Origin of the sequence: Billgrantia pellis (assembly GCF_008297955.1) — a bacterium.
Taxonomy (GTDB): Bacteria; Pseudomonadota; Gammaproteobacteria; order Pseudomonadales; family Halomonadaceae; genus Halomonas; species Halomonas pellis.
The window spans coordinates 230687-343588 of record NZ_VTPY01000002.1 but is presented as its reverse complement, the minus strand read 5'-3'; the positions used below and the strand labels follow the sequence as shown (position 1 = coordinate 343588).

The 112902-nt window shown below is 64.1% G+C and carries 104 protein-coding genes and 2 tRNA genes (2 of these 106 only partly in view); 65 read left to right on the top strand and 41 right to left on the bottom strand.

Features of this window, described 5'->3' with window-relative positions; translation table 11 throughout:
- Together F0A17_RS05115 and F0A17_RS05110 are read left to right on the top strand one after the other, a co-directional pair.
- A protein-coding gene (locus F0A17_RS05115; RefSeq protein ID WP_149327275.1) for a coiled-coil domain-containing protein crosses the window boundary here: on the top strand, positions 1 to 3937 show its 3' portion. Its footprint begins 965 nt before the window's first position; only the last 3937 of its 4902 coding nucleotides appear in the window; its start codon lies off the left edge, out of view; the stop codon is at positions 3935 to 3937.
- 29 nt (positions 3938 to 3966) lie between these two features.
- Positions 3967 to 4272, top strand: coding sequence for an MTH1187 family thiamine-binding protein (locus F0A17_RS05110; RefSeq protein WP_149327274.1), 306 nt, complete (start codon positions 3967 to 3969; stop codon positions 4270 to 4272).
- A 1-nt stretch (position 4273) separates the two neighbouring features.
- Here the strand turns inward: F0A17_RS05110 and F0A17_RS05105 are convergent, their stop codons facing one another.
- Positions 4274 to 5221: a LysR family transcriptional regulator ArgP gene (locus F0A17_RS05105; RefSeq protein ID WP_149327273.1), complete on the bottom strand. Its 948-nt coding sequence runs from the start codon at positions 5219 to 5221 to the stop codon at positions 4274 to 4276.
- A gap of 95 nt (positions 5222 to 5316) precedes the next feature.
- Here F0A17_RS05105 and F0A17_RS05100 point away from each other — a divergent pair, with 95 nt between their 5' ends.
- The 3 genes from F0A17_RS05100 to F0A17_RS05090 all read left to right on the top strand — a co-directional run bounded on the left by F0A17_RS05100 (position 5317) and on the right by F0A17_RS05090 (position 9257).
- Complete coding sequence (locus tag F0A17_RS05100) at positions 5317 to 5925, top strand: LysE/ArgO family amino acid transporter (RefSeq protein WP_149327272.1); 609 nt, start codon at positions 5317 to 5319, stop codon at positions 5923 to 5925.
- A 479-nt stretch (positions 5926 to 6404) separates the two neighbouring features.
- Positions 6405 to 7496, top strand: a complete 1092-nt coding sequence (hppD, locus tag F0A17_RS05095) for a 4-hydroxyphenylpyruvate dioxygenase (RefSeq protein WP_149327271.1) — start codon at positions 6405 to 6407, stop codon at positions 7494 to 7496.
- 300 nt (positions 7497 to 7796) lie between these two features.
- On the top strand, positions 7797 to 9257 hold the full coding sequence (locus tag F0A17_RS05090) for a sodium-dependent transporter (RefSeq protein WP_149327270.1): 1461 nt from the start codon (positions 7797 to 7799) through the stop codon (positions 9255 to 9257).
- Between the two features lie 81 nt (positions 9258 to 9338).
- Here the strand turns inward: F0A17_RS05090 and F0A17_RS05085 are convergent, their stop codons facing one another.
- Genes F0A17_RS05085 through F0A17_RS05070 form a run of 4 tightly spaced genes read right to left on the bottom strand, consistent with a single transcriptional unit; the run spans position 9339 to position 13040 of the window.
- Entirely contained in the window at positions 9339 to 10412 is a 1074-nt protein-coding gene (locus F0A17_RS05085) for an ABC transporter substrate-binding protein (RefSeq protein WP_149327269.1), read from the bottom strand.
- Positions 10409 to 11782, bottom strand: coding sequence for a sensor histidine kinase (locus tag F0A17_RS05080; protein WP_149327268.1), 1374 nt, complete (start codon positions 11780 to 11782; stop codon positions 10409 to 10411). The genes F0A17_RS05085 and F0A17_RS05080 overlap by 4 nt, the downstream gene beginning before the upstream one ends.
- Entirely contained in the window at positions 11779 to 12441 is a 663-nt protein-coding gene (locus F0A17_RS05075) for a response regulator transcription factor (protein ID WP_149327267.1), read from the bottom strand. Before F0A17_RS05075 ends, F0A17_RS05080 begins: the two co-directional genes overlap by 4 nt.
- The gene (locus tag F0A17_RS05070; RefSeq protein ID WP_149327266.1) at positions 12438 to 13040 is read right to left on the bottom strand and encodes an IclR family transcriptional regulator; all 603 of its coding nucleotides are present in this window, start codon (positions 13038 to 13040) and stop codon (positions 12438 to 12440) included. The genes F0A17_RS05075 and F0A17_RS05070 overlap by 4 nt, the downstream gene beginning before the upstream one ends.
- Positions 13041 to 13231: 191 nt before the next feature.
- Between F0A17_RS05070 and F0A17_RS05065 the strand changes: the two genes are divergently transcribed.
- The 17 genes from F0A17_RS05065 (at position 13232) to F0A17_RS04985 (ending at position 29239) form a co-directional block, all read left to right on the top strand.
- Entirely contained in the window at positions 13232 to 14218 is a 987-nt protein-coding gene (locus F0A17_RS05065) for a Bug family tripartite tricarboxylate transporter substrate binding protein (RefSeq protein WP_149327265.1), read from the top strand.
- Positions 14218 to 14670: a tripartite tricarboxylate transporter TctB family protein gene (locus F0A17_RS05060; protein WP_187774628.1), complete on the top strand. Its 453-nt coding sequence runs from the start codon at positions 14218 to 14220 to the stop codon at positions 14668 to 14670. Before F0A17_RS05065 ends, F0A17_RS05060 begins: the two co-directional genes overlap by 1 nt.
- Positions 14670 to 16202 (top strand): tripartite tricarboxylate transporter permease, encoded by a 1533-nt coding sequence (locus F0A17_RS05055; RefSeq protein WP_149327263.1) that lies wholly within the window; start codon positions 14670 to 14672, stop codon positions 16200 to 16202. Before F0A17_RS05060 ends, F0A17_RS05055 begins: the two co-directional genes overlap by 1 nt.
- Positions 16203 to 16579: 377 nt before the next feature.
- Positions 16580 to 17905 (top strand): urea ABC transporter substrate-binding protein, encoded by a 1326-nt coding sequence (gene urtA / locus F0A17_RS05050; protein WP_149327432.1) that lies wholly within the window; start codon positions 16580 to 16582, stop codon positions 17903 to 17905.
- A gap of 215 nt (positions 17906 to 18120) precedes the next feature.
- Positions 18121 to 19707: an urea ABC transporter permease subunit UrtB gene (urtB, locus tag F0A17_RS05045; RefSeq protein ID WP_422670432.1), complete on the top strand. Its 1587-nt coding sequence runs from the start codon at positions 18121 to 18123 to the stop codon at positions 19705 to 19707.
- Positions 19708 to 19710: 3 nt separating this feature from the next.
- Positions 19711 to 20850: an urea ABC transporter permease subunit UrtC gene (gene urtC / locus F0A17_RS05040; RefSeq protein WP_149327261.1), complete on the top strand. Its 1140-nt coding sequence runs from the start codon at positions 19711 to 19713 to the stop codon at positions 20848 to 20850.
- Positions 20847 to 21686, top strand: coding sequence for an urea ABC transporter ATP-binding protein UrtD (gene urtD, locus F0A17_RS05035; protein ID WP_149327260.1), 840 nt, complete (start codon positions 20847 to 20849; stop codon positions 21684 to 21686). Before urtC ends, urtD begins: the two co-directional genes overlap by 4 nt.
- On the top strand, positions 21686 to 22384 hold the full coding sequence (urtE, locus tag F0A17_RS05030; RefSeq protein WP_149327259.1) for an urea ABC transporter ATP-binding subunit UrtE: 699 nt from the start codon (positions 21686 to 21688) through the stop codon (positions 22382 to 22384). Before urtD ends, urtE begins: the two co-directional genes overlap by 1 nt.
- Positions 22385 to 22650: 266 nt before the next feature.
- Positions 22651 to 23550 (top strand): urease accessory protein UreD, encoded by a 900-nt coding sequence (locus F0A17_RS05025; RefSeq protein ID WP_422670370.1) that lies wholly within the window; start codon positions 22651 to 22653, stop codon positions 23548 to 23550.
- A gap of 18 nt (positions 23551 to 23568) precedes the next feature.
- Positions 23569 to 23871 (top strand): urease subunit gamma, encoded by a 303-nt coding sequence (ureA, locus tag F0A17_RS05020; RefSeq protein WP_149327258.1) that lies wholly within the window; start codon positions 23569 to 23571, stop codon positions 23869 to 23871.
- A gap of 149 nt (positions 23872 to 24020) precedes the next feature.
- Entirely contained in the window at positions 24021 to 24389 is a 369-nt protein-coding gene (locus F0A17_RS05015) for an urease subunit beta (RefSeq protein ID WP_149327257.1), read from the top strand.
- A complete protein-coding gene (ureC, locus tag F0A17_RS05010; RefSeq protein WP_149327256.1) occupies positions 24386 to 26101 on the top strand; it encodes an urease subunit alpha in 1716 nt (571 codons plus the stop codon). The genes F0A17_RS05015 and ureC overlap by 4 nt, the downstream gene beginning before the upstream one ends.
- 161 nt (positions 26102 to 26262) lie before the next feature.
- Positions 26263 to 26793 carry an urease accessory protein UreE gene (gene ureE / locus F0A17_RS05005; protein WP_149327255.1) on the top strand — a complete coding sequence of 177 codons (531 nt, stop codon included), beginning with the start codon at positions 26263 to 26265 and terminating at the stop codon, positions 26791 to 26793.
- On the top strand, positions 26783 to 27499 hold the full coding sequence (locus F0A17_RS05000) for an urease accessory protein UreF (RefSeq protein WP_422670430.1): 717 nt from the start codon (positions 26783 to 26785) through the stop codon (positions 27497 to 27499). Before ureE ends, F0A17_RS05000 begins: the two co-directional genes overlap by 11 nt.
- Positions 27500 to 27629: 130 nt before the next feature.
- Positions 27630 to 28283: an urease accessory protein UreG gene (ureG, locus tag F0A17_RS04995; RefSeq protein WP_149327254.1), complete on the top strand. Its 654-nt coding sequence runs from the start codon at positions 27630 to 27632 to the stop codon at positions 28281 to 28283.
- A 42-nt stretch (positions 28284 to 28325) separates the two neighbouring features.
- The gene (locus F0A17_RS04990) at positions 28326 to 28928 is read left to right on the top strand and encodes a HupE/UreJ family protein (protein ID WP_149327253.1); all 603 of its coding nucleotides are present in this window, start codon (positions 28326 to 28328) and stop codon (positions 28926 to 28928) included.
- 83 nt (positions 28929 to 29011) lie between these two features.
- A complete protein-coding gene (locus F0A17_RS04985) occupies positions 29012 to 29239 on the top strand; it encodes a lipopolysaccharide assembly protein LapA domain-containing protein (RefSeq protein ID WP_149327252.1) in 228 nt (75 codons plus the stop codon).
- 11 nt (positions 29240 to 29250) lie between these two features.
- On the opposite strand, the gene F0A17_RS04980 is transcribed toward F0A17_RS04985, so the two are convergent.
- Complete coding sequence (locus F0A17_RS04980) at positions 29251 to 30174, bottom strand: YihY/virulence factor BrkB family protein (RefSeq protein WP_228716812.1); 924 nt, start codon at positions 30172 to 30174, stop codon at positions 29251 to 29253.
- 390 nt (positions 30175 to 30564) lie between these two features.
- Between F0A17_RS04980 and F0A17_RS04970 the strand changes: the two genes are divergently transcribed.
- The 4 genes from F0A17_RS04970 (at position 30565) to dcd (ending at position 34162) form a co-directional block, all read left to right on the top strand.
- Complete coding sequence (locus F0A17_RS04970; RefSeq protein ID WP_149327250.1) at positions 30565 to 31149, top strand: hypothetical protein; 585 nt, start codon at positions 30565 to 30567, stop codon at positions 31147 to 31149.
- Between the two features lie 121 nt (positions 31150 to 31270).
- Positions 31271 to 32560, top strand: coding sequence for a coiled-coil domain-containing protein (locus tag F0A17_RS04965; RefSeq protein ID WP_149327249.1), 1290 nt, complete (start codon positions 31271 to 31273; stop codon positions 32558 to 32560).
- Positions 32561 to 32699: 139 nt separating this feature from the next.
- A complete protein-coding gene (gene apbC, locus F0A17_RS04960; protein ID WP_187774634.1) occupies positions 32700 to 33503 on the top strand; it encodes an iron-sulfur cluster carrier protein ApbC in 804 nt (267 codons plus the stop codon).
- 92 nt (positions 33504 to 33595) lie between these two features.
- A complete protein-coding gene (dcd, locus tag F0A17_RS04955) occupies positions 33596 to 34162 on the top strand; it encodes a dCTP deaminase (protein WP_104203593.1) in 567 nt (188 codons plus the stop codon).
- A 154-nt stretch (positions 34163 to 34316) separates the two neighbouring features.
- On the opposite strand, the gene purN is transcribed toward dcd, so the two are convergent.
- Together purN and purM are read right to left on the bottom strand one after the other, a co-directional pair.
- Positions 34317 to 35045, bottom strand: a complete 729-nt coding sequence (gene purN / locus F0A17_RS04950) for a phosphoribosylglycinamide formyltransferase (RefSeq protein WP_149327247.1) — start codon at positions 35043 to 35045, stop codon at positions 34317 to 34319.
- Positions 35042 to 36118, bottom strand: a complete 1077-nt coding sequence (purM, locus tag F0A17_RS04945) for a phosphoribosylformylglycinamidine cyclo-ligase (protein ID WP_149327246.1) — start codon at positions 36116 to 36118, stop codon at positions 35042 to 35044. Before purM ends, purN begins: the two co-directional genes overlap by 4 nt.
- A gap of 168 nt (positions 36119 to 36286) precedes the next feature.
- On the opposite strand from purM, the gene F0A17_RS04940 reads away from it, so the two are divergent.
- Together F0A17_RS04940 and hda are read left to right on the top strand one after the other, a co-directional pair.
- Positions 36287 to 37363, top strand: a complete 1077-nt coding sequence (locus tag F0A17_RS04940; protein WP_149327245.1) for an AI-2E family transporter — start codon at positions 36287 to 36289, stop codon at positions 37361 to 37363.
- Complete coding sequence (gene hda / locus F0A17_RS04935) at positions 37360 to 38061, top strand: DnaA regulatory inactivator Hda (protein ID WP_149327244.1); 702 nt, start codon at positions 37360 to 37362, stop codon at positions 38059 to 38061. Before F0A17_RS04940 ends, hda begins: the two co-directional genes overlap by 4 nt.
- Positions 38062 to 38065: 4 nt before the next feature.
- Here hda and F0A17_RS04930 read toward each other — a convergent pair whose 3' ends face one another.
- Positions 38066 to 38599 (bottom strand): carboxypeptidase-like regulatory domain-containing protein, encoded by a 534-nt coding sequence (locus tag F0A17_RS04930; RefSeq protein ID WP_149327243.1) that lies wholly within the window; start codon positions 38597 to 38599, stop codon positions 38066 to 38068.
- A gap of 139 nt (positions 38600 to 38738) precedes the next feature.
- Entirely contained in the window at positions 38739 to 39740 is a 1002-nt protein-coding gene (locus F0A17_RS04925; RefSeq protein ID WP_149327242.1) for a sensor domain-containing diguanylate cyclase, read from the bottom strand.
- Positions 39741 to 39977: 237 nt separating this feature from the next.
- On the opposite strand from F0A17_RS04925, the gene F0A17_RS04920 reads away from it, so the two are divergent.
- The gene (locus F0A17_RS04920) at positions 39978 to 40733 is read left to right on the top strand and encodes a helix-turn-helix domain-containing protein (RefSeq protein ID WP_149327241.1); all 756 of its coding nucleotides are present in this window, start codon (positions 39978 to 39980) and stop codon (positions 40731 to 40733) included.
- Here F0A17_RS04920 and F0A17_RS04915 read toward each other — a convergent pair.
- Positions 40668 to 41240 (bottom strand): hypothetical protein, encoded by a 573-nt coding sequence (locus tag F0A17_RS04915; RefSeq protein ID WP_187774627.1) that lies wholly within the window; start codon positions 41238 to 41240, stop codon positions 40668 to 40670. The genes F0A17_RS04920 and F0A17_RS04915 overlap by 66 nt on opposite strands.
- Before the next feature lie 283 nt (positions 41241 to 41523).
- On the opposite strand from F0A17_RS04915, the gene F0A17_RS04910 reads away from it, so the two are divergent.
- Complete coding sequence (locus F0A17_RS04910; RefSeq protein ID WP_149327239.1) at positions 41524 to 42903, top strand: class II fumarate hydratase; 1380 nt, start codon at positions 41524 to 41526, stop codon at positions 42901 to 42903.
- A gap of 8 nt (positions 42904 to 42911) precedes the next feature.
- Here the strand turns inward: F0A17_RS04910 and F0A17_RS04905 are convergent, their stop codons facing one another.
- The 3 genes from F0A17_RS04905 to F0A17_RS04895 all read right to left on the bottom strand — a co-directional run bounded on the left by F0A17_RS04905 (position 42912) and on the right by F0A17_RS04895 (position 46466).
- Entirely contained in the window at positions 42912 to 43982 is a 1071-nt protein-coding gene (locus F0A17_RS04905; protein WP_149327238.1) for an endonuclease/exonuclease/phosphatase family protein, read from the bottom strand.
- A 67-nt stretch (positions 43983 to 44049) separates the two neighbouring features.
- Positions 44050 to 45552, bottom strand: a complete 1503-nt coding sequence (gene glpD / locus F0A17_RS04900; RefSeq protein ID WP_149327237.1) for a glycerol-3-phosphate dehydrogenase — start codon at positions 45550 to 45552, stop codon at positions 44050 to 44052.
- A 155-nt stretch (positions 45553 to 45707) separates the two neighbouring features.
- Complete coding sequence (locus tag F0A17_RS04895; RefSeq protein ID WP_149327236.1) at positions 45708 to 46466, bottom strand: DeoR/GlpR family transcriptional regulator; 759 nt, start codon at positions 46464 to 46466, stop codon at positions 45708 to 45710.
- A 150-nt stretch (positions 46467 to 46616) separates the two neighbouring features.
- Here F0A17_RS04895 and glpK point away from each other — a divergent pair, with 150 nt between their 5' ends.
- The 3 genes from glpK to F0A17_RS04880 all read left to right on the top strand — a co-directional run bounded on the left by glpK (position 46617) and on the right by F0A17_RS04880 (position 48381).
- Positions 46617 to 48104 carry a glycerol kinase GlpK gene (gene glpK, locus F0A17_RS04890; protein WP_149327235.1) on the top strand — a complete coding sequence of 496 codons (1488 nt, stop codon included), beginning with the start codon at positions 46617 to 46619 and terminating at the stop codon, positions 48102 to 48104.
- Between the two features lie 106 nt (positions 48105 to 48210).
- A tRNA-Val gene (locus tag F0A17_RS04885) sits at positions 48211 to 48287 on the top strand.
- 17 nt (positions 48288 to 48304) lie between these two features.
- Positions 48305 to 48381, top strand: a tRNA-Val gene (locus F0A17_RS04880).
- 74 nt (positions 48382 to 48455) lie between these two features.
- Here the strand turns inward: F0A17_RS04880 and F0A17_RS04875 are convergent.
- Positions 48456 to 48941, bottom strand: coding sequence for a GAF domain-containing protein (locus F0A17_RS04875; RefSeq protein ID WP_149327234.1), 486 nt, complete (start codon positions 48939 to 48941; stop codon positions 48456 to 48458).
- Positions 48942 to 49033: 92 nt separating this feature from the next.
- On the opposite strand from F0A17_RS04875, the gene F0A17_RS04870 reads away from it, so the two are divergent.
- Positions 49034 to 49333, top strand: a complete 300-nt coding sequence (locus F0A17_RS04870) for an MTH1187 family thiamine-binding protein (RefSeq protein WP_149327233.1) — start codon at positions 49034 to 49036, stop codon at positions 49331 to 49333.
- 84 nt (positions 49334 to 49417) lie between these two features.
- Here F0A17_RS04870 and F0A17_RS04865 read toward each other — a convergent pair whose 3' ends face one another.
- Genes F0A17_RS04865 through F0A17_RS04855 form a run of 3 tightly spaced genes read right to left on the bottom strand, consistent with a single transcriptional unit; the run spans position 49418 to position 51981 of the window.
- The gene (locus F0A17_RS04865; protein WP_149327232.1) at positions 49418 to 50233 is read right to left on the bottom strand and encodes a MetQ/NlpA family ABC transporter substrate-binding protein; all 816 of its coding nucleotides are present in this window, start codon (positions 50231 to 50233) and stop codon (positions 49418 to 49420) included.
- A gap of 25 nt (positions 50234 to 50258) precedes the next feature.
- A complete protein-coding gene (locus F0A17_RS04860) occupies positions 50259 to 50912 on the bottom strand; it encodes a methionine ABC transporter permease (protein ID WP_149327231.1) in 654 nt (217 codons plus the stop codon).
- On the bottom strand, positions 50893 to 51981 hold the full coding sequence (locus tag F0A17_RS04855; protein WP_149327230.1) for a methionine ABC transporter ATP-binding protein: 1089 nt from the start codon (positions 51979 to 51981) through the stop codon (positions 50893 to 50895). The genes F0A17_RS04860 and F0A17_RS04855 overlap by 20 nt, the downstream gene beginning before the upstream one ends.
- A 429-nt stretch (positions 51982 to 52410) precedes the next feature.
- Between F0A17_RS04855 and F0A17_RS04850 the strand changes: the two genes are divergently transcribed.
- The 7 genes from F0A17_RS04850 to F0A17_RS04820 all read left to right on the top strand — a co-directional run bounded on the left by F0A17_RS04850 (position 52411) and on the right by F0A17_RS04820 (position 58463).
- The gene (locus F0A17_RS04850; protein ID WP_149327229.1) at positions 52411 to 53040 is read left to right on the top strand and encodes a riboflavin synthase subunit alpha; all 630 of its coding nucleotides are present in this window, start codon (positions 52411 to 52413) and stop codon (positions 53038 to 53040) included.
- 196 nt (positions 53041 to 53236) lie between these two features.
- Positions 53237 to 54538, top strand: coding sequence for an NCS2 family permease (locus tag F0A17_RS04845; protein ID WP_149327228.1), 1302 nt, complete (start codon positions 53237 to 53239; stop codon positions 54536 to 54538).
- Positions 54539 to 54560: 22 nt separating this feature from the next.
- Positions 54561 to 55106: an adenine phosphoribosyltransferase gene (locus F0A17_RS04840; protein WP_149327227.1), complete on the top strand. Its 546-nt coding sequence runs from the start codon at positions 54561 to 54563 to the stop codon at positions 55104 to 55106.
- Positions 55107 to 55113: 7 nt separating this feature from the next.
- Entirely contained in the window at positions 55114 to 55593 is a 480-nt protein-coding gene (gpt, locus tag F0A17_RS04835; RefSeq protein ID WP_149327226.1) for a xanthine phosphoribosyltransferase, read from the top strand.
- A 3-nt stretch (positions 55594 to 55596) separates the two neighbouring features.
- A complete protein-coding gene (ung, locus tag F0A17_RS04830) occupies positions 55597 to 56286 on the top strand; it encodes a uracil-DNA glycosylase (protein ID WP_149327225.1) in 690 nt (229 codons plus the stop codon).
- Between the two features lie 114 nt (positions 56287 to 56400).
- Complete coding sequence (gene upp, locus F0A17_RS04825; protein WP_149327224.1) at positions 56401 to 57030, top strand: uracil phosphoribosyltransferase; 630 nt, start codon at positions 56401 to 56403, stop codon at positions 57028 to 57030.
- Positions 57031 to 57218: 188 nt separating this feature from the next.
- Positions 57219 to 58463, top strand: a complete 1245-nt coding sequence (locus F0A17_RS04820) for a uracil-xanthine permease family protein (RefSeq protein WP_149327223.1) — start codon at positions 57219 to 57221, stop codon at positions 58461 to 58463.
- Between the two features lie 170 nt (positions 58464 to 58633).
- On the opposite strand, the gene F0A17_RS04815 is transcribed toward F0A17_RS04820, so the two are convergent.
- On the bottom strand, positions 58634 to 59215 hold the full coding sequence (locus F0A17_RS04815) for a cupin domain-containing protein (RefSeq protein WP_149327222.1): 582 nt from the start codon (positions 59213 to 59215) through the stop codon (positions 58634 to 58636).
- Between the two features lie 152 nt (positions 59216 to 59367).
- Between F0A17_RS04815 and mobA the strand changes: the two genes are divergently transcribed.
- From mobA to F0A17_RS04785, 6 genes are all read left to right on the top strand, one after another.
- Positions 59368 to 59967: a molybdenum cofactor guanylyltransferase MobA gene (mobA, locus tag F0A17_RS04810; protein ID WP_149327221.1), complete on the top strand. Its 600-nt coding sequence runs from the start codon at positions 59368 to 59370 to the stop codon at positions 59965 to 59967.
- The gene (gene mobB / locus F0A17_RS04805) at positions 59967 to 60566 is read left to right on the top strand and encodes a molybdopterin-guanine dinucleotide biosynthesis protein B (RefSeq protein WP_149327220.1); all 600 of its coding nucleotides are present in this window, start codon (positions 59967 to 59969) and stop codon (positions 60564 to 60566) included. Before mobA ends, mobB begins: the two co-directional genes overlap by 1 nt.
- 132 nt (positions 60567 to 60698) lie before the next feature.
- A complete protein-coding gene (gene moaC, locus F0A17_RS04800; RefSeq protein ID WP_149327219.1) occupies positions 60699 to 61508 on the top strand; it encodes a cyclic pyranopterin monophosphate synthase MoaC in 810 nt (269 codons plus the stop codon).
- A gap of 5 nt (positions 61509 to 61513) precedes the next feature.
- Positions 61514 to 61981: a molybdopterin synthase catalytic subunit MoaE gene (moaE, locus tag F0A17_RS04795; RefSeq protein WP_149327218.1), complete on the top strand. Its 468-nt coding sequence runs from the start codon at positions 61514 to 61516 to the stop codon at positions 61979 to 61981.
- Positions 61971 to 62963, top strand: coding sequence for a GTP 3',8-cyclase MoaA (gene moaA, locus F0A17_RS04790; RefSeq protein ID WP_149327428.1), 993 nt, complete (start codon positions 61971 to 61973; stop codon positions 62961 to 62963). Before moaE ends, moaA begins: the two co-directional genes overlap by 11 nt.
- Before the next feature lie 149 nt (positions 62964 to 63112).
- Entirely contained in the window at positions 63113 to 63403 is a 291-nt protein-coding gene (locus F0A17_RS04785; protein ID WP_149327217.1) for an H-NS family histone-like protein, read from the top strand.
- 106 nt (positions 63404 to 63509) lie between these two features.
- Here the strand turns inward: F0A17_RS04785 and F0A17_RS04780 are convergent, their stop codons facing one another.
- Positions 63510 to 65093 (bottom strand): ribonuclease J, encoded by a 1584-nt coding sequence (locus F0A17_RS04780; RefSeq protein WP_149327427.1) that lies wholly within the window; start codon positions 65091 to 65093, stop codon positions 63510 to 63512.
- 242 nt (positions 65094 to 65335) lie between these two features.
- Here F0A17_RS04780 and purU point away from each other — a divergent pair, with 242 nt between their 5' ends.
- The gene (gene purU, locus F0A17_RS04775; protein ID WP_149327426.1) at positions 65336 to 66190 is read left to right on the top strand and encodes a formyltetrahydrofolate deformylase; all 855 of its coding nucleotides are present in this window, start codon (positions 65336 to 65338) and stop codon (positions 66188 to 66190) included.
- Positions 66191 to 66214: 24 nt separating this feature from the next.
- Positions 66215 to 66886 (top strand): energy-coupling factor ABC transporter permease, encoded by a 672-nt coding sequence (locus F0A17_RS04770; RefSeq protein WP_149327216.1) that lies wholly within the window; start codon positions 66215 to 66217, stop codon positions 66884 to 66886.
- Here the strand turns inward: F0A17_RS04770 and dinB are convergent.
- Positions 66813 to 67964 (bottom strand): DNA polymerase IV, encoded by a 1152-nt coding sequence (dinB, locus tag F0A17_RS04765; RefSeq protein WP_149327215.1) that lies wholly within the window; start codon positions 67962 to 67964, stop codon positions 66813 to 66815. The genes F0A17_RS04770 and dinB overlap by 74 nt on opposite strands.
- Positions 67965 to 68012: 48 nt before the next feature.
- Positions 68013 to 68660, bottom strand: coding sequence for a transcriptional repressor LexA (lexA, locus tag F0A17_RS04760; RefSeq protein ID WP_149327214.1), 648 nt, complete (start codon positions 68658 to 68660; stop codon positions 68013 to 68015).
- Between the two features lie 193 nt (positions 68661 to 68853).
- Here lexA and F0A17_RS04755 point away from each other — a divergent pair, with 193 nt between their 5' ends.
- The 4 genes from F0A17_RS04755 (at position 68854) to F0A17_RS04740 (ending at position 71810) form a co-directional block, all read left to right on the top strand.
- Positions 68854 to 69519: a TetR/AcrR family transcriptional regulator gene (locus tag F0A17_RS04755; RefSeq protein WP_149327213.1), complete on the top strand. Its 666-nt coding sequence runs from the start codon at positions 68854 to 68856 to the stop codon at positions 69517 to 69519.
- 1 nt (position 69520) lies between these two features.
- The gene (locus F0A17_RS04750) at positions 69521 to 70042 is read left to right on the top strand and encodes a L,D-transpeptidase (protein ID WP_149327212.1); all 522 of its coding nucleotides are present in this window, start codon (positions 69521 to 69523) and stop codon (positions 70040 to 70042) included.
- A 117-nt stretch (positions 70043 to 70159) separates the two neighbouring features.
- Positions 70160 to 71173, top strand: a complete 1014-nt coding sequence (gene nagZ, locus F0A17_RS04745; RefSeq protein ID WP_149327211.1) for a beta-N-acetylhexosaminidase — start codon at positions 70160 to 70162, stop codon at positions 71171 to 71173.
- Between the two features lie 58 nt (positions 71174 to 71231).
- On the top strand, positions 71232 to 71810 hold the full coding sequence (locus F0A17_RS04740) for a hypoxanthine-guanine phosphoribosyltransferase (protein ID WP_149327210.1): 579 nt from the start codon (positions 71232 to 71234) through the stop codon (positions 71808 to 71810).
- 131 nt (positions 71811 to 71941) lie between these two features.
- On the opposite strand, the gene F0A17_RS04735 is transcribed toward F0A17_RS04740, so the two are convergent.
- Both F0A17_RS04735 and F0A17_RS04730 read right to left on the bottom strand, forming a co-directional pair.
- A complete protein-coding gene (locus tag F0A17_RS04735; protein ID WP_149327209.1) occupies positions 71942 to 73645 on the bottom strand; it encodes an AMP-binding protein in 1704 nt (567 codons plus the stop codon).
- Between the two features lie 106 nt (positions 73646 to 73751).
- Entirely contained in the window at positions 73752 to 74192 is a 441-nt protein-coding gene (locus F0A17_RS04730) for a MerR family transcriptional regulator (protein WP_149327208.1), read from the bottom strand.
- Between the two features lie 235 nt (positions 74193 to 74427).
- On the opposite strand from F0A17_RS04730, the gene F0A17_RS04725 reads away from it, so the two are divergent.
- From F0A17_RS04725 to F0A17_RS04700, 6 genes are all read left to right on the top strand, one after another.
- The gene (locus F0A17_RS04725; RefSeq protein WP_149327207.1) at positions 74428 to 75594 is read left to right on the top strand and encodes an acyl-CoA dehydrogenase family protein; all 1167 of its coding nucleotides are present in this window, start codon (positions 74428 to 74430) and stop codon (positions 75592 to 75594) included.
- Between the two features lie 19 nt (positions 75595 to 75613).
- On the top strand, positions 75614 to 76762 hold the full coding sequence (locus tag F0A17_RS04720) for an enoyl-CoA hydratase/isomerase family protein (protein ID WP_149327206.1): 1149 nt from the start codon (positions 75614 to 75616) through the stop codon (positions 76760 to 76762).
- Between the two features lie 55 nt (positions 76763 to 76817).
- On the top strand, positions 76818 to 77720 hold the full coding sequence (mmsB, locus tag F0A17_RS04715; RefSeq protein ID WP_149327205.1) for a 3-hydroxyisobutyrate dehydrogenase: 903 nt from the start codon (positions 76818 to 76820) through the stop codon (positions 77718 to 77720).
- A gap of 66 nt (positions 77721 to 77786) precedes the next feature.
- Positions 77787 to 79190 (top strand): MATE family efflux transporter, encoded by a 1404-nt coding sequence (locus tag F0A17_RS04710; protein WP_228716811.1) that lies wholly within the window; start codon positions 77787 to 77789, stop codon positions 79188 to 79190.
- A 91-nt stretch (positions 79191 to 79281) separates the two neighbouring features.
- A complete protein-coding gene (locus tag F0A17_RS04705) occupies positions 79282 to 80463 on the top strand; it encodes an acyl-CoA dehydrogenase (RefSeq protein WP_149327204.1) in 1182 nt (393 codons plus the stop codon).
- Positions 80464 to 80635: 172 nt separating this feature from the next.
- Entirely contained in the window at positions 80636 to 81841 is a 1206-nt protein-coding gene (locus tag F0A17_RS04700) for a CaiB/BaiF CoA transferase family protein (RefSeq protein ID WP_149327203.1), read from the top strand.
- A 50-nt stretch (positions 81842 to 81891) separates the two neighbouring features.
- Here the strand turns inward: F0A17_RS04700 and ppsR are convergent, their stop codons facing one another.
- The gene (ppsR, locus tag F0A17_RS04695; RefSeq protein ID WP_149327202.1) at positions 81892 to 82725 is read right to left on the bottom strand and encodes a posphoenolpyruvate synthetase regulatory kinase/phosphorylase PpsR; all 834 of its coding nucleotides are present in this window, start codon (positions 82723 to 82725) and stop codon (positions 81892 to 81894) included.
- A 288-nt stretch (positions 82726 to 83013) separates the two neighbouring features.
- On the opposite strand from ppsR, the gene ppsA reads away from it, so the two are divergent.
- Positions 83014 to 85386, top strand: coding sequence for a phosphoenolpyruvate synthase (gene ppsA, locus F0A17_RS04690; protein ID WP_149327201.1), 2373 nt, complete (start codon positions 83014 to 83016; stop codon positions 85384 to 85386).
- Between the two features lie 109 nt (positions 85387 to 85495).
- The gene (ggt, locus tag F0A17_RS04685; protein WP_149327200.1) at positions 85496 to 87325 is read left to right on the top strand and encodes a gamma-glutamyltransferase; all 1830 of its coding nucleotides are present in this window, start codon (positions 85496 to 85498) and stop codon (positions 87323 to 87325) included.
- A gap of 2 nt (positions 87326 to 87327) precedes the next feature.
- On the opposite strand, the gene F0A17_RS04680 is transcribed toward ggt, so the two are convergent.
- The 4 genes from F0A17_RS04680 to acnB all read right to left on the bottom strand — a co-directional run bounded on the left by F0A17_RS04680 (position 87328) and on the right by acnB (position 93426).
- Entirely contained in the window at positions 87328 to 89199 is a 1872-nt protein-coding gene (locus F0A17_RS04680) for a glycerophosphodiester phosphodiesterase family protein (RefSeq protein WP_149327424.1), read from the bottom strand.
- Between the two features lie 91 nt (positions 89200 to 89290).
- Complete coding sequence (rraA, locus tag F0A17_RS04675; protein ID WP_149327199.1) at positions 89291 to 89779, bottom strand: ribonuclease E activity regulator RraA; 489 nt, start codon at positions 89777 to 89779, stop codon at positions 89291 to 89293.
- Positions 89780 to 89906: 127 nt separating this feature from the next.
- Positions 89907 to 90512 carry a porin family protein gene (locus F0A17_RS04670; protein WP_149327198.1) on the bottom strand — a complete coding sequence of 202 codons (606 nt, stop codon included), beginning with the start codon at positions 90510 to 90512 and terminating at the stop codon, positions 89907 to 89909.
- A 310-nt stretch (positions 90513 to 90822) separates the two neighbouring features.
- Positions 90823 to 93426: a bifunctional aconitate hydratase 2/2-methylisocitrate dehydratase gene (gene acnB, locus F0A17_RS04665; RefSeq protein WP_149327197.1), complete on the bottom strand. Its 2604-nt coding sequence runs from the start codon at positions 93424 to 93426 to the stop codon at positions 90823 to 90825.
- A 267-nt stretch (positions 93427 to 93693) separates the two neighbouring features.
- Here acnB and F0A17_RS04660 point away from each other — a divergent pair, with 267 nt between their 5' ends.
- Genes F0A17_RS04660 through F0A17_RS04650 form a run of 3 tightly spaced genes read left to right on the top strand, consistent with a single transcriptional unit; the run spans position 93694 to position 98806 of the window.
- Positions 93694 to 94173, top strand: a complete 480-nt coding sequence (locus F0A17_RS04660; protein WP_149327196.1) for a DUF1289 domain-containing protein — start codon at positions 93694 to 93696, stop codon at positions 94171 to 94173.
- 31 nt (positions 94174 to 94204) lie between these two features.
- A complete protein-coding gene (locus F0A17_RS04655; protein ID WP_149327195.1) occupies positions 94205 to 94840 on the top strand; it encodes a MiaE family protein in 636 nt (211 codons plus the stop codon).
- A 30-nt stretch (positions 94841 to 94870) separates the two neighbouring features.
- A complete protein-coding gene (locus tag F0A17_RS04650) occupies positions 94871 to 98806 on the top strand; it encodes an AAA family ATPase (RefSeq protein ID WP_149327194.1) in 3936 nt (1311 codons plus the stop codon).
- A 17-nt stretch (positions 98807 to 98823) separates the two neighbouring features.
- On the opposite strand, the gene F0A17_RS04645 is transcribed toward F0A17_RS04650, so the two are convergent.
- Genes F0A17_RS04645 through queC form a run of 4 tightly spaced genes read right to left on the bottom strand, consistent with a single transcriptional unit; the run spans position 98824 to position 101304 of the window.
- Positions 98824 to 99117: a YkgJ family cysteine cluster protein gene (locus F0A17_RS04645; RefSeq protein WP_149327193.1), complete on the bottom strand. Its 294-nt coding sequence runs from the start codon at positions 99115 to 99117 to the stop codon at positions 98824 to 98826.
- On the bottom strand, positions 99114 to 99959 hold the full coding sequence (locus F0A17_RS04640; protein WP_149327192.1) for a 6-carboxytetrahydropterin synthase: 846 nt from the start codon (positions 99957 to 99959) through the stop codon (positions 99114 to 99116). The genes F0A17_RS04645 and F0A17_RS04640 overlap by 4 nt, the downstream gene beginning before the upstream one ends.
- The gene (gene queE / locus F0A17_RS04635; RefSeq protein WP_149327191.1) at positions 99959 to 100603 is read right to left on the bottom strand and encodes a 7-carboxy-7-deazaguanine synthase; all 645 of its coding nucleotides are present in this window, start codon (positions 100601 to 100603) and stop codon (positions 99959 to 99961) included. Before queE ends, F0A17_RS04640 begins: the two co-directional genes overlap by 1 nt.
- Positions 100603 to 101304, bottom strand: coding sequence for a 7-cyano-7-deazaguanine synthase QueC (gene queC, locus F0A17_RS04630; RefSeq protein WP_149327190.1), 702 nt, complete (start codon positions 101302 to 101304; stop codon positions 100603 to 100605). Before queC ends, queE begins: the two co-directional genes overlap by 1 nt.
- 233 nt (positions 101305 to 101537) lie before the next feature.
- Here queC and trhP point away from each other — a divergent pair, with 233 nt between their 5' ends.
- Entirely contained in the window at positions 101538 to 102968 is a 1431-nt protein-coding gene (gene trhP / locus F0A17_RS04625) for a prephenate-dependent tRNA uridine(34) hydroxylase TrhP (RefSeq protein WP_149327189.1), read from the top strand.
- A gap of 136 nt (positions 102969 to 103104) precedes the next feature.
- Here trhP and F0A17_RS04620 read toward each other — a convergent pair whose 3' ends face one another.
- The 8 genes from F0A17_RS04620 to F0A17_RS04585 all read right to left on the bottom strand — a co-directional run.
- Entirely contained in the window at positions 103105 to 104670 is a 1566-nt protein-coding gene (locus tag F0A17_RS04620; protein ID WP_149327188.1) for a sensor domain-containing diguanylate cyclase, read from the bottom strand.
- Between the two features lie 179 nt (positions 104671 to 104849).
- Positions 104850 to 105902: an asparaginase gene (locus tag F0A17_RS04615; RefSeq protein WP_228716810.1), complete on the bottom strand. Its 1053-nt coding sequence runs from the start codon at positions 105900 to 105902 to the stop codon at positions 104850 to 104852.
- A 137-nt stretch (positions 105903 to 106039) separates the two neighbouring features.
- On the bottom strand, positions 106040 to 107251 hold the full coding sequence (locus tag F0A17_RS04610) for a CynX/NimT family MFS transporter (protein WP_228716809.1): 1212 nt from the start codon (positions 107249 to 107251) through the stop codon (positions 106040 to 106042).
- Positions 107244 to 107786 carry a hypothetical protein gene (locus F0A17_RS04605; RefSeq protein ID WP_149327187.1) on the bottom strand — a complete coding sequence of 181 codons (543 nt, stop codon included), beginning with the start codon at positions 107784 to 107786 and terminating at the stop codon, positions 107244 to 107246. Before F0A17_RS04605 ends, F0A17_RS04610 begins: the two co-directional genes overlap by 8 nt.
- 128 nt (positions 107787 to 107914) lie before the next feature.
- Positions 107915 to 109213 carry a DEAD/DEAH box helicase gene (locus F0A17_RS04600; protein ID WP_149327186.1) on the bottom strand — a complete coding sequence of 433 codons (1299 nt, stop codon included), beginning with the start codon at positions 109211 to 109213 and terminating at the stop codon, positions 107915 to 107917.
- Between the two features lie 164 nt (positions 109214 to 109377).
- Positions 109378 to 109962: a PqiC family protein gene (locus F0A17_RS04595; RefSeq protein ID WP_149327185.1), complete on the bottom strand. Its 585-nt coding sequence runs from the start codon at positions 109960 to 109962 to the stop codon at positions 109378 to 109380.
- Positions 109963 to 110016: 54 nt separating this feature from the next.
- Positions 110017 to 111696 (bottom strand): intermembrane transport protein PqiB, encoded by a 1680-nt coding sequence (gene pqiB, locus F0A17_RS04590; protein ID WP_149327184.1) that lies wholly within the window; start codon positions 111694 to 111696, stop codon positions 110017 to 110019.
- On the bottom strand, positions 111693 to 112902 hold the 3' portion of the coding sequence (locus tag F0A17_RS04585; RefSeq protein WP_228716808.1) for a paraquat-inducible protein A. The gene runs 137 nt beyond the window's last position; only the last 1210 of its 1347 coding nucleotides appear in the window; its start codon lies off the right edge, out of view — the gene reads right to left on this strand; the stop codon is at positions 111693 to 111695. Before F0A17_RS04585 ends, pqiB begins: the two co-directional genes overlap by 4 nt.

The following is a 112902-nucleotide window of genomic DNA, read 5'->3' as shown; positions in this document are numbered from 1 at the left end:
GCTCGGCCTGCCCGGGCTGCCGCGCGCCAGCGCAGTGGACGATCCCGAAGAGAGTGGGGCCGCTCCGCTGGAAGGCTTTGCCTGGATTGCCGGGGATACGTCGCGCCCTCGGGTCTCGACCTCATTGCTGGCGACCCTCTCCGGCCTCTCCGAGCGGGCGGTGCGGCAGGCGCTCTCCGAGCGCGGCGCCCGGGTCGACGTGCATCGGCGACTGATTCATCTGCCCCAGGCGGCATGGCCGCTCAACCGCGACGTGGGTCACGTCAGCTTCAAAGCCGCTCGCGAGTGGCTGAGTGAAAGCCACGCCCTCAACGATGATGCGGCTCGCGACCGGGCCCTTTCCGCCCTGGATGAGGGGGCCGACGCCTTCGAGGCCGCCGACGGCAACCGCTTCCGCGAGGAGGTGATCGGCGACGGCGTCTATCTCGAGGAACTGACCCGCGACCTGGCGGCCCTCGACGAGCGCCGCGACGACATGGAGCAGGAGCGCGAGCGGCTCGAATCCCAGCAGCGCGACTTTGTCGATAACCAGAGTTTTTACACCCAGGCGCTGTCCGAGGGTCTCTTCAGCGAAGCCGAGCTGGAAACCCCGGAGGCCAGCGCCGAAGCGGCCAAGACCGAGGCTGCCGACGCACGTCGGGCACTCAACCAGCACTTGGGCCGGGTCGGTGAACTCAAGCAGGTAGCCGCCTGGCATGACGCTTTCCGCCGCGAGTGCCCCGATACCGCACCGGCCGAGCGGCTGGAAGAGAAGCTCGACCGCGAGGCCGAGCTGGCTGAGGCGCTCGACGAACTGACCGGTCGTCGTGATGAGGTGGCCACCGCCTTCGAGACCGCTCGTGCAGAACGCGAGCGACTCAACGGCGAACGCGAACGCTTGACCGGCGAACAGGGGTTGCTGGCCCGCGGCCAGGCGCCCTGGCGCGCCTTCATCGAGGGTTGGCCGGGCGAGGAAATTGGCGGCTTCTGGTCGCGGCGCAAGACGGCACTGGCCGAGCTGGAAACGAACTCCCGCGAGGCCGAGCAGCGCCGCCAGGACGCCGAGCGCACCTTGTCGCGGTTGGCGCCGCTGGCCGAAGCCGCGCGCCGCTATGGTGAGCTGCACGGCGACGATGAACCGGTGCATCTGCGGGCGCGGCTGCGCGAGCGCGAGCGCGAACTGGCCGACGAGCGTCAGCGGCTGACGGAGGAAGAGAGCCGCCTGCGTACGCTGCACCGGGCGCGGCTCGATTTCGCCGAGCGCAGCGAGCTGGCGGCCGAGACGTGGCTCACCGACGCCCGGCGCCGCTACCCGCGGCTGTTGCGAGAGGCGGAGACGCTGGAGGCTGATATCGCCGCCCGCGAACGCTACCTGGAAAGCCTCTCCGGCGACCCGCTGGAGCGTCGTGTGGCGGAGGCCGAGGCCCATCGTCACCTGGACGATAGCGGCATCGCCTGGCAGCCGCTGCATGCGGTGCTCACTGTCGACACACATACCCCCGAGCAGCGCCGCGAATGGCTGGTGCAGGCCGCCGGCGTACTGTTCGCCCCGGTGGTGGCGGGGCGCGAGGCGGCCGAGTCCGCCGCCGCCGCGCTGATCGAGGCGGGCCTGGCGGTGCCGGTGTTCGAGGCCGAAGCGTTGGCCGACTTGCTGGCCCGGGGCGAGCCGCCCTTGGGCGCCGTGGCCGGGGTGGAAACCCTGGCGGTCAAGGCCGCGCTGGACCCGAGCTACCTCGAGGCGCTGCGCGAGGCCACCGAGAAGCGGCTTGCCGCCGACCGCGAGCGGCAGAAGGCACTGGCCATCGAGTGCGAGCGACTCGATCCCCATGGCGACACATTCGCCTTGGCGCTGCGCGCCCGTGAAGCCGACGAGGCGGATGTCGAAGTGGCGCTGGAGGCGCTGGCCGAGCAGCAGGCGGCGCTGGCCGAGCGCGAGGCCGAACTGGCCCCGCGGCTGAGCGATACCGCGTTGGCCTGTATCGACGACTATCAGCGCTACCTGCAGGAGGGCGGCGAGATCGCCCAGCAGGAAGCCGCCGAGGAGCGGCTCGAGGCCGAGACGACGCTGGCCGAGATGACGCCCCAGCGTGAGCGTGCGGCCCGCGAGCTGGAGGCCCACGGGCCGACCTGGCTTGCCGCCGAGCAGTTCAGCGATGCCGGGGGTGTCGAGCGGCTGCAGGCGTTGGAGACGCGCCTCGCCGAACTCGAGCGTCACCTGGCCGAGGCCACGGCCAGGCTGGCCAGCGCCGAGGAGGAGAAGGAGGCGCTGGCACGGAAAGTTGTCGAGACCGAGGCTCAACGTCGCGGCATCTTCAGCGACGGTGAGCGCGACCGTCTGCGTGCCCTGGCGAGTTTCGAGGCCGATGGCGGGGTCGACTTCATGGCCAGCGCCGCCGAGGTGCAAGCCGAATTGGAGGCATCCCAGGCGCGGGCGACCCGGCGTGCCGACTTCGATTTCACCCGCATCCGTGCCTATCTGGAGGTGCGCGACGCCGGTGGCGGCAGCCAGAAGCTCGAGCGCGAGATCGCTCGGGTCAAGCGTGAGCTCGGCGAGCTGCGCGACAAGCGCAAGACGCTTTCGGCGGAGCGGGACGTGCTGGAGGCGCGCCTTGCCGAGCAGCGCCGGGCACTGGCCTGCGTCGACCAACTGGCGGTGGAGTGGCTGCGGGTGTTGCGCGAGCTGCCTGAGGGCTGGCCGCGGCGCCTGGCGGCGCTGGTCGATCTCGAAGAGGCCAGCCGTTGGCCCAGCGACACGGATGAGCTCGAGGCGCGCAATGCCGCCCTCGACGCTTGGCGCGTCATGGCCGGCGATAAGAGCGAGCAGGGCGAATTCGACGCCGAGGCGCTGGAGGCATGCCAGCAGACCCTGATCGACGCCCTGGGCGAGCTCAACCTGGGCGAGCGGGCGCGCAACCGCGAGCGCCAGGCCCGCCAGGTCGAGGGCGGTGAGCGCAAGCTGGCCGGGGCACTCGCCGAGGCGGCGCATAGTCGGCTATTCAGCGACACCGAGCGTGCCCGCCTGGCGGGCCTGACGCATGCCAGCGCCGAGGCGCTGGACGATCTCTCCCGGCTGCACGATCTGCTCGCCGGCCAGCTCGACGAGCATCGCGTGCGGGTCGAGCGATTGCATGCCTCGCGCGAGCAGATCGAAGGCACCCTGGTGGAGCGGCTCAGCTCGATCATCTCGGACGCCGCCGGCAATCTCGACATCCTCAAGCGCGTGGCCAAGAGCAGCGGCGAGGGCGGCGCCTTCTTCGAGGTCAAGGCTTCGCTGATCGGCCCCGACCAGCTGCGCGACCTCATCGCCACGCTGCTCGCCGACATCGACGAGCACCAGGCGGCCATGCGCCGCCGCGCCGAGCGTGACGGCGGCATGGTCGACGGCGAGGCGCGCCGGCGCGACGATGACTTGCTGCGCCAGATCCGCCGGCGTATCTATCGCGGCCTGTTCCACGACGTGGCGATCCGCCTCAAGCACGACGCCATTCGCCCGCACGGGCGGCTGTTCTCGCTCAACGAGGAGATGTCGGAAGGCCAGCGCGAGGCGGTCTCGCTGATGTGGCTGGTCAAGCTCTCCGAGTTCGCCATCGAACGCGAGCTGCGTGAACTGCCGGGGCACCATCGTCGCCGCGCACGCACCAGCCGCGAGAGCGTGATCCTGCTCGACGGCTTGTTCTCCAAGCTCTCGCACCGCCGTCTGATCCAGGACTCGCTGGAGTCGCTGCGCAACACCCGCGGGCGCTTCCAGATGATTGGCCTGATCCACAACCCCAACTACGAGAACGACCCCGACATCTTCCCCACCTACCTGGTGGGCAGCGTGATCGGCGGCGCCCAAGGACAAGGCGGCCACGTGATGGTGCGCGACGGCCGCATCATGCCGCCGGAGTCGGTAGGGCGCAGCGTCGGCGAGGCCAGCCTGTTCGGCATTCACGTCAGCGAGCCGGAGCCGAGCTGAACCGATGCTCAACGGATAGGAGAAAACATATGCACGTCATCATCGATCTCTGCGTCGTCCCGCTGGGCGTAGGGGTGTCGGTCTCGCCGCAGATTGCCGCCTGCCAGCGGGTGATCGAGGCCTCGGGTCTCGAGCATCATATGCATGCCTACGGCACCAACATCGAAGGGCCGTGGGACGAGGTGATGGTGGTGGTCAAGCGCTGCCACGAAGTGGTGCACGAGATGGGCGCGCCGCGCATCACCACCACCATCAAGCTGGGGACACGTACCGACCGCGAGCAGTCCATGGGCGATAAGGTAGCGAGCGTGCGAGCCAAGCTGAACCGCGCGTGAGCTATCTCTGGCGCTTAGGCCCCGGCAGCGGCGCCAGCCAGGCGTCGCCCAGGCGCAGCAGGTGGTCGGTGAGGGCATCGAGGATCCTGCCGCCCTGGCGCCAGTGGTGCCAGTAGAGCGGCACGTCGATCACGTAGCCCGGCGAGAGATCGACCAGGCGGCCGTCGGCCAAGTGGGGGCCGGGGTCGATCTCCTGCAGCCGGCCTTCGCTGAGTTCGCGCTCGGCCTGGCGCTCCGGCACCATGCCGTAACCGAGTCCTGCCAGCGCCAGGCCGACGAAGCCCTCCGACGAGGGACATAGGTGGTGGGGGAAGGGAGGCTCCACGCCGTACCTGGCCAGGAAGCGATGCTGCAGCCGATCATCGGGGCCGAACACGATGGCCGGTGCCTGGCGCAGCGCTTCCGGCGTCACGCCGTCGGCGAAATAGCGTGCCATGAAGGCGGGACTGGCCAGGGCGCGATAACGCATGCTGCCCAGGCCGTGGCTGCGCGCGCCCTGGACCGGCGTGGGTGAATCGCAGATGCAGCCGGCCACGTCGCCGTCGCGCATGCGCTTGAGCGCCACTTCCTGATCCTCGACCACCAGCTCGAACAGGACCCGGTAGTGCTCGCAGAAGCGCCCGATGGCTTCCGGCCACCAGGTCGCCAGGCTGTCGGCATTGATCGCGAGGCGCAGACGCTGCTCGCCGCCACCCAATGCCGGCATCTCACCCAGCAGATCGCTCTCGAGCAGACGTACCTGCTGGGCGTGATTGAGCAGGCGTCGGCCCAGTGGCGTGGGGGCGAGGCGCGGGCTTCGCACCAGTACCGGCTGGCCCAGGCGTGCTTCGAGCAGCTTGATGCGCTGGGACACCGCCGATTGGGTCAGGCCCAGATGACGGGCACCGCGCTCGAAGCCGCCCTGGTCGAGCACGACGACCAGGGCTTCCAGCAGTTTGTAATCGAGCATCGATTTCTCTTATCCCGTAGTACCTTTATTCATTTCTTTAATTGATGCGGCGAGCTTAGCCTTGGTGACTACGACTTGCCAGGGAGAAAACATCCATGTGGTTGTCATGGCTGAATGGGCTGTTGATCTGTGCCGGATTGATCGTCGCCATCGGGGCGCAGAATGCCTTCGTGCTGCAGCAGGGCTTGCGTCGTCAGCATGCCTGGCTGGTGGCCAGTGTGTGCGCACTTTGCGACTGGCTATTGGTGGGGCTCGGAGTCCTCGGATTGGGCGCGCTGATCGCCCAACAAGACACCTTGATGGAAATCGCACGCTGGGCCGGGGCCGGCTTTCTCGCCTGGCAGGCCTGGCTGGCGTTGCGTCGAGCTTTCGCACGGCACTCGCTGACGGTTGGGGGACGCCATCAGGCTTCATGGCGAGGTGCGCTTGCCGCCACGCTTGCCGTGACCCTGCTCAATCCCCAGGTCTATCTGGAAACCGTCGTGCTGCTGGGCGCCATCGGCGCGGTGCAGCCGAGCCCGTTGGGGTTCTTCGTTGGGGCGGCGATGGCCTCGTTCGGCTGGTTCTTTGGCCTGGCGGCGGCTGCCGGCTGGTTGGCGCCGAGGCTGGCGAGCCCGCGGGTATGGCGCGCCATCGACCTGGGTATCGGTCTTATCCTGGCGTGGGTAGCGTGGAGGTTGGCCAGTGGCGCCATGATGCCTTGAGGAAACACTGCCTAAATGGCTGCGCGAGCGAATCGCTGCGTTGCGCGGTGCCGAAGCGTCGGACCGGCGGATCCTCACATATACCCCATATGCTCCGGTTGACTCTAAGCCTTCGGCTTCTCGCCCCTTCGGGGCCAGCCTACGGCTGTTTGTCGCTTCGCTCGGTTCCGTGCTCCGTGCGCCTTGCGCTTCATCTCGCTCGCCAATTTGTGCAGCGCTTCCCTGCTGACACTCGATCGATGGTTGTAAAGATGGCTTTACGCCGTGTCAGGCTGGCGAACCACTCCGAAGGCTGGATTTATGGAGTTCAGAGCGCTGTAAGGTTTTTCTTACGATAGAGGTGAGGCCGAACATTTGCCGCCCGCGCGCCAGGTCGCAAAGGAGCGTTTCGAGGGGGGAGCGTGCGCACTAGGCTGGGGGCACCCGTGCGGTATCCATGACTGCACGACATAACAACGGCAAATCCCCTGGAGGTAAGCATGAACGCACCCGCCAATACCGTGTCACCGATCAGCCAAGAGAACCCCATCGGCACCAATGGCTTCGAATTCGTCGAGTACAGCGCGCCGACCGCCGAAGGCATCGAGGCGCTGCGTGCGCTGTTCAATCGCATGGGTTTCACCGAGACCCGCAAGCACCGCTCCAAGCAGGTGTTCCTGTTCCAGCAGGAGAACATCAACTTCGTACTCAACGCCGAGCCCGACAGCCATGCCGCCGAGTTCGCCCGTGTGCACGGGCCCAGCGCCTGCGCCATGGCCTGGAAAGTGGCCGATGCCAAGCAGGCGTTCGACTACGCCGTGGCCCACGGCGCCGAGGCGGTTGAGAATCCGATCGGTCCGGGCGAGGTGGGCATTCCTGCCGTACGCGGCATCGGCGGTTCGCTGCTCTACTTCGTCGACGAGAAGGTCGATAACGAAGGGCGTGCCATCTACGACATCGACTTCGAGGCGATTCCCGGCCGCTCGCGTGACGACAATAGCGTGGGTCTCAAGGTGCTCGATCACCTGACCCACAACGTCGACCGCGGCCAGATGGACAAATGGGCCGATTTTTATACTGAAATCGCCAACTTCCGCGAGAACCGTTATTTCGACATCAAGGGCAAGAAGACGGGGTTGCACTCCCGGGCCATGACCGCGCCGTGTGGCAAGATGCACATTCCGATCAACGAATCGGCCGACGACACCTCGCAGATCGCCGAATTCCTGCGTGAATACAACGGCGAAGGCATTCAGCACCTGGCGATGTCCACCGACAATATTTACGCCACGGTGCGTGCGCTGCGCGACAACGGGGTGACATTCCTCTCCACGCCGGACACCTACTACGAGAAGGTCGACCAGCGTGTGCCCAACCACGAGGAAAACGTCGAGGATCTGCGCGAGCTTAGCTTGCTGATCGACGGTGGCCCCGATGAGGGCGTGCTGCTGCAGATCTTCACCGAAACCGTGATCGGCCCGATCTTCTTCGAGATCATCCAGCGCAAGGGCAACGACGGTTTCGGCGAGGGCAACTTCAAGGCCCTGTTCGAGTCGATCGAGGAAGATCAGATGCGCCGCGGCGTACTCTAGGAATGCCTGATTTATTGCTGCGCTCGCGCGCTTGATGAAAAGAGCTGGCCGCCGGCGGTGCCGATGCGTCGGACCGTCGCTGTCTTCATGTAGCAGGGGCTACACTCCGACAGCTCCGCTCCGGCGGCGGCCAGCCTATCTTCGCTCGCGACCGCAATCATGGCTTTCTTATTATCTTGTAGGAACTATTAGAATAAAAAGTCGCTCCGCTCCCATTTACCAACAAAATCCTTCACAATGCCCCCCAATTTTCCTGGGCATTGGGTAGGTAGATAACAATTCCACTTTTCTGGTGACGTAATGACGACCGAGCAACAACCTCGCGCCCAGTGGCTAGGCCGCTGGGGGTTCGTGCTGGCGGCAACGGGTTCTGCCGTTGGCTTGGGCAATATCTGGAAATTCCCCTACATGACCGGCGAGCATGGAGGCGGTGCCTTCGTGCTGGTCTATCTGGTGTGCATCCTGGCGGTGGGCGTGCCGGTCATGATGACCGAGATCGCTTTCGGTCGCCGCGGTCGCGGCAGCCCCATCGATGCGGTGCGCCGGGTAGTGTCCGAGTCCGGCAGAAGCTCCGCCTGGTCGCTGCTGGGCTGGGTGGCAATGTTGTGCGGCTTCATGATCCTCTCGTTCTACGTGGTGGTGGCCGGCTGGTCGTTCTCCTATCTGTGGAAGATGCTGAGCGGCGGCCTGAATGGCTCCGGCGTCGACGACATGGTGGCGATCTTCGTTGCCAATAACGAGAACCCATTCAACCTTGGCTTCTGGAGCACCCTGGTGACGCTTGCCACCATGCTGATCGTGGGCAAGGGCGTGCAGGCGGGCATCGAGAAGAGCGTCAGTTGGATGATGCCAGGCATGGTGATCATGCTGATGATCCTGATCGGCTACGGTATGTTCTCGGGCGGCTTCGCCGAGGCGTGGCGCTTTCTGTTTTCGTTCAATACCGGCAGTTTGTCCAGCGAAGGCATGTTGGCCGCGCTGGGGCATGCGTTCTTCACCTTGTCATTGGCGTCCGGTGCGATTCTGACCTACGGCAGCTACCTACCCGCCGGCGCTTCGATCGCGCGCACCACCTTCAGCGTGGCGGTGGCCGATACCCTGGTGGCGCTGATGGCCGGCCTGGCGATCTTCCCGGTGATCTTCGCCAACGGCATGAGTCCCGAAGGAGGCCCTGGACTGCTGTTCATGAGCCTGCCTTTGGCCTTCCAAGCCATGCCGCTGGGTACGCTATTCGGCGTGCTGTTCTTCATCATGCTGTCGATGGCCGCACTGACCTCGTCGATTTCGATGGTCGAGGCGACCGTCTCCTGGCTGGTCGACAATAAAGGCATCACCCGTCGCACCGCGGCGTGGGGCACCGGCATCGTACTGTGGTTGGTCAGTACCCTGGCGATGCTGTCGTTCAACATCGGGGCCGACTGGACCCTGGCGGGGCGTCATTTCTTCGACTGGCTCGATTACCTGACGTCGCGCTGGATGATGCCGCTGGGTGGCCTGGGCATGGTGCTGTTGGCCGGCTTCGTGCTGAAGAGCGAGACTTTCCGCGAGGAGCTGGGGCTGGCGCCGTATTGGCATGCGCTCTGGCTTTTCATGGTCCGCTACGTGAGCCCGCTGGGCATCTTGTTGATCTTCGTCGATGCGCTGGGCATCGCGCGCCTGCAGTTCGGTATTCACTGGCCGTGGCTGCTCGCCGTGCTGGTGCTGGTCACATTGATCGGCGAAATGGCCAGCCCGCGTCTGCGCCGTACGCTAGCCGGCTGAGGCGCCGCGCAAGCCGGCGCTATCGATGACTCGCTTCGCTCCCGCTGCGGCGGAAGCGAGGCGTTTTCGTCGTTCAGTCGATTAGCGTAGCGGCGGCACCTCGCGCTGAAACTCGCGCCGCCAGCGGGCCAGCAGGGCCTCGCGCTTGAGCCGATCCAGGGTGGCCAGCAGGCCGGGGCCGATCGAGATCGGTCGCAGAGCATCGCCGACCTCCTCGCGCAGGGCATCGGCGGTACCAGGCCCTGACAGGGAGGGGTGCATGCCACCGAGATGGGTCTGTTCGGCAATCGTGCGTTGCCCGGCTTCGCTGAGCAGGAACTCCATGAACAGGGCGGCCGCTTCGGGATGCGGCGCCAATCGCGGAATGAAGGCGAGGCGCTGGGTGACCAGCGCATAGTCCTCGGGGACTACCATGTTCAGGTCCGGATGTTCGGCTACCGTATCCCGGGCATAGCTGCCGAGCAGGTTGTAGCCCAGGAGGTAGCGCCCCTCTTCGAGCCCGTCGAGCATCTCGCCGGTGGTGTCGGCGAGTGCCGCGCGGGCGCGCCCCAAGGCCGAGACCAGATCCCAGTAGCGTGGCGAGAGTCGCGATTCCTCGATGGCGTAGGTGTATCCTGCGCCGCTGCGCACCGGGTCGTAGGTAACGATACGGCCTGCCAGTGCGTCGGCGTGCTCGTTCAGCAGTTCGAGCAGGTCCTCGTGACTGCGCACCTCGCCGAAGCGTTCGATCAGGTCGCGATGCACTACCATCACGATGGGTTCGAAGGTGAAGGCGAACAATTCGCCGCGCCACTGGGCCCATGCCGGCCAGCGCCGCACCACGTCACTCTCGAGTGGCTGGGCATGGCCGTCGTTGGCGAGATGATACTGCCAGGGCATGGCGGAGGAGAGCACCACGTCGGCGGCATCCGGCGCATCGAGAAAGCGCTGGTGAAGCTCCAGGGTCGTCAGGTTGCGGTAGGTCAGCTCGATGCGCGGGTGGCTCCGATGGAATGCCTCGAGCACGGGGCGTACCTGGGGCAGATCCAGGGCGGCGTGAACGATCAATTGTTGGGGCGTCCCGGCCTCTGGATCGGCCGGGTAGTGCAGGGTTTCCTCGGCTGTGGCGGCCAGGCTCCACAGGGCGAGAAGCCACCAGAACAGGGCACGGATCATGGGCTCTCCTCGCTGAAGCGAAGACGCACGATGAGTCCGCTGTCGTTCGGGCCTTGGGTCAGCTCGAGCCGTGCGCCGTGGGCGCGGGCAATGCTGTCGACGATGGCCAGGCCTAATCCCGAGCCTTCGCCTCCCTCCACGCCGCGGTGAAAAGGACGCAGCACCAGCAGGCGGCGGGATTCGGGAATGCCGGGACCGTCATCCTCGACTTCCAGCATGGGCGGCTGTGCATGGGTGCGCAGCGTGATGCGCTGGGCACCGTAGCGACAGGCGTTGTCGATCAGGTTGTTCAAGGCTTCCTGCAACTGCCAGTCGATGCCATGGACCCGGACGGGCCGTGGGGCACATTCCACGCCGAGGTCGATACCCTGGCGATGGCAGCCGGCCCAGTGGTCGCGAACCGCCTGGCGGGCGAGATCGTTGAGGTCCAGAGGCGCCAGCTCGGGGCGGTACTCGGGATTGTCGAGCCGCGTCAGCGACAGCAGTTGCATGGCCAAGCGTGCGGTACGCGCGCTGGACGCCTGCATGGCGCTTAGTGCATCGCGCCAGCGGGCGGGATCGTCATGCCGCAGGGCCAGTTCGGCTCGGGCCGAGAGTCCCGCCAGGGGAGTGCGCAACTGATGTGAGGCGTCACCGATGAAGCGCTCTTGGTTGGCGCGGACCCGGCGCATGCGCGCCAGCAGTTCGTTCAGGGTCTCGCGCAACTCGGCCAGTTCGCGCGGCAGCGGCAGGTCCAGGGGCGCCAGGGTACGTGGATCGCGAGCGCGGATGGCACGCCGCAGCCGCGTAAGGGGGGCAAGAGCCGAGCGTATCGCCACCACCAGTGCCGCGACGGCGAGCAATGACATGGCGAGGATGTAGGCGAGGTTGGCGCGCAGCAGTTCGTGCATCAGGGCGTCGCGACCCTCGCGACTATGCGCCACACGAATCTCGAAGCGTTCCCTGAGGCGCCAGTCCTCCAGCCGTGAACGGCGCACGCCCTGGCGCAGCGTCATGCCCTGCCAGACGACATTGCGAAATAGCAGGGTATCCCCCGACGCAGCATCATCCCGCGCATCGCCGGGCAGCTTGGCGTTGCCGGTGATGAAGCGTCCATCACGATCCACCAGACTGTAGAAGACCCGCTCCTCGGCGTCGGTGGCCAGCATATCCAGCGCCGCAGGGGGCAGGTCGAGCCACAACCGGTCGTCCTGCCATTGGACTTGCTCGGCGATCGCCAGACTGGCCGCCTCGAGCAGCCGGTCGAAGGCGCGATCGGCGGTGTGACGCGCATCCACCCAGGCCTGGAATACCATCAGTCCGCCTAGCGCCAGGAGCGGCAACAGCAGCCAGGCCAGCAGCCTGCGGTAGAGACTGTCGCCGCGTTTCACGTCGCCTCCAGCAAATAGCCGAGGCCGCGCACTGTACGCAAGGCGACGTCGCGGCCTCCCAGCCGCTTGCGCAGCCGATGTACGTAGACCTCGATGGCGTTGTCGCCCATGGGCTCGCCCTGGAAGGCTTCATCGGCCAGGCGCGCCTTGTCGACGGGCTCGCCGGCGTGTCGCATCAGGCAACCCAGCAGACGCTGCTCACGGGGCGGCAGGGCCAGAGGCTCGCCCGACAGGGTGAAGCGTTGTGCCAGGCCATCGAAGTGCAGCGAGCCGACGCTCAGCTCCTGGCCGCGCGATCGACGGCGCAGCAGGGCGCGAACGCGGGCTTCGAGCTCCTCGAGCGAGAAGGGCTTGGCCAGGTAGTCGTCGGCTCCGAGGTCGAGCCCGCGCACGCGATCCTCCACCGCGCCTCGGGCGGTGAGGATCAGCACCGGCGTGTCCCGGTCGTGGCGTCGTAGCGCCTCGAGTACTTCGAGCCCGCTGGCCCCGGGAAGATTGAGATCCAGCAGGACCAGCGCATGTCCGTGCTCAAGGCTTTCAAGGTGCCGGCGCGCGGCGTCGCCGTCGGCCAGATGCGTTACGCCATAACCCTCGAGGACAAGCGCATCCTGGAGAGTCTCGGCCAGCAGATGATCGTCTTCGACGAGTAGCAGGTTCATGTCACGGCCTCCGTCTCGTACTTGGTCGTCAATTCCTCCCGCGCCGCTCTCAGCGCGGCCTCGCTGTGCGCATCGAGACGACTCGACGGGCCCGAGAGGGTCAACCAGCGCTTGGGTTCGCCGGGAACGCTGGGCAGGGTTTGCAGCAGCATCTTGCCGCCAGGCAACTCGGGGCGGGGGTCGTCCCCAGCGGCCAGGGGCCACTGACTGCCCGGCCGCAGCTCGTGGCGTAGCGCCGCGTTGGGCAGGGCCACCAACCGGCACTCGACTTGGCGACCATGGTTTTCGAGCAGGGCGGCGGTCTCGCCGGTCTCGATGGCCAGTCGGTCGAGCAGCGGCTGGATGCGCGCGCTCAGGTGGCGGCTGGGAGGATGACGTCGTGCCAGTCGAAGCGGCGCGTGACCCAGGCTCCAACGCCCGTCATGGCTACGCTGCACATAGTCGAAACGGGCCAGTGAACCAAGCAGGCGCAGCAGGGTGCTTTTGTAGTAGCCGGTCGCCTGGGCGAGATCGGCCAAGGTGAATGACTCCCGATCGTCGTCGAACGCTTCCAGTACGGTCAGTGCACGCTCGACGGCTTCGACGCGATCCTGGGCCATGCCATGGGTCTCCTGAGTCGGGAGGCGTTGGACTTTGGTCGCAATTGCGCCCCCATGCGTTGACGCTGCCTGTCGGCACGCCTAGTTTCTATCCTGAAGAACGATATTCTGCCTTACAGAATTGTAAGGTGGTCATCGAATTACCGCAAGCCACGTTTGCACAACACGACAAGACCGGAGGGACATCGACAATGTCCACGAACATGCCGCTCAAATTCATTGCCATCGCCGTCTTCACTCTCGGTGCCGGCAGCGCCATCGCCTTCGAGCCTCGGGGCAAGGTGGAGTGCCTTGCCCCGGCCGACCCCGGCGGCGGTTGGGACTTCACCTGCCGCAGCGTGGGTAACGTGATGGAGGAACTGGACCTGGTGCCGCGCAGCGTGCAGACCGTCAACATGGCGGGCGCCGGCGGCGGTGTTGCCTTCGCGCATACCGTATCCAAGCGCGCCGGCGACGAGCAGTTGCTGGTGGCCGCCTCCACCGCCACGACCACCCGCCTGGCCCAAGGCCAGTTCCCGGGCATGAACGCCGACATGGTCAACTGGATCGGGGCGCTGGGCGCCGATTACGGCGTGATCGCCGTGGCGGCAGATGCCGAATACGACGACCTGCCCGAACTGATGGAGGCGCTGAAGGAAGATCCGCGCAGCGTCAAGTTTGCCGGTGGCAGCGCCAAGGGGGGCTGGGACCACCTCAAGGTGTTGATCGCTGCGGATGCCGCCGGCGTCGAGGACCTGCCGCGCATTGCCTATCTCTCGTACAACAATGGCGGCGAAGCCATGACTCAGGTCGTGGGTGGGCACGTGGACGCCTTCACCGGCGATATCAGCGAGGCTCAGGGCTTCATGGAGTCCGGCGACCTGCGCGTGCTGGCGGTGCTTTCCGACGAGCGCCTACCGGGCGATTTTGCCGAGATACCCACCGCTATCGAGCAGGGCATCGATGCGGTCGGTCCCAACTGGCGCGGCTTCTACATGCCGGCGGATGTCTCCGATGAGGCCAAGCAATACTGGGTCGATGCCATGGACACCATTTACGCAAGCCAGGAGTGGCAGGACATCATGAAAAACAATGGCTTGATGCCGTTTCACATGAGCGCCGGTGAGTTCGAGACGTTCGTCAAGGAGCAGATCGAGGACATCGAGACGCTCTCCAGGGATATCGGGCTGATTCAGTGATGGCATTCAACGACCGTATCTTCGGTGTGCTGCTGATCGTCCTGGCCGTTGCCTACGGCTGGGGCGCCAGCCAGTTTCCCGAACCGTTCGGCGGTGCCGAGGGGATCACCCCCGGCACCTTTCCTACGCTGCTGGCCGTAGTGCTCGGCGTGTCGAGTCTTTACCTGATCGTGCGTCCCGATCCCGATAATGCCTGGCCCTGGGGTCGCACCGGTATCGAGCTGATCGTCGCCGTGATCGTGCTGGTGCTCTACGCCATGCTGCTGCAGCCGCTGGGTTTCATCCTTAGCACCACGCTGGCTGTCGGCACCCTCTGCTGGCGCATGGGCGCGAGGCCGCTTGGTGCCTACCTGGTCGGGGCGGTGTCGGGCGTGGTGGTGTTCCTGCTGTTCAATTTCGCCCTCGACCTCGCGCTGCCGCTGGGGCTGCTCTCGTTTCTGGAGGTGAGCTGATGGAAACCCTCGGCTTTCTGATCGATGGCTTTGGGGTGGCGCTCGCCCCGCATAACCTTTTGTTCGCCCTGATGGGGGCTTTCCTGGGCACCTTGATCGGCGCGCTGCCGGGCCTCGGGCCGGCCAACGGTGTGGCCATCCTGATCCCGCTGGCCTTCTCCCTGGGGCTCGCTCCGGAGACCGCGCTGATCATGCTCACGGCGGTCTATGCCGGAGCGATGTACGGTGGGCGGATTTCGTCAATCCTGCTCAATATACCCGGCGACGAGCCGGCCATGATGACCTGTCTCGACGGCTATCCCATGGCACAGAAGGGCAAGGCCGCCGAGGCGTTGGCGATCTCCGCCATCGCTTCCTTCATCGGTAGCCTGATCGCCACGGTGGGTCTGATCCTGCTGGCGCCGGTGCTGGCACGCTTTGCCCTGACCTTCGGACCCGCCGAGTATTTCGCCCTGTTCCTGCTGGCCTTTGCCACCCTGGGCGGCATCACCGGCAAGAATCCGATCAAGACGGTGGTGGCGGCCTGCCTCGGACTGATGGTGGCCACCGTGGGCATCGACTCCACCGGTGTGCAGCGCTACACCTTCGGCACCCTGGAACTCTACGAGGGCATCGATTTCATCATCGCCATTGTCGGGCTGTTCGCCATCTCGGAATTGCTCTTCTTCATTGAGGAGCGCGCCGGCAGCGGTAAGAAGAAGATGGCGGTCAACAAGCTCAAGCTGAGCTGGGCCGACATTCGCAACATCCTGCCATCGAGCGTACGCGGCGGCATCCTCGGCTTCATTGCCGGCGTGCTTCCCGGTGCCGGGGCATCGCTGGGCAGCTTCATCGGTTACACCCTCGAGAAGAAGGTGGTGGGCAAGAAGGGCTACTTCGGCGAAGGCGACCCACGCGGCGTGGCCGGCCCCGAGGCGGGCAACAACGGTGCCTCGAGCGGTGCCCTGGTGCCCATGCTGACGCTGGGCGTGCCGGGCAGCGGCACCACGGCGGTGCTGCTGGCGCTGCTGATCTCGCTCAACATCACCCCCGGGCCGCTGATGTTCACCCAGAACGCGGACATCGTGTGGGGCGTGATTGCGGCACTGCTGATCGGCAACTTTCTACTGCTGCTGCTCAACATTCCGCTGGTAGGAATCTTCGTCAAGCTGCTGTCGGTACCGCCGATGTACCTGCTGCCGTGCGTAACGATGATTGCCTTCGTTGGCATCTACTCGATCAGCAATACCACCTTCGACCTCTACTTCATGGTGGCCTTCGGCGTTGCCGGCTATGTGTTGCGCAAGCTCGAGATTCCGCTGGTGCCGATCATCCTCGGCCTACTGCTGGGACCGGAGATGGAGAAGAACCTGCGCCATGCCATGGACATATCCGATGGCGATTGGACCATTCTCTGGAACAGCGGCTTGGCGGTCGGGCTGTGGGTGTTCGCCGGCCTGGGGCTGATCCTGCCTTACCTCGTCGGGCCGATCCTGCGTCGCCGTATGAAGGTGACGACTGCGGCCGCGGCCGGCAATCCGGAGGGTGACTGAGACCACTTGGCTGACCCGGGAGAGAAGACTGGGTCAATAACTACCGCCACCAGGGGCGCCGTGATCGGCGCCCCTGTTTTCGTTTGGAGAGATGCACCGGCCTGGTGCGCCCTGTCGGTGCGGACTTTCCCTGCCGGCGCAATAGGGGCTCATCCATTGCACGATCTCGGTGCGTCGGAAGGTTTTTGGTGATAGTGAGTCAAGCGTAATTAACTGTTCATAAAAGGCTCCTCCGATTTCGGCTCACGATGGCGCAAGCATTGCATAGGCATGAAGCCTAGTGCTGCGCGACCACGACCGGTCGCGTATGAACTTCACAACAAGTCCCTCCTGCAGGAGGGCGCAAGGAGGTTCGAGTGAACGCTTCCCGTCGCATCATGCCTTTCCCGCTTCGCTCCGGGGTTGCCGCTCTGCTCTCTGCGGTTGCTCTCGGTGCGACCAGCCCGGCGCTGGCCCAGGAAGACCCCATCAAGGTGGGTATCCTGCATTCGCTGTCCGGTACCATGGCCATTAGTGAATCGGCTCTCAAGGACGCCGTGGAGATGCTGATCGAGCAGCAGAACGAGCAGGGCGGCCTGTTGGGTCGCCAGCTCGAGGCGGTGGTGGTCGATCCGGCCTCCAACTGGCCGCTGTTCGCCGAGCGTGCCCGCGAGCTGCTCGAGCAGCACGAGGTGGACGTGGTGTTCGGCAACTGGACCTCGGTGTCGCGCAAGGCCGTGCTGCCGGTGTTCGAGGAGCTCAACGGCCTGCTGTTCTATCCGGTGCAGTATGAGGGCGAGGAATCCTCCGAGAACGTCTTCTATACCGGGGCGGCACCCAACCAGCAGGCCATCCCGGCGGTGGAATACCTGCTCAACGAGGTGGGCGTGGAGCGCTTTGCGCTGCTCGGCACCGATTACGTCTACCCGCGCACCACCAATCGTATCCTCGAAGCCTTCCTCAAGGAGGAGCACGGCATCGCCGACGAGGACATCATGATCAACTACACGCCGTTCGGTCACTCTGACTGGCAGAACATCGTCGCCGAGGTGCGCCGCTTCGGCAGCGAGGGCAAGAAGACCGCGGTGGTCTCGACCATCAACGGCGACGCCAACGTACCGTTCTATCGCGAGCTGGCCAACCAGGGCATCGACGCCGCCGACATTCCGGTCATCGCCTTCTCGGTGGGTGAGCAGGAACTCTCCGGCATCGATACCGGCCCGCTGGTGGGTCACCTGGCCGCCTGGAACTACTTCATGAGCGTGGACACCGACGCCAACTACGACTTCATCGACGCCTGGATCGACTACACCGGCGACGAGGAGGCGGTGACCAACGATCCCATGGAGGCGCACTACATCGGCTTCAACATGTGGGCCGAGGCGGTGCGCAAGGCCGGCACCACCGACGTCGATGCGGTCAAGGAGGCCATCATCGGCGTGACCGTTCCCAACCTGACCGGCGGCTATGCGGCGATGATGCCCAACCACCACATCACCAAGCCGGTGCTGATCGGCGAGGTACAGGACAACGGCCAGTTCGACATCGTATGGCAGACGCCCTCCACCGTGGCCGGCGATGCCTGGTCCGACTACCTGCCGGGCTCGCGTGACCTGATCGCTGACTGGCGCAAGCCCATGGAGTGCGGCAACTTCAACGTGGCCAACGGCCGCTGCGGCGGCAGCACCGCTGCCGAAGAGGCCGAAGCGGCGCTCGCCGAGTAAGCCCTGCATGGCCCCCGCTGCTCGGCAGCGGGGGAGCACGCCTTCTTCACGATTCCGAGGAACGCTCCGATGAGATATCCCCCCGTGCCCTGGCCAGTGACGGCCGGGGCGAGGGCCGGCAGCGCCGCCGAAGACAGCGAGCCCATGCACGCAGCAACGAGGGGTTCGTGGCGGATGGTTCTCGTCCTTGCCCTCACGCTCGCACTTGGTCTACGTTGGCCACTCCCGCATCCGCGCAGGACGCCGAAAGGTCCGACGATACAACGGCACAGGCGCTTCTTGCGGCGCTGGACGTGTCGTCGTTTGCCGCCAAGGGCGAAGCCATCGAGGCCATCGTGCGCAGCGACGACCCTCGCGCCCGGGGCTGGCTCCAGGCCCTGCTCGATGGTCGCTTGCAGCGCACCGACGATGGCCGCTTCGTGGTGGTGCTCGACAACGCGGGCCGCCAGTGGCCGGTCGAGGACGCCCTGACCGGCGAGGCTCTGGGCGAGATGTCGCGCCGCGACCTGGACCGCATCGGCATCAATAACGCGCTGCGCAACCAACTGCGCAGCGCCATCGCCGTGGTCGATCTCTATGCCGCCGATGTCGGGTTGCGCCGCGCATCCGCCGAGCGGTTGCTGGGCGAGGTCGACGGCGACCTGGCCGGCCCCCTGGCCGAGGTGATCGAGGCGGAGCCGGATGCGCGAGTGAAAGAGCGGCTGCTCCAGGCGCTCGCCATCTACCGCCTGGAGCAGGGCGAGGTCGAGGCGATAGACGATTTGCGCGGCAGCCTGCACCCCCGCGTGCGGGTGGCGCTTGCTCGCGCGGCGTCGGGCGCGGTAGAGAGCCGCGCGGCGGCGGATGACGGGCCTGTACTGGCCGAGGAGGCCAGGCGCGCCTTGAGCGGCATCGAGCAGAAGCTCAAGGTCAACCGTGCGGTCGAGACGCTCTACTTCGGCCTGTCGCTGGGTTCGGTGCTGGTACTCGCCGCCATCGGCCTGGCCATTACCTTCGGCGTGATGGGCGTGATCAACATGGCCCACGGCGAGCTGATCATGCTCGGCGCCTACACCACCTGGGCCATGCAGCAATGGCTGCCGGGCCAGCCGGGGCTGGCCTTGATCCTGGCGATTCCCGCCGGCTTCCTGGTCGCGGCATTGGCAGGTATTGCCATCGAGCGCGGCGTCATCCAGTTCCTGAAAGGACGGCCGCTGGAAACGCTCTTGGCCACCTTCGGCATCAGCCTGATCCTGCAGCAGCTGGTGCGCACCGTCATTTCGCCGCTCAACCGCACCGTCGTCACGCCGGAGTGGATGAGCGGCTCCATCGCCATCAACGATGCGCTTTCTCTCACGCTCAACCGGATGGTGGTACTCGGCTTCGCCCTGGTGATGTTCGCCGCGTTGATACTAATCATGCGTCGCACCCGGCTCGGCCTGGAGGTGCGGGCGGTGACCCAGAACCGTGCCATGGCACGCTCCATGGGCATCCGCGCCACGCGGGTCGACATCCTGACCTTCGCCCTGGGCTCCGGGGTGGCGGGGCTGGCCGGCGTGGCGCTGTCCCAGCTCACCAACGTGGGTCCCAACCTGGGCCAGAACTACATCATCGACTCCTTCATGGTGGTGGTCTTCGGCGGGGTGGGGAACCTGTGGGGCACGCTGGTGGCGGGGCTGTCGCTCGGCGTGATCAACCAGGTGCTGGAACCCTGGGCCGGTGCCGTGATGGCCAAGATCATCGTGCTGGTGTTCATCATCCTGTTCATTCAAAAGCGCCCCCGCGGACTCTTCCCGCAGAAGGGCCGGGCGGCGGAGGGCTGATCCATGCAATCGAGATCGTGGCTGATGAGGCCGTTTGGCGAACGCTCGACGCTGATTTTTCTCGGCGTGCTGCTGGCGACGATGGCCCTGGTGACGCTGCTGCACGTGGCCGTGCCGGCGGGGCATCCGCTCCATGCCAGTGCTTATACCGTTAACTTATTCGGCAAGTACCTGAGCTACGCCCTGCTGGCGGTGGCGGTGGACCTGGTGTGGGGCTATCTCGGTATCCTCAGCCTGGGCCATGGCGCCTTCTTCGCCCTGGGCGGCTATGCCATGGGCATGTACCTGATGCGCCAGATCGGCGACCGCGGCGTTTATGGCCACCCAGTGCTGCCCGACTTCATGGTGTTCCTCAACTGGGACAGCCTGCCATGGTATTGGCATGGCTTCGACATGGCTGGGTTCGCCTTCCTGATGGTGCTGCTGGTACCGGGAGCGCTGGCGCTGGTGTTCGGCTTCCTGGCGTTTCGCTCACGGGTCACCGGGGTTTACCTGTCGATCATCACCCAGGCGCTGACCTTCGCCCTGATGCTGGCCTTCTTCCGCAACGAGATGGGCTTCGGCGGCAACAATGGGCTGACCGACTTCCGCGAGATCCTCGGCTTCAACCTGCGCAGCAGCGATACCCGGCTGGGATTGTTCCTGGCCACCGGCGTGGCGCTGGCGCTGGGCTATGTGTTGTGCCGTGCCATCGTTACCAGCAAGCTGGGCCGGGTGTGCGTGGCGACCCGCGACGCCGAGGCGCGCACGCGTTTCCTCGGCTACCGGGTCGAGCGCTTTCAGCTGTTCGTGTTCGTGGTCTCGGCCATGCTGGCGGGCCTGGCCGGGGCACTCTATGTGCCTCAGGTAGGCATCATCAACCCCAGCGAGTTCTCGCCGCTGTTCTCCATCGAGATCGTGCTGTGGGTGGCGCTGGGCGGTCGTGCGACCCTATACGGCGCGGTGATCGGGGCGATCCTGGTCAACTACGCCAAGACGGTGTTCACCGGCGTGATGCCCGACGCCTGGCTGTTCGCCCTGGGCGGGCTGTTCGTGCTGGTCACGGTGTTTCTGCCGCGTGGCGTGGCAGGGCTGCTGGCGCTGCGGCTGCGCCGCAGTGGTGACAGTGACGCTTCGTTTTCCGCCAAGGAGGCTGCGGCATGAGCCTTCTGAGTTCCCTGGCTAGCCGCGATCGGGTCTTCGATTTCCTGGTGCCCGTCGAGTCGCCGGTCGACGTGCGCCACGGGCCGATTCTCTACCTCGAAGACGTCACGGTAAGCTTCGACGGCTTCAAGGCGATCAACGACCTGAACCTGACCATCGACGACGGCGAGCTGCGCTGCATCATCGGACCCAACGGGGCCGGCAAGACCACCATGATGGACATCATCACCGGCAAGACCCGGCCCGATAGCGGCAAGGTGTGGTTCGGCAGTCGCCACGACCTGCTGACCATGAACGAGCCGCAGATCGACAGCCTCGGCATCGGCCGCAAGTTCCAGAAGCCCACGGTGTTCGAGGCGCTCACGGTATTCGAGAATCTGGAGCTGGCGATGGCTGCCGATAAACGTATCCTGCCCACGCTCACGGCACGCATGAACGGCGAGATTCGCGATCGCATCGACGAGGTGCTGCTGACCATCGGCCTGGCCGAGCTGCGCGGGCGTCAGGCGGGCATTCTCTCCCACGGCCAGAAGCAGTGGCTGGAGATCGGCATGCTGCTGATGCAACGGCCACGGCTGCTGCTGGTGGACGAGCCGGTGGCGGGGATGACCGAGCAGGAGATGGAGCGTACCGCCGAGCTGCTGACCGGACTTGCCGGCAAGCAGTCGGTCGTCGTGGTAGAGCACGACATGGGTTTCGTGCGTTCCATCGCACGCAAGGTGACGGTGCTGCATCAGGGTAGCGTGCTGGCCGAGGGCAGTATGGACCAGGTGTCGAGCGACCCGCGGGTGGTCGAGGTCTACCTGGGCGCCGAAGCCGAGGAGGAGGCGATCTGATGCTCGAAATCGACAAGCTCAATCAGTTCTATGGCGAGAGCCACACCCTGTGGGACCTCGACCTGAGCGTGCCGGCGGGCCAGTGCACCTGCGTGATGGGACGCAACGGGGTGGGCAAGACCACCCTGATGAAGGCGATCATGGGTGAGGTGGCGGTGGCCTCCGGCAGCATCCGCTATGCCGACGATGTGGAGCTGACCAAGCGGCGGGTGGAGGATCGCTCGCGGCTGGGGATCGGTTATGTGCCCCAGGGGCGGCAGATCTTTCCGCTGTTGACCGTGGAGGAGAACCTGCGCACCGGCCTGGCGGCCCGGGGTGACGGTCGGCGCACCATCCCGGAGCGCATCTTTGAACTCTTCCCGGTGCTCGAGGAGATGAAGCACCGTCGGGGTGGCGATCTCTCGGGTGGCCAGCAGCAGCAGTTGGCCATCGGTCGGGCGCTGGTGATCGAGCCACGCCTGCTGATTCTTGACGAGCCGGGGGAGGGCATCCAGCCCAATATCGTCACCCTGATCGGCGAGGTGATTCGCAAGCTGATCGCCGAGGATGGGCTGACCGTGCTGCTGGTGGAGCAGAAGCTGCCTTTCGCGCGCAAGTATGCCGATCGCTTCGCGATCATGGATCGCGGCCGGCCGGTGGCCAAGGGCGCGATCGGCGAGCTGTCCGATGCGCTGATCAAGGAACACCTGACGGTATAGCCGTTTTGCCAAAGGTCAGGAATTCACTCCTGCACCGTTCTGGGCCGTGGCCAGAGGATCATCAGGCGCTCATGCGCAGAAACTGTGCGCCGCGCTGGCTTTCGTGCGCCAATCTGGTGCGAAGCTGACTCTTGCAGGTGTGGCTGTATGCAAAATAACCCAATGAATTGTATTCGTTTTTTCTGCATTTCACCGTTCTGGTACAGCGGTTGCCATGAATAGGGCAAAGCCTCGGTGAAGAGGCCGAATCCTGTTGCAGAAGGCCGATGCCAATGACGGCTCGTTTCGACGCCAAGACACTGCTGCCGCCCTGTGCTTCCGGTCACCGCTTCGATGCCGGCCGCCGCTGGGTGGCATCGCTGGAGCTCGGCTTCGACCGGCGCCAGGGGGCCACCCGCCTGGTGCGGGCTCGTCATCAGGGCCCGCTGCGGGTGCAGCGGCCTTTCTATCCCGAGGGGCATGAGGGCTCGTGCCATGTCTACCTGCTGCATCCACCCGGAGGGCTGGTAAGCGGCGATGTGTTGCACGTCTCGGTTCAGGTCGAATCGGGTGCTCGTGCGTTGGTGACGACGCCTGCGGCCAACAAGCTCTATCGTGCCGACAGCCATGGTGTGGCCTGGTCCCAGCGTACCGAGTTGCAGGTGGCGTCGGGGGGAGTGCTCGAGTGGCTGCCCCAGGAGACCATTGCCTTCGATGGCTCGTGCGGTGAGCAGCACACGGCCATCGAGCTGGCCGACGATGCGCGTTGCCTGGGCTGGGAGGTGCTGGCGCTGGGCCGGCCGGCGAGCCGGCTGCCCTACGTGTCGGGCTGCATCGAGCAGCGCTTTCGGCTGTATCGCGATGGCAAGCCATTGTGGCTGGAGCGCCAGCCGCTCGACCCGGCACACCCGCGCTTCAAGGGGCACTGGGGGCAGGGTGGCGCCAGCGTGCAGGCCACCCTGTGGGCCGCGGGCCTCGACGATGAAGCCCTGGCCGTCGAGGCATTGCGTGACGCGATAACGCCGAACCCGCGCTGGGCGGTGACCGTGCGCCATGGCGTGCTGTTGCTGCGCTATCTCGGGCATGAGCGTAACGAGGCCTGGGAACTTTGCCAGCAGGCCTGGGCCTGTCTCAGGCCGCTGATGATCGATTCTCCTCCCCATCCCCCCCGTATCTGGTTCACCTGACGATTCCAGGAGACTCGCATGGAACTGACCCCGAGAGACAAGGACAAGCTGCTGCTGTTCTCGGCCGCCCAACTGGCCGAGCGACGCCGGGCTCGCGGCCTCAAGCTCAACTACCCGGAAGCGGTGGCGCTGATCAGCTTCGAGATCATGGAAGGCGCGAGAGATGGCCGCAGCGTGGCCGAGTTGATGAGCTACGGCCGCGAGATCCTCTCGCGAGACGACGTGATGGAGGGGGTGGCCGAGATGGTGCACGAAGTTCAGGTGGAGGCCACCTTCCCCGACGGCACGAAGCTGGTCACCGTCCACACACCCATCGTCTAGCGGAGGTCGAAATGGCTGCGCTCGGCCATACCGCGTTGAACATCGGCTCGCCATGCTCATTGAGCACCCAGTCAACTCCGCTGGCTCGCCTCTGTTCGCCTTGTCTGGCCGTCGCTCGCTCATTTCCGCAACGTTGTTAAGGAGGCGTCATGATTCCTGGTGAATATCGGTTGAAAGTCGGCGAGATCGAGCTCTGCGCCGGGCGCGAGCGGATCACGGTCGAGGTGGCCAATACCGGCGACCGGCCGATCCAGGTCGGCTCCCACTATCACTTCGCCGAGACCAATCCGGCGCTCGTCTTCGATCGCGCCAAGGCACGCGGTTATCGCCTGGACGTGGCGGCGGGCACGGCGATTCGCTTCGAGCCGGGTCAGACGCGGGACGTCACGCTGATTCCTTTTGCCGGCACGCGCCATATCTACGGCTTTCGCGGTGAGGTGATGGGCCTGCTCTCCATCGCGCCCGCTACCGCGCGCAAATCGTCATCCGGAGACGCAGCGAATGGGGATCCGTCATGACCACGGCTAACAAGATCGGCCGGCAGGCCTATGCCGACATGTACGGTCCCACGGTGGGCGACCGGGTGCGCCTGGGCGACACCGAGCTGTGGATCGAAGTCGAGCACGACGCGACCCATTACGGCGACGAGGTGAAGTTCGGCGGCGGCAAGGTGATCCGCGACGGCATGGGCCAGAGCCAGCGCCTCGACGATACGGTGATGGATACCGTGATCACCAACGCCTTGATCCTCGACTGGTGGGGTATCGTCAAGGCGGATGTGGGTCTCCAGGCCGGCCGTATCGCAGCCATCGGCAAGGCGGGCAATCCCGACACCCAGCCCGACGTCGACATCGTCATCGGCCCCGGCACCGAAATCATTGCCGGTGAGGGCAAGATCCTCACCGCCGGCGGTATCGACGCGCACATCCACTTCATTTGCCCCCAGCAGGTGGAAGAGGCGCTGATGAGCGGCATCACCACCATGCTTGGCGGCGGCACGGGGCCGGCCACCGGCTCCAATGCCACCACCTGCACGCCGGGCGCCTGGCACATCGGCAGGATGCTACAGGCGGTGGACGAGCTGCCGATGAATATCGGCCTGCTCGGCAAGGGCAATGCCAGCCTGCCCGACGCCTTGGAGGCGCAGATCGAAGCCGGCGCCATCGGTCTCAAGCTGCACGAGGACTGGGGCACCACGCCGGCTTCCATCGACACCTGCCTGAGCGTGGCCGAAAAGTACGACGTACAGATCGCCATCCATACCGACACGCTTAACGAGTCGGGCTTCGTCGAGGACACCCTGGCCGCCTTCAAGGAACGCGGGATCCATACCTACCACACCGAGGGCGCCGGTGGCGGTCACGCGCCGGATATTCTGATTGCTTGTTCCAAGCCCTACGTGCTGCCGTCCTCGACCAACCCGACCCGGCCCTACACAGTGAACACCATCGACGAGCACCTCGACATGCTGATGGTGTGCCACCACCTCGATCCCAACATTCCCGAGGACGTGGCCTTCGCCGATTCGCGCATTCGCCGCGAGACCATTGCCGCCGAGGACATCCTGCAGGACCTGGGGGTGATCTCGATGATTGCCTCGGACTCCCAGGCCATGGGGAGGGTCGGCGAGGTGGTGTGCCGCACCTGGCAGACCGCGCACAAGATGAAGGTGCAGCGTGGTCTGCTGCCGGAGGATGAAGCGCTTGGCGCCGACAACTTCCGTGCCCGGCGCTACATCGCCAAGTACACCATCAACCCGGCGATCACTCACGGTATCGGTCATGAGGTCGGCTCTATCGAGGTCGGCAAGCTGGCCGACCTGGTGCTGTGGAGCCCGGCCTTCTTCGGCGTCAAACCGGCGCTGATTCTCAAGGCGGGCATGATCGCGGCGGCCCCCATGGGGGATCCCAACGCCTCGATTCCCACGCCGCAGCCGGTGCATTACCGCCCCATGTTCGGTGCCTTCGGCCGGGCGGCGAGCCTGTCGCGGTTGACCTTCGTCAGCCAGGCGGCGCTGGACGCCGGCATCAAGGAGCGGTTGGGCCTGCAAAGCGGGCTGGCGGCATGCAAGAACGTGCGTGGGGTGCGCAAGAGCGACATGAAGCTCAACGATGCCTGCCCTGAGCTCAGTGTCGATCCGCAGACCTACGAGGTGCGCTGCGACGGGGAGCTGCTGACCTGTGAGCCGGCCAACGAGCTGCCATTGGCGCAGCGCTACCACCTTTTCTGAGATTCGGGCTACGACGAGCAAGGCAAGCGGCGCCGGGGGTAGGCAGGAGCGAGGGTCTTTTGCCATGGATGGTAAAAGTAGCGTACAGGGAAGTATTTACAGCGCCCTCGCGAAGGCCTGCCGCCGGATCAGCCGCGGACAACTTCACCGAGGCAATAGCCATGCTGAAACTGATCGAACGCCTGGGACCCATCGAGGGGCGCCAGGCCAGTGACACCCTCACGCTGCCCTATGAGCTGCGCATTCGCGGTCGGCTCAAGGCGGTGAGCGACGCCGGTCGCGAGCTGGGCCTGTTCCTCGACCGCGGCCCGGTACTGCGCGACGGCGAGGGGCTGCGCGCCGAGGGCGGCGAGATCGTGCGGGTCAGGGCCGCCGCCGAGCCGGTGGTCACGGCGCGTGTGACGGCGGGCCTGCCGCTGGCGCGGCTTGCCTACCACCTGGGCAATCGCCACGTACAACTGGCCCTGGGCGAGGACGGGCAGGGTGGTTACGTGCGCTTCCCGCCGGACCACGTGCTGGAAGAGCTGGCCGAGTTGCTGGGCGCGAGCCTGGAACGGCACGAGGCTCCCTTCGATCCCGAGCCGGGCGCCTACAACCCGCTCGGCCATTCACATGCGCATGACCACGATCATGACCATGAGCACGGCCACGATCACCGTCACCACGACCATGATCATCACCATGCCCATTGAAGCGGCCCAGGGGATGGCGCAGGGCGACGATCTGGCCCTGCTGGGGTTGCTGCAACTGGTCAGCCCGGCGCTGCCGATCGGCGCCTTTGCCTTTTCGCAAGGGCTCGAGAGTGCCTTCGAGCTGGGCTGGGTAAAGGACGAGGCGAGCCTCGGCGACTGGCTGACCGGCGTGCTCGATGATGGCCTGACCCGCTGCGAGCTGCCGGTGCTGGCGCGTCTGCAGCAGGCCTGGGCGGATGAGGGTGCCGAGGCGATTGCGCAGTGGGATGGCTGGCTCGCCGCTAACCGCGAGACCGCCGAGCTGGCGGCGGAAGACTCACGCCTGGGCGCGTCGCTGGCCCGGTTGCTTGGCAGCCTGGAGCTGCTGCCCTCCGATTTTTCCGCTGAGGCCCCTGCGCTGCCGGAGGGGGCGAGTTACGTGACTGTTTTTGCCTGGGCCGCCCAGGTGCGCGGTGTCGCACCGCGCCAGGCCATGCTCGGCTTCGCCTGGGCTTGGTTCGAGAACCAGTTGGCGGTGGCCTGCAAGGCGCTGCCGCTGGGACATACCGCCGCCCAGCGCCTGGTCGAGCGGCTGCGCCCGGCGCTGGTGACCGCGGTGGATGAAGCATTAGAACTGAATGACGACGAGCTCGGCCCGGCACTGCCCGGGCTGGCATTGGCCAGCGCACTGCACGAAACGCAGTATTCGCGATTGTTTAGAAGCTAGTAGGAAGTAGGGAAGGGAGAAAAGAGAAGAGGGTAGGCAGGGCGTGAGTTTTCTTCCCTCTTCGAGTCGCGAAGCGACGTCTTCCTTCTCGTGACGTTCCGAACGTCGAATTCATGAAAGGAGCAAGACGATGACACATTGCCTACGCGTCGGCGTCGGCGGCCCGGTGGGCTCCGGCAAGACGGCGCTGCTCAAGCAGCTCTGCCTGGCGCTGCGCGACCACTATGACATTGCCGTGGTCACCAACGATATCTACACCCGTGAAGATGCCGATTTCCTGCTGCGTCACGAGGCGCTGCCGGCCGACCGCATCCTGGGCGTGGAGACCGGTGGCTGCCCGCACACGGCGATCCGCGAGGACGCTTCGATGAACCTCGCCGCCATCGACAAGCTGCACGGGCGACATCCCGACCTGGAGCTGGTGCTGGTGGAGTCGGGCGGCGACAACCTCTCGGCCACCTTCAGCCCCGAGCTCTCCGACCTCACGCTCTACGTGATCGACGTCTCCGCCGGCGACAAGATTCCGCGCAAGGGCGGGCCCGGTATCACCAAGTCGGACCTGCTGATCATCAACAAGATCGACATCGCCGAGCAGGTTCACGCCTCGCTGGAAGTCATGGAGCGCGATTCCCGAAAGATGCGCGGCGAGCGTCCGTTCGTCTTCACCAACCTCTACGACGGCGTGGGTCTCGAAGCGATCATCCGCTTCATTCTCGATCGCGGCATGTTGCCGGAGCGCCGGCCGCCGGAGCGTCGTCCCCAGGCCCAGCCGGTCAACGCCTGAGCCTAAACCCGTTTCCCTTATCGGCAAGGAGATCGCCACACCATGAAGAACCGTCATTCCTCCGCCGCGCGCCTGGCACTGGCCAGCGCCCCCCTCATGCTGCTGGTCGCGGGCATGGCCGTTGGCCACCCGGGCCACGACCATGTCCATGGCAGCGGTTTTGCCGCCGGCCTGGCGCATCCGCTGCTGGGGCTCGATCACCTGCTGGCGATGCTGGCCGTCGGGTTGTGGAGCCTGCGCCAGAGCCGTGCTTTCAGCCTGGCGGCACCGCTGTTCGCTGCCAGTGGCATGCTGCTGGGAGCCGGATTGGCCTGGGGCGGGTTGGCATTGCCGGGCGTGGAGTTCGGTATCGCCCTGTCGGTGCTGCTGGCGGGTGTATTGATCGCCGCACTGGTCAAGGTGCCGACCGCGGTGGGCGCCGGCGTGGTAGTCCTGTTCATGCTGTTCCATGGCCATGCCCACGGCCGCGAGATGCCGCATGGTGCCTCCATGCTGGCGTACCTGGCCGGTTTTACGCTGGCCACGCTGGCGATCACCTATGCGGGCCGCCTTGTCGGTGGGCGCCTCATGCAGCGGGAAAATCGCTTCCTGCGGGCACTGGGCGTAGTGATCGCAGCAGCCGGTGCGTTGTTTGCCTTCGGCTGATCGCGCTGCATGGCTACCCGGGCGGGATTGACAGACGTTCATGCGCCGCCCAGCTTGTAGGGAAGCCGACTGGAGGGAGGCCCATGGACAAGTTGCTGCTGGCCGTAAAGGTGCTCATCACCTTGCTGGTTCTCGTACTCTTCGTGCAGAACATCGAGGTAATAGAGGTTCGGTTCCTGAACTGGAGCGTTCAACTGCCCCTGGCGCTGCTCTTGTTGGCGATCTACCTGCTGGGCATGGTCAGCGGCAGAAGCCTGTTCGGCCTGTTGCGTCGTTTGCACCGTCAGAGTCACCCTCGGAGTCGCTACTGACACATACGCGGTCAGTCGACATGGGTTATCGCCTCCCGCAGTGGATCGACGTACCACGGCAGGCCACGACGAGCGTTGTATTCCAGTTCGGCGATGACCTGAGCGCCCAGCAGCAGGATCATGGCCCCTGCTTCCAAGGTCAGCAGTACCACGATTAATGTGGCGAGCGAACCGTAGACGACGTTGACCACCGAAACGTTGAGGAAATAGAACACCAGCAGCAGGCGCGCACCTTCCCAAAGAAGCGCCGCTACGAAGCCTCCCACCACGGCCCGCTTGAGCGCTATCGTGACGACGGGCAAGACCTTGTAGATGGCACTGAAAAGCAAAAAGACGCCGATGAAGCTGAATAGGTTGAGCAGGGGGGTCGAAAGCCCGCTGAAGGGCATCTCACGATCGAGCAGGAGCCACCATAGCGTATTGATCGCCTCCGCCAGAGTCACCAGCAAGGTCAGGGCCAACAACCCGGCACCCAGCACCAGCACGAAGACATAGGGCATCAAGACGGAAACCCACACACTACGCTTGGGATGCGCTTCGGGGGTATGAAAGATGATGGCCAGTGCGTCTTCGAGCATGCGGAAAGCGAAGGAGCTGAACAGCAGGAGCACCAGGATGCCGAACAGGCCGACCATGTCACCCGAATCGAGCAAGGCCCGGACTGCGTCCATCAACACTTCGGCATGCGCGGGAGCGAGATGCACGGCCTGTACGCTGAGGACGTCGAGTAGCACCTCCTTATCGACGACCTGGGTCAACAGCACGCCCAACAGAGCGAATAGCGGCACGATGGAGAGCAGGATGTTGTAGCCGACCCCGCTGGCCAACAGCACGCCCCGGTTGCGCATGAAGGCCTTGATGACACGCCAGAGGAAGGTTCCCATGCGAGGTAGCCAGACGAACCGGATGCGACGCGAATGAAGGTGTCGTGCCATGTGGCTTGACGATTCCTGTGCCGATTATCGGAAGGGTTTCCCTTTGTTCAAGGTATGCGTCCCGGTAAGGCCTCACAAGTCGGCGCGCTGCGCTGGCTGGATTCGTCAAGTTCGCTACACTGGGGGCTGACGCCGCTTATTTGCGATGTCATTCATGAATCTTGGCGAATCGAACCTGACAGCAAGGAGAGCTGCATGCGCAATATCATCTATATCATCGGCCTGATTGTCGTGGTGCTGTTCATTCTGTCGATGCTAGGTCTGCGCTAGCGGTACGATAGTCGCTCCTCACATCGATACGCATGGTCGTTGCGGCGCTGCCTCTCGGCCATGTGTCAGCATGCTTGCGGTCTGGCTCGCTCGGTCCCTGCGATGCGGATGCTCCCTGACGTGAGCCGGCTGGTGTGGTGGCTGCCCTTCTTTCTGCTGGCGGGCTGCGTCGGTCGGATAATACCTCCTCAGGACATCGAACAGCCGGTCACCTTCTATCTTCTCGATCATGGGAGGCATGCCAGCTTGGTTCTGCCTGGCGGACAGGGCGGCATGGTGCGTTACAGCTTTGGGGAGTGGCGCTGGTACGTCGACGGTCGGCGCAACCTGTTGAGCGGCGCTGTCGCGCTGTTATGGCCAACTCGGGCCGGGCTGGGGCGGGGTGTCTTTCCCGAAATCAGCGATTCCGAACAGTTCGAACGGCTGGCTCCGGAAGGGTTGGAGAGAATTCATACGCTGCGAGCCGATATGCGCAGGGTGCAGGCGCTGAGACTGCGGCTGGATGCCCGCTTCGAGGCTCCGGAGACGGAACCGGTCGAAAGCGAAGAGTTCGGGCTGGCCTTCGTACCGGACTCGAGGCGCTATTCGGCGGTCTATCAATCGAACCTGGTCGTGGCGAATTGGCTGCGTCAACTGGGATTCGAGGTTCGTGGTACTCCCTGGTTGTCTCACTGGCGCATCGTGCCCCAAGCGCCAGCGAACTGATCGTTGCGGCCCGGTCGGTTCCTTTCGCCCTTGGGTAACGCTATGTATGCTGAGGTGGGAAAGGTAAACGAACGTCGCTGGCAAGCGGCAATAACAAGTGACCATCTGGAGGGTCTAGCTCATGGCGGAAGGCAACGACAGCCCACTTTACAAGGACAGACGCGTCATGGCCGTGGTGGCCGTGGCTTTGCTTGCTCTTGTATGGGCGATAATCGCTCACAATAACGCGTCGGATCATCGTGAGCGAAGCCAAGCGTTGGAAGAACAGCTCGCGGCGCTGGAGGGGGAGCACCAGGAACTGGTGGATCAGCTCGACGAGCGCAACCAGGCCGGTGAGGATATCGAGTCGATGCAGGCGCGTCTGGCGGAGCTCGAGGAGGAACGGCAATCGGCCGAAGCGGCCCTACGTGACGAACAGCAAGCGGCTCGCGACGAGATAGAGCGTCTCGACGGTGAAGCTCAGCAGGCCGAGGAGCGCCTCAGCCAGCTACAGGAAGCGCAGTCATCGCTGGAGAGCGATCTCGAGGCGCGTCGCAATGAGCAGGCCGAGATCGAGGAAACCGTCGCGGCGCTGCGTGAAGAGTACCAACAAGTGGACCAGGCCCGCGTTGACGCCGAGGAGTCGAGACAGGCGGCGGAACAGGCGCGTCAGGAAGCCGAATCCGCACGTCAGACCATCGAAGAAGAGCGTCAGCAGGCCGAGGAGGCGCGTCAGCAGGCCGAGGCGGAACGCGAACAGGTCGAGTCCGAGCTGGGCGAGATGCGTGAGAAGGCGGACGCCGCCGAGGAGCGCTTGAACACTCTGAACGAGGCGATCGACGAACGTGAGCAGACTCTCGAAGCGCTTGAGAGTGACATCGAGGCGATGGAGGCCTTGCGCAGCGAGATCGAAAGCGAAGTGGGCACCATTCGCGATCAGCGTGACAGTGCCATGACCGAGCTCGAGTCGATCCGTCAGGAGCGTGACGAGCTGACCAACGCCATCGACTCGGGCCGCGACGAACTGCGCCAGGTCGAGGAGCAGGTCGAGCGTCGTCGACAGCAGTTGCAGCGCCTGGAGTCACAGCTCGCCGAGTGGCGAGACACCCTCTCCGAGCTGGAACTGGATAACGCGGCGACTGGCGATGACGCTGGCCAGCAGCGGAGCCAGACTCGGGGTCAACCAGGCCAATCGCAGGAGCAGCAGGAGCAGCAAGACCAATCGCAGGAGCAGCAAGGCCAATCGCAGGAACAGCAAGGTCAATCCCAGAGGCAGCGGAATCCGTCCGGGAATCAGCCGGATCCGAGCCGGCAGGACCAGAGTCAAGAACCATCCTCAAGCCAGCAGAATCGGCAGGAGCCGAGCCAGCAGCGGGCCGAGGAGCCGCCCCAGGAGAGCGATGCTGAAAACGAAGAGGCCGAGGAGAGCTGATATCGGCAAGGCCAATGACTGCGGCGGGTTTCGGCCCGCCGCAGTCCGTTTCGGTCGTCAGCAATAGGCACGTTATACTGGCGCTCGTTCAGCTACCCTAAGGTAACGCGACAACTCTCAGCACAAGGAGCGGAATGTGATCGAAGGGGTCAAGCATATCGTGGCGGTTGCCTCCGGCAAGGGCGGGGTCGGCAAGTCCACGGTCACCGTCAATCTGGCGCTGGCGATGGTGGCCGAAGGCTATCGGGTCGGCATCCTGGATGCCGACATCCATGGCCCGAGCCAGGCCCAGATGCTGGGGGTGCCGGAAGGCGTGCGGCCACAACAGGCAGGCGAGAATCGCTTCAGACCGCTGGAAACCCATGGCGTGCAGGCCATGTCCATGGCATTCATGGTCGATACCCGTGAACCGATGGTATGGCGCGGCCCGATGGTGGCAGGCGCGTTCCAGCAACTGCTGACCCAGACGGCGTGGAATGACCTCGACGTGCTTTTCATCGACATGCCGCCGGGTACCGGCGACATTCAGCTGACCCTGGCGCAGAAGGTGCCGGTCGACGGTGCGGTAATCGTGACCACGCCACAGGACATTGCACTGCTCGATGCGCGCAAGGGCATCGAGATGTTCCGCAAGGTGAACGTGCCGGTACTGGGCGTGGTGGAGAACATGAGCCTGCATGTCTGTTCCAACTGCGGTCATGCCGAGCCGATCTTCGGCGAGGGCGGCGGTGAGCGAATCGCTGCGGAATACGAGACGCGGGTCCTGGGCCAGCTTCCTCTTTCGCTCTCGATCCGCGAGCAGGCCGATGGGGGGCGGCCCACCGTGGTTGCCGAGCCGGACAGCGAAATAACCATGATGTTTCGTGGCATGGCGCGGCAAGTCGCCGAGCAGATCCAGGGCGATTCGGCCGATGAGGGGCCCAGCATCAGCTTCAGCGATTGAGTCCGTTGGTCGTGGAGCCGTGACGCCTGACACGAGGGCCGCTATGATAGCGGCCCTACTTGTTTTGTTCGGCATCTTTTTCAGGACGTCCCATGAGTATCAGACCCGACAGCTGGATCCGCCGCATGGCCGAGCGGGAAGGCATGATCGAACCCTTTGAGGCCGACCAGGTCCGCTACGTGAATGACCAGCGGGTGATCTCCTTCGGCACGTCCAGCTACGGCTACGACGTGCGCTGTGCCGACGAGTTCAAGGTTTTTACCAACATTCATTCGGCGGTGGTGGATCCCAAGGCCTTCGACGAGAAGAGCTTTGTCGACATCAAGGGCGACGTCTGCATCATTCCACCCAATTCCTTCGCCCTGGCGCGCACCGTCGAGTATTTTCGTATTCCGCGCAGCGTCCTGACCATCTGCTTGGGCAAGTCGACCTACGCCCGTTGCGGCATCATCGTCAATGTGACCCCGTTGGAGCCGGAATGGGAGGGGCACGTGACCTTGGAGTTCTCCAACACCACCAATCTGCCGGCCAAGATCTATGCCAACGAGGGCGTGGCCCAGATGCTGTTCCTGGAGTCGGATGAGGTCTGCGAGACTTCCTACAAGGATCGCGGCGGCAAGTACATGGGGCAGCGGGGAGTGACTCTGCCACGAACTTGAGATCGGCGACACCGCGACACCGCGGCTTATCCGGCGACGGTTCCTGTGGAGGTGCTGTGATCCCTTCGCATCACCCTGGAAGAATGACCTCCACTCCGAGCTGTCCCCGGCGTTGCTAGCGTCGGGAGACAGCGAATGTTGGTCGCCCTTGGCGCTACTCCTCGTCCAGCTCTTCGGCGGCGTCGGCATGTGACATTCGCATGCCTCGAGGGGGAAGCGACATGCCATCGAAGGTGGCGATCTCACCTGCCAGGCGCAGGCGGCCCTCCAGAAACCACTTCACTGCGATGGGGTAGATCAGGTGCTCGCGGGCGTGCACCTTCTCCTTGAGACTGGCTTCGGTTTCGCCTGCGCTCACTTCCACCACGGCTTGGATCGCGACCGGGCCGCCGTCGAGCTCCTCGGTGACGAAGTGCACGCTGCAACCGTGTTCGGTCACGCCGTCCGCCAGTGCCTTGGCATGTGTGTTCAGGCCGCGGTAGGCGGGCAGCAGGGAAGGGTGAATGTTGAGCATGCGACCGTGAAAGCGCTGCACGAAGCGTCGGGTAAGAATGCGCATGAAGCCGGCCAGCACCACCAAGTCGGGCTCGTGACGTTCGATCACCTTGATCAATGCGCTATCGTAGGCTTCGCGAGAGTCGTACTCGCCGTGGGGTAACACCACGGCATCGATGCCGGCGTCGCGAGCCCGCTGCAGGCCGTAGGCATCGGCCACGTTGGAGATCACCGCGACGATCTCGCCGCCGAGGCGGTCATGGGTTTGTTCGTCGATCAGCGCCTGAAGGTTGCTGCCGTTGCCCGAAATGAGCACCACGACGCGCCGCGTGCTGCTGGGCTCCGGAGTGAAGCCGTTCAAGGTGTCGCTGGGGGATGTCTCGCTCATGCTTCGACGTTCTCCAGTTTCACCGCGTCCCCGTCTTCATCGCGGGCGACGATCTCACCGATGCGATAGACCGTTTCGCCGAGCGCCTGGAGGTGGGCGCGTGCCTGGTCGGCCTGGCTGGCGGGCACGACCACGACCATGCCGATGCCGCAGTTGAGGACGCGATACATCTCGTTCTCGGCCACGTTGCCCTGCTGCTGCAACCAGTCGAACACCGCCGGTCGAGTCCAACTGGCGATGTCGATGCGAGCGGCGAGTGACTCAGGGAGAACGCGCGGTACGTTCTCGAGCAGCCCGCCACCGGTGATATGCGACAGTGCGTGCACGGCCACGCCACTCTCCTTGATCAACGACAGCAGAGGTTTCACGTAGATGCGCGTGGGCGCGAGCAGGGCATCGCCGAGGGGCTGGCCGTCGATGGCGATATCCAGCGACGCGCCGCTAAGCTCAAGGACCTTGCGGATCAGCGAGTAGCCGTTGGAGTGCGGCCCCGAGGAGGCGATACCCAACAGCACGTCACCTTCTGCGACACGACTGCCATCGAGGATCTCGGACTTTTCGACTACGCCGACGCAGAAACCGGCCAGGTCGTAATCGCTGCCCTCGTACATGCCGGGCATTTCGGCGGTTTCGCCACCGACCAGAGCGCAGCCGGCGCGCTCGCAGCCTTCACCGATACCCGCCACGACATCCGCGGCGATATCCACGTCCAGCTTGCCCGTGGCATAGTAATCGAGAAAGAACAGCGGTTCGGCACCGGCGACGACCAGGTCGTTGACGCACATGGCCACCAGATCGATGCCGATGGTGTCGTGACGCTTCAGGTCCATGGCCAGGCGCAGCTTGGTGCCTACGCCGTCGGTGCCGGATACCAGAACGGGTTCCCGATAGCCTGCCGGCAGTGCGCACAGCGCGCCGAAGCCGCCCAGCCCTCCCATCACCTCGGGGCGCAGGGTACGTTTGGCTACGCCCTTGATGCGGTCGACCAGCGCATTACCGGCATCGATGTCGACGCCGGCATCCTTGTAACTGAGGGATGCCTTGGTGGGACGGGAGGAATCGGAGTCGGTCATGGCCTGTCCTGTACGAAAGTGTCGCGGTTGGTGGCCTGCCGGCGGTCGCATCGGCCGCTGAACGCTGCGGCCCGACAGGTCGACGGGCAGTGGGCAAGATCGGGCCGGAATTGTAGCATCACGTGGCACGGCTCGCATCGCCGTGGACATCGAACGCAGGGAGGGGGGATGCGCAGAGAGTGGTGGTTGCTGGCGGGTGCGGTGGCGGTGGTGTGGCTATTGTTCCAGCTGGAAGCGATATTGATGCCGTTCATCGCGGGAATGATCCTGGCGTATCTCGCCGATCCCTTGGCCGATCGACTGGAGCGCCTGGGAATGTCGCGCACGCTGGCGGTATGCGCCGTATTCCTGGTCATGTCGGTCGTGCTGGCGATCGCTCTGTTGATTTTCATTCCGCTGCTGATGCAGCAGATTCGCCAGTTCGATCAGATGATCCCCGGAATCTTCACCTGGGTCCAGACGGTGCTGGCCCCGCAGATACGGAGTTGGACGGGGCTCGACGTAACCGCTGACCTCGACGCCGTACAGACGTCGTTGGCCGAGAACTGGCAGAATGCCGGGGGGTATGCGGCCCAGTTGCTGGGGAAGGTGGGGCGCTCGGGCATGGCTTTCATCACCTGGGTCACCTACGTGGCGCTGATTCCGGTGGTTACCTTCTACCTGCTGCTCGATTGGGACAGGATGATGGCCAACCTGCACGACCTGCTGCCGCGTCGCTGGGAGCCGGATGCGATCCGTCTGAGCCAGCGCTGCGACGAGGTGCTGTCCGCCTTCTTGCGGGGTCAGTTGCTGGTCATGCTGTCGCTGGGGGCGATCTATGCCATCGGTCTTACGCTCATCGACGTGCGCTTCGGGCTGTTGATCGGCATGCTGGCGGGACTGGCCAGCATCGTGCCGTTCCTCGGTTTCATCGTCGGGTTGAGCGTGGCGCTGCTCGTGGCGTTCTTCCAGTTCGAGGGCTGGTTGGTGCTGGTCGGCGTGGTGGCGGTGTTCGCCACCGGTCAGGTACTGGAGAGTGTCCTGCTGCAGCCCAAACTGCTGGGGGATCGCATCGGCCTTCATCCGGTGGCGGTCATCTTCGCCGTGCTGGCGGGAGGCAAGCTGTTCGGCTTTACCGGCGTGCTGCTGGCGCTGCCGGCAGCCGCCGTGATCATGGTACTCTTGAGGGAACTCAACGACCGCTACAAGCGAAGCAGCCTGTACGATGCCGCAACGCGGCGTCGTCGCGACGAGGAATCACCATGAGCCGAGCACCGGCGCAACTGCCTTTGGGCGTGGGGTTGCGCGACGATGCCACCTTCGACAGTTACCTGCCCGCGGCAAATGCCAGCCTGGTCGATCGATTGGTACATCAGCTCGATGCCGAGGGCGAGCCCTTCCTCTATCTCTGGGGAGGACCCGGTACCGGCCGCACCCACTTGCTGCAGGCAGCCTGTCATGCTGCCTCGGATCGCGACATGCGTGCGCTCTACCTGCCGCTACGCGACCTGGGCCACTTTCCGCCGCTGATGCTCGAGGATGTCGAGCGACTCGATCTCGTGGCCATTGACGATATCGATACGGTCATCGGTCGGCGACGCTGGGAGGAGGGCCTCTTTCACGCTTTCAATCGCCTACGCGACGCCGGCAAGCGGCTGCTCGTCTCGGCAAGCGTCGCGCCGCGCCAACTGCCGGTGGCGTTACCGGATCTGGCATCGCGCCTGACCTGGGGGGTCACGTTTCATCTCCACGGCCTCGACGATGGCGAACGCCTGCAAGCGTTGCAGTTACGCGCGCGTCTGCGTGGCATGCAGTTAACGGATGACGTCGCGCGCTACATCCTCCATCGCGGCCCGCGCAGTCTCGGCGAGCTGTTCGAAGCCTTGGCGGAGCTCGATCGCGCCTCGCTCACGGCCCAGCGCAAGCTGACCATTCCCTTCGTCAAGCAGGCCCTGGGCTGGTAGGGCATCAACGACGCAGGTCGAGATCGAGACGCTGGCCATTGCGCAGCGATACCTGGCGGAGTATCACCTGGCGCTGCCCATTGGCAGGATTGACCATGCTTCCCGACACGTAGAACTCCCCGGACGGTAATCCCCGCACGGTGAAACGGCCGCTGTCGTCGGTACGGGTCGTGTGGGTGTATTCCCTGGCCCGCGGGTCGGCCGGTTCGACGGCCTGCCCGGCCAGGGCGTGCTCGGCCGCTTCGGCGGAATAGGTCGTGACCGGTGCCACGGAGATCGTTTCGCCCGCGCCCGGTCTGCCATTGAGGGAGAGCCGACCGTGTATCGTGGCGTTGCCGCTCTTCTCCAGCGAGGCGTACTCCTCGGCGGGGAAGGCGACCTGGCGCGTTACGCGCGGGGGTTCCTCCGTCGGTTCGACATCCGGCCTCGGCTCGCCGATCTCGATCACTTCGACGCGCTCTGGGGGAGGGCCAGGGTCCATCATCTGGCAGCCGGCGAGGCTCAGGCCTAGCAGGGCCATGGGTATCCAAGCTTTCATGTCGCTGTTTCCTCATTGCCATGCCCATGCGCAACGAGCATAAACGATGCTGAGGGGAGCGCGACACCCCGGCGCGACGCAACAAGGCCCGTCGAACCGGATACAACGGGCTTAGCGGTGTTCCCGGCTGGTGCCGCGATCATGCGGGACATTCGATACGGTTTCGCCCGTTGCGTTTGGCCTGAAGTAGCATCGTATCGGCCCGATGAATGGGGTCGTCGATGAAGCGGTCGTCGGGTTCCAGGCTGGCGATGCCGATGCTGACCGTGATCTGGCCCGATTGCTCCAGCGTTCGACGCACCCTCTCGGCAATCTCCCGTGCGCCCTCCGGTGTCGTTTCGGGCATCAGAATGAGAAACTCGTCGCCTCCATAACGCCCCACCAGATCGCATTCACGCACCGTGGCCATTAGCGTGCGGGCCAGGATGCGGATTGCCCGATCGCCCGCCTGGTGGCCGCAGGTATCGTTGATCTCCTTGAAGTGATCGATATCCAGCATCATCAGGCACAGCGACAGGTTGTAGCGGAAGGCGCGCCGCAGTTCGATGTCGGCCAACTCCAACAAGTGGCGACGGTTGTAGGTCTCGGTCAGGTGATCGCGGGTAGCCAGAATGGCAAGCTTCTGGTTGGCCGCTACCAGTTCGGCGGTACGTTCCATGACGCGCCGTTCCAGCTCGGGATTGTCGGGGCGCGATGTCCCGAAAGGGGAGGCCACGGGCAACAATTCGCGAGAGACGCCGAAGAGGTGAGTGACTTGGCCGCCCTGGTCGGTGATCGGCACCAACAGGGTCTGCCAGTGGCCCTCTCGATAATCGCCGTGCCGATCGAGGTAACTGCTACGCTCCTCGTAGCGAATGGGGCTGGCGCTCTCGACGCAGCGGGCGAGATTGGCGATAACGCCTTGACACAGAGGAGAGGGAAACAACTGGTCGATGCGCTTGCCGATGCAAGAGCGCTCGTCGCCGAACATGGTCTGCTGCGTCGGGTTCATGGCTTCGATGACGTAATTGCCTGGCCCTTCGACGCGGACGATGAACATCTGCTCGGGACAATATTCCCATAGGCTGCGAATCAACAATATGCCGGCGTTGGCACTGAGTCGGCTCAGAACGTCCGTCGTCATCCAAGGTAGATTCTGCATAATCACGCTCCCTTCGTTTTTCTTGCCTCCTGTTCCCGGAGGTCATGCCCGCCCTGCGGCATTGCAGCATTAACATTAGGGGCGCGGCTTCTTTCCTGCAGCATGGTTTTCATCACCCGCTGAGCGACATGCCGTACTGCCTTCCGAGGTAACGAGCATGGTGCAACTCAACCTGCGGCCAGCGGGGAGGCTTCGTATACTCAATGTGACGTTGGCTAAGCAGAGTGAGGCCGTTGCATGGGTATTCGCAGCGTGAGCGAGCATGCACCAGGCACGCCGGTAACAGGCTGTTTCTCCTGCTATCTCAGCGCGACCTGCCTGCCACAAGGATTGACGCCTGAGGAATCGGCGCAGCTCGAGGCAATCATTCCGCCTTCTCTCAAGCTAGAGAAAGGTCATGCTCTGATGGTCCAGAACTCTGCCTTCAAGAGCCTCTATGCCGTGCGTTCCGGCAGTCTCAAGCAGGTCACGACCACCGAGAGCGAGGAGAGTCTCGTGACGGCCCTTTATCTCCCGGGGGACATGGTCGGCTTCGATGCCATCGGTACCGACACCTGCCCCGGTGACGTCATCGCGCTCGAGACCACGACTGTCTGCGAATATCCCTACGAACGCCTCGATGGGCTCTGCAATGGCATACCCACACTGCGCCGTCGCCTGCAGCGCAACCTCAGTCAGGCCATGCATGAGGAGCGTCTTCGACTGCACCTGCTCCTGAGCCGCAAGGCGGAGGTACGGCTGGCCTGCTTTCTGCTCGTCATTTCCGAGCGCTTTCGCCGCCGAGGCTATTCCTCCCGGCATTTTCGCCTCGCCTTCTCGCGTGGCGATATCGGCAATTATCTGGGCCTGACTTACGAGACCGTGGGGAGGACCCTGGCGGCCTTCCAGGCCCAGAACTTGCTGACCGTACGCGGACGGGAGTATCGCCTACTCGACCTGGCGCAACTGGCTCGTCTGGCGGATTCCACGGGGAGGCGACAGCGGCGCGCCTGAGCGTGGGACGGTAACGGATTCCGCCATGGAGACTGCGTGCTTGCGTTGTTCGAGGAACTCAAGCAGGACGCGCGCTTCGCCCTCCTTCTGCCGAGCGAAGTCCACGAAGGGGCGGTGCAGCTCGGGTGTGGCGTTGGTCTCGATCAGCCATTGGAAGAGCCCGCATGCTTCCATCGCAGCTTGTAGCGTCTGCTGAAGCACTTGTTCGGCCATGACGTCATCGGAGATAAAGAAGTGGGGCTTGCTTGTGGTATAGCTGCGCAAGTCGTGAGCCGACTCAGCCACGCAGGCATCAAGCTCCATGCGGGCGGCGACTTGGCGAAGACTCGCCAGTCGCGATTCGCACTGCAGGCCAAGCGAGGCCATCAGACGACTCACTTGGGGCATGAGGGGCAGAAAACCGAGGGACAGCCGACGAAAGCGCTGAAGCTCCCCCGTTTCATGTGAGTGTACGAGAGTGAGCTGCTCCTGGGGCAGGAGGGTCAAAGCAATGTTCGGTTGCTTCATTATTGATTGTGTTCCATGTCGTGGCCTGCTGGCCTTGTTGAAGTTTCGCTGTGAGTCATGGCGGCTCGACTGGCGGCCGAAGCCATCTTAGAAACTCGTTCCTTGCGTGGCGACGATAGTTATCACATTACCTCGCAGCTGTTAGCGACAAGGGGGCGAAACTTGATAGTTGTCATGGCCGAGGCATAACCAAGCGATGTGTTGGAGGGGCCGATGATGGGGGCAGCTTGCAAGGGATGGCCTGGGCCGCCATGGTGAGAAGAAACGCAGACGAGGGATCGGCATGAGCGAATATCGAATCGAACGCGACAGCATGGGCGAACTCAAGGTGCCTGCCGCCGCACTCTACGGGGCCCAGACCCAGCGGGCCGTTGAGAACTTTCCTGTTTCGGGCCAGCCGATGCCGGCCGCTTTTCTACATGCCATCGCACGCATCAAGCTGGCGGCGGCCAAGGTCAACCATGAGCTGGGGCTGCTCGACGCCGAGCGGGCCGAGGCCATCGTGGCGGCCGCGCAGGAGATCGTCGACGGCCGTCATGACGACCAGTTTCCGGTGGATGTGTTCCAGACCGGCTCCGGGACGTCGAGTAACATGAACGTCAACGAGGTGATCGCCCACCTTGCCAGCCGTGAGGGGCTGCCGGTAGGACCCAACGACCATGTCAACATGGGGCAATCGAGCAATGACGTGATTCCCACCGCTATCCATCTTTCGGCCGCGCTGGAGGTGACCGCGCAATTGCGCCCCGCGTTGGTGCATTTGCGCATGAACATCGATGAGCGAGCCGCGGAACTCGATGGCGTGGTGAAGACCGGCCGTACTCACTTGATGGATGCGATGCCGCTGCGCCTGAGCCAAGAGCTTGGCGGCTGGTCGAGCCAGGTCGGCCAAGCGATCGAGCGCATCGATAGCGCCATGGTGCGGCTCTCTCGCCTGGCCCAGGGGGGCACGGCGGTAGGGACGGGAATCAACGCGCATCCGGAGTTTGCCGAGCGTATGGCGCGCGAACTCAGCGAACAGACCGGCCTTGCGTTTTCACCCAATGACAGTTTCTTCGCCAGCCTCGGTTCCCAGGATGCCGCCGTGGAGCTGTCGGGGCAGCTCAAGGGCCTGGCTTGCACGGTCATGAAGATAGCCAACGACTTGCGCTGGATGAATTCCGGTCCGCTGGCCGGGCTCGGCGAAATAGAACTCGAAGCACTGCAGCCCGGCAGTTCGATCATGCCGGGCAAGGTCAACCCGGTGATCCCTGAATCGGCGGCTCAGGCGGCCGCTCAGGTGATCGGTCTGGATGCGGCAGTAACGGTGGCCGGGCAGAGCGGTAATTTTCAACTCAACGTGATGCTGCCCTTGATCGCTCACAACCTGCTGACCTCGATCCGCCTGATGAGTCGCACGGCCCGCCTGTTGGCCGATCGTGCCATCGCGACGTTTCGCGTGCGTGACGATAGGCTCGCCGAGCCGCTGGCACGCAATCCGATCCTGGTGACGGCGCTCAATGGGGTGATCGGCTACGATGCGGCTGCGTCCATCGCCAAGCAGGCGTATCAGGCAGGCCGACCGATCATCGACGTGGCCAATGAGCAGACCGAGCTGAGCCGGGAAGAACTCGAACGCCTGCTCGATCCCGCTCGGCTGACGCGTGGCGGTATCCCGGATTGATCGGAAGGTCAGGTTTTCTGTTCGCGCTCGCGGGCTTCACGAATGGTTTCGCGTGCCCACTCCCGTTCGGCCGGTTCGGCTTCGGGAGGGGCGTGCTCGTCGGCTCGCGAGGGGCGGAAGCAGAGCGATGCCAGGATGGGAAAGTGGTCCGAGCCGAAGCCGGGCAGCCGGCGCATTGTCTTTAGCGTGAAATGCTCGCTGGTAAAGATATGATCCAGCGGCCAGCGCAATAGCGGGTAGCGGGCATGGAAAGTGCTGTACATGCCTCGGCCGCGACGGGGGTCGAGCATGCCACTGATGCGGCAAAACAGGCGCGTAGTACGCGACCACGCCACATCGTTCAGGTCGCCGGCTACGATGGTGGGAATCGGGTTGCGATGAATGGCCCTGCCGACGAGCAACAGCTCGGCATCGCGCCATAGCGTTTCCTCGCTCTCGTTGGGGGCGGGGGGGCGCGGATGGAGGGCATGTAGCCGTAGTGTGTCGCCGCTCTCGAGTGTGACATCGGTATGGATCGAGGGGATATCGTCCTGAACCAGCCACTCGACCCGGGTGTCAGCCAGGGGAAGTCGCGAATAGAGGTGCATGCCGTAGAGATTGTCCAGGGGGATCTTGATGCTATGCGGCCAACCTTCATCGAGCGCTGCGTCGAGCCTTTCCTGCCACCACGCATCGGACTCCAGCGTCAGCACGAGATCGGGATCGTTCTGATGGATAATCTCGATGAGTCGGCTGGCCTGTCGGTTGGGCGTCAGCACGTTGGCGATCAGCAGCGTCACGCAGCGGGCCTGCTGCCCGGGCTCGGCATCCTCCACCTGGACTGGCCAGAGGCGGGTCCAGGGCAGAATGAAGCGAGCTTGCAGGATGATGACCAGCAGGCTCGCGCCGAGCAGGAGCCAATGCCATGGCGATTCGAGAGTGAGCGAAAGCAGGGCGGTGACCAGAGCGGCCGACGCCAGCTGCAGCCGGGGAAACTCGCAGGCCCGTATCCACCACCAGCGCAGCGGTAGCTTGGCGATGATAGTGGCGGCGAGTAGCAGCGAAACCGCACCGCCAAGTGCGAGCGGGTAGAGGGCCATGAGATCTCCTGACATTGTGTAGGCCGAATTGGGGCGTACCCACTTTTGAGCCTACGCGATGGGAGCCTCAGGCAGCCAGTCCGTGACGGTGCGTTGCGATATGTCGCTTCAGCGCGTCGACCTGACGCGGCGTCAAACGCAATCCCAGTTTGGTACGGCGCCAGAGAATGTCTTCGCTGCAGAATGCCCATTCGTGATTCATCAGATAGTCGACTTCGGCTGCCGTCAGGCCGGCGCCGAATGCTTCGCCAAGGTCTTCGGTGCAGGTCGCGTCGCCCAGGAACCGCAGGCAGAGGCTGCCGTAGCTGCGCGCAAAGCGGCGAGCACGGGTCTCACCGAGCCAGGGGTAATCATGCTGCAGGCGCGCCATGAAATCCGTTTGATTGTCGATGTCGCCACCCGGCAGTGTCGCGCCGGCGGTCCAACGCGGAGCCATGCCGGGCAGGAAGGGAGCCAGCTGCCCAAGGGCGGCTTCGGCCAACTTGCGGTAGGTGGTGATCTTCCCCCCGAAGACCGAGAGCAGGGGCGCACCCTGAGTCTCCAGTGCCAGCGTATAGTCGCGCGTCATGGCGGAAGGATCCGCCGATTCGTCGTCGCATAGCGGACGCACGCCCGAGAAGCTCGCGATCACGTCGCGGCGGTCGAGTTGGCGCCGGAAATGGTCGTTGACCACGCCGAGCAGGTAAGCGATCTCTTCTTCGCTGATGGTGACCTCCGACGGGTCGCCCCGGTAGTGTCGGTCAGTGGTGCCGACCAGACTGAAATCATCCTCGTAGGGCAGTACGAAGACGATCCGGCGGTCGCTGTTCTGCAGAATATAGGCACGGTCGTCGGCGTTGAGGCGGGGCACGATAACGTGGCTTCCCTGGATCATGCGAATCGAATAGCGCGATGAGCGCTGCGTCTGCTCGCGTACCACTTTCTCCACCCAGGGGCCGGCGGCGTTGACCAGTACCCGGGCGCGCCGCTCGAAGCGTTCTCCGGTGCGAACATCCTCGAGCTCGACACACCAATGACTGTCGTGCGAGCGCGCGCCCGTACAGCGAGTGCGTACCAGTATCTCGGCGCCGCTCTCGCGCGCCTGCATGGCATTGAGCACGACGAGGCGGGCATCGTCGACCCAGCAGTCGGAATATTCGAAACCACGTACGATTCCGTCTATCAGGGGCGAATCGTGTGCAAAACGAACACTGCGCGAGCCGGGAAGCCGCCTGCGCTTGCCCAGGTTGTCATACAGAAACAGCCCGGCACGAATCATCCAGGCGGGGCGTAGGTGCCCACGGTGGGGAAGGATGAAGCGCATCGGCCATATGATGTGGGGGGCCTTCTGCAGCAGCACTTCGCGCTCACGCAGGGCCTCCCCGACAAGGCGGAACTCGCGGTGTTCGAGATAACGCAATCCCCCGTGGATCAGCTTGCTGCTGGCCGATGAAGTGGCTCCTGCGAGATCGCCCTGCTCGCAGAGGGCGACGGAGAGACCACGCCCGGCGGCATCGTTGGCGATGCCGGTGCCGTTGATGCCGCCGCCGATGACGAACATGTCGAGGAGAGGGGGAGAGGTCTGCGCCATGAAACGGGAACTCCAAAAAAGCGGCGAGCTCCAGCTGCGTCTCGCCAGTAGTCATGTTTGAAAACGAACATAGATCAATCGAAATCGAACATCAAGAGTCAAGAACGCGAAAGCCGGCACACAAGGTGCCGGCTTGCGTGGGAGAGGAGCCGTCTCTAGGCGACGTGCAGGGCGACGTCGTTGACCTGCATGAGATGCACGATGCGTTCGGGCGGTTGGCGGTCGGTGAACAGCGCGTCGAGCTGGGAGAGATTTCCCTGTCGTACCACGGGGTTGCGATGGAATTTGGAGTGGTCGGCAATCAGGTAGACCTGGCGCGAATTGTGGATGATTGCCTGGGCGACGCGCGCTTCCTGATAGTCGAATTCGAGTAGGGAGCCGTCCTCGTCGATGCCGCTGATGCCGATGATGCCGAAGTCGACCTTGAACTGGTTGATGAAATCGATGGTCGCCTCACCGATGATGCCGCCATCGCGTGAACGTACCTGGCCGCCGGCGATGATGACGTTGAAGTCCTCCTTGTGCTGGAGTATCGCCGCCACGTTGAGGTTGTTGGTGATGACCTCGAGACCCTGATGATCGAGCAGTGCCTCGGCCACGACCTCATTGCTGGTGCCGATGTTGATGAACAGCGAAGCGTGGTCGGGGACATGGCTTGCCACCCGTGACGCAATGCGCCGCTTGGCTTCCAGGTTGAGATTCTTGCGCGTGCTATAGGCGGTGTTGACGGTACTGGACTCCAGGCCCGCCCCCCCGTGTACACGACGAATCAGACCCTCTTCCGACAGGGCGTTGAGGTCGCGGCGTATGGTCTGAGGCGTGACGGAAAAATGGTCGGTCAACTGCTCGATGCTGGCGTATCCCTGGCGGCGGACCAGGTCGACGATGGCATCCTGACGTTGTTGCTGGTTCATGACGGCTCCCTTTCGCTCACGCGAGTGTAAGCGATTCGGCAAGGTATCGGCAGGCGACAGGGACGAAGTGCGACGAAAGTCGTAAAGCATTGCGAACATAGTCCAGTACTCTTGATGGTCATAAACGAACATACAACGACAGGACCTCTCATGGCCGACTACCTGCTTGCCATCGACCAGGGCACTACCAGCTCGCGCGCCATTCTCTTCGATCGCGGCGGCAACATCGTCAGCATCGCCCAACGGGAATTTCCCCAGCACTTCCCGCGCGACGGCTGGATCGAGCACGACCCCGAGGCGATCTGGGCGTCGGTAGTGGCGACTTGCCGCGAAGCGATCGAAACTGCCGGTGTCTCACTCGAACGGATTGCCGGCATCGGTATCACCAATCAGCGTGAGACCACGCTGCTCTGGGATCGGGCCACGGGAGAGCCGCTCTACAACGCGATCGTGTGGCAGGATCGGAGGACGGCCGACCTGTGCCAGCGCCTGCGCGAGCAGGGGCATGACGAAAGCGTCCAGGCGCGCAGCGGCTTGCTCATCGATCCCTATTTCTCGGCGACCAAGCTGGCCTGGCTGCTGGACAATACCGACGGCGCCCGTGCCCGTGCCGAACGTGGTGAGCTGGCATTCGGTACGGTCGATAGCTTCTTGTTGTGGCGCCTTACCGGCGGTCGAGAGCATGCCACCGATGCCACCAACGCCTCGCGTACGATGCTCTTCAACATTCATACGCAGCAGTGGGACGAAGAGTTGCTGGCACTGTTCCAGATACCGGCGAGTCTGCTGCCGGAGGTGCGCGACTCGAGCGACGATTTCGGCATGTGCGACGCACAATGGTTAGGCGCCGAGCTGCCTATTGCCGGTGTTGTCGGCGATCAGCAGGCGGCCCTGGTAGGGCAAGCCTGCTTCGAACCGGGGATGGGCAAGAGCACGTACGGTACCGGGTGCTTCATGATCGTCAACACCGGCGATACCCCGGCGGTATCGCGCAACCGGCTGCTGACCACCGTGGCTTATCGGCTGAAGGGAAGGACCACTTACGCCATCGAGGGCAGTATCTTCGTTGCCGGTGCCGCCGTGCAGTGGCTACGCGACGGCCTCAAGCTGTTCCATCACGCCGCCGAGACTGAAGCGCTGGCCAAGGAGACACGGGACGGTCACAGTGTCTACCTGGTGCCTGCGTTCACCGGCCTGGGCGCGCCGCACTGGGATCCCAAGGCCCGTGGAGCGATCTTCGGCCTGACTCGCGATACCGGTATTGCCGAAATCGTCGCAGCGGGACTTCAGGCGGTCTGCTACCAGACCCGCGATCTGCAGGCCTGCATGAGCGACGACATGGGGGTGCCGCCGGGAACGCTGCGCGTCGACGGAGGCATGGTGGCCAATGGCTGGTTGGTCCAGTTCCTGGCCGACATGTTGGGCGTTCAGGTGGATCGGCCGACAGTGCTCGAAACCACAGCGCTCGGAGCCGCCTACATGGCTGGCCTGCGACTCGGCTGGTACCGCGACCTGAACGAGATCGCCGAACTGTGGCGCTGTGAACGGGAGTTTTTGCCGAGCATGCCGGAGGCGGAGCGTGATCGGCTCTATCGTGGCTGGCTAGAGGCGGTCGAGCGGGTAAAAAGCGGCGTTTGACGCTTGCAAAAGGCAGCGATTTCGGTAAGATATGCATCCGTTGCCGCCGCGTAAAATGGCGGCAACGCAGCCGAGCAAGAAAGGCTAAGGAAAGGGAAGGCGAGACAGGACCATAGCTCAGTTGGTTAGAGCGCCACGTTGACATCGTGGAGGTCGGCGGTTCAAATCCGCCTGGTCCTACCAACCGTGCCGCCCGTTTCAGGACCATAGCTCAGTTGGTTAGAGCGCCACGTTGACATCGTGGAGGTCAGCGGTTCAAATCCGCTTGGTCCTACCAGATTCCGAACGCCCCGCAGCGTAACATCGCTGCGGGGCGTTCTGCTTGTTCGGCCCGTCCCCGTGCCTGAACGGCTACCGCGAAGCGAGCAGATCCGGCAGGTTCGTGCGTTTGATGAATACCGCGACCAGGCGCTCGATGCCAGCCTGATCCTCGACGCTAAAGCGGGCGTGGCGCGGGCTGTCCAGATCCAGTACTCCCCACAACACCTTTTCTCGCATTATCGGAACGACCAGCTCGGCGTTCGAGGCGGTGTCGCAGGCAATATGGTCGGCGATGGCATGCACGTCATCGATGCGTTGCGTTTCACGCGTTCGGGCGGTGGCGCCACAAACCCCCTTTCCGAACGGTATCGGGTTGCATGCCGGCTTGCCCTGGAAGGGGCCCAGCGTGAGCCGCTCGGGATGACGATGCAGGTAGAAACCGACCCAGTTGAGTTCGGAAACGTGCTGCATGATGAAGGCGCAGGTCTGGGCGCTGTTGACTAGCCAGTCGTCCTCGTCGAGCAGCGCTTCCAACTGGCGTGAGAGCAACGGGTAATCGGGAAGGGCAGGGGGCATGCGGTCTCCTCGTGGGGGTTTGAACAATGGCCTTGGCGCGACTAGGTTTCGGATACGGACATGGACCCAATGGTCGACATGGAGGATGAAGAATGCGCGTCGTTGCCGATATCAATGTGACCCCGATCGGGGCGGGGGCCTCGTTGTCGTCCCACATTGCCGCTTGTGAAGAAGTCATCGAGGAAGCGGGCCTGAAATACCGACTGCATGCTCATGGTACCAATCTCGAAGGTTCTTGGGAGGAGGTGATGCAGGTCGTCAGGCGCTGTCACGACGTGCTGCATGAGCGCGGTGCGCCGCGTGTGGACAGCACGATCCGCATCGCCACGGCCACCGACAAGGATCAGAGCCTGGAAGGGAGAATCGACAAGGTCGAACGGAAGATCGGCTGAGCCCGGCTGACTGAAACGCAAACGGGCCGACGCTTGGCGTCGGCCCGTTGACTTGCGCGCCGTTCATGCTGGCATGCTGGCGATCTATTCCCATCCGGGCACGGCGGCACCGTCGAACAGCTCCTTCGCCTTGGCCGCCACCTCATCGCTCTGATACGCGGAAACCAACTGCTGGATTTCCTCGCGATCCTGGTCACCCTCACGCACCGCAATGATGTTGACGTACGGGGACTCGGGGCCTTCCCGGAGCAGAGCGTCGTCCAGGCTCAAGCCGGCAGGCTGAGCGAAGGTGTTGTTGATGAAGGCCAGGTCGACGTCCTGCAGCACGCGGGGGAGCTGGGCCGCCTCGATCTCGCGGAACTGGAAGTCATGCGGGTTCTCCACCACGTTGACCGGGGTGGCCTCGAGGTTCTCGTGGTCGTCCAGCTCGATCAGGCCGGCGTTATGCATCAGGATCATCGCGCGGCCGCCGTTGGTGGGGTCGTTGGGCAGGGCGACGATGGCGCCGTTGGGCAACGCTTCAATGCTGTCGTGCTTTTCGGAGTAGGCGCCGATAGGATAAACGAAGGTATGCCCGGCCACCGCCAGATCGTAGTCGCGGTCGTCGATCATGCTCTGCAGGTAGGGCTCGTGCTGGAAGGCGTTGGCATCGAGACTGCCGTCGGCCAGCGCGGCGTTGGGTGAGACGTAGTCGGTGAACTCAACGATCTCGACCTCGAGATCGTAACGATCCTTGGCGATCTGCACCGCCACTTCCATGACCTCTGATTCCGGGCCGGACATGGTGCCGACCTTGATCGAGCGGGTCTCGCTGGCGCCGTCGTCCTCGCCGCAGCCGGCGATCAAGATGGCGCCGACGAGAGCGGCGGCGCCGAACAGGCGGGTCAGGCTGGCTTGCATGGGTTTTTCTCCTTTGGGGTTGCCTTCACTTGCGGTCCGATTTGCGTACCAGGTAGTCGCCGAGGCTCTGGAAGCCCTGCACCATGACCACCAGGATGGCCACGGTGATCAGCATCACAGTGGGATTGAAGCGGTTGTAGCCGTAGCGGATACCCAGGTCGCCGAGCCCGCCGCCGCCCACAGCGCCGGCCATGGCCGAATAGCTGACCAGGGTCACTACGGTGATGGTCAAGCCGGTGATGATGCCGCCACGAGCTTCCGGCAGCAGTACCTTGGCGATGATCTGGTGCGGCGTGGCGCCCATCGCCTGGGCGGCTTCTACCAGGCCCGGCGGGATCTCGTTGAGTGCGCCTTCCACCAGGCGCGCCACGAACGGGATGGCAGCGAGGGTCAGCGGTACGATGGCGGCGTTGGTGCCGATCGAAGTGCCCACGACCAGGCGGGTAAACGGAATGATCGCCACCATCAGGATGATGAAGGGTATCGAGCGGCCAATGTTGGTCACGATGCCCAGTACCTGATTAAGCAGCGGGCGCGCCAGGATCTGGCGCGGACGAGTGACGTAGAGCATCACGCCCAGCGGCACGCCGAGCGCTGCCGACACTACGGCCGAGACGGCGACCATGTAGAGCGTATCCAGGGTTGCCTGCAGGATCAGATCAATCATTGCGCTGGACATGGCCGAGTACCTCCACGTGCAGGTCATGGGATTCGAGATAGTCGATGGCCCGGCGGGTCTGCTCGGGCGAGCCCAGCAGTTCGGCAATCATCAACCCCAGGGTGCGCTCCTGGATCGACTCCACCTTGGCCTGCAGGATGCTCACGTCCACGCCGCACTCCCGGGCCAGGCGGGAGATCAGCGGGGTCGAGACGGCATCGCCGGAAAAGGCCAGACGCACCACCGGGTGCGTGCGCTCGCCCGGGATTTCCTCGAGGCGTTCCACCAAGGCCTTGGGCGGCTCGAGCTGAAGGAAATCGTTGAGGAATTCGCGGCCGAGTCGGGTGCGCGGGGCGGTGAAGAAATCGCCCACATCGGCTTCCTCGACCAGCTCGCCATCTGAGATCAGGCTCACACGGTGGCAGATCGACTTCACCACTTCCATTTCGTGAGTGATCAACAGAATGGTCAGGCCGAGCGTCTGGTTGATGTCGCGCAGCAGCGTGAGGATCGAGCCGGTGGTCTGGGGGTCCAGCGCCGACGTCGCCTCGTCGCAAAGCAGCACTCGGGGCTCGCTGGCCAGCGCTCGGGCGATGGCCACACGCTGCTTCTGGCCACCGGAGAGCTGGGCCGGATACTGGCGCGCCTTGTCGGAAAGCCCGGTGAGTTCGAGCAGGGGCAGCACGCGCTTGCGAATGGCGGCGCGCTTCAGGCCCATCAGCTCCAGCGGCAGGGCAACGTTGTCGAACACGTTGCGTGTGGTCAGCAGGTTGAAGTGCTGAAAGATCATGCCGATGCGATGACGCGCCTGGTTCAACTGAGCGGCGGTGAGATCGGTCATCTCCTGACCGTCGACCACCACGCTGCCGCAGGAGGGACGCTCGAGCAGGTTGACGCAGCGGATCAGTGTCGACTTGCCGGCGCCGGAGAGGCCAATGACGCCATGGATGCTGCCCTGGGGCACGTGCAGGTCGACGTTCCTGAGCGCCTCGATGGTGCGGGGTGGCGTATCGCGGCGCGAAGCGAAGGGGAGCCGGGTTCGACTGCCCCTGAGATGATAGGTCTTGGAGACGTTGCGTAGCGTGATCATCTGGCTTCCAGTGACGGGCCGTCACCGGGCGGGCGGCAGCGGGGAGCCGGAACGAAAAAAGGCCACCCTGGCGGGTGGCCATCAACGCTGGACACACCCTTTTAGCTGCACTTCACATCATCGGCCCGTGAAGCGGGTTCACCGCGGCCTTCGACGTGGGCGCCCGCAATCCGGGTACAAATCGGCGCCTGAAATGTGATGGCGAATGCTAGAACGAAAGGCGCATGTTGTCAATCCGGTGGTGTATGTTGGTGCCCGGTGCCTGGATTTTCAGGAAAAAATGCTAATCCCGTCGCCTTTGGCATGTCTTCGTTCTGCTGAACGCCCCGTTGCGGGCAACCGTGCCGATGGACGTTGCGCCCGTGAATTCTTACACTGGCGAGCCTTGTCATTTGTCCGCCGTCGCCGGGAGCCGCGCGAGGAGAGTTCATGTTCACAGGCATCGTTCAGGGGACGGCGGAAGTCGTCGCCATTCAGGAGTCCGAGGCGTTCCGCACGCACGTGGTGCAGCTGCCGGAAGCGCTTTGCGAAAGGCTCGAGCTCGGGGCTTCCGTTGCTCATAACGGCGTCTGCCTGACCGTGACGGCGATCGACGGCGACCGCATCAGCTTCGATCTGATGCGCGAGACCCTGCGCGTGACCAATCTCGGTGCACTGCGTGTGGGCGACCGCGTCAATATCGAGCGGGCGGCGCGCGTCGGCGACGAGATCGGTGGGCACGCCATGTCGGGCCATGTCATGGCACTGGCCGAACTGGTCGAGCTCGACCAGACACCCAACAACCGCCGGCTGTGGTTCGAGGTGCCCCCGGCACTGGGGCGCTTCTTGTTCGACAAGGGGTATATCGGCGTCGACGGCATCAGCCTGACCATCGGAGCGGTGCGGCCTGCCGGCGCCGGGCACGGGCCCCGCTTCTGCGTCGACCTCATACCCGAGACGCTGGCGCGAACCATTCTGGTCGATCGTGTGCCTGGCGATCGTGTCAATATCGAGGTCGATCCCCAGACCCAAGCCATCGTCGAGACCGTCGAGCGCGTGTTGGCGGCCCGTGGGGTCTGATCGCGGCTGATAGGAGCGTTTCGTCAAGCCTGCGTTGGTCAGTGCGCTGGCGTATGGCGCAGAGTTTGCTTATACAGAGCGAACCGTGCCGCACATGCCCCGGGTCGGCCTCGCATCGTCAGTCGCCTTTGGGTACCATGTGCGGCTTTTCTCGCCCTCTGGTCGAACACCAGTCCTTGTGCGCAGGAACGCCAATATGAAGAACTTGCTCGACAACCACTTCAAGCTGAAAGAACACAATACCAGCGTGAAGACCGAGGTCATTGCCGGGGTCACCACCTTCCTGACCATGGCCTACATCATCTTCGTCAACCCCAGTATTCTTTCCGAGGCGGGCATGGACTACGGCGCGGTCTTCGTCGCCACCTGTCTGGCCGCAGCGGTGGGTTGTCTGATCATGGGCTTGTGGGCCAACTATCCGATCGCCCAGGCACCCGGCATGGGGCTCAACGCCTTCTTTACCTACGGTGTCGTGCTCGGCATGGGCTATACCTGGGAAGCGGCGCTGGGGGCAGTGTTCCTCTCCGGTTTCACTTTCTTTTTGCTCAGCATCTTCAAGGTTCGCGAGTGGATCATCCACTCCATTCCGCTCTCCCTGCGACTCGGCATTGCCGCCGGCATTGGCCTGTTCCTGGCCATGATCGCGCTGAAGAATGCCGGCATCGTGGTCGCCAACCCGGCGACCTACGTGGCGCTGGGCGATCTTTCCGAGCCAGCCGCGATTTATGCTCTGCTGGGTTTCTTTGCGATTACCGCCATGGCCTACCTGAACGTTACCGGTGCGGTGATGATCGGGATCATTGGCGTCACCGTGGTGGCGATGCTGCTCGGCCATAATGAATACGGTGGGCTGATGTCCATGCCGCCCTCCATCGCGCCGACGTTCATGGCCATGGATCTGGCGGGAGCGATCGATGTGGCCATGATAAGCGTGATCTTCGCTTTCCTGTTCGTCGATCTGTTCGACACTTCCGGCACTCTGGTTGGCGTGGCGCACAAGGGAGGACTGCTCGACAAGGATGGCAAGCTGCCGCGCCTGGGGCGTGCCATGATGGCCGACAGCGGCGCCTCCATGGCCGGCGCGGTGCTGGGTACCTCGACCACCACCAGTTACATCGAGTCCACTGCGGGCATCGCGTCGGGTGGGCGCACCGGTCTCACCGCCGTGGTGGTCGCCCTCTTGTTCCTGGTCAGCCTTTTCTTCGCCCCACTGGCGGGTTCGATCCCGGCCTACGCCACCGCCGGCGCGCTGCTTTACGTGGCGGTGCTGATGGCCGGCAGCCTGGCCCATGCCAACTGGGACGACCCTACCGACGCCGCCCCGGTGCTGATCGCCGCGCTGGCCATGCCGCTGACCTTCTCGATCGCCGAGGGCATAGCGCTGGGCTTCATCAGCTACGCTGCGATTAAGGCACTGTCGGGGCGTTTTCGGGACCTCAACCCGGCCGTGGTCGTGCTGGCGATCCTGTTCGTGCTGAAGTTCCTGTTCCTCGATTGACATACACTCACCGAGACCTGCGATGAGCATCTACGGCGACTACATCAAGTCCGTGATCCGAACCGTCCCCGATTGGCCCCAGCCAGGGGTCAATTTTCGCGACATCACGCCGCTGCTACAGAACAGCTCGGCCTTTCGCAAGCTGATCGACAGCTTCGTGCATCGCTATCAGGAGATGGAGCTCGACGCCATCGCCGCAATCGATGCCCGGGGGTTCATTATCGGCGCGCCGGTGGCCTACGAACTGGGCTGCAGCTTCGTGCCGGTGCGCAAGAAGGGCAAGCTGCCGTTTCGTACCGTCAGCGAGACCTACACGCTGGAGTACGGTCAGGCCGAGGTGGAGTTGCATTCCGATGCATTCCGCCGGGGGGACCGCATCCTGATCATGGACGACCTGATCGCTACCGGTGGCACCATGCTGGCGGCCGCCAAGCTCATCACCCGCACCGGCGGTCAGGTGGTGGAAACCGCCACCATTATCGACCTGCCGGAAATCGGCGGGTCCAGCCGGATTCGCGAGGCCGGTTTCGGTGTCTTTGCGGTCTGTTCCTTCAATGAGGACGAGTGAGACGACCATGACCGATAGCCGTTACCATCAGCATTTCACCGTCTCCTGGGATCAGTTGCATCGCGATGTTCGTGAGCTGTGCCATCGTCTGGTCGAACGCGATTTCCAGGGTATCGTGGCGATTACCCGGGGAGGGTTGATCCCCGCCGCGCTGATCGCACGCGAACTCAACGTAAGGCTGATCGATACGATCTGCATCAGCAGCTACGAGCGCATGGACCAGGGTGGCCTCAACGTGCTCAAGAGCGTCGAGCATGATGGCGAGGGCTGGCTGCTGGTGGACGATCTGGTCGATACCGGCAAGACGGCGCGCAAGGTTCGCGAGATGCTGCCCAAGGCACATTTCGTCACCGTCTACGCCAAGCCGGAAGGCCGCCCGCTGGTGGATCAGTACCTGACCGAAGTGGCTCAGGATTGCTGGATCCAATTTCCCTGGGACATGGGCATCGCCTACGTCGAGCCCCTGGTGGATCAAGTGAAGCGTTGAGACATGGGCTATCCGTTACCCGAAAGCTGGTGGCGTTGGTTGGGGGGCGAATTCGATGCTCCCTATATGCAGTCGCTGCGTGACTTCCTGGCTTCCGAGAAGGCGGCCAGGAAGGTGATCTATCCGCATTCGACGAATTGGTTCCGGGCCTTCGAGCTGACGCCGCTGGAGCGGGTCAAAGTAGTGATTCTCGGTCAGGATCCCTACCACGGGCCCAACCAGGCCCATGGCCTCTGCTTCTCGGTACGTCCGGGCATAAGGGTGCCGCCTTCGCTGGTCAACATCTACAAGGAACTGGCCGACGACGTCGGTTTTCGTCCGGTAGCGCACGGTAATCTGGAGCATTGGGCACGTCAGGGCGTGCTGTTGCTCAACGCCTCGTTGACGGTGGAGCAGGGCAATGCCGGCTCGCATCGTGGCAAGGGTTGGGAGCGCTTCACCGACCGTGCCATCGAAACCGTCAGCGCCCATGGTGCGCCATCGGTATTCCTGCTCTGGGGCAGCCCTGCCCGCCAGAAGAAGGCGCTGATCGATACCTCGCGCCACTTGGTGCTGGAGTCACCGCATCCGTCACCGCTGTCGGCGCATCGTGGATTCTTTGGCAATCATCACTTCTCGCGTGCCAATGTGTTTCTCGAGCGGAACGGCCGCGAGCCGATCGACTGGCAGCTGCCTGAATCGGCCGGAGAGTAAGGGAGGGCGCAGGGTGCGCGCCTTAACCTGTCTGCGCGATGCAGGTAGAATAGCGCGCGATTCGCCCACGCGACGACAGTCGTCGCTTCCCACCCCACGCCGGAGAGGTCCGTCATGAGCGTCCATGCCATTCAACATCCGCTGGTCCAGCACAAGCTGGGTCTGATGCGCGAAGCCGGCATCAGCACCAAAAGCTTTCGTGAGCTGGCCGGTGAGCTGGCCAAGCTGCTCACCTACGAGGCAACCAAGGACCTCGAGCTCGAGGCGCAGGCTATCGATGGCTGGAGCGGCCAGCCGATTCCGGTGCAATTGCTAAAGGGCAAGAAGGTTACCATCGTGCCGATTCTGCGCGCCGGGCTCGGCATGCTTGACGGTGTCACCGATCTGATTCCCAGCGCTCGGATCAGTGTCGTGGGGCTTTATCGCGACGAGGAGACCCTCGAGCCGGTGCCGTACTTCGCCAAGTTCGCCGGTGACCTGGACGAACGCATGGCGATCGTCATCGATCCGATGCTGGCGACCGGAGGCACGATGGTGGCAACCCTGGACATGTTGCGCGAGCGTGGCTGCCAGCAGATGAAAGTGATCGTGCTGGTCGCGGCACCCGAGGGCATCAAGCGGGTGCAGGAGGCCTACCCCGATATCGAGATCTATACCGCGGCCGTGGACGATCATCTCGATGAGAACGGTTATATCGTGCCGGGACTTGGTGACGCGGGAGACAAGATTTTCGGCACTCGCTGATATCCATTAAGCTGGCGGCGCTCGGCCATGGCGTGTCATCAAGCGGGTTGCCTGACCGTCGCTCACCGAGTTTATTGCCCGATACACATATAGCAAGAATGCTGCCTCTGTGATTGCGATCCAGAGGCGTTTTTCTGGGCAGGATGCCTTCGATTCGACAAACGATACCACAAGAAGGAAACCGACCCATGAACGAACAAGCGGCGGCTGCACAGACGCCCACCCATTCCTTGCCCAGAACCCTGCTGACCGGGGCGCAGATGCTCTTCGTCGCTTTCGGTGCGTTGGTGCTGGTGCCGTTGCTGACTGGGCTCGACCCCAGCGTGGCGCTGTTTACCGCGGGTGTCGGTACGTTGGTGTTCCATGGTGTGACCAAGGTGACCGTGCCGGTCTTTCTGGCTTCGTCGTTCGCTTTCATTGCGCCGATTCAGGGGTCGATAGCCAATTTCGGCGTGCCGGCCACGCTGGGCGGGCTGTTGGTGGCGGGCCTGGTCTACGTGGCAATCTCGCAGGCGGTACGTCTCAAGGGCACCGTCTGGCTGCATCGCCTGCTGCCGCCGGTGGTGGTGGGGCCGGTGATCATGGTGATAGGCCTGGCCCTGGCGCCGGTGGCGGTCAGCATGGCCACCGGAGAGACCAGCGATCACATCGGCTATGGCCAGGCCATCCTGCTCTCCATGGCCAGCCTGCTGGTCACGCTGGTGCTGGCGGTGTTCGGTCGCGGTTTGCTGCGGCTGGTGCCGATCATGGGAGGCATTTTCTTCGGCTATGCCATGGCCTTGCTGATGGGGCTGGTGGACTTCACGCCGGTGCGCGAGGCAGCCTGGCTGTCGATCCCGGGCTTCACTGCGCCGAGCTTCCACTGGGCGGCGATCCTGTTCATGATCCCCGTCGCCATCGCCCCGGCGGTGGAGCACATCGGCGACATGGTGGCGATCGGTTCCGTCACGCGGAAGAACTATCTGGAGAAGCCCGGCCTTCATCGCACCCTACTGGGCGATGGGTTGGCGACTTCCGCCGCGGCGCTGTTCGGCGGACCGCCCAATACCACGTATTCGGAAGTCACCGGGGCGGTGACCCTGACTCGTGCCTTCGATCCGCGCATCATGGTGGTGGCGGCCTGCTTCGCCATCGCGCTGGCTTTCGTCGCCAAGCTGGGTGCGTTGCTGCAAACCATTCCCGGTCCCGTGATGGGCGGCATCATGACGCTGCTGTTCGGTTCCATCGCCGTGGTGGGCATGAATACCTTGGTGCGAGCCGGTCAGCCCCTGACGGCACCGCGCAATCTGGTGGTGGTGTCGCTGATCCTGGTGTTCGGTATCGGCGGGATGCAGTTCGGCGGCGGCCAGTTCACTCTGCAGGGAGTGAGTCTCGCCGCACTGGTCGGCATCGTTCTCAATTGGGTGCTGCCCGGTGCCGAAGAGGAGAGCTGAGCTTCGTTGGAAAAGTCGGCGAGCGAAGGCCAGCGCTAGGAAGCTCCGCTGCTCGAAGAACGAGCGACAGGGATGTCGCGAGTCCAAAAAACGGCGTTTACGCGGTATAAATGAGTCGTTGAACTGGTTTTAACGCAGTATGGCCAAGTGCAGCCAGTTTGCGGACGAAGCTAGGCATGGTGCAGCTCCCTGCCGCCCTCAGCGAAGGTCGGCGGAGAGTTGGCGCTGACGATGACGCACTCCGCGTCTCCCACGTTGCGAAAACGATGAGGCAGGCGTGAATCGAAGTAGTAAGCATCGCCGGCGCGTAGAATCTTCGCTTCGCCGGCAACGGTGATCTCGATTTCGCCAGAGATCACGACGCCTCCTTCCTCGCCTTCGTGCTCGAGCATCTCTTCGCCGGTATCGGCGCCGGGCGGATAGCGTTCGTGAATGATCGACATGCTGCGATCGGGTCGCCGTGCCGCCACCAGCCGCCAGGAGAGGTGACCGTCGCCGATCTCGGTGAGCTCGTCGGCAGGATAGAAGGCGCGCGGTGGCGCGGGCTCATCGCCGGCGAAGAAAGCGCTGATCGAGACGGGCAGCGCATCGAGGATTTTCTTCAGCGAGCTCACCGAAGGGCTGACACTATTCTGTTCGATCAGCGAGATGGTGCTGTTGGTCACGCCGGCGCGCTTGGCCAGCTCGCGCTGGGATAGCTTCCGACCCTTGCGCAGCTCGCGCAGGCGGGCGCCTACGTCAAATCCTTCCATTATCCAAATCCCGAGGGGCCGTTCAATTTGTTTGACGCATCATACCTGCTGTCGTCGCCCGGTATAAGCGTAAGGTGACCCGGGTCATGGCGCGGCGCGGCTTGCGTAGCCCGCCGTGGCATGCGGCCGTCGCCTCAGGCATCATGGGAAGCATGAGAGACATCGATGTCACCGGCCTGATCCTCGCCGGCGGGCAGGGTCGCCGCATGGGTGGCCGCGACAAGGGACTCGAGTGCTTCGCCGGGCGCCCCCTGGTGGACCACGTATACGCGCGCCTGGTTGGCCAGGTGGCCGAGGTACTAATCAGTGCCAATCGCAACCTCGAAACCTACCGCACTTATGCCGATCGGATCGTCAGTGATCCCGAGTCGGGTTTTCAGGGACCCTTGATGGGCATCTACACTGGCTTGCGTGCGGCGACCACGCCCTGGCTGCTGGTAGTGCCCTGCGATATGCCGGCGCTGCCGGACAATCTGCTGGTCCGGTTAGCGGCAGGCGTCGGCGAACACGACATCGCCGTGGTACATGATGGCGAGCGTCTGCACCCCGTGGTGGCCTTGTTGCGCACGAATCTGGCCAACGCTCTGCGGGCCGCGCTGTCATCGGGAGAGCGCAAGGTTGGCCGTTGGTATGCCGGACATGCCTGGGTGCCGGTGGACTTCAGCGAGTCTCGCGAGGCCTTCGCCAACCTGAACACCGAGGATGACAAGCGGCGCCTGGAAGCGCATCTGCATGAGGAGAAGCGACCCTGATGGCCTATCCGCCAACCGCCCCATTGCCAACCGCTCCGCTGCGTTTCGACGACGCCCTGCCGCTGCTAGGCCTCGCGGCGTGGAGCGGCACCGGGAAGACGACGCTGCTCGAGCGGCTGCTGCCGCAGCTGGCGGCGCGCGGGTTGCGTACCGCGGTGATCAAGCATGCGCATCATGGGTTCGACGTCGATCAGCCCGGCAAGGACAGTCATCGTCTGCGCCAGGCCGGGGCCGCGCCGATGCTGGTGGCTTCGCGCGTTCGCTGGGCGATGATGATGGAGACACCCGACCAACAGGAAGCGGACCTGACACAATTGATCGAGACGATACGCGGACAGCGTCCCGACCTGGTACTGGTCGAGGGGTTCAAGGCCTGGCCGCTGCCGAAGCTTGAACTCTACCGCGATGCGGTCGGCAAGCCGCTGCGCGTGGCCGAGGACCCCTGGGTCAAGGCGGTGGCCAGCGCCGGCCCGGTATGCCTGCCAGCCGGTGTTGACTCGCTCGACCTCGATGACGTGGAGGGCATCGCCGATTGGATCGCGGCCTGGCCGGCACGCTGGCCACGCGAGCAGGCACCGCGCGAGGTTCGTCGCTCATGAGCTCGTTCTGCGGCGGTCATGTCGGAGGGGCATCCTCGGTGAGTGTCGCCAATCGTCTTGTCGGGATCGTCGCCGCGGGCGCCGATACGCGCCAGTTCAATCGCTTGTAGGAAGTATCCGAGGCTTTCTTTCATGACCCTGACCCATCTCAATCAGCGCGGCGAGGCCCATATGGTGGACGTCGCCGACAAGCCCGAGAGCCGACGCGAAGCCAGCGCCTCCGGCTACATTCGGATGAAACCCGACACCCTTGCGCTGCTCAGCGAAGGGGGATTGCCCAAGGGCGATGTGCTGGCGACGGCACGCATCGCCGGCATACAAGCCGCCAAGCGTACCCATGAATTGATTCCCCTGTGCCACGCGCTGGCCCTGTCGAAAGTGGCGGTCGATTTTCGCTTGGACGAGGAGAATTCACGCGTCGAGGTGTTTGCCAGTTGTCGCCTCAACGGACGTACCGGTGTGGAAATGGAGGCATTGACGGCGGTGTCCGTGGCCTGCCTGACGCTTTATGACATGTGCAAGGCAGTCGACAAGGACATGGAAATCGGCGCCATCCATCTCGATACCAAGCACGGTGGCAAATCCGGCAATTACCAGCGACAGGCGCCTACCTCATCGACGCCCATCGTGACGGGTGAAGGGATGGCGGGCCAAGTGTCAGTGGGCGCGCGCTGCGATATCGACTCGGCTTGCGTGCGGGTGAAATTTCTCGCCGAATTGCGCGAACGGCTGGGCATCAGCGAGCTTTCCTTGCCGCTCGATAGCCTGCCGAGTGCCGATGTCGGTGGCCTCAAGGCAGCGCTGGTCAAGCGTGACGCGCGCTTCGCGAGGCTTACCGAGGGGCGGGTACTGTGCGCTGTCAACCAGGTGATGGCACTCGATCCGACCCCGATCACCCACGATGACGAGGTCGCCTTCTTCCCTCCGGTGACGGGAGGCTGAACGGAATGATTCGTGTACAGCAGGCCCCCTTCGATGCAGGCGAAGAGCAGCGTTACCTGTTGGCGGGGCGCACGGATATCGGCGCCGTGGTCAGCTTCACCGGCCTGGTGCGTGATTTCAACGAGCGCCCCGATGTGACTGCACTGAGTCTCGAGCATTACCCCGGCATGACGGAGGCCGCGCTGGGCGAGATCGTGAGCGAGGCCGAGGCACGCTGGCCGCTGCAGGGCGTATGCGTGATCCATCGGGTTGGACGCCTGGCACCGGGAGACCCTATCGTATTGGTAGTGGTGGCCAGTGCACACCGTCGGCCGGCCTTCGAGGCCTGCGACTTCATCATGGACTATCTCAAGACTCGCGCGCCTTTCTGGAAAAAAGAGCACAGCATTACCGGCGATTACTGGGTTGCCGAGCGCGAGTCGGATCATCGGGATGCCGGCCGCTGGGAGAGTGACAATGACAATGCCTCATGAATTGATCGACGACTTCGGCAGGCGGGTTCGCTATGTGCGCATCTCCGTGACCGACCGCTGCGACTTTCGCTGTGTCTATTGCATGAGCGAAGAGATGACTTTTCTGCCCCGGGCTCAGGTACTGACGCTGGAAGAACTCAGCATGATAGCTCGCGCATTCGTCGAGATGGGAGTGGAGAAGATACGCCTGACGGGAGGCGAGCCCCTGGTACGGCGCGACATCGATCAGTTGATCGAGCAGATTGCCGAGTTGCCGGGCCTGCAGGATCTTGCCATGACCACCAACGGTGCGGGGCTGGTCAAGCACGCGCGCCGTCTTCGCGAAGCCGGCTTGAAGCGGCTCAACGTCAGCCTCGATACGCTCGATCCGCAGCGTTTTCGGCAGTTGACCAGGACCGGCGATCTTGGTCGGGTGCTGGAGGGATTACGCGCCGCACGTGAGGCAGGCTTCGAGCGCATCAAGCTCAACGCGGTGATCCTCAAGGGGCACAACGACGATGAAGTGCTCGATCTCGTCGAATTCGCGCGCGCTGAAAAATTCGACCTGAGTTTCATCGAAGAAATGCCATTGGGCGACGTGTCGGATCATAGCCGGGATGAAACCTTCTGTTCGAGCGACGATGTCCAGGGCATCATCGAACAGCGCCATACGCTGCTTCCCACCACCGAGACCACACTGGGCCCTTCGCGCTATTTCCGCATGGTGGATAGTGAATCCCGCATCGGTTTCATTTCCCCGCACAGCCACAATTTCTGCGCCAGCTGCAATCGCGTACGGGTCACGGCGGAAGGACGTTTGCTGCTCTGTCTGGGCAACGAGCATTCAGTTGATCTGCGCGCCGTTGTGCGTCGACATCCGGGGGATCTCGAGGCGCTCAAGCGTGCCATTGTCGAGGCTTTGCCGCTCAAGCCCGAAAGACATCACTTCACTACTGACGGCGATGTTCAGATAGTACGCTTCATGAACATGACCGGAGGATGAGGGTCAGTCGCCAGTCTTTCCCACGACTGCGGCACGTTCACTTCGCGAGGCGCAATGGGTCATTCTCTTGCCAACCCCCCATTTCGACATATACTTTCGACGAGTGAGCCTTTTGGCTTGCTCGTCGTTTTCTTGCATGGAGGAGGCCAATGTCCAGCGAAACCTTGGAGCGTATCGCCCGAAACAAGAACGTGGCTCGTGCAGCAGCTCGACAGTTGAGTATGGAGCAGCTGAATAAACTCTCCGATGTCATCGGTGAGGTGATCGAGCAGAAAAAAGAGGAAGAGAAGCTCCGCAAACAGGAGGAAGCGGACAAGGAAAGAAAACTGGCTGAGATCCGCGAGGCCATGAATGATGCTGGTCTCTCCGTGGAAGATCTCGTGGGGGAACAGCCGCGTCGACGGCGCGGGCGTCCGCCCAAGAATGCCAGCGGTTCTTGACGATCAGGTCGAGAATCGTCTGCTTGACCCGAGGTAAGCGGGGGCGACGCGGGAGTGTCGTCCCCCGTCTCATCAACGCTCGAATGTCGAGCTCGTTCGCGATCGATCAGCGAAACGCCGGCGCCTCCACGGCAAGAAGCTGAAGATGTACGTCGGGAAGTTGTCGCAGACGCTGGCCCAACCAAGAGGTCAACAGTGGCTGCAGCGCCGTGCGAAGTTCAGCCAACGTCGTGGCGTCGAGTTCCTCCAATCGCTCATCCAGCCAATCGGCGAGGGCGTCTTCATCCAGCGCGCTGACACGGTGAGCATCCAGCATGAGACGGCCGATGCGAGCCCAGCCGCCGCCGGTCGAGGCAACGGGCAGGGCGAGGTGGAGAATGCCGTGTCGCGGTGAGCCTCGCTCGGCTGCCAGGCCCGGCAGAGGGGTAACGGCATTTTGGCTGACGATGCAGGGACGCTGCGGATGTCGTGTTTCCAGACGGATCCCCTCGGCATCCAGACGTACGAGATCGCCATTGACCGGTGCCAGCGGGGCCAGGATGCCCATCGCTTCCGCGAGCTGTTGATGCGCTCGTTGATGCTGGCGCTCGCCATGCACCGGCAGCAAGTGTCGTGGCTTGATCCAGCCATAGAAGGTGCGCAGTTCGTCCTGGGCAGGATGGCCGGAAGCGTGCAGCTCCGGATGATTGAATTCATCCCAGAGCGTGACGCCGAGCCGTCCCAGGGCGTGCTTGAGTCGCTCGATCTGCGGTTCATTGCCGGGTATGGCCTTGGCCGAGAAAATCACCGTGTCGCCCCGTTCCAGCTCGAAGCTATGGTGGCGACCCGCGGCCAACCGGCTCAGGGCGGCACGCGGTTCGCCTTGGCTACCCGTGGCGATCACCAGCACCTCGTCGGGGGGCAGGTAGCCGAGATCGCTTACCGGGACCAGGGGCGGCATGGCATCGAGATAGCCGAGGCCGCGCGCGACGGTCACCATGCGCTCCATGGCCCGGCCCATCAGGCTGACGCGCCGTCCACAACGCTCCGCTGCCTGCGCCACCGCCAGTACCCGGGCAAGGTTGCTGGCGAAGCAAGTGACGACGACACGACCCGAGCACTGCGCGAGGCGATGGCGCAATGCCTCCGCCACTTCACCTTCGCTGCGTGAATGGCCGGGCAATGGTGCATTCGTGGAATCGCCCACCACGAGATCGACCGGCGCGAGGGCGCGAAACAGCGACCCTTTGATGGGGGCGCCGATCAGCGGCTGCGGATCCAGCTTCCAGTCACCGGTATGCAGCACGCGATAATCGCCGACGGCAATCAGCAAGGCGCAGCTCTCCGGAATCGAGTGAGTTACCGGCAGGTAGCGGAGGGTAAAATTGCCGCTCTCCACGGCTTCGCCCGGTTCGATCACCTGGATCGCTTCGATCGACAGGCCGCGTTCATGAAACTTGGTGCGCAGCAGTCCGGCGGCCAGTGGCGTGGCGTGGATGGGACACTGCCACTTGGGCCAGAGCCATGCCGCTGCGCCGATATGATCTTCGTGACCATGCGTGATGAAGAGAGCCGAGGGGCGAATGCCGAGGGCCTCGGGAGTCTCGAGGCTGGGGACTTGCAGTGGACTGTCCGGTAGGTCCTGACGAATCATCATGCCGCAGTCGACGGCGATCCATTCGTCCTCGTGGCCGTAGAGCCCGAGATTCATGCCGATTTCGCCGCAGCCTCCCAACGGTAGAAAATGCAGCGGCATGCGGCGACGGGGACGGATGGTAGCGCGGGTCGAAGGCATCGGCAGAACGGTTCCGAAGAGTGTGATTTCACTATACGGGATCGCCGCGATCCTCCACAAATGCAACGCGGTGGCTACGCGTTGGGACGTGTCCCGTGCGGCGCGAGTTCGCTACAATGCGCGCTTCGCCCTTTCCGGTTAAGCAGCGTATCGCCACCATGTCCCATTACTATCGTCTCGTCGTTTCCTGTCCCGACCGTCGCGGAATCGTGGCGCGCGTCTCCGGCTTCATCGCCGGCCACGGCGGCTCGATCACCGAAGCCAGCCAGCACTCCGACCTGGAGGCGGGCCGCTTCTTCATGCGCTACGAAATTCTCGCCGATTCGATCGGCATGACCGTCACCGAGTTGCACCAAGCGTTCGCACCGGTGGCGCGCGAGTTCGACATGGACTGGGCGTTGCGCGATACCCGGAGACGCCCTCGGGTAGTGGTCATGGTTTCGCGGGAATCGCACTGTCTGGTGGATCTGTTGTATCGCTGGACGGCGGGCGAACTGGACGGCGATATCGTGGGTGTGGTGTCCAATCACGACGACATGCGCGGCCTCGTCGAGTGGCACGGACTGCCTTATCGGCATGTGCCGGTGCCGACCGAGGACAAGAGCGCAGCTTTCGAAGAGGTCGAGCGGCATGTCGAGGCATTTCAGGCCGATTGCGTGGTGCTGGCCCGCTACATGCAGATCTTGCCGCCACGCTTGTGTCAGCGCTACGCCGGGCGGGTCATCAATATCCATCACAGTTTCCTGCCCTCGTTTGCCGGGGCACGCCCCTACCATCAGGCACACGCCCGTGGAGTGAAACTGATCGGAGCCACATGTCACTACGTGACCGAGGAACTCGATGCCGGGCCGATCATCGAACAGGATATCCATCGCGTCAGCCATTGCCATACGCCCGAGGATCTGGTGCGTTTCGGTCGCGACGTGGAGAAGGCCGTGCTTGCGCGCGGGCTACGCTGGCATCTGGAGGACCGGGTGCTGATTCACGGCAACAAGACGGTGGTATTCGCCTGACGCGCGTGTGGGGTAACACTGGCCATGTCGTTTTCCGAACTGATCCTGGCGCCCTGGCTGCTGTTTGTCTGCGGGCTGATTTCGCTGGCCGTGCTGGTGCTGGCACTCTTCCAGCGCCCTTGGCGCGAATTGCTGGTCGACCGTGGCCTGCAGCATCGCTGGCTGGCGGCCACCGTCATGGCCATGCTGCTGTGGCAGCTCAGAGCGCAATCGGTGGAATGGCTGACACTGCATCTGATGTTTACCGCGCTGCTGACGCTGCTCTTCAGGGCGCCGCTGGCGCTGGTGTCCAATTGGGTGATCAACGTCTCACTGGTGCTGTTCGGACGTGTCGATTGGCCGTTGCTGGGTGTCAATGCGCTCATTACCGGAGTGATCCCGGTTACCGTCATGGTAGTCAGCTGGCGTTTGGTGGATCGCTATCTGCCAGATAACCTCATGATCTTTCTCTTTCTATGCGGTTTCTTCGGTTCGGCCCTGGCCACGCTGGGCACCGGGTTGGCGGGGATGGGGCTGGTACTGCTGGGGGCCACCGATCCCGAAGCGGTTCGACTCGCTCGCGAGTATCTGATGTTCCTTCCCCTGCTGATGCCCTCCGAGGCCTTCCTCACCGGCATGCTGCTCAGTTGCCTGATGATCTATCACCCCAATTGGGTGGCGACGTTCGATCGGCATCGCTACATCGATACCAAGTAGCGGCACTGTTCCCGGCGGTGGCATCGAGTGGCAGGCTGAGCTGGCGCCGCGCATCCTCCGACACCAGGCGGACGCCCACACCGAGCAGTCGTACCGGCCGTTTACGTCGCGCCCAGGCCTGCTCCAGCAGCGAGAAGTAGGTGTCGAGAGAGGGGGAGGCGCCGCGGCTGTCGAGCGTCGTGAGAGTGAAGTCATCGAAGCGTACCTTGACGAAAGCGCCGGCCAGTGGCGGCTCGCCGTGACGGGCGATGCGCGCTTCCAGACGTTGGCACAATGGCCCCAACTCGGCGCGACATTGGATCAGCGATTGAAGGTCGCTGGCGAAAGTGACTTCCGCACTGATCGACTTGCGCTCGCGCTCCACCCGCACCGGTCGGTCGTCGATGCCGCGAGCGAGCTCGAACAAACGTCGCCCGAATTTGCCGAATTCCTGCAACAACCTCTCGATGGGAATGCGCTGCAGGTCGCTGCAGGTGGCTATTTCCAGCGCTTCAAGACGTTTCGCCGTTGCCGGCCCGACGCCGTGGAGCTTGGTGACCGGCAGCTCGCGCAGGAAGTCGTCGACCTGCGTCGGGGCGATGACGGTGAGCCCGTCGGGTTTCTCCCAGTCGCTGGCGATCTTGGCCAGGAATTTCGTCGGGGCCGCTCCCACCGAGACGGTAATGCCTACACGTCTGAGGCACTCCGCCTTGAGCCATCTCGCCATCCAGGTCGCGCTGCCGGAAAAGCGCGTCACGTCGGAAACGTCGAGAAAGGCTTCGTCCAGTGACAGCGGCTCGACGATCGTCGTAAGTTCCTGAAAAATCGCCAGTAGTTGTCGCGAGGCCTCGCGGTAGCGGTCGAAATCGCCAGGCAGCAACGTGAGATGGGGACACAGCCGCAGTGCGCGCGCGGTCGGCATGGCAGAGTGGATACCGTAGGCGCGGGCCGGGTAGTTGCAAGTGGAGATGACCCCGCGCCCCTCGGCCCGGCCGCCGATCGCCAGCGGAACCTCGCGCAACGCAGGGTTGTCGCGCATTTCTACCGCGGCGTAGAAGCAGTCGCAATCGGCATGCAGAATCTTGCGGCTCGTAGCCATGACGAGAAGTACCTAAGCTTGCGGAGTTGCGCGAGCAAAGGCCAATTCTTACCCCAGAGCTTGGCCGTTGCCGCCGCGTATGACTCCCACCCCGATGCCTTCGATCTCCAGCGGTTGGTGGCGCAAGTCCACTTCAATCGGGGCGAAATCGGAATTCTCGGCCTCCAGGGTTACCCGATGCCCATCGCGGCGGAAGCGCTTGACCGTAACGTCGTCTTCGAGCCGGGCGACGACGATCTGACCGTCGCGAACGCGTTCGGTGCGATGCACGGCCAGCAGGTCGCCCTCGAGAATGCCCGCGTCCTTCATCGACAGGCCGCGGACCTTGAGCAGATAGTCGGCGCGCGGGGTGAAGAATTCCGGAGGGAGAGGGCAGTAGCGGTCGATGTGCTCCGCAGCCAGTATCGGGCTGCCGGCGGCGACTTCGCCAATGATCGGCAGGCCTTCAGCGCCGGCTTCGCTATCGCCGGGTTCGCTTTCCTGGGCCGGCAGACGAATCCCGCGCGAGGTACCGCGAATCACTCGGATCACGCCCTTGCGTTCCAGCGCGCGCAGATGCTCCTCGGCGGCATTGGGGGAGCGAAAGCCCAGGGCCCGGGCGATTTCAGCGCGGGTCGGAGGATAGCCGAAATCGTTCATCGTCTTGACGATGAAATCGTATACGTTCTGCTGGCGCGAGGTGAGGGGGCGTGTCATGTCGTCCTCCGGTTGGCGTGCCTTGTTGTGCAAGTATACAGCATGGAAGTCTATCCAGTAAAAAGGCGACTTGCTTCTCAACCATCATTCGATCCACGTTTTAAACGTCTCTCCCGAGCGTCGGTTTGTTTGAAGAAGATGAATGGCGTAGACTTTCCTTATGTTTAAAACAACTGTTTCCAGCGGAACGACCATGGCTCAGACCGATACCGTCACGCGCATCCTTGATACCGCCGAAGTCCTTTTCGCCGAACGCGGCTTCGCCGAGACGTCGTTGCGCACCATCACCAGCAAGGCGCGTGTCAATCTCGCCGCGGTGAACTACCACTTCGGCTCGAAGAAAGCGCTGATCCAGGCGGTCTTCGCCCGCTATCTCGATCCCTTCACGGTACGCTTTCATCACGCTCTCGACGAACTCGAGGCGCGCCATGACGACGGCGTCATTCCTCTCGAGGAGTTGCTGGAGACAATGGCCAGGACCGTGCTCGAGGTACCCGCCGAGAAACATAGCCTGAAGGTGTTCATGAAACTGCTGGGACTCGCCTACAGCCAGGCCCAGGGGCATCTGCGTCGGTACATTCAGGAGGAGTACGGCAGCGTGTTCACCCGCTTCGTCGAGCTGGTACGGCGCGCCACACCGGAGTTGCCCGACGCCGAGCGTTTCTGGCGCCTGCACTTCGTTCTCGGGACGGTGATCTTCACTCTCTCGGGGCTCGATGCCTTGCGTGACATCGCCGAAAAGGATTATCAGGAGCATGTCTCGGTACGCGACCTGATTCGTCGCTTGCGTCCGGTCGTGGTGGCCGCCCTGAACGCTCCGCTGCCTCCCCCCGCCCTGCCGCGAGCCAAGGCGAGCTGAGATGCGTACGCCCCGGTTAACCGAGCTGCCGCCCCGCGAGGGGACCTGGTTCGAAGTCGACATTGCCCGCCAGCGCCTGGTGCACTGGCAGGGTGGCCGAATGCTGGCGGAGTGGCCGGCCTCGACGGCGCTGGCCGGTCCGGGACAAGGTGAGGGGAGTGGCGGTACACCGCTCGGCTGGCATTACGTCAGGGCGGCAATCGGCGCCAACCAGCCCTTCGGCGCGGTATTTCGCGGCCGGCGCCCCACCGGTGAGGTATACAGTCCGGCTCTGGCCGCCGCTCATCCGGAACGCGATTGGATCCTGACTCGCATCCTGTGGCTGTGCGGCCTCGAGCGTGGCTTCAACCGGGGAGGCGACGTCGACTCACAGCGGCGCTATATCTATTTTCACGGTACGCCGCCGGACCAACCGATGGGGGAGCCGCGTTCGCATGGCTGCATTCGGCTGCGTGACGAGGCGCTGCTCGAGCTCTTCGCCCTGGCCCCGCCCGGCACTCCCGTCTGGCTGCATGACGACTGATCGACGAACGTATGCCTTGTCGTCGCCCGGGCAGGCGGATGCTTGCTTGTCATGGCTGTCGTCGGCGACCTCTTTGGTCTAGAATCAGCTCCCTTCCAAGCCCCAAGGACTCCGATCATGACGCAGACCCTCGGACCGGTGATGCTGGATCTGGAAGGCCCCCGGCTCCTCGCGGACGAACGACAGCTACTGCAGCGTCCCGAGGTGGGTGGCGTGATCTTGTTCGCCCGCAACATCGAGAGTGCGCGACAGGTACGCGAGCTGTGCGACGCCATTCGCCGGCTGCGTCCCGAGCTGCTGCTGGCCATCGACCAGGAGGGCGGTCGGGTCCAGCGCCTGCGCGAAGGCGTGACCCGATTACCCGCCATGGGGCGTATCGGACGCGATTTTGCGACGTCACCGGAAGTGACCCTACGCCTATGCCTCGACGCCGGCTGGCTGCTGGGCATGGAGATGGCCGCGAGTGGGCTGGACCTTACCTTCGCGCCGGTACTGGACGTGGATAGCGGTATCTCCAGCGTGATCGGCGATCGCAGCTTCTCATCCGACCCTGACGCGGTCGCCGCCATGGCCGGAGCCTTCATCAGCGGGTTGCACGAAGCGGGCATGGCAGCGGTGGGGAAGCATTTTCCCGGCCATGGCGGCGTGGCGGCGGACTCCCACCTGGAGCAGCCCGTCGACGAGCGTCCCTTGGAAGCGCTGCGCCGACATGACCTGATTCCGTTCAGCGAACTTTCGTCGCGCCTCGATGGCGTGATGCCGGCTCATGTGACCTATCCCGCTTTTGATGCGCGACCGGCGGGGTTCTCGGCGAGCTGGCTTGGCCTGCTGCGCGAGTCGTTGGGCTTCAGGGGGACTATCTTTTCGGACGATCTCGGCATGGCAGGCGCCGCATTTGCCGGTTCGCCGGGGGAGCGGGCGCTAGCGGCTCTCGAGGCCGGGTGCGACATGGTGCTTGTCTGCAATGATCGTGCCGCCGCGCTGGAAGCTCTCGAGGCCTGTACGGGGCGCACCACGCGCCTGGCGGCACGGCTGCGCTATGGCCGTGCTCGCCCCGACCTCGATGCGCTCGAGGCGCTGGGTCGCTGGCGCCGTGTGCATGCCCGGCTGGAAGCCATGGCCAGCCTTTGAGCGGACCGGCCGTCTTCTGTTTTCACTCATACGTTTACCTGGCTGAGACGAACGTTCCATGCCCAAACTCGATCCCGCTTTTCACGAATCCCTGGCTACGATGCGCGACGTCATGGAGAACGCCGATTGCCTGATCACCCATGAAGAGGTCGAGCGTGCCCTCGATCGCATGGCCGAGCAGATCACGACCGATCTCGGCGACAAGTTGCCGGTCTTTTACTGCGTGATGAATGGCGGCCTGATCACTACCGGTCACCTCCTGACCCGACTGGGTTTTCCTCTGGAAGTCGACTATCTCCATGCCACGCGCTATCGCGGTGGCCTTCGCGGTGGTGAGCTGTTCTGGCGTGTCTCGCCGGAAATTCCCATGGCCGATCGCCACGTGGTCATCGTCGACGATATCCTCGACGAGGGGGCGACCCTGGCCGCCATTCTCGACTATTGCCGCGAGGCGGGTGCGGCCAGCATTTCGACCGCCGTGCTGGTCGACAAGCGCCACGATCGCAAGGCGGTGCCGGGGCTCAAGGCCGATTATTGCAGTCTCGAGGTGGCGGATCGTTACGTGTTCGGCTTCGGCATGGACTACAAGGGCTACTGGCGCAATGCACCTGGGATCTTCGCCCCCAAGGGGCTCTGACCCGGCTGTGCCGGAGTGCAGTTCGTCTGTCTCGCGGACCTAGTCGGATACTGCAAACCCATTACCCCCCCCCGCAGCGCAGCTGCGGGGGGTAACTGCGTAGAATGGCGCCGGCTTTGGCGGCTTCCGGCTCAGGCCAGACCCAGCTCGTGAGTCGCTTCCTCGCGCATCTTGAACTTCTGGATCTTGCCGGTAACGGTCATGGGGAACTCGTCGACGAACTTCACGTAGCGTGGGATCTTGTAATGGGCAATCTTACCCTTGCAGAATGCCTTGAGCTCGTCGTCGCTCAGCGTCTGACCCTCGCCGAGCTTGACCCAGGCCATGACCTCTTCACCGTACTTCTCGTCGGGCACGCCGATTACCTGCACGTCGGAAATGGCCGGATGAGTATAGAGGAAGTCCTCGATCTCGCGCGGATAGATGTTCTCCCCGCCGCGGATGATCATGTCCTTGATGCGTCCGACAATGGCGATGTAGCCATCCTCATCCATGGTCGCCAGGTCCCCGGTATGCATCCAGCCGGCACTGTCGATCGACTTGGCGGTGGCCTCGTCGTTGTTCCAGTAGCCGAGCATCACGCTGTAACCTCGGGTACACAGCTCGCCCGTTTCCCCGCGCGGCACGACGGCGCCGGTCTCGGGGCTGATCAGCTTCACTTCAAGATGGGGATGAATGGTCCCCACGGTAGTCACGCGCTTCTCCAGCGGGGCGTTGGTCTGGGTCTGGGTGCTGACCGGGCTGGTTTCGGTCATTCCATAACAGATGGTGACGTCTTCCATGTTCATCTTGTCGATGACCTTGCGCATCACCTCGATGGGGCAGATCGAACCCGCCATCACGCCGGTGCGCAGGGAGGAGAGATCGTACTGGGGGAAGTCGGGGTGTTCCAGTTCGGCGATGAACATGGTCGGCACGCCATACAGGGCGGTGGCCTTTTCCTCGGCGACCGCCTTGAGCGTCGCCTCCGGATCGAAACCGTCTCCGGGATAGATCATGGTGGCGCCGTGGGTCACGCAGCCCAGATTGCCCATCACCATGCCGAAGCAATGATAGAGAGGCACCGGGATCACCAGTCGGTCCTGCTCCGAAAAGCCCATGGTGCGGGCGACGAAGAAGCCATTGTTGAGAATGTTGTGATGGGAGAGGGTGGCACCCTTCGGTGCGCCGGTGGTGCCCGAGGTGTACTGAATGTTGATCGGCTCGTCGAACTGCAGCGTGGCCTGAATCTCGGCCAGGTGCTCGGCGGATACCTCGTCGGCGTGCGCCAACATGCTTTGCCAGCTGAACATGCCGGTCAGGGCGCGGTCGGCGTCGAGGCACACGACGCGCCTGAGCTCCGGTAGGCGAGCGCAGGAGAAGGTAGCGGGAGCGCCGTCACGCAGCTCCGGCGCCAGCTCCGCCAGGGTGGCCACGTAATCGGACGTCTTGAACTTGCCTTGCAGGATCAACGTCGAGGTACCGGACTGCTTGAGCGCGTACTCCAGCTCGTGGGTGCGGTAGCTGGGGTTGATGTTGACCAGAATGGCACCGATCTTGGCGGTGGCGAACTGCGTGATGGTCCATTCGGCGCAGTTGGGCGACCAAATGCCCACCCGATCGCCTTTCTTCACACCCAATGCGAGCATGGCGCGGGCCGCCCGATCGACGGCCTGCTGAAGCTCCTTCCAGGTGTAGCGCAGCCCTTGGTGCAGGCTCAGCAGCGCATCTCTGTCGGCAAAGCGTGCGACAGTATCGTCGAAGCAGTCGCCGATGGTTTCCCCCTTCAGTGGGGTATCGCTGATGCCGCTGACGTAGCTGTTCGGGACGCGTTTATTAGGATCTTGGCGTGTCATCGTGTTACCCGTCTTGTTGTGGCAGTTTGCTAGGAAGGCCGATCACCGTATGCGAGCGGCCGGACTACCGGCCATCGCGAATGGCGGGAAGGAGCCGTGTCATCGGTCAGTGATGGCCGAGCCGCTCGAGCACCTCGCGTGCCCGTGTTTCCACGTCGTCGAGCTCACGCTGCATCAGGCGGATATCCTCGAGCTGGCGCTCCATGTTGTTGCGCTTGTCGGCGAGGATTTCCAGTAGACGCCTGAGCTGACGCGCGTTGCCGTCGGGCATGGCGTCGTACATCTCGATGACTTCGCGGATCTCGGCCAGGGAAAAGCCCAGCCGCTTGCCGCGCAAGGTCAGCTTGAGTCGTACACGATCCTTCTCATGATAGATGCGGGTCTGACCCCGCCGCTCCGGCGCCAGAAGCCCTTCCTGTTCGTAGAAGCGGATGGTGCGTGGCGTCACCTCGAACATCCGGGCCAGTTCGCCGATGGAGTAAGTGCGACGGTGCCGAGGCAGGCTACCGTTGAGCGCGAGGGTGGCTTCCGGTTTGGGTGTGCTCATTGCTACCTTCCTATGAGTAGGGCGGGCTGTCGTGCGGTTCCCGCCGCGTATTCGCAACACTAGACGACGTTGACGTTAACGTAAAGTGGTTGTCGACCAAGGGATGCATGCGGTAAAACCTAGCAAGTGCTAGGTTGGCTGACGTTCAAGCGCCTCTCCGTAACACCTGCCAACCGACGGGCCGAACCGCGCTTCGATCCCGGCCTGACAGACCCATACACACGAGGATACCGCGATGGACTTCTCTCTCACCGATGACCAGAAGGCGCTCGTCCAGGCAGCCGCCGACTTCTCTCGGGCCGAACTGGCCGACCACGCCGCCGAATGGGATGCCACCTCTCATTTTCCGGTCGAGGTCATTCGTCGCGCTGGCGAAGCGGGCTTCCTCGGCATTTACCTCCCCGAGGAGCGTGGTGGCCTGGGACTGTCGCGGCTTGACGCCTCGCTGATTTTCGAGCAGCTCTCGCAGGGCTGCATCTCGACGACTGCCTATCTTACCATCCACAACATGGTGGCCTGGATGGTGGCGAGTTGGGGCAGCGAGTCGCTGCGCGCCTCCTGGGTGGATCGTCTGACCAGCGGAGAATGCCTGGGCTGCTACTGCCTGACGGAGCCCGGTTCCGGCTCGGATGCGGCCAGCCTGCGAACCAAAGCCGTACGGCAGGGGGACGAGTACGTCATCAGCGGCTCCAAGATGTTCATTTCCGGTGCCGGTGCCAATGACGTGCTGGTGGTGATGGCGCGCACCGGTGCGCCCAATAGCGGCGCGGGCGGCGTTTCGGCCATCCTGGTGCCGGCCGATGCCGAGGGCATCGAGTATGGCAAGAACGAGGAGAAGATGGGTTGGAAGAGTCAGCCCACGCGCCTGATCAGCTTTGATGGGGTGCGCGTTCCGGTCGGCAACCGCCTGGGTGAGGAGGGCGAAGGCTTCAAGTTGGCCATGAAGGGGCTCGATGGCGGACGCCTCAATATCGCCAGTTGCTCGCTGGGTGCCGCCCAGCACGCCCTGACACTGGCGCGAAACTACATGGGCGAGCGCAAGCAGTTCGGCCGCGAACTGTCCCACTTCCAGGCACTGCAGTTCAAGCTGGCCGACATGGCCACCGAACTGAGCGCGGCCAGGTTGATGGTTCGCCATGCCGCATGGCGGCTCGATCAGGGCGATCCCGAGGCTACCGCCTATTGCGCCATGGCCAAACGCTTCGCTACCGACATGGGCTTCAGCGTGTGCAACGAAGCGCTGCAACTCCATGGCGGATATGGTTACCTGAGGGAGTTCCCGCTGGAACGCATGGTGCGCGACACACGCGTGCATCAGATTCTCGAGGGCACCAACGAGATCATGCGCGTGATCGTGGCCCGCCGGCTGCTGGCGGACGGTGTGGTCGAGGCGCTGCAATAAAATACCAGGAGAACCAGGCATGACGGATCTTGCGGTCATCTTCGATGAACGGCCTACCCACGACGGGGCGCTCATCGGCGTTGCGACCCTCAACTCGCCCAAATCGCTCAATGCGCTGACGCTGGACATGGCCAGACAGCTGGACGCCAAGCTCGAGGCCTGGGCGGCGGATCGCAGCATCGTCGCGGTGTGGCTGGAAGGCGCGGGCGACAAAGCGTTTTGCGCCGGCGGTGACGTCGTGGCACTTTACCGCTCCATGACCGAGGAGGGCGACAATCGCGGCTACGGACGCGACAGCCTCTTCGCCGAAACCTACTTCACCACCGAGTATCGGCTCGATTATCGCATCCATGCCTATCCCAAGCCGATTGTGGTATGGGGCGATGGGATCGTCATGGGCGGCGGTCTGGGGCTGATGGCAGGAGCCTCCCGTCGCCTGGTCACCGAGACCAGCCGGATCGCGATGCCCGAGATCACCATCGGCCTGTATCCCGACATCGGGGCCAGCTGGTTTCTCAATCGCATGCCGCCCGGGGTCGGTGCCTATCTGGGCCTGACCGGCGCTCAGCTCAACGCCCGCGATGCGCTCGACCTGGGCATGGCCGACCATTTCGTGCCTCGCGAGCGACGCGATGCGTTGCTCGACGCACTGGCCGCGGCTGACTATGGCGCGCGCAGCCCACGCGAACTGCAAGCCGCCGTGCAGCAGGCTATCGATACAATGGAGCGGCGCGACCAGGCCCCCGAGCCGCAGGTCCGGCCTCATCTCGATCACCTGCAGGCATTGGTCGGCCAGGTCGATGCGCCGACCGCCGTCAAGCGGATCCTGGCCGATGAGCATGGCGATGCCTGGCTAGCCGCCAACCGTGCTCGCCTCGAGGCCGGCAGTCCGCTGAGCGCCCACTTGGTGTGGCGCATGCTGGAGCGTCACCGGCACACCAGCCTGGCCGATGCCTTCCGCGACGAACTTAATCTCTCGGTGCAGTGCTGCCGACACGGCGATATCGCGGAAGGCGTGCGAGCCCTGCTGATCGACAAGGACAAGTCCCCCCGCTGGCAGCATGCCGATGTCGACAGCGTCGACGAGGGGAGGCTGCGAGACATGTTGGCATCGCTATGGAGCGAGGAAGCGCACCCACTGCGCGACCTCGGCGTCAGCCAACGGTGACGCTGAACGGGAACGCAACAGCCTATCTCGATAACGACAATCAGGAGCAGCTTGCATGAAAATCGCCTTCATTGGCCTGGGCAATATGGGCGCCCCGATGGCCATCAATCTGGTCAAGGCCGGTCACGAGGTCAGCGTCTTCGATCTGGTCGACTCCGCCATGAAGCGTCTCGAGGAATCGGGAGCCCTCGCCTGTGCCAGTGCGCAGAGCGCCGTCAACGGAGCGGAGGTCGTCATCTCCATGCTGCCGGCGGGCCAGCACGTACGTCGCCTCTATCTCGGCCGCGAGGGTTCTCCCGGTCTGTTCGAGGCGCTGGACGGAAAACCCTTGATTATCGATGCCTCGACCATCTCGCCTGAGGATGCTCGCACCGTGGGAGGCGCGGCCGAGGCATGCGGCCTGACCTATCTCGATGCCCCGGTTTCCGGCGGGGTGGGCGGTGCGCAAGCCGGTACCCTGACCTTCATCGTCGGCGGCAGCGAGACCGGCTTCGAACAGGCCCGGCCGGTACTCGAGGCAATGGGCAAGAACATCTTCCACGCCGGCGGCATCGGTGCCGGTCAGGTTGCCAAGATCTGCAACAACATGCTGCTGGGCATCCTCATGAGCGGTACCGCCGAGGCCCTGGCGCTAGGTGTCAAGAACGGGCTCGACCCGGCGGTGCTCTCGGAGATCATGAAGCAGAGCAGCGGTGGCAACTGGGCGCTCAACGTCTACAACCCGTGGCCCGGGGTGATGGAGGGGGCCGCCGCCTCGCGCGATTATCAGGGGGGGTTCCTGACCGACCTGATGGCCAAGGACCTGGGGCTGGCTTGGGAGCTGGCCTTGGGCTGCAAGGCCACGGTGCCCATGGGGTCACAGGCGCGCAACCTCTTTGCCCTGCACTCGGCCCAGGGCAACGGCGGGCTGGACTTCTCCAGCATCCAGAAGCTGTATCGTGCCGGTGAGGAGTCCTGACCCCGCTTTTGGCAGGTCGTCGCGAAACGGGCACAATCGGGTGCCCGTTTCGCGTTTCGAGGTCCCATGTCCACGCCTCCTTCCACCGCTGAAGCCGGTTCGCGACGGCCCATCCGCCGCGAACTGCTCGACGGTCCCATCGCCCTGACCCTGTTGCGCAAGAGTCTGCCCGTGGTCGGCGGCATGGTCGCCATGATGAGTTTCAACCTGGTCGACACCTGGTTCATCGCTCAGTTGGGGGCCGAGCCGCTGGCGGCGGTATCGTTCACCTTCCCGGTGGTGTTCGCAGTGATCAGTATGGCGATCGGTATGGGCATCGGCACCTCGGCGGTGGTGGCAAAGCGGCTGGGGCAGGGCAGTATCGATACCGTGCGACGGCGCGCCACTGACGCTGCGCTGCTGGCGCTGCTCTTGGGGATGGTGCTGAGCGCAGTGGGACTGGCGACTCTGGACCCGCTGTTCCGGCTGCTGGGTGCGGATGCCGCGCTAATGCCGCATGTAGACGATTATATGGACATCTGGTACCTGGGAGCGGCGTCGGTCATCGTGCCGCGCGTGCTCAACAGCGTGTTGCGTGCGCAGGGCAATACGCTCATTCCCGGGCTGATGATGGCGCTGGCGGCTCTGCTCAACGGCTTGCTCGATTGGCTGTTGATCTTTGGTGCCGGACCTCTCCCCGCGCTCGGTGTGCGTGGAGCGGCGCTCGCTACCGTGCTGAGCTGGAGCGCGATGGGCGCGGCGCTGTTCTGGCAGCGTGAGTTGCGCGAATGCCTCGATGTCCGAGGACTGACGCCGGCCGGTCTGTTCGCCTCCTGGCGCGAGCTGGCGCGTATCGCCGTGCCTGCGGCGATCACCAGCGTCTTCACACCGCTGGCGCTGGCGCTGGTGACACGCATCGTCGCTGGCCACGGCCATCAGGCGGTGGCCGGTTACGGAGTGGGCACGCGCATCGAGGCCATCGCCCAGATCGGCGTGCTGGCGTTGTCGATGACGCTACCGCCGCTGGTCAGCCAGAACGTAGGTGCCGGTCAGCATGAGCGGGTGCGACGGGCCATCTTCGGCTGTTTTCTGTTCGTCCTGGTGTGGCAGCTCGCGATCTGGTTGCTATTGCAAGGGCTCGCTCCCTGGCTGGTGGCAGGCTATACGGAGGGAGAGGCCATGAGCGGCGTACTGCGCGCTTTCCTGTGGTGGGTGCCGCTTGGCCTTGGGGCCCAGGGAGTGGTGATCCTTGCCGTGTCGTCGTTGAACGCATTGCACGAACCCGCCCGAGCCATGCGGTTGTCCATGATTCGACTGTTCGCACTCAGCGTCCCCCTGGCCTGGCTGGGCAGTCGCACTGGCGGAGCCGAGGGCATCTTCGTCGGCTTGTTCATGGCCAACCTGATGGTCGGGTTAGTGGCCTGGCACACCTTGCGCCAACGCCTGAACGCAAGGCGCCGCAGGCAGGATGGGCCGGCCCCGGGCCGATAATGCGTGTAGAGAAAACGTTCATGAGGGGTTGGCATCGGGGCAAGGTTGGTCTACATTCGCTAAAAATGTAGAAATTATCAGGAGAGCCACCATGAGCCAGATCACCCCCATCACTTGGGAAGACCCGTTTCGCCTGATCGACCAGCTCGATGAAGACGAGCGCATGGTCCACCAGACCGCCCACGACTACTGTCAGGACAAGCTGATGCCGCGAGTGCTCGAGGCCAACCGCCACGAGCGTTTCGACCGCGAGATCATGAACGAAATGGGGGAACTGGGCCTGCTCGGTGCCACCCTCGACGGTTATGGTTGCGCCGGCATGAACTACGTCAGCTACGGGCTGATCGCCCGTGAGGTGGAGCGGGTCGATTCCGGCTATCGCAGCGCCATGAGCGTGCAATCGAGCCTGGTGATGTATCCGATTCATGCCTTCGGCAACGACGCCCAGCGCGAGAAATACCTGCCCAAGCTCGCCACCGGGGAGTGGGTGGGTTGCTTCGGTCTCACCGAGCCCGACCATGGCTCCGACCCGGGCAACATGTCCACTCGTGCCGTACGTACCGAGAATGGCTGGCGTCTCAACGGCACCAAAACCTGGATCACCAATTCGCCGATCGCCGACGTCTTCGTGATCTGGGCCCGGGACGAGGAGGGCGTGGTCAACGGTTTCATCCTCGAGAAGGGTATGCCGGGGCTTACGGCGCCCAAGATCGAGGGCAAGTTCAGCCTGCGCGCCTCGATCACCGGTCAGATCGCCATGCAAGACGTGGAGGTCTCCGACGAGCAGCGCCTGCCGGGTGTCACCGGTCTCAAGGGGCCGTTCTCGTGCCTCAACCGTGCCCGCTACGGCATCGCCTGGGGCAGCATGGGCGCCGCCGAGGCGTGCTGGCACGCCGCTCGGCAGTACACCCTGGATCGCAAACAATTCGGCCGTCCGTTGGCCGCCAACCAACTGATCCAGAAGAAGCTTGCCGACATGCAGACTGAAATCGCTCTGGGGTTGCAGGCCGCGCTGCGGGTTGGCCGCATGATCGACGCCGGCCAACTGGTGCCGGAGGCCATCTCGTTGATCAAGCGCAACAACTGCGGCAAGGCGCTGGATATCGCTCGCGTCGCGCGTGACATGCACGGTGGTAACGGCATTGCTGACGAGTACCACGTGATTCGCCACGTGATGAACCTCGAGGCGGTGAACACCTACGAAGGCACCCACGATGTGCATGCGCTGATTCTGGGCCGTGCGCAGACCGGGCTCCAGGCTTTCGCCAACTGATTCACTAAGGTCCAAACGCTACCTCTAACGAGAAGCGGCGGGGGCAAGCCGAAGAGGAGACCCAACGCCAGGGATGGCGTCGGTAGCGTACCGGGAAGCCTTCACGGCGTCCCTCGAGGGTCCGACACTTCGGGGCTTGTCCGCCGCAGCGACCAGTGTGGAAGGAATCAAGATGAGCCGACCGTTGGAAGGCATCACGGTGCTCGACATGTCGCGAGTGCTGGCCGGACCTTGGGCCGGTCAGCTGCTCGCCGATCTCGGGGCGCGAGTGATCAAGATCGAGCACCCTGAACGCGGTGACGACACCCGCGGCTGGGGGCCGCCGTGGCTGGCCGCTGACGACGATATCGAACGCGTGGCGGCCTACTACCTGTGCGCCAATCGCGGCAAGCAGTCGCTGGCCGTCGATATCGCAAGCGAACGCGGGCAGGCGCTGGTTCGCCAGCTCGCCGAAGGTGCCGATATCTTGCTGGAGAACTTCAAGGTCGGCGGTCTGGCCAAGTATGGCCTCGATTACGCCGGTCTGAAGACGCTCAATCCGCGGCTGATCGGCTGCTCCATCACCGGCTTCGGCCAGGATGGCCCCTATGCGCATCGCGCCGGCTACGACTTCATGATCCAAGCCATGGGCGGGCTGATGAGCATCGGCGGCGAGCCCGATGGCATGCCGATGAAGACCGGCGTGGCGATAACCGACGTGATGACCGGGCTCTACGCCACCATCGGCGTGCTTGCGGCACTGCACGAGCGCGCGCGCACCGGGGAAGGGCGGTACGTAGACGTGGCGCTGCTCGACGTGCAGGTGGCAGCGCTGGCCAACCAGGCGCTCAACGCCCTGGTCAGTGGCGTATCGCCCGAACGCCACGGCAATGCCCACCCCAACATCGTGCCTTACCAGGCCTTTGCCTGCGCCGACGGCCATCTGGTGCTGACTGTGGGCAATGATGGTCAGTTCGCTCGCCTGGCGGAGCTGCTGGGCCATGCCGAGTGGGCCGACGATCCGGCCTATGCCACCAACGCCGCCCGGGTGGGCAATCGGGACGACCTGGTGCCGCGTATCCAGGCGCTGCTGCTCGGTCGTAGTCGTGATGAATGGTTGGCGGAGCTGGAGGCGCGTGGCATCCCGGCGGGGCCGATCAACACCATTCCCGAAGTGTTCGACGACCCTCAAGTGAGATACCGCGGCATGCGGCGTTCGCTCAAGCGCGGCGACCTCGAGGTGCCCCAGGTCGCCTGTCCGCTGCGCTTCGATGGCGAGCCCGCCGTCAGCGAGGTGGCGCCGCCCCGGCTGGGCCAGGACAGCGATACGATCCTGGCCGAGATGGGGCTGACCGAGGAAGATATCGAGCGGCTGCGACGCGAGGGCATCGTACGCTAGGCCCCTTTTCGTATCGAGCCCGGCATAAGTCTGGAATTCCGATGCTCGCTTCAGCGCGGCGAGAAGCGTCGTGTCAGTCCCGTCTCGGCAATCATGCGGGTGGAGATCTCCTCGATCGAGAAGCGCGTGGTGTCGATGTAGGGAATATGCATCTGGCGGTACAGCCCTTCGGCCTGCTCGACTTCCTGAGTACACTGATCCAGTGAGCTGTAGCGGCTGTTGGGGCGACGTTCGTGACGAATCGCGGCGAGCCGGCGCGGGTCGATGGTCAGGCCGAACAGCTTGTGGCGATGCTGAGCCAATGCCCTTGGCAGCTTGAGCATGCCATTTTCGTCGAGGTCGTCCTCGGTGAGTGGGTAATTGGCGGCGCGAATGCCGAACTGCAGGGCGAGGTAGAGCGACGTCGGCGTTTTACCGCAGCGCGATACCCCGATCAGGATCACGTCGGCCTGATCGTATTGGTGGGTGCGCGCACCGTCGTCATTGTCGAGGGCGAAGTGAACCGAATGGATGCGATCCATGTAGACCTCGTCCCTGCCGATGGAGTGGGTGCGGCCCACGCTGTAGCTGGAGTGTGTGCCGAGTTCCTGTTCCAGCGGCTTGAGGAAGGTCGAGAAAATGTCGATCTTGAATCCCAGCGCGCCGCGTATGACCTCGCGGATACCTTCGTCGACGATGGTATCGATGATGATCGGTTGCTCGCCGTCGCGCACGGCGGTGGATTCGATGATATCAACCAGCGTGCGGGCCTTGTCCAGGGTATCGATATAGGGCTTGGTGAGCATGCGCAGCTCGACGTTCTCGAACTGGGCAAGTAGGCTGCGGCCAAGGCTCTCAGCGGTGATGCCGGTACCATCGGAGATGAAGAAAGCGGTGCGGGGCATGGCGGCGCGGTTTCCGTTCAAAGGGTCAGGGGACATTGTCGAGCGTGGCGTCCTGTGGGGCAAGACGTGCCTTTTTTGCCACGAAACCAGGCTTGCAACTACAGAAACTCGGTAAAAAGAGGCAATGTTGTAAAAAACCTTCAGTGACTTCGATGTTAGACCAATGGCGAATATCGCCGCTTACGGTTAAGGTGGGCAGCATCGTGTGATTGTCCCGAAACCTGACCTTTTGCGTCGCGACGCCACGTCAGCGGCCGGAAAACAGGCATCGAAGATCAAGGGGGTTACGTGGAAGACTACATCCTGTGGTTCGATCAGCTCGGTATGAGCGACGTTGACCGAGTGGGCGGCAAGAACGCTTCGCTCGGCGAGATGATCTCCAACCTCTCGGGAGCCGGGGTCACCGTGCCCGGCGGCTTTGCTACCACGGCCCACGCCTACCGGGAATTCCTCGCCCATGAAGGGCTCAACGAGCGCATCAATCAGGCGCTGACTCGGCTCGACGTGGACGATGTCGCAGAGCTTGCGCGCGTCGGCGCGGAGATTCGTCAATGGGTGATCGACACGCCGCTGCCGCCCACCTTCGAGGAGCACCTGCGCACCGCCTATGACAGGCTCGCCAGCCGTCATCCCAACCTCAAGGTGGCGGTGCGCAGCTCGGCCACGGCAGAAGATTTGCCTGACGCCTCCTTCGCCGGGCAACAGGAGACCTTCCTCAACATCGAAGGCTTCGATAACGTCAAGCGCGCCGTGCACGAAGTCTTTGCCTCGCTGTTCAATGACCGCGCGATCTCCTACCGCGTACATCGGGGCTATGCCCACGAGAACGTGGCGCTGTCGGCCGGCATCCAAAAGATGGTTCGTTCCGAAACCGGCGCTTCGGGGGTGTTGTTCACCCTCGATACCGAATCCGGGTATCGCGATGCGGTATTCGTCACGGCTTCCTGGGGATTGGGCGAGACGGTGGTGCAGGGGTCGGTCAATCCCGATGAGTTCTATGTACACAAGCCCACCCTGGCGGCCGGACGGCCTGCCGTGCTGCGTCGCAATCTCGGTTCCAAGCTGATCAAGATGGTCTACAGCGGTGATGCCAGTGCCGGCAAGTCGGTGGATACCGTCGACGTACCGCTCAAGGACCGCGCCCGCTTCTGCATCAACGACGAACAGGTCATGGCGCTGGCGCGTCAGGCGGTCACCATCGAGACGCACTATGGTCGTCCGATGGACATCGAGTGGGCGCTGGATGGCGACGATGGCGAACTCTACATCGTCCAGGCACGCCCCGAGACGGTGGTATCCCAGCTCGAGGGCGGCAAGCTCGAACGCTTCCATCTCAAGGAGAAGGGGCGCACCCTGGTGTCGGGGCGTGCCATCGGCCAGCGCATCGGCCGCGGTGCGGTGAGGATCGTCTTCACGCCGGAGGAGATGGACAAGGTCAAGCCCGGCGATGTCCTCGTTACCGACATGACCGATCCTGACTGGGAACCGATCATGAAACGTGCCTCGGCGATCGTCACCAACCGCGGTGGGCGGACCTGTCATGCGGCGATCATCGCCCGTGAGCTGGGCATTCCCGCCGTGGTGGGCTGTGGCGATGCCACCGAGATACTCGAGGAAGGTCGCGACGTGACCGTCTCGTGTGCCGAAGGCGATACCGGCCACGTCTACGAAGGGCTGCTGGATTACGATCGTCGCGTCACCAGCGTCGACTCGATGCCCGACATCCCCTTCAAGATCATGATGAACGTCGGCAACCCGGATCGCGCCTTCAGCTTCGCCGGGCTGCCCCATGCCGGCGTAGGCCTGGCACGCCTGGAATTCATTATCAACCGTATGATCGGAGTGCACCCCAAGGCACTGCTCGAGTACGACACGCTGCCGCTGGAACTACAGCAGACCATCAATCTGCGCACCGCCGGCTACGCCGATCCGGTCAGCTTCTATGTCGACAAGCTGGTCGAGGGAATCTCGACCCTGGCGGCCGCCTTCTATCCGCAGAGGGTGATCGTGCGTCTTTCCGACTTCAAGTCGAACGAGTACGAGAACCTGATCGGCGGCAAGCAGTACGAGCCGGGTGAGGAGAACCCCATGCTCGGTTTCCGCGGTGCCTCGCGCTATATCTCCGATGCCTTCCGCCCGTGCTTCGAGCTGGAATGCCGCGCGCTGAAGCGGGTACGCGACGAGATGGGACTCGATAACGTGGAGATCATGGTGCCTTTCGTGCGCACGACCGATGAGGCCCGCGAGGTGGTCGACCTGCTGGCCGCCAATGGGCTCAAGCGGGGCGACAACGGGCTCAGGGTGATCATGATGTGCGAGCTGCCGGCCAATGCCTTGTTGGCCAAAGAATTCCTGGAGCATTTCGATGGCTTCTCGATCGGCTCCAACGATCTGACCCAGCTGACCTTGGGGCTCGACCGTGATTCCGGTATCGTGGCGCATCTGTTCGATGAGCGGAACCCGGCGGTCAAGCGGCTGCTGGCCATGGCGATACAGGCTTGCAGAGAGCAGGGCAAGTACGTCGGCATCTGCGGGCAGGGGCCTTCGGATCATCCCGACCTGGCCAAGTGGCTCATGGAACAGGGCATCGATTCGGTATCGCTCAATCCCGATGCGGTACTGGAAACATGGTTCATGCTGGCGGGGGAGACGCTGGCCTAGCGCCCCGTCGATCCCGCCCTGCCATCGCGCCCGGTTGAGGTCGTCAACCGGGCGTTTTTTCGCCTATGCTGTACACCTCTTACACGGAGTTACCGAGGGGCTCTTTTACATGGACATGACAACCTCCTTACCCTGCAGGCGCTGGCTGGCCGGTGCCGGCTTCGCCCTGGTTGTGGGCGTGTCGCCAACGGTATTCGCCGATACGACCTTCGATTACGAGGCCCCGGCGATTACCCCGGAATCGTCGTCCGGCTTCACTGAAAAGCCCGGCTGGTCTACGGAGCGTTTTGCCGTGGCCGCCGCCAACCCGCTGGCCACCGATGCCGGCTATCAGGTGCTCAAGGCGGGGGGATCGGCCGTCGATGCTGCGATTGCGGTACAAATGGTATTGACGCTGGTGGAGCCCCAATCGAGCGGGATCGGCGGTGGTGCCTTCCTGATGCACTATGACGGTAGTGAGGTCAAGGCGTACGACGGACGTGAGGTGGCTCCGCGGGCCGCCAGCGAATCACTGTTCCTCAACGGCGGTGGCGAGCCGCTGGAATTCATGGAGGCGGTGGCCAGCGGCTTGTCGGTGGGCGTTCCCGGTACGGTGCGCATGCTCGAACTCGCTCATGAGAAGCATGGCAAGCTGCCCTGGGCCGAGCTGTTCGAGCCCGCCATCACGCTGGCTGAGGAGGGGTTTCCTGTCAGCCGACGCCTGCATACCAGCCTCGTCGAGGAGGAGCGGCTGCGCGAGGATCCGCTCGCAGGTACCTTCTATTACGACGAGCAGGGCGAGCCGCTCGGCGAAGGACACGAACTCAAGAACCCGGCGCTCGGCGCCATTCTGCGCGATATCGCCGAGCACGGCAGCAAGGCGCTGCATACCGGTTCGATCGCCGAGGATCTCGTGTTTCGCGTCCAGGACCACCCCGAGCGTCCGGGGGCAATCAGCATGGAAGACATGGCCACTTACGTGGCCAAGGAGCGGCCCCCGATCTGCACCGATTGGCAGGATTACCGCGTTTGCGGCTTCCCGCCCCCATCATCGGGTCACCTCACCATCATGCAGATCCTGGGGATCATAGAGCATCTGCCCGAACTCGACGAGCCGCTGGACGGGGATCGACCGAGCACCGAATGGCTGCACCGTTTTCTCGAAGCGTCGCGCCTGGCGTTTGCCGATCGCAACAAGTTCATCGGCGATCCCGACTTCGTCGACGCCCCCGGAGGGGATTGGAACAGTCTGGTCGATTCGGATTATCTCGGCGAGCGCGCAGAGCTGATCGGTGAGGAGAGCATGGGGCCCGATGCCGCCGAGCCGGGCGATCCGGGCGAGCTGGAGACGGCCTGGGCCGTGCAGCCGCCACAGCCGGAGTATGGCACCAGTCACATGAGCATCATCGACGAGCAGGGCAATGCGGTGGCCATGACCACTACCATCGAGCAGGCTTTCGGCTCGCGCATCATGGCCAATGGCGGCACCGGCCTGCCGGGCGGCTACCTGCTCAACAACGAACTCACCGACTTCTCGTTTCGACCGCTGGATGATGACGGTACGCCGATCGCCAACCGCGTCGAACCCGGCAAGCGGCCCCGCTCGAGCATGAGTCCGACGTTGGTCTTCGATCGCCAGAGTGGCGAGCTTATCGCCAGCCTCGGTTCTCCCGGCGGTGCCGCGATCATCCACTATACAGCCAAGGCGCTGGTGGCGATGCTGGATTGGGGGCTCGATGCGCAGGAGGCGCTCGATCTGCCTCACGCCATTACGCTGGGCGGTCCCGCTTTCCTGGAAGAGGGACGCTTTCCCGCGGCGGTGATCGAATCGCTCAATGCCTTGGGGCACGAGGCCAGCGAGCGTGAATTGACCAGCGGACTGCAGGCGATCCAGCGCACGGAGGACGGTTTCTTCGGTGGCGCCGATCCGCGCCGGGAAGGCGTGGTGATGGGGGACTGAGGTCAGCGGCGCAACCAGTTGCGCAGTTTCACCAGCAGCAGGGCGCCGTCGCTGAGCTCGCGGCGGTCCGCGATGAGTTCGGCGAGACGATCGGGATGGTCGGTGATGACCGCATCCACACCCAGATCGACCAATTGCGACATGCGCGCCGGATCGTTGACCGTCCAGGCGTGCACTTCGTAACCCAGCGCCCGCGCCAGCCGGATCTCATTCTCCGTGATACGGTTGTGGCGTAACCCCAGGGCGTCGAAACTGCGTCTATCCAACGTGCCTGGCATGACCAGTTGGGCCAGTAGGGTCACGCGCAGGGCCGGTTCGCGCTCCTTGATCGCCTCGATGACGGCAGGCGACATCACCGCCAGGCGCGTCTCTTCGATCACGTTGGGATTGCCGCAGCGGGCGGCATTCGCAGGGCTGACGCGGGCGATGCAGTCGCGGCGGCCCACGGTCTCCCTTTCCAATGCGGCAAGCACCGCATCCACCAAGGCCTCCTCCGCCCCGGAATCGGGCTTCATGTCGATCATCAATTGGCTACGTCCACGCACGGCCTGCAGCGCTTCGTCCAGGCTGGGAATGCGCTCGCCCACGTAGGCATCTCCGAACCATTGGCCGACATCGAATTGCTGGAGCTCATCCAGTGTGAGGTCGCTCAGGTTGCGCCGATCGCCCGTCAGGCGCTGAAGGCTTCGGTCGTGGTAGAGCACCGCTTCGCCGTCGGCGGTCAGGCGCACGTCGATCTCCACGTAGTGAGCGCCATCCTCGATCGCCCTCTCTACGGCTGCCAACGTATTTTCCGGTGCCGTCATCGAACTTCCACGATGCGCGATGATGGTAACGTCGTCGCGCAATTCGAAGCTGTTGACGATCCACCAGGCTTGCAGCAGGGCGAACAACAGCACGGTGAGCTCGACTCCCCAGGCGAGCCGGCCGGGGTGGGCGCCGGGTGGCGGTGGGGTGGGGCGTGGTTCCTGGTGGGCCAGGCGTAGGTAAAGACAGGCCGAGAGCAGCGCATTGGCGGCGATACCGACGAAAGTGATGGCCAACGTCGCCAGCACGTAACCGGCAACGTAGGCCAGCATGGCGGGAATCAGCACCACGTTGCGCTCCGGCAACCACCACAGCAGTGGCGTGAAGACGCGATCGAACAGCGTGCTGGCGGCGAGAGGCAAGGCGACAATGGCCAGCAGCATGGCGATCACGACTAGCGCGACCGCGGCGCGGTGCCCCTGAGTCAGGACTCGACTGCGACGCAGCGCGGCGAGAGGTCCGAGGCTCTCCAGCGTGGCCACCGGCAGGGCCAGTATCCAGCGGACGTAGAGCATGGCGGCGAGCATGACCCAGCCCAGACAGAGCGGGGCGGCCAAGGCCACGTACTGCCAGAAGACTGCCGGCCGGATGCGTAGCACATAGTAGGGATCGAGGTCGCCGATGATGACGCCATAGAGCCAGACCAACAGCAGTGCAGCCAAGACGAGCAGGAGCAGGTGGGCGCCCACTTGCAGTAGCACCAAGCCGATCAGCGCCGGCAGGCGATGCACGGTTTGCCACAGGGCAACGAAGGCAAGACGCAGGTGGTTGTCGTGACGCCGGATGGCGACGAGGATCATGCCGGCCTGCTGCAGATAGAGAATGAGAAAGGTCAGCCCGACCGCAGCCAGCAACCACAGTACCCCCCCGGGGCTGAGCAGCAGGTCGAGCAGTTCGGCATTGGTAATGACGGGACGATCGAAGCGGCCGAGCAGTTCGGTCAGGGTCCAGGCCACGGCCGGCAGCAGCAGGCTCGAGGCCAGGAGGGTGAAGAACAGATGATACGCCACCAAGGGACGCAGGTGTTCGCGCAGGCTGCGTAGCACGTCCACGCCCAAGGATGACAATATCAAGGCGTTGGCTCCTGGCTGGAAATCATACGCTTAGAGTGGCATCGCACTCGTGCGAAGGGCAAGAAAGCCATGGCCTACAGGCGGTTTATGCTTCGAGCGGCAGGCGTTCGTCGGCCACCACGATGCCGTTGTTGTCGGCATAGAGCCATTGCCCCGGCTTCAGTGTGACACCGGCGAAGGTGACCGGTATGTCGCGCACGCCTTCGCCGCGCTTCTCGCTCTTGCGCGGATGCGAGCCGAGCGCCTGTACGCCGAGATCTGTCTCGGCCAGCACGTCGACGTCGCGAACGCAGCCGTACATGACCACGCCGGCCCAGCCGTTGTCGACGGCCTGTTCGGCGAGCATATCGCCGAGCATGGCGCAGCGCTGAGACCCCCCGGCGTCCACGACCAGCACGGCACCCTCACCGGGTTCGGCGACAGCCTCCTTCACGCGGGAGTTGTCCTCGAAGCACTTGACGGTGCGAATCGGGCCGCAGAAAGCATCGCGTCCCCCGAAGTTGATGAATATGGGGTCGAGAACCTCTACGTCGGGATGGGCGTCGCAGATGTCGGGGGTGATGATGGCGCTCATTGAAGGCTCCTTGTCATGGATGCGTAGCCGGATGATGCCATGGATCGTCTGGTCCGGCCGTCGTCGTTTGGTCGAGGCCGCACGCGAAGACGCCGGTCAAGCCCGGCGTCTTCGGTCGAGGGGAGAGTCAGAAACGCAGGCCTACCGAGGCGGTAAAGGAATCGATGGTGTAATCGTTGTCGAAGTCGTAGCGTTCGTACTCGGCGCGGATCAGCACCGGGCTGAAGGTGAATTGGGCGCCCAGACCGTAAACCGGATCGACGCCGTCGTTATCTTCCAGGTCGAGGCTGGCATCGCCGAGATTGCCGTCCACGTCTGTCTCCCATTTGGCCGCCCCTATCTTGGCGAACGGAGCGAACCAGCTGGTCAGCGGCAACTGCCCGACCAGGCTGGCGCCATAGGCGGTGGATTCCAGGTCGGTGTTGGCAACGTCGTTGCCGCGCAGTTGAACGCGGCCCAGATCGGTGTAGAACGCCTCTACTGCCATGTAGCGGTTGAATTGATAGCCGACGAAGCCTTTCCAGACATTGTCGTCGTCGTCAAGGTCGAAATCGCTGGCACCGGCATCGATGAAATTGTCCACTTCCTCCCGATCGTTCTCCAGCGAGCTGAAGCCGGTGCCCACACCTAGATAGGCATAGCGCTCATGGGGCGCGTTGCTCTGGGCATGAGCCGAGGCGATGAGTAGTGAAGTGGAGGCGAACGTTATGGTGAGGAGCGTATGACGTGTCATGTTCTGACTCCTTGAAAGTCCCTAGCCTTGAAAATCCCCTTTCCTGTGCATGCGGAAGTCAGGCCAATGGTTTCGTCAGCCTCGCATACAGGCATTTATAACGTAGTCTTGCGGTGGGGGGCGCTCAAGGCAGTATGCGTAACGAAACGTACCACCAGCGACGGTCCTGGACGACATGTCATGCGGACGAGGAGTCAGCGGGACAAGAGGTCAATAAAAAAGCGCCCCGAAGGGCGCTTCGTTCATCGGCTCTGGCTCTCGGCTGCCGAGGGCCTTCGATGGTGCGAGCATCGGAGTCGAAAGGTGGGGATCAGGCTTCCTGAGCGACCGGAATCACGTTGGAAGCGGCAGACTGATACTCCTCGATTTCATGGAAGTTCATGTAACGATAGATCTCGCCGGCCATGGCGTCGAATTCGCCCATGTAGCGCTGGTACTCCGCGACGGTAGGCAGGCGGCCCTCCACCGCAGCGACCGCCGCCAGCTCGGCCGACGCCAGATAGACATTGGCGCCGTCGCCCAGACGATTGGGGAAGTTGCGGGTGGAGGTCGAGACCACGGTGCTCTTGGCGGCAACACGGGCCTGGTTGCCCATGCATAGCGAGCAGCCCGGCATTTCCATGCGTGCTCCGGCGCGGCCGTAGATACCGTAGTATCCCTCTTCGGTCAGCTGGTGCTGGTCCATCTTGGTCGGCGGCGCCAGCCACAGGCGGGTCTTCAGGCTGCCGGCCGGCTGCTTCTCGAGCAGCTTGCCCGCGGCGCGGAAGTGGCCGATGTTGGTCATGCACGAACCGATGAAGACTTCGTCGATCTTCTCGCCGGCGACATCGGAGAGCAGGCGGGCGTCGTCCGGGTCGTTCGGAGCACAGAGTACCGGTTCCTTGAGTTCCGCCAGGTCGATCTCGATGATCTCGGCGTACTCGGCGTCCTTGTCGGCGCGCATCAGGCTCGGGTTGGCCAGCCACTCCTCCATGGCCAGGATGCGGCGCTCGATGGTGCGCTTGTCGCCGTAGCCATTGGCAATCATCCACTTGAGCAGGGTGATGTTCGACTGCAGGTACTCGGAGACACTCTCCTCGGACAGGGTGATGGTACAGCCCGCGGCGGAGCGCTCGGCGGAGGCGTCGGAGAGTTCGAAGGCCTGCTCGACGGTGAGATCCTCAAGGCCTTCGATCTCCAGCACGCGGCCGGAGAAGGCGTTCTTCTTGCCGGACTTCTCGACGGTCAGCAGCCCCTGCTTGATGGCGTAGTAGGGAATCGCGTGGACCAGGTCGCGCAGGGTGACGCCCGGCTGGCGTTTGCCCTTGAAGCGCACCAGCACCGATTCCGGCATGTCCAGCGGCATCACGCCGGTGGCGGCGGCGAAGGCGACGAGGCCAGAGCCGGCCGGGAACGAGATGCCCAGCGGGAAGCGAGTGTGCGAGTCGCCGCCGGTGCCCACGGTGTCGGGCAGCAGCATGCGGTTGAGCCAGCTGTGGATGATGCCGTCGCCCGGGCGTAGCGAGACGCCGCCGCGGTTCATGATGAAGTCGGGCAGGGTATGGTGGGTCTCCACATCGACCGGCTTTGGGTAGGCTGCGGTGTGGCAGAAGGACTGCATCACCAGGTCGGCCTGGAAGCCGAGACAGGCGAGGTCCTTGAGTTCGTCGCGTGTCATCGGGCCGGTGGTGTCCTGGGACCCCACGGTGGTCATTTTCGGCTCGCAATACATGCCCGGGCGCACACCTTCCATACCGCAGGCCTTGCCCACCATCTTCTGGGCCAGGGTAAAGCCCTTGCCGGTGTCCTTGGGTTGTTCGGGCAGGCGGAACACATCGGACTGGGACAGGCCCAGCGCCTCGCGTGCCTTGCCGGTCAGACCGCGACCGATGATCAGCGGGATACGGCCGCCGGCGCGCACCTCGTCGAGGATCACCTGGGTCTTGAGTTCAAAAGTGGACACCACTTCATCGGTGCCGTGCTTGCATACCTTGCCTTCGTAGGGGTAGACGTCGATCACGTCGCCCATTGCGAGCTTGGAGGCGTCCATTTCCACGGGCAGGGCGCCGGCGTCTTCCATGGTATTGAAGAAGATCGGGGCGATCTTGCCGCCGAAGCAGAAGCCGCCGGCGCGCTTGTTCGGAACGTTGGGAATGTCGTCGCCGAAGAACCACAGCACGGAGTTGGTGGCGGACTTGCGCGAGGAGCCGGTACCGACCACGTCGCCGACGTAGGCGACCGGAAAGCCCTTGGCTTTCACTGCCTCGATCTGCTTGAGCGGGCCGGTGGTGCCCGGCACTTCGGGCTCGATGCCTTCTCGCTCGTTCTTGAGCATGGCATTGGCGTGCAACGGAATGTCGGGGCGCGACCAGGCATCGGGGGCGGGCGACAGGTCGTCGGTGTTGGTCTCGCCCGGTACCTTGAAGACGGTGAGGGTGATCTTGTCGGCCAGCGCCGGCTTGGAGAGGAACCATTCGGCATCGGCCCAGGACTGTAGCACCTCCTGGGCCACGGCGTTGCCGGCCTTGGCGCGCTCTTCCACGTCATGGAAGGCGTCGAACATCAGCAGGGTGTGCTTGAGCTGCTCGCCGGCCTCCTTGGCCAACTCGTCGTCGTCCAGCAGTTCGACCAGGGTGGCGATGTTGTAGCCGCCCTGCATGGTGCCCAACAGCTTGACGGCGTGCACCTTGTCGACCAGCGGCGACTGCGCCTCGCCCTTGGCGACGGCGGTCAGGAAGCCGGCCTTGACGTAGGCGGCCTCATCGACGCCCGGCGGAACGCGGTTGGTCAACAGGTCGAGAATGAATTCCTCCTCGCCGGCCGGCGGGGTCTTCAGCAGTTCGACCAGTGCGGCGACCTGTTCGGCATTCAGGGGCTTCGGCGGGATGCCCTCGGCGGCGCGTTCTTCGACATGTTGGCGATAGGCTTCAAGCACGTTGGGGCCCTCATCTGGTGTATTGCCCAAAGCAGGTCGATACGTCGATGAACATCGGCGAAAAGACTGCCTTGGCGGGTGAAACAACCGTAGTCACTGGGTGGCGCGATTCTACGGGAAACTGTCGACAATGTTAAGTTGGCCCTCCCGGCCGGGGCCTAGACTTTGGTCGCCGCGATGTCGCCCAACGGGACGTTCGTCCAACTTCAGGGTGCCACCCGGGCCGGGGCGCGTTACCATGAGCACAGAAGTATTGGGGGAGCGCCTATGAATTCGCATATCGCCTCGCCCTGTGTGGGGCTCTGTTCTACCACCCTGGGCGACAGCGTATGCCGCGGCTGCCAGCGGGCGGACAGCGAGATCGGCGAGTGGTTCGAACTGACCGCCGAGCAGCGTGCCGAGCGCATGGCGGCGTTGGACGCCCTGCGTGAGCGGGTTGCCGCCCATTTTCTGCGCGTCGACGACGCGGCCAGCCTTGAGCGCCAAATGCGTCGTCATCGCATCCGTTTCCGTCCCGACCAGCCACCGCTGTCACGCGCGATCGAACTGCTGCGCGTCGGTCGCGATCGCATTCGCGACCTGCGTTGCTATGGACTGGAGCCGCTCGGGGCGGCAGCCGGGCTCACTGCTGGCGAGCTGCACGCGCATCTTAACGCGCGACTTTTGGAGGAGGCGGACCGTCGCCGACTCGACCTGCCGGTGTCCCGCTCCCCCTCCGACGATTGCCGACCTGGTTTTGGTACCTGACCGCCTACCCAAAGATCCCGAGCCGAGAACCATGCCCGATATCCTCGAAGCGACCCGTCATGACGTCGAGCTGCCGCCGGACCTGCTTGCCTTCCTTGCGTGCCCCACGCCCGATGCCTGGGTCGATTGGGCGCTGGCAAACCCCGAACTGCTATTGATCGATCACGCCCAGTGCGAGAAGAAAGCGGCGTCGACCGCCATGAGCCTGCTTTACCGTTACGTCGACCAGCCGTTGCTGCTGACCAAGATGTCGCAGCTCGCTCGCGAGGAGCTGTTGCATTTCGAGCAGGTGGTAAAGCTGATGGAGAGCCGGGGAATCGTCTACCGGCACCTCAGCGCATCGCGCTACGCCGAAGGTCTGAGGTGCCATGTCCGGCCTCAAGATCCCGACCGCTTGGTCGATATCCTGATTATCGGCGCCTTCATCGAGGCCCGTAGTTGCGAACGGTTCGCCAGGCTGATTCCACACCTGGACGACGACCTTGCCAAGTTCTACCGCACTCTGGTTAAGTCGGAGGGCCGTCACTACGAAGACTACCTCATGCTGGCGCGGCACCTGTCCGTGGTGCCGATCGACGAGCGTGTGGCCTTCTTCGCAGGCTGCGAATCACAACTAATAGTCACGCCGGACACGGCGTTTCGTTTCCATAGTGGGGTGCCGGACTGACACTGCCACTTTGCCACGCAGGGTTCCGTCATGCAGGACGCTTCAGAGATCGTGCATAACAGTGATTGGGATCATCTGGCGCTGTTCGGCCAGTTTTCACTGACGCTGGGGGACGACGTCCTCACCCAGTTCAGCTACGACAAGGTCAAGGCGCTGCTGGTCTACCTGTTGCTGCATCAGCAACCCGTCAACCGGGCCAGCCTGGCCGAGCTGCTATGGCCCGATCAAGGGCTCTCCTCCGGCCGTACCAATCTGCGCCATGCTCTCCATTGCCTGCGTCAGTCGCTGGGCGAGGAGGCCGAACGGGTGCTGGTGGTTTCGCGGCAGACCATTGCCTTCCGCCGTCCCGACAGCTGGCGTTTCGACCTGCACGAGCTGCAGCAACTGCTGGAGGGGCCACGGGATGTCGTGACACTCGAGCAGTTGCTCGGACGCTACCGCGGTGATCTCGTCGAGGAGTTGCAGTTACCCGCATGCACTGAATTCCAGCGCTGGCTGGTCCAGCTGCGCAATGAATGGCGCCAGCGGGTGATCCGTTTCGCCGAGGGCGTGCTGGAGCACCACAGCGAGGTGCCCGATGCGTTGCTGCATGCGCTGGTGAGCCGCTTCTCCGGCTATGGACCGTTTCACGAGCGCCTGGTACGCCAGCTCGCCGAGCAGGGGCAGTTGGCCGCCGCCCACGAGCAGTACAATGCCTATCTGCAGTTGCTGGCGCTATCCGGGCAGCAGCCCGAGCCCAGTTTTCTGCAGTTGGCGCGCTACTGGTCCGACGGCAGTCCCGACCTGCAGGGCCTCTCTCCGCAAGGTGCTTTCTCACGCACCCTGGCCGCCGGCAGCTCGCCCCTGCGTGAAGATGAGATCGAGCAGCGGCAGCTATCCGTCATGGCCATTCGCCTGCGCGTGAAAGGGGAGTTCTCTGCCCGCGACGAGACGCGTGCCTGTCTGGCGCTGCAGATCGAATTGATGCGCTGGCTGGAGCAGCAGTGCCATCACCTCGGCGGCTTCTGGCTTCCTGGAGCCACCGGCGGCCTGGGGTTGGCCTGCTTCGGTACTCATGGTCCGGCGCACCAGCTGGCCGAACTGGTAGCGCTCTACGAGCATTGCCGACGCGTGCTGCCCGACGAGATCGCACGACACTGGAGCGGCGAAGAGGAGCCACCGCGCATCGAACTGGCGGCCGGACTCAACAGCGGCCGTGTCGTCTATCTGCCCGAGCGCCAGTTGGTCGATCCGCTGGGCCAGGTGACCCAAGGCTCGTTGGAGCTGATGAGTGCCGCCGAAGGCAGTGAACTGGTCATTTCCCAGGAAGCGAGCCAGCACATGCCGCCGGCGCTGGACCTGCAGCCGCGATTGTCGTCGCGGCTGGTGGCGAGCGACGGCCGCGTGAGACTGCGTGCGCTGGTGCTGGGACAAAACGAAGGCGGACGCGATGCGATGCCGCCGAGCCTGATCGGCCGCGAAGCGCCGCTCAGGGTGCTGCGCGATGCCCTGGCGCGGGCAGGTATCGGGCTGCGCCAGAGCGTGCTGGTGCGCGGCGCCTCGGGCATGGGCAAGTCGGCGCTGATGGTCGGCTTTCGCCAGCTCGAACTGAGTCGTGACGCCGCCATCTGCTGGCAGCCCACCACACGTCTGTCGGTTCTGGAGCCATACGGAGTCGCCCGGGCATTGCTGCGCTGGCGGTTGGACGACAAGCTCGATGCCGCCCGCCTGACCGAGCTGCTCGACGAGGCCGATCTCGACTTCAGTTCCGATCAGCGCAGCCTGCTGGAAGAGGCGCTGGGAGTCAGGGAGACGCACGAGGTGGCGCGACTGGCCAAGAGCGGCGAAGCGGTGGACCAGGTCGTTGCGCTGCTGTGCCGGGTCATCGAGCGTCAGTCGATCGAACGCACCCAAGTGTTGATGATCGATGACCTGCAGTGGCTCGACGAGCCCTCGTTTCGTGTGCTGGCCGGGCTACAGGCGCGCCTGCCGATCAATTGCGCCTTCCTGCTGGTCGCCAGTCATCATGGCCGCGAGGCGCTGCCGACGCGGTTGCATTGGGATCAGCAGGTTACCTTGAGCCATCTCGATGCGATGCAGTCGTCGCGGCTGCTGTCGCAGTTGGCACGGCGCTACCGACTGCATCTCAGTCCGCGGCTCCGGGGGCAGATCATCGAGCGCTGCGACGGCGTGCCGCTCTACATGCAGGAGATCTGCAGGCGTCTGGAGATGGATCGTCGCGAAGGGCGCAGCGTGCATCTCGACGAACTTCCGCGTGGCCTGTTGGGCCTGCTGGCCGGGCGTATCGATCAATTGGATGGCCATCGCGAAGTGGCTCATATCGCCGCGGTACTGGGCCGCCGCTTTCGGCTCGACTTTCTCGCCGAGTGCAGCGGCTGGGAAATGTCACAGCTCAATCGTGCCCTCGAGCAGATGCGCCGGCTGGAGATCATCGAGTCGGTTGGCGGCGAGGGCGGTTGCCGCGAATTCCAGTTCAGTCATCAATTACTGCAGGAAGCCGCCTATCTCTCCTGTCCACGTGACGTGCGGGTGCGCATTCACCGGCAGGTGGTCAGCCTGATCGAAGAACGCTTTCCCATGTGGATCGGTCGTCATCCGGGCGACTTCGCCACTCATCTGCGACGCAGCGGCCATTACGCCCGCGGGGCGCGCTATTTCGAGCTGGCGGCACGCGAGGCGCTCAAGGTCAGTGCCAATCGCACAGCAATGAAGATGGCCGACTTCGGTCTGGCCAGCCTGCGTCACGTGGAGGACCAGGCTGAGCGTGAAATCAGTCTGCTCACCGTGCGCGGCCAGGCCGCCTTCGCCCTGGAGGGGCACGGTTCGCCCACCGCGCACGAGAGCTTCGTGCGGGCGCGCGAGTTGCTGTTGCAGCAAGAGGGCTGCCATGCCGAGGACGCCGAGGACCTGGAGCAGGCCTTCTTGGTCAAGTGGGGGTTGTGGGTCGGCTGCAGCCAGCGCCATGCACATGCCGATGCCTTCTCGCTGGCTGCCAGCCTTGCCACCATTGCAGGCAAGCTCGAGGATTCTCGCTATCAGCGTCTGGCCGATTACGCCCGGGCCAACTGCGAGTACTGGGCAGGACGTATCGGGCAGGCCTTCGATCATCTCGAGGAGATCGCGCCGCTCGAACAGCCGATGATGATCGAGTGGCTGCCGTTCTCCGAGCATCCTCAGGTGGCGGCAGCCTGCTTCCAAGGCTGGACGATCTGCCTGCGTGGCGACTATCGCCGCGCCGAGCAGCAGGTGGAAGCCGCCATTCGCCTTGCCGAGCGGATCGGCCACCCGGGCTCGCTGGCCATGGCGCTGCTGTTCGCCGCTGCGCTCTATCGCCAGCTCGGGCATGTGCATCTGGCTGCTCGTCGCGCCGAGCAGGCCGTGGCGCTGACCGAAACCCCCGATCTGCATCTATGGCAGGTTTCGGCGCAAGGCGTGCTCGGATGGCGTCGCGCGCTCTCGGGCGACCGCGACGGCCTGACGACGATGGAGCTGTCTCAGGAGGAACTCGGTGAGATCACCGGTCGCGACCGCTACCATCGGCCGACGCTGTGGTATAGCGACGCCTGCATTGCCGTGGACGAATTCAGCCGCGCCGAGGACTACCTGGACCAGTGCCTGCTGATCGCCCGTGAGCGCAGCACGCTGTTCGTACCCGAACTGGCGGTGCAATTGGCGCGGGTGCGACACTGCCTGGGTCGCCCCGCGAGCGAGGTGCGGCGGTTGGTGGAGCAGGCGTTGGAATGTGCCCGCCTGCACGAAAATCGGCATCAGGAGCTTTGCGCCATGGAAGCCTGGCTGACCCTGATCGACAGTCATGACGAATCGGCGCGGGAGCTTTTCCGCGAGCTGTTGAGTCGGGTCAGCCACAGCGATGCTCCGGTGCTGATCCGCTGGCGCACGCTGCTCGATCGCAGGCAGCTACAGGCGAGCGATGTGGAAGGTCGCGTGACCATCGATAACGAATGAAGCAGGGCGCCCGGACCCTAGGCGGTGCCGTGTTCCAACAGGGCGATCCGCTCGAGCGCCTGGTCGCGGTCGTTACCGCACAGTTCGGGATCGTAGTCGAAGCGGTGGCACACCGCAGGCCGGCGCGGGTCGCCGAACAGGCGGCAGAGATGGTTCTCGTCGAGCTGCACGCAGCGTATCCCGGCTGGCTTCCCTTGCGGCATGCCGGGGATCGGTGAACTGATCGATGGCGCTATGCAGCAGGCGCCGCAGCCCGGACGACAGCCTGCCCGGGCGAGCCTCCGGCTCGTGCCGCTGTTCCGGTCGCTCATGTCCGCGCCTCGGCGATGGCGCCCTTGTCGATGCCTTCGAAGGCTTGCACGCGGGTCGCTGTCCCCGTCTCCTCCCTGATGCGCTGGGCCAGCCAGGCTGCGATGTGTTCGACCGTGGTCGGGCCGGGCAGGGCGATGCAGCGGTCCAGCGGCAGCCGCAGATGGAAGCGGCCCTGGTCGGTGCGATAACGGCTGGTCAGGGTGTGGCGCCATTCGGGCTCGTTGCGGCAGAGAATATCCTCCGCATCCACCAGGTATCGATCATTCAACCGGGAGGCCCACTCCTGCTCCAGCGCCGGGCAGCGTTCGCCACGCTGCCAGATATGCAGGCGCGAGCGATGACCATGAGCAATGCGCTGGCAATTTCCGACATGACGCTTTAGCCCGTGGCTGTAGGTGTAAGCGGCGCCGTCGATGACCTCGTCACGCAAGCGCAGGCGGATGTCGCTCACCCGCGAAGGAGGTCGCTTCATCAGCTCGCGAGCGAGATGGTCGCCGAGGCGCTGCGGGGCGATTTCCTGCCAGGGCAACAAGGTGAAGGCTTGTCGTGGAGCACGGATCTCCATGGGGTAAGGCAGGGCTGTGCACACGCTGAGCCCTTCGCCGCACTCGGCGATCTCGATGGCCGGAGCGCGAGTCGGGACCAGCAGGGTGTGGTCGATGCCGGCATCCAGCCGTGACTTGATCCAGGGCTTTACCGCGCCGAAATCGAACAACATGCCATCCTCGCCGAGTTCACCGTCGAGTTCGGCGTCGACCTGCCAGCTGGCACCGATCAGGCCGCGCTGCGGGCACCAGAGCGAGACGTCGAGTTGGGTCAAGCGGTTGACGAAAAGCGTCATCAGTCGATTCCCGCGATCTTGTGGGTCTGCAGAGACAGCCGCCACTGTGGATGTGCCAGGCAATACGCCACGGTGCTGGCCAGGTGGTCGACGCGCTCACCCGCGGGAGCGCCATCCATGGGCTGCAGGAAAAAGTGGCGAAAGGCGAGTCCGATGAAGCGGTCGGGTGGCGCGTCGGCCTGAGGGTGAACCAGCTTGAGTTCGTCGCCGGCAGTCAGCGCCAGCGGCGAGTGGCCCTTGGGGCTGACACAGAGCCAGTCGATCCCGGCAGGCGCCGGCAGCGTGCCGTTGGTTTCCACCGCCACCTCGAAGCCGCGCGCATGGAGGGCGTCGATCAGCGCCGCGTCGAGTTGCAGCAACGGTTCGCCGCCGGTGAAAACCACGTAGGGTGCAGCGGCACCCGGCGTTTCGGGCCATAGCGCCTGAAGGTGTGTCGCCAGGGCCTCGGATGTGGCGAAGCGCCCGCCATGCTGACCGTCGGTACCGACGAAATCGGTATCACAGAAGCGGCAGGCGGCATGCGCCCGGTCCGCTTCGCGCCCCGACCACAGGTTGCAACCGCTGAAACGACAGAAGACGCTGGCGCGGCCGGTACGCGCCCCTTCGCCCTGTAGCGAATAGAAGGCTTCCTTGACATGATACATCAGTGCTCTCCCGCCCGTGTGTCGTGCGGCGGTACATAGCCAAGAGGATCGGTGGCGCCGTTGGCGGCGAACGCCGCCAGGCGCTCGCGGCAACTGCCGCAGCGCCCACAGGCCAGATGTTCGCCGCGATAACAGGTCCAGGTGTCGGCATAGTCGAGCCCCATGGCTAGCCCGGCGGCGAGAATGTCCGCTTTGCTGGCGTGCAGGAAGGGCGCGTGGATCTCGACCGGCGAGAAGTTGGCGATACCGGCCACGGCATTCATGCGCTCGACGAATTCGGGACGGCAGTCGGGGTAGAGGACATGATCGCCGCCGTGAGCGCCGTAGTCGACGCGGCCGGCGCCGATGTTGACCGCTTTGGCAATGGCCAGCGAGAGCAGCACCATGTTGCGATTGGGCACGACGGTGGCGGCGAGGTTCTCTTCGCCGTAGTCACCTTCGGGAAGGGCCTGGTGGGTGTCGGTCAGCGCCGAGGCGTCGATCAGTCCGTGGATCGCACGAATATCGACCACTTGGTGAGCCACGCCGAGCTGCCGGCAGACGCGTGCTGCCACCTCGAGTTCACGGGCGTGGCGCTGTCCGTAGTTGAAGGAGAGAGCGGAAACGTCGAGCCCCTCGCGCAACGCGCGGTGGAGAACGGTGAAGGAATCCATGCCGCCGGAGTAGATCACCACGGTGGCTTTGGCGGATAGGTTGGGCATGTCGAGACTCGGTATCGGAGAATTTATCGCTCCTCGCGGTGCGCGAGGCGCCGGGATCCGGTCCGGCGGGCGTCAGTTTACTCGACCGGAAAAACAAGTGCACGTGGCCTGATGATGCTGGCAGGGTGCTCGTGCTGCTATAATTTCCGCCCCTTGTCGACTTTCGAGCCTGCCTGGCCGAGCATAGCCAGTTCTCAGGTAATCTCGCATCGTCCTGCAAACGGTGACCCTTTATGAAAGCTCCCGAACTGCTCTCCCCCGCGGGGACGTTCAAGAACATGCGTTATGCGTTCGCCTACGGTGCCGATGCCGTCTACGCCGGTCAGCCGCGCTACTCACTGCGCGTGCGCAACAACGATTTCAAGATCGACAATCTGCACAAGGGCATCGCCTATGCTCACGAGCGCGGCAAACAGTTCTACGTCGCCTCGAACATCGCGCCGCACAACAGTAAGTTGAAGACCTACCTGCGTGACATGGAGCCGGTGATCGAGGCGGGTCCCGACGCGCTGATCATGTCAGACCCGGGGCTGATCATGATGATTCGTGACCGTTGGCCCGATCAGGTGATCCACCTTTCGGTGCAATCCAACGTGGTCAACTGGGCCGCGGCGAAGTTCTGGCAGCGTCAGGGCATCAGCCGCATTATTCTGTCGCGGGAGCTGTCCCTCGAGGAAATCGCCGAGATCCGTGCCGAGTGTCCCGACCTGGAGATCGAGACCTTCATTCACGGTGCGCTGTGCATCGCCTATTCCGGACGCTGCCTGCTTTCCGGCTACTTCAACCACCGTGATCCCAACCAGGGAACCTGTACCAATGCTTGCCGTTGGAAGTACAACACCGTAGCCGCGGCCCAGGACGAGACCGGTGACCTGGTGCCGGCCAACTCGGCGGCCGCCCATGCCGCGAGCGGTGTCTGGACGCCAGGGCAGGCTGGGCGGATGGGTGGACTGATCGCTTCCGGTGGCGGTAGCCCACGCTTCGAGAGCACGGCGACCGCCGGTGGCGTCGAAGGCCAGGACGAACTCTCGGCGTTGATCGAGGACGCCACTCGTCCCGGCGAACTGATGCCGATCTACGAGGACGAGCACGGCACCTACATCATGAACTCCAAGGATCTGCGCGCGGTGCAGCACGTGCCCCGGTTGACCGAGATGGGCGTCACCTCGCTCAAGATCGAAGGACGCACCAAGTCGCACTACTACGTGGCGCGCACCGCCCAGGTTTATCGTCGCGCGATCGACGACGCCGTGGCGGGGCGTCCCTTCGATATGCGCCTGATGGACGAGCTCGACAACCTGGCCAATCGCGGCTACACAGAGGGGTTTTATCGTCGTCACGTGCACGATGAATACCAGAACTACGAGCGAGGCAACTCGGTCGGCGTGCATCAGCAGTTCGTCGGCGAGGTGATCGGCTACGACCCCGACCGCGGCGTGCTCGAGGTGGACGTCAAGAACCGCTTCGAGGTCGGCGATGGCATGGAGCTGATGCTGCCCGGTGGCAATCGACGCTTCAGCCTTGCGTGTATCGAGAACAAGCGTGGCGAATCGGTGCAGGCGGCACCGGGTTCCGGTCACGTGGTGCGTATTCCCGTGCCGGGCGAGGCCATTGCACCGGAGCGCATCGAGTTCGCGCTGTTGATGCGCGATCTGCATGGCTAGGGCTCTCTTGCCGCTCTGTACCCATCGAGCGTCACGAGGAGGGCGGCCAAATGGCCGCCCTCTGACATGGTTCTCCTGTCATCACGTTCGTGTCGTGAATCGTGCCGTCACGGAGTGAGATGCCCGCGACGCGAATTCATGAAGCGGGGTTGGTGGGTTCTTCGTAATGCCCCACGCCATCTCGGCCGCCGCGCTTGACGCCATACATGGCCTGATCGGCCGCATCGACCAGCGACGCGGCACAATCGAAGTCGCCATCTTCCAGGTCGGCGATACCGATCGATGCCGTCACGTGAAGCGCCTCGCCATCAGCCCGGGCCAGGGGTTGGGTGGCCAGGTACTCTCGGATTCGGTCGGCCAGGAGACTGGCGTACTGTCGGCGGGTATTGGGCATGATGACCAGGAACTCCTCGCCTCCGTAGCGACCGGCGATATCACTCTCCCGAACCATATTATTGAGTGCGGCGGCGAAGTGAATCAGCACTTCGTCGCCGAAGCGATGGCCGTAGCGATCGTTGATGCGTTTGAAATGGTCGAGGTCGATGAATATCACCGAGAGCGGCTGATCGGCGGCACGAGCGCATTCAAAATGTTGATCGAGCCGTTTTTCCAGCCAGGTACGATTGGCGAGCTGGGTCAGATGATCGGTGCGGTGCTGCTCATCGAGAGCGACGTGGCTGGCATGTAGCGCCTCCAGCTCGCGCTGCTGCTCGGCGAGTCTCATGGTCATGCGCAGGTTCTGCTCGAAGAGGAGTTCCTTGGCTTCGGCCAGCAAGTGCAGGCTGTCGATGGCCGGCGGGCAAGTGATCTCGAACAGCTTGGCCAACGAGGGCAGTCGATGCTGGAGGTCCTGCATGACCGTCATCAGCATGACGATATCCAGCGAGGCCAGGGAGGCCAACTGGCGCAGGAGGATGCTGAAGGCGGAGGCCGAGTCGGCGGCCAGCCAGCAATCGGCGATACGACACGACAGGCGCAGGCAGAGACAGTGCGGGTCGCCATCGATCAGGGGGCCGTGGCTGGCGATGATGCCCGCTGCCATGGGGCCGGGCACCCCCCAACTGAGCGCCAACCAGGCGCCGACCAGCGCATGGTCGCAGCCGTAGAGCGCCAGCTCCGCATCGACCAGGCTTTGATGCTGGCGAATTCCGGGGATGTGGTCGGTGTAACGTTCGCCATCCACGGCCTCGAGCGCCAGAATGCCGATGTCCTGCAGCAGGGCGGTGGTGAAAAGCTGCCCGGCCTCATGAGGGCAGAGGTGCTGGGCTAGCTCCTGGGCAGCCGACGCGGCAATGACGGCGCGCTGGCACAGGTACTCGTACTCGAGCGCTTCGCTTGAGCCGGGGCGAGGCAGGCCGAAGCTCAAGGCGGCCGTCAGGGTGGCGTCGAGTCCGATGCGGGAAACGGCGTCGAGACCGTTGGTCACGGGATTGCCGCCACGCGAATAGAAGGCGCTGTTGGCCATGGAGAGCAGGCGCAGGGTCAGCGCCGGGTCCTGCTCGATGGCGCGGGCATAGTCCGCCAGGCGCGGCTCCGGTGAGCGGGCGATGTTGATGACCCGTGCCGCGGCAGCTGGCAGACTGGGCAGGCTGCGGCAGTCGGCCAGACGCTGACGTAAGGCGTCGGGAAGCGGGGGCAGATCGGAGGTCGCGGGGCCAGTCGCGCCGTCATGTGCGGCGGTCGATATCCTATCGAGCGGCATGATGTTCCCTGCCTGTCGGTTGTTATTGATTGACCCAAAGTTATCCTAACAAACTCGTCGTGACGTAAACGTTGGGCCGCTCGGCGTTTCCTCAACGATGCATCGAGAGGATCACCGCCTCCTGTGCGTACCTGCAACTCGCGCATTGCCGTCATCGCTGGCCCGTGCGTGGCGTCGAATCAACGCTCCCCCACCAAGGGAGTGAGGAAGCGCTGTCGGCGCTCGTCGTTCCCCAGTGGCTGGGCCAGCAGATGGACCAGCTTGGTCAACGCGGCTTCGGCGGTCATCGCATCGCTGGAGAGCACGCCGGCCTGGACCAGCCCCTGGCCGGCGGCGTAGTGACCCGGAGCGAGGCCGCCGGCGGTGCACTGGCTGACGGCCGCCAGCAGCTTACCCTCGCCGCCAGCTCGGGCCAGCGCGCCCAACAGGGCCGGATCCGACGGCACGTTGCCGGCTCCCCACACTTCCAGCAATCCGCCCCGGACCCGATCATCGGCCAGCCAGGCCTCGACCTGCCAGGATTGAATGCCAGGCCACAGGGCGATACGCACGACGCCGCCCTCGGCCAGCGGGCCATAATCGGGGAGCTCGAACCGTGGAGCGCCACGCTGCTGAGCCTCGAGACCACGACCGGGGAAGAGCACGGCATCGGCGTCGACTCGCTCACCCAGCGGCGGATAGTCGGGGCTGTCGAAGGCAGACAGCGCTTCGCTATGCCGCTTGCGCGTGCGAACGCCGCGCAGCAGCCGACCGGCAAAGGCGATCGCGACCTCCTGCAGGCGGGGCTCGGCGGCGAAGCGCAGGGCCAGCTCGACATTGTCCAGCGCGTCGCTGCCCTCTGCCTCGAGTGGAAGCATGGCGCCGGTGACCACCACGGGACGATCGAGCCCTTGCAGTTGGTAGGCCAGGCTGGCTGCCGTCCATGTCAGGGTATCGGTGCCATGCAGGACCACGACGCCGGCGTGGTCGCCGACGGCGGCGGCGACGCTGCGTCCCAGCTGTTGCCAGTCGCGGGGAGTGGCTGCGCTGGAGTCGATGGCCGGTTCGAGCGCGCGGAACACGAAGTGCGGCAGGCCGGCCTGTCGTGTAGGCGGCAGCGTATCGAGAGCGCGACGCAAACGCCCCTCCATATCGTCTCCGGGAGCCAGGCCCTGCGGCGTGGCGACCATGCCCAAGGTGCCGCCGGCGTAGAGAACCAACACAGGGCGCTCGTCGAGGGGGATCACGTTCATGCAAGCTCCTGACGACATAAGATCAATCGGGCTAGGCGGCCCCATCATAGCGACTGGCGCCGCGGTTCTCATCCACCGGGGGGTGACGGTGCCCCCAAGAGAGAAGCCCGCCTCATTGGGCGGCGACGAGATCCGGCTCAGCGAGTGGCCAGGCGTCCTTCGGGGTCCACGTCGAGACGCCGGTTGCGCCCTGCCAGCATGGCGAACCCGACCGCCACCGCGACGATCAGCAGCAAGGTTGCCGTGATGGCGACCATGCCCACCTTCAATTGCAGCAGCACGCCCACCGCCAGCGGTCCCGCGGCAGCCAACGTATAGCCGCCCCCCTGGGCGAGGCCCGAGAGTTTGCCGGCCAAGCGCGAGTTGGCCGTGCGCAATACGATCAGTGTCAGGGCCAGGCTGAAGCTACCGCCCTGGCCCAGACCGAGCAGCACGACGCCCAGCCAGCGCCAGGCGAGAGGGCCCAGCAACAGCAGCCACAGGCCGGCGGCAACGCAACCCAGGACGAGCAGCAGAGCAGGACGTTGGTCGCGTCCCAGGCGCGCCAGCCAGGGCGCTCCCAGCGCTGAAATCAGCTGCACCATGACCGAAGCGGCCATCAGCCAGCCGGCCTCCGACTCGCTGTAGCCGCGCTGTAGCAGCAGGGTGGGGAGCCAGCCGAATACGATATAGGCCAGCGAGGACTGAGTGCCCATATAGATCGTCACCTGCCAAGCCAGCGGCTGGCCGAGCAGGTCCCGCATGGAGCCACCGGGCGTGGCAACGGTCGTACCGCGCGGGGTGCGAGGCATCAGGGTGACCCAAGCCACCAACGCCACGCCGCCGAGAAGTGCCCAACTGGCCAGGCTGGGGCGCCAACCCGACCAGAACTCCGCCAGGGGAATGCTCAACCCGGCACCGAGGGCGCCGCCGAGACAGAGGGCCATGGTATAGACGCCGGTCATCAAGTCAGCCCCGGCGGGCAGCTCCCGCTTGACCAGCGCCGGCAGCAACGTGCCGGCAACGCCGATCGCCGCCCCGACCATCAGGGTGCCCAGGAACAGCAGCGGGACGAAGGGTGCGCTGCGTGCCAGCAATCCGAGGATCAGCGTGACGAGGGCGAGCGAGAGGGTGACCTCCGGCCCCATTCGCTTGGACAGCCAGGGGGCCAGCGGTGCAAAGATACCCAGGCACAGGACCGGAAGGGTGGTCAAAGCACCGATGGCCAATGCGGAGAGGCCGGTATCGGCCTGGATGCGGGCGAGCAGCGGTGCGAGCGATGAGAGGGCGGGGCGCAGGTTGAGCCCGACCAGCACCATCAGCAGCAAAAAAAGCGCAATGTGACGCATCGGGGGACGAATTTCAGTCATTGCGTTCCCGCCAACGTTTGGAACGACGCTCGTGGCGAGCGGATACGCCACGCCCACCGTCACGCGGTGCGATCAACGGATGCTCATCGACGCCGGGCGGTCCGAAATCGACTGAGCCGGGGAGCGTCGCCTCTTGAATGTGGCGGCTGATGCCCGATACGTCCTCGACGCTGACCCGCGTTTCCTGGCTGCCTTGCACCTGGCGCTGACATACCAGGCGGCCGTCGTAGGTCCAGCAGCGTTGAGGCACCTGGGAGACGTGCCAGGCGCGGCCACGCCAATGGGCGTGGCCGCGGTCGTCCAGCTGCAGGGCCTCGAGCGGTACCAGGGCTGCGAACAATCGCGCATTGAGCACCACGCCATTGGCCATGCAAACGGCGCCTTCGTAGCGGGTGGCATGCAGCACTTCGACCACATCGCTGCGCTTCGCGCGAGGCTCGACGCTGCCCTGTCCGCATAGGTGCAGCAGTTTCTCGTCGATCTGCTTGATGACCCAGACCGGAATCGGTTGCCTTCCGGTCAGCCACTTGAGCATGGTCGAGTCTCCTTGCTTGTCGATGCGCGTGTCGTCGGGCCCCGGGGGCCTCTCGTCGCTGCCATGGCGTCGTATAACTTCTCACATTTCAACGATTTCTACCAAGCGAGTCACAGGGCAACGCGCGCTCAGGCCCGCCTTGCCCGACTGCGACGCCGGCGCGGGGCGCGGGTTTCGGTGTCGCTACGGCTCTCGCCGGGCTGCCCACGCGTGGCGCCGCCCTGTCGGCGTTGCCCCCCATTGCGCTGGCCCCCTCGGCCGCGGCCATTCTCGATCGGTTCGGGCCTGGCGTTGGGATCGGGCTCGAAACCCGGTTCGATTCGCTTCTCCAGGTCACGTTTGATCAAGCGTTCGATGCCCTTCAACAGGCCATGCTCGTCGACGCATACCAATGATACCGCCTGGCCTTCGCTGCCGGCGCGGCCGGTACGGCCGATACGGTGAACGTAGTCTTCGGCGACGTTGGGGAGCTCGAAGTTGACCACATGAGGGAGTTCGCTGATGTCCAGGCCACGGGCGGCGATATCGGTCGCCACCAATACCTGCAATTCGCCGCTCTTGAATGCGGAAAGCGCCCGAGTGCGCGCCGACTGGCTCTTGTTGCCGTGGATGGCCATGGCAGGGATGTCCTGCTTTGACAGCTGCTCGGCCAGGCGGTTGGCACCATGCTTGGTGCGAGTGAAGACCAGAACCTGATCCCAGCCGTGGCGGGTGATCAAGTGAGCCAGCAAGTCGCGCTTCTTGTCACGATCGACACGATAGATCGCCTGGTCGACGGTCTCGGCCGTGGTATTGCGCCGTGCCACCTCGATCTTCTCGGGATTGTCCAGCAGTTTGCCCGCAAGCGCCTGGATCTCGTCGGAGAAAGTCGCGGAGAACAACAGGTTCTGGCGCTTCTCGGGCAGCAGGCGAAGCACCTTGCGAATATCGTGGATAAAGCCCATGTCGAGCATGCGGTCGGCTTCGTCGAGCACCAGGATCTCCACACAGGAAAGGTCCACGTGCTTCTGCTGGTGCAGGTCGAGCAGGCGACCCGGAGTGGCGACGAGCACGTCCAGCCCCGAACGAATGGCATCCACTTGCGGTTGTTGCCCGACGCCGCCGAAGATGACGTGGCTCTTCAGCGTCAGGTGGCGGCCGTAATCGGCCACGCTCTCACCCACCTGGGCGGCCAGCTCGCGTGTCGGGGTCAGGACCAGCGCGCGCACCTGGCGTTTGCCGGGGCGCGGGCCGTCGGCCAGGCGCTGCAGCATCGGCAGGGTGAAGCCGGCGGTCTTGCCGGTACCGGTCTGGGCGCTGGCCAGGAGGTCGCCGCCTTCGAGTACCGCCGGGATGGCCTGGCGCTGTATCGGGGTCGGCGTGGTGTAGCCTTGTGCCTCGACGGCACGCAGCAGTTCGGCTCGTAAGCCGAGTTCGGAAAAAGTCATGCGGTCTCCGCAGATGCGCCCTGGCCACGCCATGTGCATTGAACACATGGCCAGTCCCGGGCCGGGGCGTGAGAAATTCGGTTCAGGGCGCGGCAGGAGGGACTGCGGGTCGCCGCGAGCGGCAGTATGCCATAACCTGGCCGATGGCGCAGCTACGTCGTGCATTATCGGCCACGGCGTATCCCGCTGGCGATATCGTCGGCGACCCGATCCCAACTGCGGCCGAGCGCGCGGACCAGTGCCGGGTAGCCGTCGTCGTCGAGCTCCGTCTCGGCATGGAAGCGCTCCATGGCCACCAGGCGACCGTCGGGAGCCAGCAATTGCCACTGGCCACTGGCGATGGCCACGCCGTCGTGGCGACCCTGGAAGCGATCGACCTCCAGGCGCAGGCGCATGGCGTTGCCGCGCCCCGTAGCGCTTTCGTCGCGTACCACGCGGGTGTTCGGCAGGCGCTCGGCCAGTCGTGTGCGCAAGCCGCGTTCCAGCTGTCGCCCCAAGGGTTCTGCCCAGAGATGCTGGCGCGCGGCATTGAGGGTGATGTCGTCGAGTTGCAGTACGATGCCGTCGACGTCCAGGTAATGCGCCAGGCGAGGCGACTGGACCAGCAGCACGTATTCGGCCTGGCCGGTCGGCGTCGGCGCAGCCTCGCTGCCCGGCAACATGAAACGATTGGCCGGTGGCGTGGACGAAGCGCAGCCGCTCACCCCGAGCGCGCCGACCAGGAGAAACGACCAGAGCATCGACTTCATACGGGGCTCCAGCAAGAGAACTCTGTCATCAGCATAACGAATCGCTCCTTGTCGCTATTGATCGCGGCGTGGCGCCCTGGGCTGTGGGTCCTCTGCCTCGAGGCTGTCGAACAGCAGGGCGCGCGGGTTCTCGTTGAGCGTACGGGTGACCGGTTGCAGGTCGCGCATCAGGCGCTCCAGGCGTTCGGCAGCGCCGGTCAGCTCGCGATAGGCGTTGGAATCGGGCGATAGGCCCTCCAGCGTCTCGCGCAGCGCCTCCAGGGAGTCGTTGAGGTTGGAGGGCAGATTGCGGGTGCCGGGATCGTCGAGGACGTCCTGCAATGATGCGCTCAGTTCGCGTACCTCGTTGAGCATGGCCTCGGAGGTGGCGAGGTTGCGGTCGAGTCCCGCCAGCAGCGGCTCGATTTCGAGTGCGTTGAGCTTCTCCAGCAAGTTCGTCACCTGGGCCTCGATCTGGGCGAAACCGGTGGAAGTGGTGGGGAAGACATCGCGGTCGCTGAATGTCGCCGCCGTATAGTCTTCCGCCTCCTCGCGGTAGAAATTGATGTCGACGAACATCGCACCAGTGAGCAGGTTGCCCGACTTGAGCGATGCGCGCAGCCCTCGTTCGAACAGGCGGTGGAAGCGTTCGTCCCACTCTTGCAGATCGATCTGCTCGTTCTCGATGCCCAGGCGCTGCGGTTCGATGCGGATCAGCACGGGAATGGAAAACCCTTCGCGGGTATTGGGCTGGCTGGCGGTGAACCGCCATGGAACGGCAGCCACGGACCCGATGCGCACACCGCGAAACTCAACCGGGGCTCCGCGCGACAGGCCGCGCACGCTGTCCTCGACCAGCAGCACGTATTCCAGGTAGCGGTCGAAAGTGCCCTGGCGTGCGCTCTCTTCGTCGGTGTGGAGGCTGAACTCGGTGTCATTCTCGACGGGGCGTCCGCGCGGCAGGTCGTCGGGGACGCCGAAGGTGACGCCACCGCCGAGCAGCGCCTCGATCGACTCCACATTGACGCGAAAACCATCCGCATCGAGGCGCAGGTCGACGCCGCTGGCCGACCAGAAGCGGGTGTTTTCGGTGACCAGGCGATCATAGGGGCTTTCGATGAAGATCCGCTGGTTCATGCGCCGGCTGTCGGGATCGAAGTCGACCTCCTCCACGCGTCCCACGGTATAGCCCTGATAGGTCACAGGGTCGCCGGGGCGCAGCGAGTTGCCGAGCTGACTGACCAGGTTGACGCGCAGGCCGGCGGCGTCGGCCGGGGCCACGGGGGGCTGATCGCTGACCTGGAACTCGCGAGCACCGGGCTCTCCGCTGCCGGGCTCGAGCTGTATGTAGGCGCCGGAGAGCACGGTGCCCAAACCGCTGATCCCTTCGCGACCGATGCGTGGCTTCACGACCCAGAAGCGGCTGCCCTCGGTGAGCATGGGCTCGGCTTGGGGCGACATGCGCGCGGTGATCACGGCATGGCTGAGGTCATCCGAGAGCTGCACGCGCTCGACGCGTCCCACCTCGACATTGCGGGTCTTGATCAAGGTGCTGCCGGCCTCGATGCCTTCGGCGCTGCTCATGGTCAGGGTGATCAGCGGTCCGCGGCTGCGATAGTTGTCGTAGACCAACCAGAGGCCGATGAGGACCGCCACGATCGGGACGATCCAGATCGGTGACAGACGTCGCTGTGGCGTGGCTTTGGCGCGGTGCATCTCTTTGGGTGGCTCGTGCTCGCGCGATGTCTCGCTCATCCGGACATTCCTTGCGTGTGATGGGAGTCACGCGGCGGAGGCGTGTCCCAGATAAGACGGGGATCGAAAGTCATGGCCGCCAGCATGGTCAGCACTACCACCGCGGCGAACGCCAGCGCGGCGGGGCCGGGGGTGATCGCCATCAGCGAACCCGCACGGATCAGCGCCACCAGTATGGCGACGACGAAGACATCGACCATCGACCAGCGGCCGATGAATTCGGTCAGACGGTAGAGGCGGGTGCGGTTGACGGGATTGAGTTCGGCGCTGCGCTCGGCCACCAGGCACAACCATGCCAGCGCCACCAGCTTGCCTACCGGGACGATGACACTGGCGACGAAGATTACCGCGGCGACAGGCCATGAGCCCATCTGAATCAGTTCCACTACCCCGCCGATGATGGTGGAGGGCGATGACTGCCCCAGGCTGGTGGTGGTCATGATGGGGTAGAGGTTGGCTGGCAGGTACATCAGGGCGGCGGTGGCCAGCAGAGCCCAGGTACGCTGGAGACTGTGTGGGGCGCGCGCGTGCAGGCGTTCGCCACAGCGCTGGCAGTGGCCGCGGCCCATGGCGTCCAGGCGATTGACCAGGCCGCAGGTGGGGCAGCCGGAAAGGCCCTGGCTAGCCGCGGTGCGTCCTGTGCGAACGCCTTCGGGGGCCAGCGGCTCGCCGGCCAGCGAGAACCACATCCAGTCCGAATCGATCGATTGGGTGGTCAGCAGGAGAAGCACGGCGAAGACGCAGAAGGCCCAGAACGACAGGCCCAGGTCGACCTCGGCCATGCCCGCCACCTTGAACAGGCTGACCAGCGCCCCGATGATGAACACGTCGGTCATCATCCAGGGGTGAAGATGGGACAGCGTGCGCGCGATGGTACGGCTGGCGGGTAGCGGCTCGTCCTGCAACAAACCCAATTGCAGCCAGATCACGCCCAGTAAATAGATGGCCGGCAACACCACAATGGTTAGAATCACGGCAATGCCCACGAGGGGCTGATGAAAGCCGATCAGGGTAGTGGCGGTCTCGGTCAGTTCGATGCGGTTGCCCAGACCGCTGACGCTGAAGCTGGCGAAGGGGAAGGAGATTGCCAGCAGCAGCGCCACCATGGCGGCCATGGCCAGCGCCATACTGCGCTGGGCCGGCTGATGGTGGCGGGTGGCCAGGGTATGGCCGCAGCGCGGGCAGTCGGCCTTCTGGCCGGGGCGC

What these genes read in the sequence shown, in the direction of transcription:
- F0A17_RS05110 (WP_149327274.1), top strand. Translation starts at nt 3,967, where the DNA reads ATGCACGTCATCATCGATCTCTGCGTCGTCCCGCTGGGCGTAGGGGTG.
- F0A17_RS05105 (WP_149327273.1), bottom strand. Translation starts at nt 5,221, where the DNA reads ATGCTCGATTACAAACTGCTGGAAGCCCTGGTCGTCGTGCTCGACCAG.
- F0A17_RS05100 (WP_149327272.1), top strand. Translation starts at nt 5,317, where the DNA reads ATGTGGTTGTCATGGCTGAATGGGCTGTTGATCTGTGCCGGATTGATC.
- hppD (WP_149327271.1), top strand. Translation starts at nt 6,405, where the DNA reads ATGAACGCACCCGCCAATACCGTGTCACCGATCAGCCAAGAGAACCCC.
- F0A17_RS05090 (WP_149327270.1), top strand. Translation starts at nt 7,797, where the DNA reads ATGACGACCGAGCAACAACCTCGCGCCCAGTGGCTAGGCCGCTGGGGG.
- F0A17_RS05085 (WP_149327269.1), bottom strand. Translation starts at nt 10,412, where the DNA reads ATGATCCGTGCCCTGTTCTGGTGGCTTCTCGCCCTGTGGAGCCTGGCC.
- F0A17_RS05075 (WP_149327267.1), bottom strand. Translation starts at nt 12,441, where the DNA reads ATGAACCTGCTACTCGTCGAAGACGATCATCTGCTGGCCGAGACTCTC.
- F0A17_RS05070 (WP_149327266.1), bottom strand. Translation starts at nt 13,040, where the DNA reads ATGGCCCAGGATCGCGTCGAAGCCGTCGAGCGTGCACTGACCGTACTG.
- F0A17_RS05065 (WP_149327265.1), top strand. Translation starts at nt 13,232, where the DNA reads ATGTCCACGAACATGCCGCTCAAATTCATTGCCATCGCCGTCTTCACT.
- F0A17_RS05060 (WP_187774628.1), top strand. Translation starts at nt 14,218, where the DNA reads ATGGCATTCAACGACCGTATCTTCGGTGTGCTGCTGATCGTCCTGGCC.
- F0A17_RS05055 (WP_149327263.1), top strand. Translation starts at nt 14,670, where the DNA reads ATGGAAACCCTCGGCTTTCTGATCGATGGCTTTGGGGTGGCGCTCGCC.
- urtA (WP_149327432.1), top strand. Translation starts at nt 16,580, where the DNA reads ATGCCTTTCCCGCTTCGCTCCGGGGTTGCCGCTCTGCTCTCTGCGGTT.
- urtC (WP_149327261.1), top strand. Translation starts at nt 19,711, where the DNA reads ATGCAATCGAGATCGTGGCTGATGAGGCCGTTTGGCGAACGCTCGACG.
- urtD (WP_149327260.1), top strand. Translation starts at nt 20,847, where the DNA reads ATGAGCCTTCTGAGTTCCCTGGCTAGCCGCGATCGGGTCTTCGATTTC.
- urtE (WP_149327259.1), top strand. Translation starts at nt 21,686, where the DNA reads ATGCTCGAAATCGACAAGCTCAATCAGTTCTATGGCGAGAGCCACACC.
- F0A17_RS05025 (WP_422670370.1), top strand. Translation starts at nt 22,651, where the DNA reads ATGCCAATGACGGCTCGTTTCGACGCCAAGACACTGCTGCCGCCCTGT.
- ureA (WP_149327258.1), top strand. Translation starts at nt 23,569, where the DNA reads ATGGAACTGACCCCGAGAGACAAGGACAAGCTGCTGCTGTTCTCGGCC.
- F0A17_RS05015 (WP_149327257.1), top strand. Translation starts at nt 24,021, where the DNA reads ATGATTCCTGGTGAATATCGGTTGAAAGTCGGCGAGATCGAGCTCTGC.
- ureC (WP_149327256.1), top strand. Translation starts at nt 24,386, where the DNA reads ATGACCACGGCTAACAAGATCGGCCGGCAGGCCTATGCCGACATGTAC.
- ureE (WP_149327255.1), top strand. Translation starts at nt 26,263, where the DNA reads ATGCTGAAACTGATCGAACGCCTGGGACCCATCGAGGGGCGCCAGGCC.
- F0A17_RS05000 (WP_422670430.1), top strand. Translation starts at nt 26,783, where the DNA reads ATGCCCATTGAAGCGGCCCAGGGGATGGCGCAGGGCGACGATCTGGCC.
- ureG (WP_149327254.1), top strand. Translation starts at nt 27,630, where the DNA reads ATGACACATTGCCTACGCGTCGGCGTCGGCGGCCCGGTGGGCTCCGGC.
- F0A17_RS04990 (WP_149327253.1), top strand. Translation starts at nt 28,326, where the DNA reads ATGAAGAACCGTCATTCCTCCGCCGCGCGCCTGGCACTGGCCAGCGCC.
- F0A17_RS04985 (WP_149327252.1), top strand. Translation starts at nt 29,012, where the DNA reads ATGGACAAGTTGCTGCTGGCCGTAAAGGTGCTCATCACCTTGCTGGTT.
- F0A17_RS04980 (WP_228716812.1), bottom strand. Translation starts at nt 30,174, where the DNA reads ATGGCACGACACCTTCATTCGCGTCGCATCCGGTTCGTCTGGCTACCT.
- F0A17_RS04965 (WP_149327249.1), top strand. Translation starts at nt 31,271, where the DNA reads ATGGCGGAAGGCAACGACAGCCCACTTTACAAGGACAGACGCGTCATG.
- dcd (WP_104203593.1), top strand. Translation starts at nt 33,596, where the DNA reads ATGAGTATCAGACCCGACAGCTGGATCCGCCGCATGGCCGAGCGGGAA.
- purN (WP_149327247.1), bottom strand. Translation starts at nt 35,045, where the DNA reads ATGAGCGAGACATCCCCCAGCGACACCTTGAACGGCTTCACTCCGGAG.
- purM (WP_149327246.1), bottom strand. Translation starts at nt 36,118, where the DNA reads ATGACCGACTCCGATTCCTCCCGTCCCACCAAGGCATCCCTCAGTTAC.
- F0A17_RS04940 (WP_149327245.1), top strand. Translation starts at nt 36,287, where the DNA reads ATGCGCAGAGAGTGGTGGTTGCTGGCGGGTGCGGTGGCGGTGGTGTGG.
- hda (WP_149327244.1), top strand. Translation starts at nt 37,360, where the DNA reads ATGAGCCGAGCACCGGCGCAACTGCCTTTGGGCGTGGGGTTGCGCGAC.
- F0A17_RS04930 (WP_149327243.1), bottom strand. Translation starts at nt 38,599, where the DNA reads ATGAAAGCTTGGATACCCATGGCCCTGCTAGGCCTGAGCCTCGCCGGC.
- F0A17_RS04925 (WP_149327242.1), bottom strand. Translation starts at nt 39,740, where the DNA reads ATGCAGAATCTACCTTGGATGACGACGGACGTTCTGAGCCGACTCAGT.
- F0A17_RS04920 (WP_149327241.1), top strand. Translation starts at nt 39,978, where the DNA reads ATGGGTATTCGCAGCGTGAGCGAGCATGCACCAGGCACGCCGGTAACA.
- F0A17_RS04915 (WP_187774627.1), bottom strand. Translation starts at nt 41,240, where the DNA reads ATGAAGCAACCGAACATTGCTTTGACCCTCCTGCCCCAGGAGCAGCTC.
- F0A17_RS04910 (WP_149327239.1), top strand. Translation starts at nt 41,524, where the DNA reads ATGAGCGAATATCGAATCGAACGCGACAGCATGGGCGAACTCAAGGTG.
- F0A17_RS04905 (WP_149327238.1), bottom strand. Translation starts at nt 43,982, where the DNA reads ATGGCCCTCTACCCGCTCGCACTTGGCGGTGCGGTTTCGCTGCTACTC.
- glpD (WP_149327237.1), bottom strand. Translation starts at nt 45,552, where the DNA reads ATGGCGCAGACCTCTCCCCCTCTCCTCGACATGTTCGTCATCGGCGGC.
- F0A17_RS04895 (WP_149327236.1), bottom strand. Translation starts at nt 46,466, where the DNA reads ATGAACCAGCAACAACGTCAGGATGCCATCGTCGACCTGGTCCGCCGC.
- glpK (WP_149327235.1), top strand. Translation starts at nt 46,617, where the DNA reads ATGGCCGACTACCTGCTTGCCATCGACCAGGGCACTACCAGCTCGCGC.
- F0A17_RS04875 (WP_149327234.1), bottom strand. Translation starts at nt 48,941, where the DNA reads ATGCCCCCTGCCCTTCCCGATTACCCGTTGCTCTCACGCCAGTTGGAA.
- F0A17_RS04870 (WP_149327233.1), top strand. Translation starts at nt 49,034, where the DNA reads ATGCGCGTCGTTGCCGATATCAATGTGACCCCGATCGGGGCGGGGGCC.
- F0A17_RS04865 (WP_149327232.1), bottom strand. Translation starts at nt 50,233, where the DNA reads ATGCAAGCCAGCCTGACCCGCCTGTTCGGCGCCGCCGCTCTCGTCGGC.
- F0A17_RS04860 (WP_149327231.1), bottom strand. Translation starts at nt 50,912, where the DNA reads ATGTCCAGCGCAATGATTGATCTGATCCTGCAGGCAACCCTGGATACG.
- F0A17_RS04855 (WP_149327230.1), bottom strand. Translation starts at nt 51,981, where the DNA reads ATGATCACGCTACGCAACGTCTCCAAGACCTATCATCTCAGGGGCAGT.
- F0A17_RS04850 (WP_149327229.1), top strand. Translation starts at nt 52,411, where the DNA reads ATGTTCACAGGCATCGTTCAGGGGACGGCGGAAGTCGTCGCCATTCAG.
- F0A17_RS04845 (WP_149327228.1), top strand. Translation starts at nt 53,237, where the DNA reads ATGAAGAACTTGCTCGACAACCACTTCAAGCTGAAAGAACACAATACC.
- F0A17_RS04840 (WP_149327227.1), top strand. Translation starts at nt 54,561, where the DNA reads ATGAGCATCTACGGCGACTACATCAAGTCCGTGATCCGAACCGTCCCC.
- gpt (WP_149327226.1), top strand. Translation starts at nt 55,114, where the DNA reads ATGACCGATAGCCGTTACCATCAGCATTTCACCGTCTCCTGGGATCAG.
- ung (WP_149327225.1), top strand. Translation starts at nt 55,597, where the DNA reads ATGGGCTATCCGTTACCCGAAAGCTGGTGGCGTTGGTTGGGGGGCGAA.
- upp (WP_149327224.1), top strand. Translation starts at nt 56,401, where the DNA reads ATGAGCGTCCATGCCATTCAACATCCGCTGGTCCAGCACAAGCTGGGT.
- F0A17_RS04820 (WP_149327223.1), top strand. Translation starts at nt 57,219, where the DNA reads ATGAACGAACAAGCGGCGGCTGCACAGACGCCCACCCATTCCTTGCCC.
- F0A17_RS04815 (WP_149327222.1), bottom strand. Translation starts at nt 59,215, where the DNA reads ATGGAAGGATTTGACGTAGGCGCCCGCCTGCGCGAGCTGCGCAAGGGT.
- mobA (WP_149327221.1), top strand. Translation starts at nt 59,368, where the DNA reads ATGAGAGACATCGATGTCACCGGCCTGATCCTCGCCGGCGGGCAGGGT.
- mobB (WP_149327220.1), top strand. Translation starts at nt 59,967, where the DNA reads ATGGCCTATCCGCCAACCGCCCCATTGCCAACCGCTCCGCTGCGTTTC.
- moaC (WP_149327219.1), top strand. Translation starts at nt 60,699, where the DNA reads ATGACCCTGACCCATCTCAATCAGCGCGGCGAGGCCCATATGGTGGAC.
- moaE (WP_149327218.1), top strand. Translation starts at nt 61,514, where the DNA reads ATGATTCGTGTACAGCAGGCCCCCTTCGATGCAGGCGAAGAGCAGCGT.
- moaA (WP_149327428.1), top strand. Translation starts at nt 61,971, where the DNA reads ATGCCTCATGAATTGATCGACGACTTCGGCAGGCGGGTTCGCTATGTG.
- F0A17_RS04785 (WP_149327217.1), top strand. Translation starts at nt 63,113, where the DNA reads ATGTCCAGCGAAACCTTGGAGCGTATCGCCCGAAACAAGAACGTGGCT.
- F0A17_RS04780 (WP_149327427.1), bottom strand. Translation starts at nt 65,093, where the DNA reads ATGAATCTCGGGCTCTACGGCCACGAGGACGAATGGATCGCCGTCGAC.
- purU (WP_149327426.1), top strand. Translation starts at nt 65,336, where the DNA reads ATGTCCCATTACTATCGTCTCGTCGTTTCCTGTCCCGACCGTCGCGGA.
- F0A17_RS04770 (WP_149327216.1), top strand. Translation starts at nt 66,215, where the DNA reads ATGTCGTTTTCCGAACTGATCCTGGCGCCCTGGCTGCTGTTTGTCTGC.
- dinB (WP_149327215.1), bottom strand. Translation starts at nt 67,964, where the DNA reads ATGGCTACGAGCCGCAAGATTCTGCATGCCGATTGCGACTGCTTCTAC.
- lexA (WP_149327214.1), bottom strand. Translation starts at nt 68,660, where the DNA reads ATGACACGCCCCCTCACCTCGCGCCAGCAGAACGTATACGATTTCATC.
- F0A17_RS04755 (WP_149327213.1), top strand. Translation starts at nt 68,854, where the DNA reads ATGGCTCAGACCGATACCGTCACGCGCATCCTTGATACCGCCGAAGTC.
- F0A17_RS04750 (WP_149327212.1), top strand. Translation starts at nt 69,521, where the DNA reads ATGCGTACGCCCCGGTTAACCGAGCTGCCGCCCCGCGAGGGGACCTGG.
- nagZ (WP_149327211.1), top strand. Translation starts at nt 70,160, where the DNA reads ATGACGCAGACCCTCGGACCGGTGATGCTGGATCTGGAAGGCCCCCGG.
- F0A17_RS04740 (WP_149327210.1), top strand. Translation starts at nt 71,232, where the DNA reads ATGCCCAAACTCGATCCCGCTTTTCACGAATCCCTGGCTACGATGCGC.
- F0A17_RS04735 (WP_149327209.1), bottom strand. Translation starts at nt 73,645, where the DNA reads ATGACACGCCAAGATCCTAATAAACGCGTCCCGAACAGCTACGTCAGC.
- F0A17_RS04730 (WP_149327208.1), bottom strand. Translation starts at nt 74,192, where the DNA reads ATGAGCACACCCAAACCGGAAGCCACCCTCGCGCTCAACGGTAGCCTG.
- F0A17_RS04725 (WP_149327207.1), top strand. Translation starts at nt 74,428, where the DNA reads ATGGACTTCTCTCTCACCGATGACCAGAAGGCGCTCGTCCAGGCAGCC.
- F0A17_RS04720 (WP_149327206.1), top strand. Translation starts at nt 75,614, where the DNA reads ATGACGGATCTTGCGGTCATCTTCGATGAACGGCCTACCCACGACGGG.
- mmsB (WP_149327205.1), top strand. Translation starts at nt 76,818, where the DNA reads ATGAAAATCGCCTTCATTGGCCTGGGCAATATGGGCGCCCCGATGGCC.
- F0A17_RS04710 (WP_228716811.1), top strand. Translation starts at nt 77,787, where the DNA reads ATGTCCACGCCTCCTTCCACCGCTGAAGCCGGTTCGCGACGGCCCATC.
- F0A17_RS04705 (WP_149327204.1), top strand. Translation starts at nt 79,282, where the DNA reads ATGAGCCAGATCACCCCCATCACTTGGGAAGACCCGTTTCGCCTGATC.
- F0A17_RS04700 (WP_149327203.1), top strand. Translation starts at nt 80,636, where the DNA reads ATGAGCCGACCGTTGGAAGGCATCACGGTGCTCGACATGTCGCGAGTG.
- ppsR (WP_149327202.1), bottom strand. Translation starts at nt 82,725, where the DNA reads ATGCCCCGCACCGCTTTCTTCATCTCCGATGGTACCGGCATCACCGCT.
- ggt (WP_149327200.1), top strand. Translation starts at nt 85,496, where the DNA reads ATGGACATGACAACCTCCTTACCCTGCAGGCGCTGGCTGGCCGGTGCC.
- rraA (WP_149327199.1), bottom strand. Translation starts at nt 89,779, where the DNA reads ATGAGCGCCATCATCACCCCCGACATCTGCGACGCCCATCCCGACGTA.
- F0A17_RS04670 (WP_149327198.1), bottom strand. Translation starts at nt 90,512, where the DNA reads ATGACACGTCATACGCTCCTCACCATAACGTTCGCCTCCACTTCACTA.
- F0A17_RS04660 (WP_149327196.1), top strand. Translation starts at nt 93,694, where the DNA reads ATGAATTCGCATATCGCCTCGCCCTGTGTGGGGCTCTGTTCTACCACC.
- F0A17_RS04655 (WP_149327195.1), top strand. Translation starts at nt 94,205, where the DNA reads ATGCCCGATATCCTCGAAGCGACCCGTCATGACGTCGAGCTGCCGCCG.
- F0A17_RS04650 (WP_149327194.1), top strand. Translation starts at nt 94,871, where the DNA reads ATGCAGGACGCTTCAGAGATCGTGCATAACAGTGATTGGGATCATCTG.
- F0A17_RS04645 (WP_149327193.1), bottom strand. Translation starts at nt 99,117, where the DNA reads ATGAGCGACCGGAACAGCGGCACGAGCCGGAGGCTCGCCCGGGCAGGC.
- F0A17_RS04640 (WP_149327192.1), bottom strand. Translation starts at nt 99,959, where the DNA reads ATGACGCTTTTCGTCAACCGCTTGACCCAACTCGACGTCTCGCTCTGG.
- queE (WP_149327191.1), bottom strand. Translation starts at nt 100,603, where the DNA reads ATGTATCATGTCAAGGAAGCCTTCTATTCGCTACAGGGCGAAGGGGCG.
- queC (WP_149327190.1), bottom strand. Translation starts at nt 101,304, where the DNA reads ATGCCCAACCTATCCGCCAAAGCCACCGTGGTGATCTACTCCGGCGGC.
- trhP (WP_149327189.1), top strand. Translation starts at nt 101,538, where the DNA reads ATGAAAGCTCCCGAACTGCTCTCCCCCGCGGGGACGTTCAAGAACATG.
- F0A17_RS04620 (WP_149327188.1), bottom strand. Translation starts at nt 104,670, where the DNA reads ATGCCGCTCGATAGGATATCGACCGCCGCACATGACGGCGCGACTGGC.
- F0A17_RS04615 (WP_228716810.1), bottom strand. Translation starts at nt 105,902, where the DNA reads ATGAACGTGATCCCCCTCGACGAGCGCCCTGTGTTGGTTCTCTACGCC.
- F0A17_RS04610 (WP_228716809.1), bottom strand. Translation starts at nt 107,251, where the DNA reads ATGACTGAAATTCGTCCCCCGATGCGTCACATTGCGCTTTTTTTGCTG.
- F0A17_RS04605 (WP_149327187.1), bottom strand. Translation starts at nt 107,786, where the DNA reads ATGCTCAAGTGGCTGACCGGAAGGCAACCGATTCCGGTCTGGGTCATC.
- F0A17_RS04600 (WP_149327186.1), bottom strand. Translation starts at nt 109,213, where the DNA reads ATGACTTTTTCCGAACTCGGCTTACGAGCCGAACTGCTGCGTGCCGTC.
- F0A17_RS04595 (WP_149327185.1), bottom strand. Translation starts at nt 109,962, where the DNA reads ATGAAGTCGATGCTCTGGTCGTTTCTCCTGGTCGGCGCGCTCGGGGTG.
- pqiB (WP_149327184.1), bottom strand. Translation starts at nt 111,696, where the DNA reads ATGAGCGAGACATCGCGCGAGCACGAGCCACCCAAAGAGATGCACCGC.